General features: G+C 46.9%; 56 protein-coding genes, 1 rRNA gene, 2 pseudogenes and 1 CRISPR repeat array. Of the genes and pseudogenes, 34 read left to right on the top strand and 25 right to left on the bottom strand.

Annotated features, from left to right (window positions below; translation table 11 throughout):
- Positions 1–131: 131 nt before the first annotated feature.
- Positions 132–814: a CRISPR direct-repeat array (repeat unit 37 nt; unit sequence GCCGGAAACAACCTAAAACCCTATCAGGGATTGAAAC).
- Positions 815–899: 85 nt separating this feature from the next.
- The 4 genes and pseudogenes from QUA57_RS12135 to QUA57_RS12120 form a co-directional block, all read left to right on the top strand.
- A pseudogene (locus QUA57_RS12135) lies at positions 900–1,179 on the top strand (transposase); the annotation flags it as partial.
- A 36-nt stretch (positions 1,180–1,215) separates the two neighbouring features.
- Positions 1,216–2,334, top strand: coding sequence for an alkene reductase (locus tag QUA57_RS12130; protein ID WP_333061151.1), 1,119 nt, complete (start codon positions 1,216–1,218; stop codon positions 2,332–2,334).
- A 391-nt stretch (positions 2,335–2,725) separates the two neighbouring features.
- Positions 2,726–3,733: a protochlorophyllide reductase gene (locus tag QUA57_RS12125; RefSeq protein WP_333061150.1), complete on the top strand. Its 1,008-nt coding sequence runs from the start codon at positions 2,726–2,728 to the stop codon at positions 3,731–3,733.
- Positions 3,734–4,512: 779 nt separating this feature from the next.
- Positions 4,513–6,678, top strand: a complete 2,166-nt coding sequence (locus QUA57_RS12120) for a ShlB/FhaC/HecB family hemolysin secretion/activation protein (RefSeq protein ID WP_333061149.1) — start codon at positions 4,513–4,515, stop codon at positions 6,676–6,678.
- Positions 6,679–6,736: 58 nt separating this feature from the next.
- Here the strand turns inward: QUA57_RS12120 and QUA57_RS12115 are convergent, their stop codons facing one another.
- The 5 genes from QUA57_RS12115 to QUA57_RS12095 form a co-directional block, all read right to left on the bottom strand.
- Positions 6,737–7,729 carry an alpha/beta hydrolase gene (locus tag QUA57_RS12115; protein ID WP_333061146.1) on the bottom strand — a complete coding sequence of 331 codons (993 nt, stop codon included), beginning with the start codon at positions 7,727–7,729 and terminating at the stop codon, positions 6,737–6,739.
- A 139-nt stretch (positions 7,730–7,868) separates the two neighbouring features.
- On the bottom strand, positions 7,869–8,009 hold the full coding sequence (locus QUA57_RS12110; RefSeq protein WP_333061145.1) for a hypothetical protein: 141 nt from the start codon (positions 8,007–8,009) through the stop codon (positions 7,869–7,871).
- A gap of 122 nt (positions 8,010–8,131) precedes the next feature.
- The gene (locus tag QUA57_RS12105) at positions 8,132–8,335 is read right to left on the bottom strand and encodes a DUF433 domain-containing protein (protein ID WP_333061157.1); all 204 of its coding nucleotides are present in this window, start codon (positions 8,333–8,335) and stop codon (positions 8,132–8,134) included.
- A gap of 125 nt (positions 8,336–8,460) precedes the next feature.
- Positions 8,461–8,877 (bottom strand): PIN domain-containing protein, encoded by a 417-nt coding sequence (locus QUA57_RS12100; RefSeq protein ID WP_333061144.1) that lies wholly within the window; start codon positions 8,875–8,877, stop codon positions 8,461–8,463.
- Positions 8,877–9,104 (bottom strand): hypothetical protein, encoded by a 228-nt coding sequence (locus QUA57_RS12095; protein WP_006633944.1) that lies wholly within the window; start codon positions 9,102–9,104, stop codon positions 8,877–8,879. Before QUA57_RS12095 ends, QUA57_RS12100 begins: the two co-directional genes overlap by 1 nt.
- 255 nt (positions 9,105–9,359) lie before the next feature.
- Between QUA57_RS12095 and QUA57_RS12090 the strand changes: the two genes are divergently transcribed.
- The 9 genes from QUA57_RS12090 to cruG all read left to right on the top strand — a co-directional run bounded on the left by QUA57_RS12090 (position 9,360) and on the right by cruG (position 32,566).
- Positions 9,360–12,263, top strand: coding sequence for a two-partner secretion domain-containing protein (locus QUA57_RS12090; RefSeq protein ID WP_333061141.1), 2,904 nt, complete (start codon positions 9,360–9,362; stop codon positions 12,261–12,263).
- A 65-nt stretch (positions 12,264–12,328) separates the two neighbouring features.
- Complete coding sequence (locus tag QUA57_RS12085; protein WP_333061139.1) at positions 12,329–15,232, top strand: S-layer family protein; 2,904 nt, start codon at positions 12,329–12,331, stop codon at positions 15,230–15,232.
- A gap of 65 nt (positions 15,233–15,297) precedes the next feature.
- The gene (locus QUA57_RS12080; RefSeq protein ID WP_333061138.1) at positions 15,298–18,189 is read left to right on the top strand and encodes a two-partner secretion domain-containing protein; all 2,892 of its coding nucleotides are present in this window, start codon (positions 15,298–15,300) and stop codon (positions 18,187–18,189) included.
- 65 nt (positions 18,190–18,254) lie between these two features.
- Complete coding sequence (locus QUA57_RS12075) at positions 18,255–21,146, top strand: S-layer family protein (protein WP_333061135.1); 2,892 nt, start codon at positions 18,255–18,257, stop codon at positions 21,144–21,146.
- A 65-nt stretch (positions 21,147–21,211) separates the two neighbouring features.
- Entirely contained in the window at positions 21,212–24,103 is a 2,892-nt protein-coding gene (locus QUA57_RS12070; RefSeq protein ID WP_333251121.1) for a two-partner secretion domain-containing protein, read from the top strand.
- A 65-nt stretch (positions 24,104–24,168) separates the two neighbouring features.
- The gene (locus tag QUA57_RS12065; RefSeq protein ID WP_333251118.1) at positions 24,169–27,087 is read left to right on the top strand and encodes a two-partner secretion domain-containing protein; all 2,919 of its coding nucleotides are present in this window, start codon (positions 24,169–24,171) and stop codon (positions 27,085–27,087) included.
- Between the two features lie 118 nt (positions 27,088–27,205).
- Complete coding sequence (locus tag QUA57_RS12060) at positions 27,206–29,821, top strand: CHAT domain-containing protein (protein WP_333061130.1); 2,616 nt, start codon at positions 27,206–27,208, stop codon at positions 29,819–29,821.
- A gap of 191 nt (positions 29,822–30,012) precedes the next feature.
- Positions 30,013–30,954: a gamma-carotene 1'-hydroxylase CruF gene (cruF, locus tag QUA57_RS12055; RefSeq protein WP_333061128.1), complete on the top strand. Its 942-nt coding sequence runs from the start codon at positions 30,013–30,015 to the stop codon at positions 30,952–30,954.
- A 400-nt stretch (positions 30,955–31,354) separates the two neighbouring features.
- The gene (cruG, locus tag QUA57_RS12050) at positions 31,355–32,566 is read left to right on the top strand and encodes a 2'-O-glycosyltransferase CruG (RefSeq protein ID WP_333061127.1); all 1,212 of its coding nucleotides are present in this window, start codon (positions 31,355–31,357) and stop codon (positions 32,564–32,566) included.
- 88 nt (positions 32,567–32,654) lie between these two features.
- On the opposite strand, the gene QUA57_RS12045 is transcribed toward cruG, so the two are convergent.
- Together QUA57_RS12045 and QUA57_RS12040 are read right to left on the bottom strand one after the other, a co-directional pair.
- Positions 32,655–42,272, bottom strand: a complete 9,618-nt coding sequence (locus QUA57_RS12045) for a DUF4347 domain-containing protein (protein ID WP_333251115.1) — start codon at positions 42,270–42,272, stop codon at positions 32,655–32,657.
- Between the two features lie 772 nt (positions 42,273–43,044).
- On the bottom strand, positions 43,045–43,194 hold the full coding sequence (locus QUA57_RS12040; RefSeq protein ID WP_333061121.1) for a hypothetical protein: 150 nt from the start codon (positions 43,192–43,194) through the stop codon (positions 43,045–43,047).
- A 476-nt stretch (positions 43,195–43,670) separates the two neighbouring features.
- Between QUA57_RS12040 and QUA57_RS12035 the strand changes: the two genes are divergently transcribed.
- Positions 43,671–44,735, top strand: coding sequence for a TIGR03032 family protein (locus QUA57_RS12035; protein ID WP_333251123.1), 1,065 nt, complete (start codon positions 43,671–43,673; stop codon positions 44,733–44,735).
- A 339-nt stretch (positions 44,736–45,074) separates the two neighbouring features.
- Here the strand turns inward: QUA57_RS12035 and QUA57_RS12030 are convergent, their stop codons facing one another.
- The 7 genes from QUA57_RS12030 to QUA57_RS12000 form a co-directional block, all read right to left on the bottom strand.
- Positions 45,075–47,330, bottom strand: coding sequence for a transglycosylase domain-containing protein (locus QUA57_RS12030; RefSeq protein WP_333061154.1), 2,256 nt, complete (start codon positions 47,328–47,330; stop codon positions 45,075–45,077).
- Between the two features lie 337 nt (positions 47,331–47,667).
- Complete coding sequence (locus tag QUA57_RS12025; protein WP_006635506.1) at positions 47,668–47,790, bottom strand: photosystem II reaction center protein J; 123 nt, start codon at positions 47,788–47,790, stop codon at positions 47,668–47,670.
- A 69-nt stretch (positions 47,791–47,859) separates the two neighbouring features.
- Entirely contained in the window at positions 47,860–47,982 is a 123-nt protein-coding gene (locus QUA57_RS12020) for a photosystem II reaction center protein L (RefSeq protein ID WP_015176850.1), read from the bottom strand.
- A 9-nt stretch (positions 47,983–47,991) separates the two neighbouring features.
- Positions 47,992–48,129: a cytochrome b559 subunit beta gene (gene psbF / locus QUA57_RS12015; RefSeq protein WP_006635504.1), complete on the bottom strand. Its 138-nt coding sequence runs from the start codon at positions 48,127–48,129 to the stop codon at positions 47,992–47,994.
- Between the two features lie 20 nt (positions 48,130–48,149).
- Positions 48,150–48,398 carry a cytochrome b559 subunit alpha gene (psbE, locus tag QUA57_RS12010; protein WP_006635503.1) on the bottom strand — a complete coding sequence of 83 codons (249 nt, stop codon included), beginning with the start codon at positions 48,396–48,398 and terminating at the stop codon, positions 48,150–48,152.
- A gap of 56 nt (positions 48,399–48,454) precedes the next feature.
- Complete coding sequence (locus QUA57_RS12005) at positions 48,455–49,468, bottom strand: photosynthesis system II assembly factor Ycf48 (protein WP_333042721.1); 1,014 nt, start codon at positions 49,466–49,468, stop codon at positions 48,455–48,457.
- Entirely contained in the window at positions 49,455–49,790 is a 336-nt protein-coding gene (locus QUA57_RS12000) for a rubredoxin (protein ID WP_015176848.1), read from the bottom strand. The genes QUA57_RS12005 and QUA57_RS12000 overlap by 14 nt, the downstream gene beginning before the upstream one ends.
- Positions 49,791–49,951: 161 nt before the next feature.
- Between QUA57_RS12000 and ndhC the strand changes: the two genes are divergently transcribed.
- The 6 genes from ndhC (at position 49,952) to QUA57_RS11970 (ending at position 54,283) form a co-directional block, all read left to right on the top strand.
- On the top strand, positions 49,952–50,314 hold the full coding sequence (ndhC, locus tag QUA57_RS11995; RefSeq protein WP_006635500.1) for a photosynthetic/respiratory NAD(P)H-quinone oxidoreductase subunit C: 363 nt from the start codon (positions 49,952–49,954) through the stop codon (positions 50,312–50,314).
- Complete coding sequence (gene ndhK, locus QUA57_RS11990) at positions 50,305–51,030, top strand: photosynthetic/respiratory NAD(P)H-quinone oxidoreductase subunit K (protein ID WP_333042724.1); 726 nt, start codon at positions 50,305–50,307, stop codon at positions 51,028–51,030. Before ndhC ends, ndhK begins: the two co-directional genes overlap by 10 nt.
- A complete protein-coding gene (locus QUA57_RS11985; protein WP_333061119.1) occupies positions 51,023–51,526 on the top strand; it encodes an NAD(P)H-quinone oxidoreductase subunit J in 504 nt (167 codons plus the stop codon). The genes ndhK and QUA57_RS11985 overlap by 8 nt, the downstream gene beginning before the upstream one ends.
- 80 nt (positions 51,527–51,606) lie before the next feature.
- Positions 51,607–52,314, top strand: a complete 708-nt coding sequence (locus QUA57_RS11980) for a restriction endonuclease (RefSeq protein WP_333061117.1) — start codon at positions 51,607–51,609, stop codon at positions 52,312–52,314.
- Positions 52,311–53,774 (top strand): class I SAM-dependent methyltransferase, encoded by a 1,464-nt coding sequence (locus tag QUA57_RS11975; protein ID WP_333061115.1) that lies wholly within the window; start codon positions 52,311–52,313, stop codon positions 53,772–53,774. Before QUA57_RS11980 ends, QUA57_RS11975 begins: the two co-directional genes overlap by 4 nt.
- Positions 53,775–54,034: 260 nt before the next feature.
- Entirely contained in the window at positions 54,035–54,283 is a 249-nt protein-coding gene (locus tag QUA57_RS11970) for a DUF4926 domain-containing protein (protein WP_333061114.1), read from the top strand.
- Between the two features lie 334 nt (positions 54,284–54,617).
- On the opposite strand, the gene QUA57_RS11965 is transcribed toward QUA57_RS11970, so the two are convergent.
- The 4 genes and pseudogenes from QUA57_RS11965 to folD form a co-directional block, all read right to left on the bottom strand.
- A complete protein-coding gene (locus QUA57_RS11965) occupies positions 54,618–55,415 on the bottom strand; it encodes a calcium-binding protein (protein WP_333042729.1) in 798 nt (265 codons plus the stop codon).
- Positions 55,416–55,488: 73 nt separating this feature from the next.
- Positions 55,489–55,656, bottom strand: a pseudogene (locus tag QUA57_RS11960) (bifunctional 5,10-methylene-tetrahydrofolate dehydrogenase/5,10-methylene-tetrahydrofolate cyclohydrolase); the annotation flags it as partial.
- Between the two features lie 296 nt (positions 55,657–55,952).
- On the bottom strand, positions 55,953–56,714 hold the full coding sequence (locus QUA57_RS11955) for a calcium-binding protein (protein WP_333061112.1): 762 nt from the start codon (positions 56,712–56,714) through the stop codon (positions 55,953–55,955).
- A 73-nt stretch (positions 56,715–56,787) separates the two neighbouring features.
- Positions 56,788–57,666: a bifunctional methylenetetrahydrofolate dehydrogenase/methenyltetrahydrofolate cyclohydrolase FolD gene (gene folD / locus QUA57_RS11950; RefSeq protein ID WP_333061111.1), complete on the bottom strand. Its 879-nt coding sequence runs from the start codon at positions 57,664–57,666 to the stop codon at positions 56,788–56,790.
- Positions 57,667–57,810: 144 nt separating this feature from the next.
- On the opposite strand from folD, the gene QUA57_RS11945 reads away from it, so the two are divergent.
- Positions 57,811–58,236, top strand: a complete 426-nt coding sequence (locus tag QUA57_RS11945; protein WP_333061110.1) for a DNA-binding protein — start codon at positions 57,811–57,813, stop codon at positions 58,234–58,236.
- Between the two features lie 304 nt (positions 58,237–58,540).
- A complete protein-coding gene (locus tag QUA57_RS11940) occupies positions 58,541–58,963 on the top strand; it encodes an NUDIX hydrolase (RefSeq protein ID WP_333042406.1) in 423 nt (140 codons plus the stop codon).
- Positions 58,964–59,060: 97 nt separating this feature from the next.
- On the opposite strand, the gene QUA57_RS11935 is transcribed toward QUA57_RS11940, so the two are convergent.
- A complete protein-coding gene (locus tag QUA57_RS11935) occupies positions 59,061–59,609 on the bottom strand; it encodes a LeuD/DmdB family oxidoreductase small subunit (protein WP_333042404.1) in 549 nt (182 codons plus the stop codon).
- A gap of 178 nt (positions 59,610–59,787) precedes the next feature.
- Here QUA57_RS11935 and QUA57_RS11930 point away from each other — a divergent pair, with 178 nt between their 5' ends.
- The 5 genes from QUA57_RS11930 to QUA57_RS11910 all read left to right on the top strand — a co-directional run bounded on the left by QUA57_RS11930 (position 59,788) and on the right by QUA57_RS11910 (position 68,056).
- Positions 59,788–60,663, top strand: a complete 876-nt coding sequence (locus tag QUA57_RS11930) for a hypothetical protein (RefSeq protein WP_333061109.1) — start codon at positions 59,788–59,790, stop codon at positions 60,661–60,663.
- A gap of 529 nt (positions 60,664–61,192) precedes the next feature.
- Positions 61,193–63,418 (top strand): ATP-binding protein, encoded by a 2,226-nt coding sequence (locus QUA57_RS11925; protein ID WP_333061108.1) that lies wholly within the window; start codon positions 61,193–61,195, stop codon positions 63,416–63,418.
- Between the two features lie 441 nt (positions 63,419–63,859).
- Entirely contained in the window at positions 63,860–65,539 is a 1,680-nt protein-coding gene (locus QUA57_RS11920; RefSeq protein ID WP_333061152.1) for an AarF/ABC1/UbiB kinase family protein, read from the top strand.
- Between the two features lie 224 nt (positions 65,540–65,763).
- The gene (gene galT, locus QUA57_RS11915) at positions 65,764–66,849 is read left to right on the top strand and encodes a galactose-1-phosphate uridylyltransferase (protein ID WP_333061107.1); all 1,086 of its coding nucleotides are present in this window, start codon (positions 65,764–65,766) and stop codon (positions 66,847–66,849) included.
- Positions 66,850–66,943: 94 nt separating this feature from the next.
- Positions 66,944–68,056 (top strand): M24 family metallopeptidase, encoded by a 1,113-nt coding sequence (locus QUA57_RS11910; RefSeq protein ID WP_333061106.1) that lies wholly within the window; start codon positions 66,944–66,946, stop codon positions 68,054–68,056.
- Between the two features lie 279 nt (positions 68,057–68,335).
- On the opposite strand, the gene QUA57_RS11905 is transcribed toward QUA57_RS11910, so the two are convergent.
- The 4 genes from QUA57_RS11905 to QUA57_RS11890 form a co-directional block, all read right to left on the bottom strand.
- Complete coding sequence (locus tag QUA57_RS11905) at positions 68,336–68,587, bottom strand: TIGR02450 family Trp-rich protein (protein ID WP_242725377.1); 252 nt, start codon at positions 68,585–68,587, stop codon at positions 68,336–68,338.
- Positions 68,588–69,346: 759 nt separating this feature from the next.
- Positions 69,347–69,571: a hypothetical protein gene (locus QUA57_RS11900; protein WP_333042394.1), complete on the bottom strand. Its 225-nt coding sequence runs from the start codon at positions 69,569–69,571 to the stop codon at positions 69,347–69,349.
- 565 nt (positions 69,572–70,136) lie between these two features.
- A complete protein-coding gene (locus QUA57_RS11895) occupies positions 70,137–70,292 on the bottom strand; it encodes a hypothetical protein (RefSeq protein ID WP_333061104.1) in 156 nt (51 codons plus the stop codon).
- A gap of 765 nt (positions 70,293–71,057) precedes the next feature.
- The gene (locus tag QUA57_RS11890) at positions 71,058–72,890 is read right to left on the bottom strand and encodes a caspase family protein (protein ID WP_333061103.1); all 1,833 of its coding nucleotides are present in this window, start codon (positions 72,888–72,890) and stop codon (positions 71,058–71,060) included.
- Between the two features lie 282 nt (positions 72,891–73,172).
- Here QUA57_RS11890 and QUA57_RS11885 point away from each other — a divergent pair, with 282 nt between their 5' ends.
- The 5 genes from QUA57_RS11885 (at position 73,173) to QUA57_RS11865 (ending at position 76,994) form a co-directional block, all read left to right on the top strand.
- The gene (locus QUA57_RS11885; protein ID WP_333042387.1) at positions 73,173–73,874 is read left to right on the top strand and encodes a V4R domain-containing protein; all 702 of its coding nucleotides are present in this window, start codon (positions 73,173–73,175) and stop codon (positions 73,872–73,874) included.
- 94 nt (positions 73,875–73,968) lie between these two features.
- A complete protein-coding gene (locus QUA57_RS11880; RefSeq protein WP_333042386.1) occupies positions 73,969–74,235 on the top strand; it encodes a hypothetical protein in 267 nt (88 codons plus the stop codon).
- A gap of 170 nt (positions 74,236–74,405) precedes the next feature.
- A complete protein-coding gene (locus tag QUA57_RS11875) occupies positions 74,406–74,876 on the top strand; it encodes a phycobilisome protein (protein WP_333061101.1) in 471 nt (156 codons plus the stop codon).
- A gap of 50 nt (positions 74,877–74,926) precedes the next feature.
- A complete protein-coding gene (locus QUA57_RS11870; RefSeq protein ID WP_333061099.1) occupies positions 74,927–75,589 on the top strand; it encodes a V4R domain-containing protein in 663 nt (220 codons plus the stop codon).
- Between the two features lie 238 nt (positions 75,590–75,827).
- The gene (locus QUA57_RS11865; protein WP_333042381.1) at positions 75,828–76,994 is read left to right on the top strand and encodes a pentapeptide repeat-containing protein; all 1,167 of its coding nucleotides are present in this window, start codon (positions 75,828–75,830) and stop codon (positions 76,992–76,994) included.
- A gap of 17 nt (positions 76,995–77,011) precedes the next feature.
- Here the strand turns inward: QUA57_RS11865 and QUA57_RS11860 are convergent, their stop codons facing one another.
- Positions 77,012–77,482, bottom strand: coding sequence for a phycobilisome protein (locus tag QUA57_RS11860; protein WP_333061097.1), 471 nt, complete (start codon positions 77,480–77,482; stop codon positions 77,012–77,014).
- A 38-nt stretch (positions 77,483–77,520) separates the two neighbouring features.
- Positions 77,521–78,003, bottom strand: coding sequence for a 2Fe-2S iron-sulfur cluster-binding protein (locus QUA57_RS11855; protein WP_333042379.1), 483 nt, complete (start codon positions 78,001–78,003; stop codon positions 77,521–77,523).
- Between the two features lie 499 nt (positions 78,004–78,502).
- Between QUA57_RS11855 and QUA57_RS11850 the strand changes: the two genes are divergently transcribed.
- Together QUA57_RS11850 and QUA57_RS11845 are read left to right on the top strand one after the other, a co-directional pair.
- Positions 78,503–80,440, top strand: coding sequence for a serine/threonine-protein kinase (locus QUA57_RS11850; protein WP_333061096.1), 1,938 nt, complete (start codon positions 78,503–78,505; stop codon positions 80,438–80,440).
- A 770-nt stretch (positions 80,441–81,210) separates the two neighbouring features.
- Positions 81,211–81,286: ribosomal RNA gene (locus tag QUA57_RS11845) — 16S ribosomal RNA — on the top strand; the annotation flags it as partial.

Raw genomic sequence — 81,286 nt, 5'->3', positions numbered from 1 at the left:
CTGGCACATCTCTTGATGAAGTTATTCGTGCTTATTGTGCAGAAAGAGTGTCTCATACTTATTTGAAATGACTATAAAACCCTATCAGGGATTGAAACTTGTATGGCTGGAGGATGTGGCCTCACCAGTGGGCCGGAAACAACCTAAAACCCTATCAGGGATTGAAACTTGGTATCGAACATGATGTGGCTTGTGCGGAAATACTGCCGGAAACAACCTAAAACCCTATCAGGGATTGAAACCAAATTTAGAAAGGATTAAAAAATGGCAACAGGCCGGAAACAACCTAAAACCCTATCAGGGATTGAAACGGCGGCATCGTACTGGCAAACCAAGACAGGAAAAGCCGGAAACAACCTAAAACCCTATCAGGGATTGAAACTTTGATTGACACGCGCGGTTCAAATATCATTCCGCCGGAAACAACCTAAAACCCTATCAGGGATTGAAACTATTATATTGCCTCTCAACTCTTGGAAACTGATAAGCCGGAAACAACCTAAAACCCTATCAGGGATTGAAACCAGTTGTACCTAATGCGGCAAATGCGCGACCGGGCCGGAAACAACCTAAAACCCTATCAGGGATTGAAACCGAACACACACCACAACGGCGACGGCCAGAACAACTGAAGCCGGAAACAACCTAAAACCCTATCAGGGATTGAAACATCGCCGGTATCAACGAACAATCACAGTTACCGCGCCGGAAACAACCTAAAACCCTATCAGGGATTGAAACCCAACGTTTGCAACAACCCCAGCTTTCAACAACATGGCCGCCATCAACCTAAAACCCTATCAGGGATTGAAACTTTCGGAAGTATTCACCAGAAGAGGAGACAGGAGGAAAGAGGGTATTCTTCTCCTGACTCCTGACTCCTGACTCCTTCTGAGCCGGAAACAAGTTTACTTCCAACACTGGTCACAGCACAGGTGGTGGTCATAGATAATCTCACATTTGATAAAAGTGGTCGGATTCAGGAATTGATTCAAACAGCAGGGTGTAGACTATTATATTTACCCCCATACTCTCCAGAGTTTAACAAAATTGAACAAAGAAGAGTCTTGGCTAAAAAGTCAAATTCGTAAACACCTTGATCAGTTTGATTGCTTGCGTTTTGGCGATTCTTGGATGTCTTGCGCCTTGCATCCTAACACGGGCGGTTGCTATATGTGATTTCCCAGATTATTCAGTTGAAACAATACCAAAATTATGACCAATCAAACAACTTCTCCACTCCTACTGAGTCCCTTCAAAATCGGAGATTTACCCTTAAAAAATCGGGTAGTCATGGCACCCCTAACGAGAGCCAGAGCCGGTGAAACGCGGATGCCCAACGCCTTGATGGCAGAGTATTACACTCAGCGAGCCTCCGCTGGTTTAATCATTACAGAAGCCACAGTGGTTTCTACTCAAGGTAATGGTTGGCTCAATACGCCCGGTATTTATTCAGACGAGCAAGGCGAAGCTTGGAAACAAATTGTGACTGCGGTTCATGCCCGCGAAACACCGATTTTCATGCAGCTTTGGCACACCGGACGAGCTTCCCACAGCAGTTTTCATGAAAACAATCAATTGCCAGTTGCAGCCTCTGCCATCAAAATAAACGGAGAAGGCATTCATACCCCTGTGGGCAAACAACCCTACGAAACCCCCCGCGCTCTAGAAACCGATGAAATCTCCCTGGTTGTAGAAGATTATCGCAAGGCAGCCGAACGAGCAAAAATGGCAGGTTTTGACGGTGTAGAAATTCACGCTGCCAACGGCTATCTCATTGACACGTTCCTGCAAACAAAAACCAATCACCGCATTGATTCCTATGGCGGCACAGTTGAAAATCGCTACCGTTTTCTTAAGGAAATTGTCGAGGCGATTATCACAGTATTTCCGGCAAACAGAGTGGGAGTTAGACTTTCTCCCAACGGTGTTTACAATGATATGGGTTCTCCCAGTTATCGCGAAGATTTTCTGTATTTTGCAGGGCAGTTAAATGCCTATGATTTAGCTTACCTTCACTTGGTGGACGGTTTGGCTTTTGGCTTTCATGAATTGGGAACGCCGATGATGATAGCAGAGTTTCGCGATGTGTTTGCAGGGCCGCTCGTCGGCAACTGCGGATATACTCAAGAACAGGCTGAAACGGCCCTGAGCAGCAAAGTTGCTGATTTAATAGCTTTTGGTCGGGATTTTATCAGCAATCCCGATTTGGTAGAGCGTTTTACTAATGGTTGGCCGCTCAATCCGCCTGCTGAAGTCGGCGTCTGGTATTCTTTTGGACCTGAAGGTTATATCGATTTCCCTAGATATCAGGAATCGGCCGCTATTTCTTAATTGAGTTGGTTGGGGCGGGTTTATCAATAAATACCGAGTATGTGCATCCTAGATAATGGTGAACCCGCCCCTAAAAGATTTACGGTTAATTTCTCAAAATAGGAGTCGGAGTTGGAGCTATATTTAATTTTCATCGCCCGTTGAGAGCGAGCATCTCCTATTTGTAAAAACACTTCTTCTGCCTCCTGCCTCCTGGCTTCTGCCTCCTGCCTCCTGCCTCCTGTCTCCGGCCTCCAATTTTGGGCTTGGCTGCAAAAGTGAGAGGCTCCCAGTTGAGATCGAGAACGTTTCCCCATATCCTAATAACCATAGGGTACTTCCAAACATCCAAGCTGCTAGCTCAGCGTTTGAGTGCCTGAAAAAAATCAATAGCGGAAGCGCTTTTAACAAGATGGCACAAAATCACAAATCAACGGTTATCATTACCGGCGCTTCCTCCGGCGTCGGTTTGTACGGCGCGAAAGCTCTGGCAGACAAAGGATGGCACGTAGTCATGGCCTGTCGGGACGTGCGGAAAGCCGGAGACGCCGCCCGAGAGTTGGGCATACCTGAAGGCAGTTTCTCCATCATGGAGATTGACTTGGGCGATTTGGAGAGCGTGCGCCGGTTTGCTCGCGCATTTAAGGCCAGCGGCAGGCCTCTGGACGCTTTGGTGTGCAACGCCGCCATTTATATGCCTTTGATTAAGGAACCGCTGCGGAGCCCGGAGGGTTACGAGTTGACGATGACTACCAATCACCTGGGTCATTTCCTGCTGTGCAACCTGATGATGGAAAATATGAAGCCTTCCTATTATTCCGATGCGAGAATCGTGATTTTGGGAACCGTGACTCACAATCCAGACGAGTTGGGCGGGAAGATTCCGCCGCGCCCGGATTTGGGCAATTTTGAAGGTTTTGAAGCGGGTTTCAAAGACCCGATTTCGATGGCTGACGGCAAGAAGTTTGAACCGGTCAAGGCTTACAAAGATAGCAAAGTTTGCAATGTGCTGACGATGCGGGAATTGCACCGCCGTTTTCATGAATCCACGGGGATTACTTTCACTTCGCTGTATCCGGGATGCGTTGCGGATACGCCGCTGTTCCGCAACCACTATCCTTTGTTTCAGAAGCTGTTCCCGCTGTTTCAGAAGAATATCACCGGCGGTTATGTGTCCCAGGAGTTGGCGGGGGAAAGGCTGGCGATGGTGGTTGCCGATCCTGAATACAAGCAATCTGGGGCTTATTGGAGTTGGGGGAACCGCCAGAAAAAAGATGGCAAGTCTTTTGTGCAAAAGGTTTCTCCCCAGGCCCGCGATGATGAAAAAGGCGAGCGGATGTGGGAGTTGAGCGCTAAGTTGGTGGGATTGACTGACGGGGCTCAAATGGGTGCTGCCGCTAGTGCGGGCCGCTCTGCATAATTCAAAGTTACAAATCCCCTTTATCAGGCTTGGCGGTTTAAACGGCGTCTACGCACAGGAGGTGGGTAGACGCGGACTCAATAATAAAGGGGGTATTAAAGTCGGATTTGGTATGATATCAATTCCGGTTGCACTCCTCCGGAATTGTTGACTGTTGACTGTTGACTGTTGACTGTTGACGGGCGGGTCGAAAAACTGAATGGTTGAGTGTTAACTGTTGACTCGATTTTATTATTTCGATGCAACCGGAAACGATATGATGCACCCAAATTAAAGAAACCGGGTTGTTTAGTGGCTTTGCGGGTTGTAACTCACATCTTGCACTATTATTAAGAACAGGCAAGATGCCTGTTTCACAAGAAAATTCATCTCTTCTGGAACAGGCATCTTGCCTGTTCATAAAAAGATTATTGAGAAGGCTGCCATATCTCAGTTGTAGCGCGTCTTTTCGGACACAACGCGGTTTCTGGTTTACCCTGGCGTGCAGGAATTTTCTGGTCGCTGCATTAGCATGAAAGCGTAGGTTTTGCAACAAAAAAAATTGGTTTTTTTTACCGTTTGCGATCGAATTACACGATATTTTTTCGGATAAGAACCCGGTTGGTGCGTAAGTCTTGGGAAATGAACAGCCGTCGATCGACCTTTTGGTTTGTAGCGTCGCCGAAACTGTTGGCTGCGACGGCTGTTTCCTTTTTTGCTGTTAAGATTGATTTTTACTTGAGGGTGCTCACTTCCTGAAAATATTTTCCCCCACTTAAGCGAGATAATAATTATATCCTATGGCTTGTCGCTCGCAAAAACTATTTTTATTCGCTGGCCTTTTTGGGTTAGTTTGGCTGGGAAAACCAGCGAAAACATCCGCTAGCACCGTTGAAATTTTGACATCAAATGTTGAGGATTTGGCAGCAGTCGGCAGCGGAGGCGATCGAGCTTTAGCCCCTAACGAAACCACTTTTGACAAACGCCAAGACTTGCCGGTAAAAGACGAGGAAACCCAGTTACCCACAGAGTCAGAACACTCAGTGGCGACGGAAACTCCCGACTTACCGCCGTCTGCGGCAAATTCAGTCGATGTGACATCTTACAGCATTCTCAAGAACAGGCAAGATGCCTGTTCCACAACGAGTGACTTTTCTTGTGGGGTGGGCATCCTGCCCGCCCGTAAAAGGCTTATTGACAATGGTGCAACATCTCAGACCGATCGCACTTTCAGCACAAAAACTCAAGAAACCCAGCTTTTTAACTCAGATCAAAAACTAGAAGAAAATATTGACCGACAAAAAATTGATTTGAGTATCGATCGAGCCTCGCAACTCAGTCAACTGCCCAACCCAATTTTGCCGCGAGAACCCGAATTACCAGCTCCTGAGCCGCCGCAACCGCTTGCGCCGTCTCCCCTCCAACCCACCCAGCCAACACCCGTTGAAAGCGAAATTAGACCGGGGATTCCGGGTACAATTAAGGTCGCTGGCTTTGAATTTGAGGGCAACACAGCTTTTAGCGATCGCGAACTCGCAGAAGTTACGCAACAGTTTGCCGGCCGCGAAATCACCTTTGCCGAACTGATCGCAGCGGAAGCAGCCGTCACTCAAAAATATGTAGCCGCAGGATACATCAATTCCGGCGCTGTAATTCTCGCCAACCAAACCTTTCCGAGAGACGGAGGTGTGGTGAAAATTCGGATTGTAGAAGGCGGATTAGATGAAATTGTGATTACTGGAAACAGGCGCTTAAATTCCAATTACGTGCGATCGCGCCTTGAGCGCGCTACCAGACGGCCCCTGAATCGCGATCGTCTGCTAGAAGCCTTGCAATTGCTGCAACTCGACCCCTTAATTGGCAATATTTCCGCCGAATTGCAAGCCGGAAGCCGCCCGGAAAACAGCCGTTTAGAAGTGCGGGTAAAAGAAGCAGACAGCTTTAACGGTGAAGTGTTCGCAGACAACAACCGATCGCCCAGCGTCGGCAGTTTTCGGCGCGGTGTTCGCATCAATCAAGCAAATTTGCTCGGTTTGGGCGACGGATTAGAGGTATCTTATGCTAACACCGACGGCAGCAATGAATTCAACGGTAGCTACACAGTCCCCGTCAACGCGCGCAACGGCACGATTGGGTTCGCTGCGAGTGCTGCTAGCACCAACATCATCGAGGAACCGTTTGATGCTGCTGAAATCGAGGGGAAATCGCGGACTTACGAGTTAACTTACCGCCAGCCGATTGTCGAAAAGCCCGATCGCACTTTGGCTTTGGGACTGAGTTTTTCGCGGCAAGAAAGCGATACATTCCTTTTGGGGGAACGATTTGCGCTTTCGGCGGGAGCAAACGATCGCGGCGAAACCCGGGTTTCGGCTGTGCGCTTTTTTCAAGAATACGTGCAGCGGAGTTCCAACCAAGTGTTCGCGGCGCGATCGCAGTTTTCCCTCGGTACTAATCTGTTCGGCGCTACTGCGAACGATAGCGGGCCCGACAGCCGCTTTTTGGCGTGGCGCGGACAAGCCCAATACGTGCGGCTGCTAGCGCCAGAAACCTTGCTGATAGTGCGTTCCGATATTCAATTAGCCGATCGCCCCCTGCTTTCCCTCGAACAAATTGGGATCGGCGGCGTTCAAAGCGTGCGCGGATACCGCCAAGATTTGCTGTTAACTGATAGCGGTGCGATCGCGTCTGCAGAAGTGCGAATCCCGGTTTGGCGTGTCCCGGAAGTCCAAGGATTGTTGCAAGTCGCTCCGTTTATCGATTTTGGGGTAGGGTGGAACCAGTCGGAGGAAAAGCCGAATCCTGACTCGGATAAACTGCTGGGTGCGGGTTTGGGGCTGGTTTGGCAGATGGGCGATCGGTTGAATGTGCGTCTAGACTACGGCATTCCTTTGATCAATGCTCGATCGGGCGATCGAACTTTGCAGGAAAAAGGCATCTACTTTAGAATCAATTATTTTCCGTTTTAAACTGTAGGTTGGGTTGAGCGCGATCGAACTCCAACACTTCTCTTCGCCCAACACTACTTTAAGTCCTCTCAATCAGTTGATGAACCGCACTAACCACCAATTCAGGCCGATCTAGCGGTACAAGATGCCCACTATTTTCTGCAATGATATGTTGGCTATTTGAGGATAGTTGGGTCAAGTCTAGCTGAAGTAATGCCCATTGCTGGAATCTTTCATCACTCATCTCTGGATTTTTAGAGCCTTGACTTAATACAATCAAAGGCAGGTTCCCCAGTAGTGTACTCGCTTGCAGTTGCTTAAAGCTGCTTTTCATGTTGGCAAGCTCACTTGATATAGTTGCCCAATAACAGGGGCGGTAACAGGAAGATTTGTAGGTATCAAATAGAGCTTGCACTGCCAACGGATATTTTTGAATTTCTTGTTTGATATTCTTAAACATTGGCAACAGATTCATATCTCCGATTAATCGTAACACTCCAACCCGACTGGCAATTGCCAGAAGCTGATAAAGCAAAATTGCCATTTTCATACGCTTCCATATTGCGGGTGTTATTTGATCTTCATGGACAGAATCAACCAGCACCAGTCCGACCACTTCTTCTGGATATTGACTGGCATACAGTCGCATATTGCCTCCACCCAACGAGTGTCCAACTAAAATGTAGGGAGGTTCGATCTCAGCTTTGGCCAACAGGGCGTGTAATTCATCAACACTCTGCTGACTTGTGCGAGGTATCCTGGGATTGGGATCGCTCCAACCCAACCCTGCTCGATCGTAGGTACAGACACGAGTAAACTTAGCAATTTCAGATGGAACCAAGCCCCACGTAATTGAGGAAGCACCACCGCCAGCATCCATGATGACTGTTGGTGTCCCTTGTCCCACACAGTTGAGATGTAAACGAAATCCCCCCATATCAAACAGTTCACCCTGCGGAGGATACTTACGTCGATCAATTACTTGACTGACTGCTTGATAGAGAATCCCAGCAAATAAGCTGATTGCACTAACACCTAGAGCAAGCACGATAAATTTTTCTGTGGTTGTCATAGCAAAATTTATAGAACTGATACCATCGATACTGCAAAATCTGATAGCGGGTACTGAGCCATGCGCGTCGAAAGGGTGCTAAAATCTATTCCTGCTTGACGTTGAAGAATACTCAGATGATCTGTATCCAGTAGATATTTCATAGCTCATCTTGAGCTTCGAGGAGAGACTCATCCCCTTGGCGAATCGCTCGTCCATAGGCAAGTAGCTCCTCAAAGGCAGGTTCATCTTTGAAAGACCTTATAATTTGTTGCAACCAATTCGTCGGTTGAGAAGCCACAATTTGCTTCTGCAACTAAGTGATCGCTGCTTCCACTACTGCAAGCCGTTCCTCTAAAGTGTTAATTGCCATTTGAGTATTCCCTAATTAATCCTTCCTATCCTAAAGTAATTTCATGCGGATCAGGTCGCAGTCATAAACCGACGCTCACGGTCAGCAGCATAAGCTATGCAGGCTTTTAAATCTTCTCGCGTCAGATCGGGAAAATCATCGATAATTTCTGCTTCGGTCATCTCGGAAGCCCGGTACTCAAGCAGTTCATAAACCGTAATTCGTAAGCCGCGTACACAAGGCTTACCACCGCGTTTATTGGGTTCGATCGTGATGTGGTTTCAGTAGTTCATAGTTGGAATTATCGTAATTGTGTTCTCAACCTTTGCCAAATCTTAGCCTAGGGCTGCGGATGTGGCAAGGTTGTCAATCTTGTTTTTAATACGATTTAACCCTTATTCTACGTCCCTAACTGCTGCAACAACTCTTGAATGGATAAAACAGGTATAGGCGAACTCAAGAAACCTTTATTATCACGGGTCAGAATAGCATTTAATCCTTGAGCAACTGCACCAAAAATTTGAACAGCATCTTCAAAATCAACCAAACCAGAGTTGAAAGCTGATTCCAAAACGGCTCGATCAATAGGACAAATGACCATAGCAATCAGCGTTTCTAAAACCGCTTGCCGTGCTTGCTCAACGCTGCGAGTATGTTTGCGAGAAATGTAGAAAATATCCGTGAGCGTTGTCGCTGTAACATAACCGATTAGTTGCCCAGCATCGATCGCTTGAAACAACAACTCCGCATCTTGAAAAAATGGCTCTCGCTGCAACAGAAAATCTAGGACAATGTTGGTATCAATTAAAACTCTCACTAAAGATACTTCTCCACCCGCCGCGCTTCCAACATTGCAGCCACGTCCTCATCTGTCGGTGCGGGTTGGTCTGTCTTTAGCAAGCCTCGCATCCGCTGAATCGCACCAGAACGATCGGCCCTGGCAACTGGCTGATCTTGTAAGGACTCAATGATGGCGCCCACTAACGCAAGGCGATCGCTCGGTGGCAGTTTGAAGACCAGCTCCTTGACTTCTTGTAGTAACATAGACGGCTCCTAAGATTGAAGGTGTCTACCATCTAGTATGAATGATCGGACGCATATTCTACACACATATTTAAACAGAAACAGATTTCCTCAGCCGTCGCACTGAAAAAAGCTATCTTTATTATATTTGGGAAAAGTCCACTTTAGGGGTGAAAGAGAGTCGATCGAACACTGGGGCGATCGCACTGATATAATCCAAATATATAATTCTGATGGAACCGGAAACGATATTATTTATATAACAGAATTTAAGCTATGTCTCGCCTCTCTTCCGGTCTACTTTTTGTTTTCTTATTACTATTTCCCTCGAAAACCTTCGCCCAAATCATTCCCGATAATTCCCTGGGTCCGGAAAGTTCGCGGACAGTTCCCGATACTATCAACAACTTACCCTCAGATAGAATCACTGGCGGCGCAACTCGCGGCGTTAACCTCTTTCACAGCTTGCGCGAATTTAACATCCGTGAAGGACGGGGAGCTTATTTTGATAATCCCCGTGGAATTACCAACATATTCACCCGCGTTACTGGCCCAAACTCCTCAAATATTTTAGGAACTTTGGGAGTTTTAGGTAACGGTAACTTATTTTTAATTAATCCGAAAGGAATTATATTCGGCCCGAATGCGCGGTTAGATTTGCGCGGTTCGTTTATCGGTTCAACTGCTGACAGTATTGCGTTTAATAACGGCTTTGAATTCAGCAGCACCAACCCGCAAACATCCCCGCTGTTAACAGTTAATATTCCCGTTGGTTTAAGATTTAGAGACAATCCGGGTGCAATTGTCAATCAATCGACGGCTGTAGGGAAGGTAAATCTCCCAGCCTCTGCTGTGCCAATCCCGATTAGCGATCGAGTTGGTTTAGCAGTAGAACCCGGTCAAACTTTAGCACTGATTGGCGGCAACATCCAACTCCAAGGCGGCAATTTAACCGCCAGCGGCGGACAAATTTTACTCGGTAGCGTCGCCAGTCCCGGTTTAGTTAATTTTGCACTGGCTCCTCCTGTTGCTCAGCAGGGGAATTTAGCTTTAAATTATGACAATATTCAAAATTTCGGCAATATTCAAATATCCGATGGAACGCTTATCAACACCAGCGGAATTGGTGGTGGCAGAGTAGAGTTAAAAGGTGGAAATGTCGCCCTCAGCGGTGCGCGAATTTATGCGCTGACACTGGGAAATATTGATGGTAGAGGTATCGATATCAGCGCTCAAAAGTTGCGAGTGGAAAATGGCACGCAATTTTCTACTTTGACTCTAGGAGATGGTGCAGGAGGTAATATCAACTTCCGCGCTGCTGATTCAGTAGAAATGAGCGGGCTCGGAGTTGAAGGCTATCAACAGGTTGCAATTAAATATTTGGTATCGGGAACTACAGACCCATTTGACCCGCTAATGATGCTGTTTAATGCTAGTGCTGGTACTGGTTCGGGGGGGAATATTACGATCGACACCGGCCGCCTGCTCTTCAACAATGGGGTAGTAGGTAGCGGCATCGCTTTTGGCGGTGGAAATGGCGGCAATTTAATTATTCGCGCCAATACTTTTGAGATGGTGGGTTCTGGAATTAACAACGGGACAGCTAAAGAAAGTAGCGGTGCGGGAGGAAGTATTAGTGTTGATGTGGCGAAATTAATTATGCGCGACGGTTCTATTCTGGGTAGCACAAGCTACAGCAGCGGCCCGTCGGGGAATATCAACATTAAAGCTGCTGAATCAGTAGAATTGTCTAACACCGGCCCGACAACAGTTGTGTCAACCGGAATCAGCACTCTGAGTATCGGCTCTAACGGAAGGGCGGGGAATATTAACGTCGATACCAAGCGGTTGACTCTCTCTGGAGGTTCTGCGTTTACAGTAGGAACGGGTGTGTTAATTGGCAGGTTTTTGTTTTCTCAGGATGGGGGGCCTGCTGGAAATTTAACAGTTACGGCTACTGAATCAGTAGAAATTTCAGGTATTTCTCAACTTTTGACCAGCGGAATTCAGAGTGCTAGTGCGCTGAGTTCTGGAACTTTGAGCTCTAGTCCGGGCGGGGAGATTCGCATTGATACGCCAAGCCTAACCGTGCGGGACGGGGCGGTAGTTTCTACGAGCTCTTTGGGGGTGGGAGATGGGGGGAATATTACTGTTAATGCCGATCGCATTGACGTCAGTGGCAGCGGAAATAATGGTCTGTTTATCAGTACAATTGATGCTTCGGTGGGCAAGATATTTGGTACTAATCCTAATGCTACTGCAAATGCCGGTTCGTTGAATCTGAATGCCGATCGACTAATTGTCAGAGATGGAGCTACAGTGACAGTGCAGGCTACTGGAACCGGACGCGCCGGTAATATTAATGTTGTCGCAAATTCGATCGCTCTTGATAACAAAGCGATGATTGACGGCACGACTGTATCCGGTACAGGAGCAAATATTAACCTGCAAGCACGAGACATCCAATTGCGCCGCAACAGCCGAATTACCACGGATGCAGGCACTTCTGACGGCGGCAATATCAACATCAACAGCGACATTCTTGTCGCCCTCCCGCAAGAAAACAGCGACATTACAGCCAACGCCCGCACAGCAGGCGGCGGCCGCGTAAATATCAATGTCCCCAATGTTTTTGGTTTTACAGCAGCGAGTCGCGAACAAGTCAGAAACAGGTTGGGACTCAGTGACGCTGAATTTGCAGCGTTGCAAGTAAGCCCTACTTCTCTGCTTGCCAGCAGCGACATCGCCGCGATTTCCCAAAGTGGTGGCCCGGCTTTGCAAGGGGCGGTAACATTTAGTTCTGTTGGAGTGAATCCCGTTCAAGGTTTAGTGGAACTGCCCCAAAATGTGGTGAATCCGGCTGCCTTAATTGCTGCAAATCCCTGCATCCAAGGGGCCGAGAACGAGTTTACTGTGACGGGGCGGGGGGGATTGCCACCGAGTCCTCACGAGGTTCTCAGCAGCAATTCTAGCCAGTTTAATTGGGTGGAACCAGCGGTAGGTGGGAGTCAGCAAGTAGAAGGCCCCCTACCATCCATAGAAGTTCGACCAAGAGAAATTATTCCCGCTCAAGGTTGGGTAATGGACGATCGAGGACAAGTAAGGCTGGTAGCCTATAATTCACATGGTGGTGCATCTATTCGCAATACGAAATCGACGGGTGTTTGCGTACCTCGATAGATACTCTTTAGGTTTTAGCTAGCCCGTCGCTATTTTCCTCATACTAAATTAACCAGACTTAAAAGATGCCCCGCCAATCTTCCGCCCTATTTTTTGCATTTTTACTGCTGTTTCCTTTCCCCGCGATCGCTCAAATCATCCCAGACAGCAGCTTGGGTGCAGAAAGTTCGCGCACAGTTCCCGATACTATCAACAACTTACCCTCAGATAGAATCACTGGCGGTGCAACTCGTGGCGTTAACCTATTTCACAGCTTGCGCGAATTTAACATCCGTGAAGGGCGGGGAGCCTATTTCGCCAATCCCAGCGTAATCACCAACATATTCACCCGCGTTACTGGTGGCAATCCTTCTAATATTTTAGGTGTCTTGGGAGTCCAAGGAAATGCCAACTTATTTTTATTTAATCCCAAAGGAATTGTCTTTGGCTCCAACGCTCGGTTAGATTTGCGCGGCTCATTTGTCGGTTCAACAGGTAGCGGAATTCTCTTTGATAATGGGTTTGAATTTAGTGCAGCTAGTTCTAATGCAGTGCCCTTGTTAGCGATTAATATTCCTGTGGGTTTAAGATTTAGAGACAATCCCGGCACAATTGTCAACTCTTCCCAAACAAGGGCTCCTACATCCGCCTTACCACCACTACCCATAGAAATTCCTGTTTCTAACAAACTTGGTTTAGCAGTAGCTCCCGGTCAAACCTTAGCCTTAATTGGTGGAGATATTCAACTGCAAGGTGGAAATTTAACAGCTTATACCGGAAAAATATTACTGGGAAGTGTGAAAAGTCCAGGTTTAGTACAATTTGAGCCAACAGCTTTAGGTCTGAATTTAAACTATGGGAATATTCAGAAATTCGGCAATATTGAAATGAATGGTGCATTTATAAATACCAGCGGATTAGAAGGTGGCAGAATAAACATCAGGGGCGGAAACGTCACCCTTAACGGTTCGCGAATTTTGGCGCTGACGCTCGGAAATATTAATGGTAGAGGTATTCACATCAATGCTCAACTGTTGCGAGTAAATAGAGGGTCGCAAATTTCAACCCTAGCGCTAGGAGATGGGGCGGCGGGCGATATTAATATCCGCGCTACTGACTCAGTAGAAATGAGCGGCATTGGATTTGGGAGTTATCAACAGTTTTTACAGAATTATTTGATATCTGGAACAGGCAATCCTTTAGATCCGCAAATTGTTTTGAGCACGGGTACTCTTGGCAGGGGAGTCGCAGGCGCGATCGCAATTGATACGGGAAGACTGTTGATCGGCAACGGTAGCCTAGTAGGTAGTTCTACATTTGCCAGTGGCAATGGTGGAAATATCATCATCCGTGCCGGGATTTTGGATCTATCTGGCTCTGTGATTAACAGTGGCACACTTGTAGGGAGTACAGGCATCGGCGGAAATATCACCTTTGAAGGCGAAAGGTTGATAGTGCGTGATGGTGCTGCTATTAGTAGCGTTACTCGCAGTGGCGCAGCAGCAGGAAATATCAATATTAAAGCGAATCAATCATTAGAAATCTTGCGTACTCCCGCTGGCAGTGTCCTACAAACTATCATAAGTACAACCGCTCTCGGTCAGAATGGAAATGCGGGAAACATTACCATTGATACCAAGACATTGACTATCTCTGGTGGTGCTGGGATTAACTCATCGAGTGGTGCAGCGATTGGCACTCAACTATTAAATACGACTGGAGGTTTAGGAGGTAATGTAACCATTAGAGCTAGCGAGTCGATAGAAATAGGAGGTGTTTCTGAAATTTTGGCAAATGGGCGTAGGAGTATTAGTTTTATCGCTAGTGACACCTACTCATCGAATTTGGGAGGGGATATCTACATTTCCACACCTGTGTTATTGCTACGGAGTGGGGGATTTATTTCTGCTGGTTCTTTTGGTAAAGCAGATGCCGCTAACGTCACAATTGATGCACAAAAAGTGGAACTTATCGGTAATGGGAATCCTGGTGAATTTAGCAGTGCCATTCAGGCTTCCGTTGGCTTTTTATACCAGTTGAGGAATCCCAATGCTAGGGCGAATGCGGGTTCGTTGAATTTGAATGTTAACCAATTGAGGCTGCGGGATGGTGCAACGATTAATGTTCAGACGCTAGGAATGGGACAGGCTGGTAATATTAATGTTGTAGCCGACTCGATTGCTCTGGAAAATAAAGCCATCATCAATGCTTCTACTGACTTAGGCGGTGGCGGAAATATTAATCTTACAGCGCGAGATATCCAGTTGCGGGGCGAAAGCAGAATTGCAACAGATGCAGGTAGCTCTGAGGGTGGAAATATCAGAATTAATAGCGATATTTTGCTAGCTTTACCAGGAGAAAATAGCGACATTACAGCTAATGCTCGCACAGCTAGGGGAGGGCAAGTTACAGTTAATGTACCGAATATTTTTGGTTTTATGGCCGTAACACGGGAACAAGCTAGAAGCAGTTTAGGATTGACAGATGCTGAATTTTCTGAATTACAAATTAATCCAACTTCTTTACTCCCCACTAGCGATATCGCTGCTATTTCTCAACAGGCTGGTCCGGCTTTACAAGGGGCGGTGACATTTAGCACTACTGGTGTCAATCCCGCTCAAGGATTAGTAGCTTTGCCGCAAAATGTAGTTGACCCTACGACATTAATTGCAGCTAATCCCTGCACTGAAGGGGCAGGAAACGAGTTTACTATTACTGGTAAAGGAGGAGTACCACCCAACCCTAATGATGCCCTCAGCAGCGACTCTGCTCAGTTTAATTGGGTGGAACCGAGTGCAGCCAAAAACTCGGCAACGGATGATGTGACAGAGAGATTGTCAGTAGGTAATACAGAGAATTCGAGAGAAATTATCCCGGCTCAAGGTTGGGTAATGGACGATCGAGGACAAGTAAGGCTGGTAGCCTATAATTCTCTTGGTGGTGCATCTATTCGCAGTCCGAAACCGACGCGTGTTTGCGTACCTCAATAGGTACTCTTCAGGTTTTAGCTAATCCCTCGCTATTTTCCTAATACCAAATTAACCAGACTTCAAAGATGTGCTGCCAATCTTCCGTCCTATTTTTTGCATTCTTACTGCTGTTTCCTTTCCCCGCGATCGCTCAAATCATCCCCGATAATAGCTTGGGTGCAGAAAGTTCGCGTACAGTTCCCGAAACTATCAACAACTTACCGTCCGATAGAATAGAAGGCGGTGCAATTCGCGGCGTTAACCTCTTTCACAGCTTGCGCGAATTTAACATCCGTGAAGGGCGGGGAGCCTATTTTGCCAATCCTAACGGGATTGCGAATATTTTTACCCGCGTTACTGGTGGCAACCCTTCTAATATTTTAGGAACTCTGGGAGTTTTGGGAAACGGTAACTTGTTTTTAATTAACCCAAAAGGGCTTGTTTTTGGCCCCAATGCGAGGTTAGATTTGCGTGGTTCATTTTTAGCAAGTTCTGCTGATAGCGTAGTTTTCGATAATGGCGAGCAATTTAGCAGCAGCAATCCGCAACCCTTACCCCTGTTAAATGTCAATATACCTATCGGTTTAAACTTCCGAGAAAATCCGGGTAAAATCATTAACTATTCAGCAGCGCCCGCCTTGAATTTACCACAATTACCTCCGGGAATTCCGCCGATTTTCAATAACATGGGCTTAGCAGTTGGGTCCGGACAAACTCTCGCCCTAGTGGGCGGAGATATTGAATTAAATCTGGGAAATGTCACTGCATCAACCGGACAAATTTTGCTGGGTAGCGTCGCTAGTCCGGGGATGGTTGGATTGGGCACAACGCCATGGGGATTAAGTTTAAACTATCACAAGATTTCCAACTTTGGTAATATTGAAATCACCAACGGCTCACTGATAAATACCAGTGGAATCGGTGGTGGCAAAGTCGATATTCGAGGTGGAAATGTCAACCTCAATAATGGGCGAATTTATGCACTGACTTTGGGAAATATCGATGGCAGGGGTATCGATATTAACGCTCAACAGTTTCGGACCCAAGGTGGAACGCAAATCTCCACGCTGACAGCAGGAAGTGGTGCAGCGGGCGCTGTCAATATCCGGGCTACCGACTCAGTAGAAATGCTCGGAATTGGATTAGATAACTATAGAGTGTTTGGTGGTGACTATACGGTATCTGGCTCTTTCGACCCTTTTGACCCACAACTTCTGCTGATAACTGGCACTAATAGCATGGGAGCCGCTGGAAACATCACGATCGACACGGGACGATTGCTGATGGACAATGGAAGCGCATTGACTACCACCACGTTAGGTGCTGGCAACGCCGGAAATATTACCATCCGTGCCGGGGTGTTAGATATGGTCGCTTCTGCAATCCACAGTGGCCCACTTTTGGGGAGTACGGGTAGGGGAGGAAATATCACCTTTGAGGGAAAACGTTTAACCGTAAGCGACGGTGCTGCTGCGATCAGCATCACCCGCGGTGAAGGAGGAGCGGGGAATATCAACATTAAAGCTTCGGAATCAGTAGAAGTGCTGCGGACTCCCACGGGAAGTCCCGTAGCAAGTTTAATTGGGTCAACTGCGAGCGGTGTGAATGGGCAAGCCGGGGACATTAATATCGACACGAAGCGGTTGATTATCTCCGAAGGAGGCGGAATTAGTTTATCTAGCGGAGCAGTTGTGGGCAACCAACCGTTGAATACAACTGGGGGGCCCGGAGGTAATTTGACAGTTAGGGCCACTGAGTCAGTAACAGTCGAGGGTATTTCTGGAGTTTTGGCGAACGGGAGTCGGAATCCCAGTTTCATCTGCGCTGATGCCAATACTGCTAATCGGGGAGGGAGTATCAACATTTCTACACCTGTACTGACTGTCCGGGGTGGGGGAGTTATTAGCACTGCATCTTTAGGCCAAGGAGATGCCGGAAGCATTACGATCGATGCGGGTCGTGTAGAAGTTATTGGGAATGGGGGTCAAGGTGAATTTAACAGTCAAATTCAGACTTCCGTTGGGATTGCATCTGAGATTATCGATCCTAATGCTACGGCTAACGGAGGTTCGTTGAATCTAAATGTCGGGGAATTGATTCTTCGCAATGAAGGAACACTCAATCTGCAAGCTTTGGGATCGGGACGGGCTGGTAACATTAACGTCAAAGCAGACTCAATTTTTCTTGACAACCAAAGCAGCATTGACGGTAGAACGGCATCCGGTCCCGGAGCAAATATTAACCTCGAAGCACGAGATATCCAGTTGCGCCGAGGGAGCAGAATTACAACTGATGCAAGTATTTCTGATGGTGGCAATATCAACATTAAAAGCGATATTCTGGTCGCCCTCCCGCAAGAAAACAGCGATATTACTGCTAATGCGCGATCGGCCGCCGGTGGTCGGGTTAATATTAATGTCCCCAATGTTTTCGGGTTTACATCAGTCAGTCGCGAACAGGTGCGAGCGACTTTGGGATTAACAGATGCTCAATTTGCAGCGTTGCAAGTAAGTCCTACTTCTCTAATTCCTACCAGCGATATTGCGGCTATTTCCCAAAGTAGCGGCCCGGATTTGCAAGGTACTGTAACATTTAGTTCTTCTGGGGTGAATCCTGCTCAAGGTTTAGTGGAACTGCCGCAAAATGTGGTGAATCCGGCTGCGTTAATTGCTGCAAATCCCTGCACGCAAGGGGCCGATAGCGCATTTACCGTCACTGGGAAAGGAGGAGTGCCACCAAGTCCTAATGATGCCCTCAGCAGCCCTCTATCGCCGTTGCCTTGGGTGGAACCAGCGGTAGGTGAAAGTCAGCAAGTAGAAGGCAAAAGAGCATCCATAGACGTTCGGCAAACAGAAATTATTCCCGCTCAAGGTTGGGTAATGGACGATCGAGGAAAAGTAACCTTGGTAGCGTATAATTCAGGTGGTGGTGCATCTCTTCGCAGTCCAAAATCGACGGGTGTTTGCGTACCTCGATAGGTAATGTTCAGCTTTTAGCTAACCCCTCGCTATTTTCCTAATATTAAATTAACCAGGCTTAAAAGATGCCCCGCCAATCTTCCGCCCTATTTTTTGCATTCTTACTGCTGTTTCCTGTCCCTGCGATCGCTCAAATTATCCCCGATAATAGCTTGGGTGCGGAAAGTTCGCGAACAGTTCCCGACACGATTAATAACTTACCCTCGGACAGAATAGAAGGCGGTGCAACTCGCGGCGTTAACCTCTTTCACAGTTTACGCGAATTTAACATCCGTGAAAGGCGGGGAGCCTATTTTGCCAATCCCAGCGGAATTGCCAACATCTTCACCCGGGTTACTGGTGGCAATCCTTCTAATATTTTAGGTGTCTTGGGAGTCCAAGGAAATGCCAACTTATTTTTACTTAATCCCAAAGGAATTGTCTTTGGTCCCAACGCTCGGTTAGATTTGCGCGGCTCATTTATCGGTTCAACTGGTAGCGGAATTCTCTTTGATAATGGGTTTGAATTTAGTGCAGCTAATTCTAATGCAGTGCCATTGTTAGCGATTAATATTCCTGTGGGTTTAAGATTTAGAGAAAATCCCGGTACAATTGTCAACTCTTCCCAAACAAAGGCTCCTACCTCAGCCTTACCGCCACTCCCCATAGAAATTCCTGCGTTTGAAAAACTCGGTTTAGCAGTAGATCCCGGTCAAACTTTAGCATTAATTGGCGGTGACATTCAACTCCAAGGAGGAAATCTAACTGCTTATACCGGACAAATTCTTCTAGGTAGCGTCAAGAGTCCAGGTTTAGTGCAACTTGAACCAACAGCTTTAGGTCTGAATTTAAACTATCGCAATATTCAGAACTTCGGCAATATTGAAATGAACGGTGCATTTATAAATACCAGCGGATTAGGAGGTGGGAAAGTCGATATTCGAGGGGGAAATATTAATCTTAATGGTTCAGGAATTTATGGACTGACACTCGGAAATATTGACGGTAGAGGCATTAATATTAATTCCCAAAACTTGCGACTAGAGGGGGGGTCGCAAATTTTCGCCTCCACACTGGGAGAGGGGAGAGGAAGCGATATCAACATCCGCGCTACTGACTCAGTAGAAATGATCGGGTTGGGAATTGAGGGCTATCAGCAGCTTACAGAAAATTTTCAGACATCTGGAACAGGCAACCCCTTTATTTCGCAAATCGTTCTGTTCACTAGCGCTATTGGCAGTGGAGCAGCCGGAGATATTAACATTGAAGCCGGACGGCTGTTGATGAGCAATGGGGTAGTGGGCGGTGCCCCCACCTTTGGTGCTGGGAATGGCGGAAATTTGAGTATCCGCGCCAACACCGTCGAACTCGTCAGTTCAACGCTCTATAACGGCACAACGAACGAAAGCACTGGCCAAGGCGGAAACATCACTGTTGAAGCGCAACGGTTAATTCTGCGCGAGGGCGGTGCGTTTGCCAGCTTCAGCCTTAGTGATGGAGCATCGGGAAATATCGCGATTAAAGCGAGTGAATCTGTGGAATTATCAGGTAGTCTTCCTGTAGGTCTAGGGCAAACTCGGCTCGGCACGAATACTTTTGATGGTAATGGAAAAGGTGGGGATATTACGATCGACACTAAGCGGTTGAGTGTTTCTAATGGAGCCACAATTAGTTTAACGACGGGTGCAATTTTTGGCGAAGCCGTGTTTTCTACAAGTGGGGGGACGGGAGGAAATTTAACTGTGAGAGCCTCCGAGTCTATAGAAGTGAGCGGCGAGTCACGATTTTTGGAAAATGCGGGCTATGTAGCAAGTTCTTTTGTTACTCAAACTGCAAGTTCTGGTAGAGGTGGAGATATCCGCCTGTCAACACCTAAACTAACTGTGCAGAATGGCGGCGTTATTTCTGCGGCTTCTTTGGGTATAGCAGATGCAGGAGATATTACAATTAATGCCGATCGCTTACAAGTGCAAGGTATTGGGAGCAACAGTCGGTTGAGGAGTGGAATTGAAGCCTCGGCTGGTAAGGCTTTTAATGCTGTCAATTCCAATGCTAGCGGAAATGCAGGCTCGTTGAATTTGAATGCTAATCAATTGATTATTCGGGATAGTGCAGTGGTTAATGTTCAGTCTTTAGGAACAGGTAGGGCTGGCAATATTAACGTTGTAGCGAACTCCATTGCCCTGGACAATAAAAGCATAATAGATGGCACAACGGTCACTGGTTCCGGTGCTAATATTAACCTGCAAGCGCAAGATATTCAGTTACGGCGCGGTAGCCGAATTACCACCGATGCAGGTGTTTCTGAGGGTGGTAATATCAGAATTAATAGCGATATTTTGGTAGCTTTACCGCGAGAAAATAGTGATATTACAGCTAATGCTCGCACAGCTAGGGGCGGACAAGTTACGGTCAATGTACCAAATATATTTGGCTTTACAAGCCTTAACCGCGAACAAGCCAGGAGTAGTTTAGGATTAACAGATGCTGAATTTGCAGCGTTGCAAGTAAGTCCGACTTCTCTAATTCCTACCAGCGACATCGCCGCGATTTCCCAAAGTAGCGGCCCGGCTTTGCAAGGTACTGTAACATTTAGTGATTCTGGGGTGAATCCTGCTCAAGGTTTAGTGGAACTGCCGCAAAATGTGGTGAATCCGGCTGCGTTAATTGCTGCAAATCCCTGCATCAGAGGGCAAGCAAGCGAGTTTACCGCTACTGGGAAAGGAGGAGTGCCACCGAGTCCTAATGATGCCCTCAGCAGCCCTCTATCGCCGTTGCCTTGGGTAGAACCAGCGGTAGGTGGGAGTCAGCAAGTAGAAGGCCCCCTACCATCCATAGAAGTTCGCCCAACAGAAATTATTCCCGCTCAAGGTTGGGTAATGGACGATCGAGGACAAGTAAGGCTGGTAGCCTATAATTCTGGTGGTGCTGCATCTATTCGCAGTCCGAAATCGACGGGTGTTTGCGTACCTCAATAGGTACTCTTCAGGTTTTAGCTAATCCCTCGCTATTTTCCTAATACCAAATTAACCAGACTTCCAAGATGCGCTGCCAATCTTCCGCCCTATTTTTTGCATTCTTACTGCTGTGTCCTTTCCCTGCGATCGCCCAAATCATCCCAGACAGCAGCTTGGGTGCAGAAAGTTCGCGGACAGTTCCCGATACTATCAAGAACTTACCATCGGACAGAATAGAAGGCGGTGCAACTCGCGGAGTAAATTTATTTCACAGTTTACAACAATTTAACGTGGGTGAAGGCAGAGGAGCATATTTTGCCAATCCTAACGGAATTGCGAATATTTTTACCCGCGTTACTGGTGGCAACCCTTCTAATATTTTAGGTGTGTTGGGAGTCGAAGGAAATGCCAACTTATTTTTACTTAATTCCAAAGGAATTGTCTTCGGTTCCAATGCGAGGTTAGATTTGCGTGGTTCATTTTTAGCAAGTTCTGCTGATAGCGTAGTTTTCAATAATGGCTATCAATTCAGCAGCAGCAATCCCCAATCATTACCGCTGTTAAATATCAATATACCTATCGGTTTAAATTTTCGAGAAAATCCGGGTAAAATAATTAACTCTTCAGCAGCGCCCGCCTTGAATTTACCACAATTACCCCCCGCAATCCCGCAGATTTTCAAGAACATAGGCTTAGCAGTGGAGCCCGGAAAAACAATCGCCCTAGTGGGCGGAGATATGGAATTAAATCACGGAAGTGTCACTGCATCAAACGGACAAATTTTGCTCGGTAGCGTCGCTAGTCCGGGGATGGTTGGATTGGGGGCAACGCCATTTGGATTAAGTTTAAACTATGACAGTATTTCCAACTTTGGTAATATTGAAATGACCAACGGCTCACTGATCAACACCAGTGGCATCGGTGGCGGCAAAGTTGATATTCGAGGTGGAAATGTCAGCCTCAATAATGGGCGAATTTATGCACTGACTTTGGGAAATATCGATGGCAGGGGCATCGATATTAACGCTCAACAGTTTCGGGCCCAAGGTGGGGCGCAAATCTCCACGCTTACAGCCGGAAGTGGCGCGGGAGGCGCTATCAATATCCGCGCTACCGATTCAGTAGAACTGATCGGGATTGGATTTGAGAGCTTTCAAAACTTTGTCAAAAATTATACAATCTCTGGAAAAATCAACCCTTTTGACCCACAGATTCTGCTGGAAACTAGCACTGCTGGCATGGGAGATGCGGGAAACATCTTAATCGATACCGGACAACTGCTGATCGACAATGGAACCGTATCGGGTAGCGCTACATTAGGTGCTGGCAACGCCGGAAATATGACCCTCCGTGCCAGGGTTTTCGATCTGGTCGGTTCAGGGATCAACACCGGCACACTCGCGGGGAGTACGGGTAGGGGAGGAAATATCAGCTTTGAGGGAGAACGTTTTATCATACGCGATGGCAGTGCGCTCATCAGCACCACTCGCAGTGAAGCACCATCGGGGAATATCAACATTAAAGCGAATGAATCAGTAGAAGTGCTGCGGACTCCTCCTCGAAGTCCCGTAGCAACCTTGATTGGTGCAACCGCAATCAGCATTAATGGGAAAGCCGGAGACATTTATATCGACACGAAGCGGTTGAGGATCTCTGAAGGGGGCGGAATTAGTTTATCTAGTGGATCGGTTGTGGGCAACCAACCGTTGAATACAACTGGGGGGCCAGGAGGTAATTTAACAATTAAAGCTACTGAGTCAGTCAGACTAGAGGGTATTTCTGGAGTTTTGGCGAATGGCAGTCGGAATCCTAGTTTCATCTCCGCTGATACCAACTCTGCTGCTCGGGGAGGGAGTATGAACATTTCTACACCTTTAGTCATTCTCCGGGATGGAGGACTTATTTCTACTGCTTCTTTAGGCAAAGGAGATGCCGGAAGCATTACTATCGATGCGGGGCGTGTGGAAATTATTGGTAATGGGGGTCAAGGTGAATTTAACAGTCAAATTCAAACTTCCGTTGGGATTGCCTCTCGCGTTAGAAATCCCAATGCTACGGCTAACGGAGGTTCGTTGAATCTGAATGTTGGGCAATTGATTCTTCGCAATGGGGGAACTCTCAATCTGCAAGCTTTGGGTTCAGCACGGGCTGGTAATATTAACGTGAAAGCAGATGCAATTTCCCTTGACAATCAAAGCAGCATTGACGGGAGAACTGAATCCGGCGCTGGAGCAAATATTAACCTCGAAGCACGGGATATCCAGTTGCGCCGAGGCAGCAGAATTACAACGGATGCAAGTATTTCTGAGGGTGGCAATATCAACATTAAAAGCGATATCCTGGTCGCCCTCCCCAACGAAAATAGCGATATTACGGCTAATGCGCGATCGGCTCAAGGTGGTCGCGTTAATATTAACGTCCCCAATGTTTTCGGGTTTACCTCAGTGACTCGCGAACAGGTGCGAGCGACTTTGGGATTAACAGATGCTGAATTTGCAGCGTTGCAAGTAAGTCCGACTTCTCTAATTCCTACCAGCGATATTGCGGCTATTTCCCAAAGTAGCGGCCCGGATTTGCAAGGTACTGTAACATTTAGTTCTTCTGGGGTGAATCCTGCTCAAGGTTTAGTGGAACTGCCGCAAAATGTGGTCGATCCGGCTGCGTTAATTGCAGCAAATCCCTGCATCCGAGGGGCCGGGAGCGCATTTACCGCTACTGGGAAAGGAGGAGTGCCACCGAGTCCTAATGATGTTCTCAGCAGCAATTCTAGCCAGTTTAATTGGGTGGAACCAGCGATAGGTGGAAGTCAGCAAGTAGAAGGCAAAAGAGCATCCATAGAAGTTCGACCAAGAGAAATTATTCCCGCTCAAGGTTGGGTAATGGACGATCGAGGACAAGTGACGCTGGTAGCGTATAATTCAGGTGGTGGTGCATCTCTTCGCAGTCCGAAATCGACGGGTGTTTGCGTACCTCGATAGGTAATGTTCAGCTTTTAGCTAACCCCTCGCTATTTTCCTAATATTAAATTAACCAGGCTTAAAAGATGCCCCGCCAATCTTCCGCCCTATTTTTTGCATTCTTACTGCTGTTTCCTGTCCCTGCGATCGCTCAAATCATCCCCGATAATAGCTTGGGTGCAGAAAGTTCGCGTACAGTTCCCGACACGATTAATAATTTACCCTCGGACAAAATAGAAGGCGGTGCAACTCGCGGCGTTAACCTCTTTCACAGTTTACGCGAATTTAACATCCGTGAAGGGCGGGGAGCCTATTTTGTCAATCCTAACGGGATTACCAATATTTTTACCCGCGTTACTGGTGGCAACCCTTCTAATATTTTAGGAACTCTGGGAGTTTTGGGAAACGGTAACTTATTCTTAATTAACCCCAAAGGAATTGTTTTCGGTCCCAATGCGAGGTTAGATTTGCGTGGTTCATTTTTAGCAAGTTCTGCTGATAGCGTAGTTTTCAATAATGGCTATCTATTCAGCAGCAGCAATCCTCAATCAGTACCCCTGTTAAATGTCAATATACCTATCGGTTTAAATTTTCGAGAAAATCCGGGTAAAATCATTAATGCTTCAGCAGCACCAGCCTTGAATTTACCCCAATTACCTCCAGGAATTCCGCCGATTTTCAATAACATGGGCTTAGCAGTTGGGTCCGGACAAACTCTCGCCCTAGTGGGCGGAGATATGGAATTAAATCAGGGAAGTGTCACTGCATCTACCGGACAAATTTTGCTGGGTAGCGTTGCTAGTCCGGGGATGGTTGGATTGGGCATAACGCCATTGGGATTAAGTTTAAACTATGACAAGATTTCCAACTTTGGTAATATTCAAATAACGAACGGCTCACTGCTCAATACCAGTGGAATCGGTGGTGGCAAAGTCGATATTCGAGGTGGAAATGTCAACCTCAACAATGGAAGAATTTATGCACTGACTTTGGGAAATATTGACGGCAGGGGCATCGATATTAACGCTCAACAGTTTCGGGTTCAAGGTGGGGCGCAAATATCCACGCTGACAGCAGGAAGTGGTGCAGCGGGCGCTGTCAATATCCGTGCTACCGACTCAGTAGAAATGAACGGAATTGGATTGGCTCTCTATACAGTGTTTGTCGGTAAGTATTTGCTATCTGGATCGATCGCCCCTTTTGACCCACAAATTGTTCTGAACTCTGGCACTAGGGGCATGGGAAATGCCGGAAACATCACGATCGACACGGGACGATTGCTGATGGACAATGGAACTGCATTGACTAGCGCCACGTTTGCTACTGGGAACGCAGGAAGTATGACCATCCGTGTCAGAGACTTCGATCTGGTAGGTTCGGTGATGAACAGCGGCACATTTGCCGGGAGTAAGGGTGCGGGAGGAAATATCAGCTTTGAGGGAGAACGTTTAACCGTGAGTGATGGTGCTGCTCTGATCAGCATCACCCGCGATCGAGGAGCATCGGGGGATATTAACATTAAAGCTTCCGAATCAGTAGAAGTGCTGCGGACTCCCGCTCGAAGTCCCGTAGCAACCTTAATCGGCTCAACGGCAGGCGGTGTGAATGGGGAAGCTGGGGACATTAATATCGACACGAAGCGGTTGAGAATTTCTGACGGAGGCGGAATTAGCTTATCTAGCGGATCAGTTGTGGGCAACCAACCGTTGAATACAACTGGGGGGCAAGGAGGTAATTTTACACTTAGGGCCAGTGAGTCAGTAACAATAGAGGGTATTTCTGGAGTTTTAGCAAACGGCAGTCGGGGCCCCAGTTTTATCTCCGCTGATGCCAACGCAGCTAATCGGGGAGGAAGTATGAATATTTCTACACCTGTACTGACTCTCCGGGGTGGGGGAGTTATGACTACTGCATCTTTAGGCAAAGGAGATGCCGGCAGCATCACAATAAATGCGGGCCGTGTAGAAATTATTGGTACTGGAGGTCAAGGTGAATTTAACAGTCAAATTCAGACTTCCGTTGGGATTGCCTCTCGCGTTAGAAATCCCAATGCTACGGCTAACGGAGGTTCGTTGAATCTGAATGTTGGGCAATTGATTCTTCGCAATGGGGGAACTCTCAATCTGCAAGCTTTGGGTTCAGCACGGGCTGGTAATATTAACGTGAAAGCAGATGCAATTTCCCTTGACAATCAAAGCAGCATTGACGGGAGAACTGAATCCGGCGCTGGAGCAAATATTAACCTCGAAGCACGGGATATCCAGTTGCGCCGAGGCAGCAGAATTACAACGGATGCAAGTATTTCTGAGGGTGGCAATATCAATATTAAAAGCGATATTCTGGTGACTCTCCCCAATGAAAATAGCGATATTACGGCTAATGCGCGATCGGCTCAAGGTGGTCGGGTTAATATTAATGTCCCCAATGTTTTTGGGTTTACCTCAGTCACTCGTGAACAGGTTCGAGGTAATTTGGGATTAACCGATGCTCAATTTGCAGCGTTGCAAGTAAGTCCGACTTCTCTAATTCCTACCAGCGATATTGCGGCTATTTCCCAAAGTAGCGGCCCGGCTTTGCAAGGTACTGTAACATTTAGTGATTCTGGGGTGAATCCTGCTCAAGGTTTAGTGGAACTGCCGCAAAATGTGGTGAATCCGGCTGCGTTAATTGCTGCAAATCCTTGCATTAGAGGGACCGAGAGCGAGTTTAACGCTACTGGGAAAGGAGGAGTGCCTCCAAGTCCTAATGATGCCCTCAGCAGCCCTCTATCGCCGTTGCCTTGGGTAGAAGACGCAGGAAGTTCGGCAACGAGCAATTTAGAGGATTTAACCGATGTAACCGATCGAGGGAAGAACGAAGAGGGGGAAATCCGGGTTCGGGAAGTTGTTCCGGCGCAAGGTTGGGTGGTGAATGCGAAAGGGGAGGTAACTCTTGTTGGATATAATCCTGGTAATGCTGCTGACTCTCGCAATCCTCGGCAGAATTCTGGTTGTGTGCCGCGTTGAAATTGGTTGTTTTTTAACCGCAGATGTAGGCGGATTAACGCGGATTAACGCAGATAAAGAATAAGATTGATTAGGGTTAATTAGTGTGTGTCTGCAGCTGTAATTTTATTTTTTAAATATGAAGTTTTCCCGATCGCTCCGGCAAGTAATTCTGTTATTTTTGATTTCCTGTCTGCTAGCAGTTGCGATTCCTCCCGGAGTTGCTCAGGTTAATCCACCACCAGCGGTGCAGCTTGTCCGTCAAGCTCGAACTCTTTACCAAGAGGAACGTTTTTCGGACGCTGTACCGCTGTTGCAGCAAGCGGCAGCGCAGTTTGAGGCAAAAGGGGAAAATCTCGATCGCGCCACAGCTTTGAGCAATTTAGCTGCAACCTACGGGCAGTTGGCGCTTTGGGAAGAAGCAGAAAAAGCTGTAAATTCGAGTTTGTCTGTTGTGCGAACACAGGCAAAAACTCCCGAACAGCAGCGGATTTTGGCTGAAACTCTCAACATTCAAGGACAGTTGCAACTCGAACGGGGGCAGCCTCAAGATGCGATCGAGATTTGGACGCAAGCTGCTAAAATTTTCGAGCAAATTGATAGAAAACCCCAATTTTTTCAAGTTCAAATTAATCAAAGTCGGGCTTGGGAAATTCTCGGACTTTACCCGAGAGCTTGCAAAATGCTGTTAGCTTCTTTCAAGCTGGAAAACCAAACTTGCGAAGTTTCGGCAGCGGGTTTGGAAACTTTGAAAAATGGGTCGGTTTCTCTCGAACAAGTCCGGGCAATTCATGCTTTAGGGCGGGTGCTGCGGGTTTTGGGACAACTGGAACGATCGCAGGATGTGCTGTCGGTTGGACTGGAAGCGGCGCAAAAATTAGGTGCCCGGCCAGAGGAGGCTGCAATTTATCTCAATCTAGGGAATACGGTACGGGCTAAAAGCAATAAACCGGGTTTGACACCAGAACAGCGGGGTGATTGGGAACGCTTTGCCCTAGAGTATTATGCTCGATCGGCGCAGGCGATCCCGGATCGAGCGCTCCTACACATTCAGGCAAAGTTAAACCAATTGAGTTTGTTGGTCGATCGCGAAGATTGGTCTGAGGCAGAAGCTTTGTGGCGTTCCATCGAACCTCAAGTCGCTCAATTTGGCTCGAATCGCGCTGGACTTTACGCTCAAATTAATCTAGCTCAAAGTTTGATGAAATTAGCTCAGTCGCCTGCGAAAACTTTGAGTTTAAGCGAGATTGACACAATGCTCGATCGCTCTGTCGAAAAAGCAAACAGTTTGGGCGACAAACGAATAAAAGCTTATATTCTGGCAGCGAAAGGCAAACTATCGGAAATCCAACAGCAGTATCAGAAAGCGGAAAATCTCACAACTGAGGCTTTGAGTTTAGCACCGGCGTTTCAATCTCCCGATATTGCTTACCAATTGTTTTGGCAACTTGGACGGATTCGGAAAGCTCAGGGAAATACAGAAGGGGCGATCGTTCAATATACTCAAGCTGTCAATATATTGTCTTCTCTGCGGGGCGATTTGGTGACAGTCAATCCCGAAGTGCAATTTTCGTTTCGGGAAAGTGCCGAACCGGTTTATCGGGAATTAGTCGGGCTGCTTTTGCAAGAGGAATCTCCCAGTCAAGCTAAATTGAAACTAGCGCGCCAAACGGTGGAATCTTTGCAGTTGGCGGAATTGGACAACTTTTTTCGGGATGCTTGCGCTGATGCTAAACCAAAGTCGATCGAGGAAATCGATCCGACAGCGGCGGTGATTTATCCGATTATTTTGAGCGATCGTTTGGAGGTAATTTTGTCAATTCCCGGCAAACCTCTGCGCCGCTACGCTACTGTGAAGTCTCAAGCCGAGTTGGAAACTGCCTTCAGACAAGCCAAAAATACCATCAGGCCTGCTTCTTTCCCCCGCAACAGGAGGCAAGCGGTTGAACAGGTTTACGACTGGTTAATCCGCCCTGCAGAGGCGGATTTGACCGCCAGCGGGATTAAAACTCTGGTATTTGTGCTCGACGGTTATTTGCGGAATCTGCCGATGGCGGTGCTCCACGACGGTGAAAAGTTTTTGGTAGAAAAATACAGCATTGCTTTGGCGCCGGGATTGCAACTGCTGGCACCGAAACCGCTGAACAAAGTCAAGTTAAAAGTGCTTACCGCTGCCCTCTCCGAAGCGCGTCAAGGCTTCTCGGCTTTGCCGGGGGTGAAGGAGGAAATTCAACAAATTGCAGCCGAGATGCCGGCGAGTTCGCTGCTGAATGAAGATTTTGTCAGCGGGCGGTTGCACGATCGAATTAAAGCTTTGTCTTACCCGATCGTCCATTTGGCAACTCACGGTCAGTTTAGCTCGAATGCAGCGGATACTTTTATTGTGACTTGGGATCAGAAAGTGAATGTTAAGGAGTTCGATCGACTGCTGCGAGCCCGCACTGGTGAGAAACAACAGCCGATCGAACTTTTGGTTTTAAGTGCTTGCGAAACTGCTTCGGGCGATAACCGCGCGGCTTTGGGTTTGGCGGGGGCCGCAATTCGATCGGGTGCGCGCAGCACCGCCGCCACCCTTTGGCAAGTCAATGACGAATCTACAGCTATCTTTATGACTGAGTTTTACAAGCAACTGGCTTCTTCTAAAACCAGCAAAGCTGAAGCCCTCCGCAACGCTCAATTAACTCTGCTGAAAAACCAACAGTATCAGAATCCGTATTTCTGGGCACCTTTCGTGCTAGTGGGCAATTGGCAGTAATTTTCGATCGGGAATGGGCATCGGGAATGGGGCATCGGGAATGGGGCATCGGGAATGGGGCATCGGGAATGGGGCATCGGGCTTGCAGTCAACAGACAACTGACAACTGACTAAAATGCAGTTGGTTTTTTGTTAAAGTTTGTAAACTGTTAAGAGTGCTTTCTGCATCTAATATTTTTTCGAGGAGTCCCATGAAGCAACTTTTGATTGCTGAGCGCTTTTGCCTGATTGCCCACGTCTTGTCAATGGCTTTTGGATTGGCAGGGTTGCTGCTGATTTTACCCCGTCCCGAATTGGTGATGAGTTTGCCACCAGCAGGGCAAACGCTATTCCAGTGGGGGATGGCTGGGGGTGGAGTAGTTTATATCATCTTTGGTGCAGCAGCAGTTGCTCTGTATGCCTTGCGGACGTTGGGTTGGGGTGCAACTCTGGCTTTTTTACTGCCTTCTGTGTTTTTGTCCTTGAGTAGCGAGTTGTTGGGAACGAGTACGGGTTTTCCCTTCGGCCACTACCACTATTTGAGCGGTTTGGGTTACAAAATTGCAGGGCTGGTTCCGTTTACAATTCCCCTCTCGTGGTTTTATCTGGGACTGGTTTCCTATGTAATTGCTCGCGCTGGATTAGCTGGCGGTAAAGGTGAACTCAACTGGGTGCGCCAAATAGGGGCGATCGCCCTTGGTGCTTTGCTGCTAACAGCTTGGGATTTTGTACTAGATCCGGCGATGAGTCAAACTTCTGTGCCTTTTTGGGAGTTTGAGGAAATTGGGGCTTTCTTTGGGATGCCTTACCGCAATTTGGCTGGCTGGATGGGTACGGGGGCGCTATTTATGTCTGTAGCAGCTTTCTTGTGGAGAAAAACACCGATTAAATTAGAGCGATCGGAATTGGGTTTGCCCTTAATTGTTTATTTGGTAAACTTTGCTTTCGGAGCAATTATCACTGTAACTTCGTTGGATTCTCGGTTCTGGTTCCCGACATCGCTAGCGGTGCTTCTGGGCGTAGTTCCGGCGATCGCGTTAAGCTGGATCGCTAAACCTGCAGCAGGTGACGTAACCGAAACAATGCCGTCTTTGGAGACATCTGTGATCGCGGCTGAAATTCCACCTCAGCCCGTTGGCGTTTTGCGTAAGTGAGTTGCTAGCAAGCAACTGCGGCTGATTTAGCAAAAATTTACACTAAATTTTGAGCTAGTTTAAAAACCCGGTTTCTACAAAAAACCGGGTTTTTCAGTGACGATTTTTTCATTCCCAATTCCTGTAATATGTTTGAGGTCAAAATTTTATTCAATTTTTAAATTGATACCACTTACAAAAAAAATTAACTGTAAATAAGCTTCCATTCCATATCCCAATACGGTTCAGTTAAGCTCGATCCCCTCTAACCCCCCTAAAAAAAGGGGGGACAAGAAATTACTCTTGCGTCGCCCTTCTTAAGAGGGATGCGATGGGGATCTCCGAGGAATAAATAGTTTTAACCCAACCGTATTGACCTATATCCAGTAAGTCATTCCCAATTCTTCAATTCTTTAATACTATGGTTTCCCCGATCGCCCCGAACCTGTTCCCCCAACTGCTGACAACTATCATTCCTGTCGCACTCCTGCTGCTGCAATTGCCCGCCGCAGCCCTTCTGATGTCGCGGTTAATTAAAGGCCCATCGCGCATCCCGCCCCTGGAACCGGATTCGCCGACGATGGATTTGTTGGGTGTTTGTACTGCGGTAGTGCCGACTTTGAACGAAGCCGATCGAATTTCGCCTTGTTTGGAAGGATTAAGCCGCCAAAGTTACGAACTCCGAGAAGTAATTGTGGTTGACAGCTATTCGGTAGACGGAACCGGAGATTTAGTCAAAGCAGCAGCACAAAAAGACCCCCGGTTTCGCTTGATTAACGACGATCCGCTGCCGGCGGGTTGGGTAGGGCGTCCCTGGGCGCTGAATGCAGGTTTTTTGGCAAGTTCCGAGAAGTGCGAGTGGATTTTGGGGATAGATGCCGATACTGTGCCGCATCCGGGTTTGGTGGCGAGTTTACTCAAAACGGCCAAAGCTGGAAATTACGATTTGATTTCGCTCTCGCCGCAGTTTATCCTCAAGTATCCGGGGGAGTTGTGGCTGCAACCTGCTTTGTTAATGACTTTGGTTTATCGGTTCGGGCCGACGGGGACTGGCGGGGATGTGCCGGAACGGGTGATGGCGAACGGTCAGTGTTTCTTGTGTAAGCGCGAGGTTTTGGTGGCATTGGGGGGCTATGAGGTCGCGAGGAGTTCTTTTTGCGATGATGTGACTTTGGCTCGCTATGCGGCTGCTAAGGGCTTTAAGGTGGGCTTTTTGGACGGGGCTAAAGTGTTGAAGGTGCGGATGTATGAGGGTGCGATCGAGACTTGGAATGAATGGGGTCGATCGCTCGATTTGAAAGATGCTGCTTCAAGCGGTCAAATCTGGGGCGATTTGTGGCTGTTGCTGGCGGTTCAAGGTTTGCCGGTGCCGATTGTGTTGTGCTATTTGCTGTTTGGTTCGCTGCCGCCTGTTGGTGTATTTCCGCACTTTTGGCTGTTGGGATTGAATGTATTTTTGGTTGCAGTGCGATCGGCTTTGTGTTTGGCGATCGCACCTTCCTACGATACAACTGGGGCATCGGGTAAATGGCTGTTTTGGCTGTCACCTTTGGCCGATCCGTTGGCGTTTTTGCGAATTTTAATTTCTGCGTTGAATCAGCCTACTCAGTGGCGCGGCAGAAAGTATGAATAATCATTAAATTTTTGCTCGTTCTTTTAAAATTAGTAGAAGTGCGATCGCCCTTTTGGATCGAATGGGCGATCGTACTTTTCTTGATTTCCTAAATCAACCGGAAATTAGCGGATGTAATCGCATTGGCACTCACTCCAACCATCACACCTAACTGCTCCCCTGTCAAGAGGTTTTTGATGATAGTTCCCTGAGTGTTTTGAGTTATTTCTAACTGTCCAAAACTCAAACCACCACCTAATCCAATCAAATCTTGACCGACGGTAAAATCAGCGATTATATCAAATCCTTGACCGGCTTTTAAGGCAAAGATATCGTTGCCGCTACCGCCGACCAAACTATCATTGCCCATGCCTCCGTCAAGGAGATCGTTGCCTTTCCCACCAGTGAGAGTATCGTTATCTGCGCCTCCGAACAGAGTATCATTTCCTGCACACCCTCCCAGGATATCTGCTCCTTCATCACCGTTGATTAAGTCATTACCTTCACCGCCGCAGATGGTATCTGAACCTAACTGTCCAAACAGATTGTCATCACCTTGACTGCCAAGCAGGATGTCGTTACCTTTGCCTCCATATAAGGTGTCATTATCCTTGCCACCATCGATGAAGTCATCATCTTTGTTGCCATAAAGGATGTCCTTACCTTCGCGACCATGTAAGAAGTCATTGCCTTTGCCTCCAAAGATTAAATCGTTACCAGACTCGCCAAGGATGATGTCGCTTCCTTCATCTCCGTAGAGAGTATCTTCATCTTTGCCTCCGGCGATGAAGTCATTGCCTTGGTTGCCATTAATAATGTCATTATCGGCACCACCGTATAAGTTGTCATCCCCGGATTTGCCCTCGAATATATTGGCAGCATTGCTACCTAGTAATTCATCGTTTTGGGCAGTGCCTATTTGAAGGCCGGATGCGCCGAGTATGGTGTTTTCAACTGAGTTGGGTCGGTTTAAGTTGGGATAGGTAATTTGGTCGCAGATGCACTCATCGTCTGAGAGGTTATTAGTTATTGGCGTGGGAGTTGGTGTTTCCGATGGTGTCGGTGTTTCCGATGGTGTCGGGGTTCCTGATGGTGTCGGGGTTCCTGATGGGGCCGGATCGATCGCTGTTGGGGTTTCGGTGGCGATTCCGGTGCCGAGTTCGCCAGAGGTAGGTTCCAAAGGAACGAGCAGGTCTTTGGGGTCAATCGTCTCGAAGGTGGGGCGAACGGTGGGGTCATTCACACTCACTTGTCCCATCTTCTCCAGGATCTTTTCTTTGGTGTTGTCGGCGAGGAACTGCTCGATAGTCTTGGTTCCCGCTGCCAATTCCGCCAGTCCGACTGCGATTTGACCAACTGATACTGGCTGCAATTTGGTAATTTCCGTGGCGATCTCACTTAAGGGGCGACCGCTAGCGACGAGTTCCTGAATGAGTTGATTGCCCAGGGCCATTACTTGTGCAGCAGCCGAGGCGACCCTGGCTAACTGCTGTGTGTTGAGATTGCTGTCTTGCGTGGCAGCCGCAGCGATCGCACCCTGTACAATTGCCCCAATTGTCTCTGGTTTGCTCAAGTCAACTGGAGTACCGGCTTTAAGCGTATCGGCCATCGCGGCGGCTGCCCTATTTCCGAGTTGAGTGAGCGGTATTTCCGAAGCCCCTTCAATAAGTTTCGCCGTCTGGACGATCGTGTTTTGCACCACGATCATCGAGGCAAACACCGCCACACCCTTCGCGTCGCCATTGGCGATCGCTTCCAGGGGGTCGTAGCTGCCCAAATCAACATCAGCCGGCAGCCCCAGCGCCAATTTCACTTGAGTTTCAGCAGTTTCAGGGTCAATGCCTTGCTGGGCTAACTCAGCAATGATGGTAGTTAAAGGTGTCACCACCTCTGACTCTGGAGTAGAAGACAACTGTGTCTCTAGGGGCAAATAGGTAGAGATATCTATACCGTCGGCCATGACAATTTTGCCTTCGGTATAGTCGAGCTTGCCATCTTGATTGTTGTCAAACTTTTCTAGTTCTACTGTGAGGTCGAAGCTGCCATCAGGGTTGGTAAAGGCGAAGGACTCAGTATCATCTTGCACGCCATTGAAGTTGCCATCGAAGAAGACTTTTCCGCCACTGATGTAACCGTCAATGGCACGACTCTTGCGCGTCGAACCATGTCCCAACCGGAAGTTAGCCAGTTCCATCTCACCCAGGCGCTTCTCGTAAGCTGGCTTCCAGCCAAATTTCCAATACTCAGCCTTAAAATCTAGGGTGGCTTTAACATCACCATTGATTTCAAACAGGCTCAGCGGTTTGCTAATACGGGAAGTAATTTCTGAGGCACGAATTTTGCCATCGCCGCTAGTGCCCTTGCTGTAGTCTTCACCGACATCGAGCAAGTCAAACTTAGCATTCGCCTCAATTCCGCCCGTAAGATAAGCTTTTGCAACTCCAGCATTAACCCCGCCCCCAGCCTTAATACTAGCTGTGAGCTTGAGTTCATTAACGTCCGGCCCCGTACCATCCGCTTCTTTGCGATCGCTCACGTAGAAGCCATCGAGAACTTTAGAGGCATCTGAGGCCTTAAAGCCAGATTGTTTCCATTGAGAAAGTCCAGAAGTATCAAAGCCGAACCCAAAGTTAGCTTTAGCTTCAAAATCACCTTTTAATATGCCGTTTACACCTACATTTACAACAGGAATTGAGTAGATGGGAAACTCTTTCTCAATTGTGAACTTAAAGTCTAGCTTCGGCACTTTATAGGCGAACAGGGTGACATCCGGTTTACCCATCAGTAAATTGATGGCAGCTTGAGGATCGCTCAAGATAGGAAAACTCAGCCCAGGCATCTTTTGAAAGAGCGTCAGTAACTCTTGAGTCTTGCCCTTGGACTTCGATTTAGCTTGGTCAGTAGGAGATGCCGCTGTTTTGGTTTTAGTTGTCTTAGCAGTTTTGGTATCAGCCGTGGGATTGGTGGCATCAAAATCTATCGCGTAGTCACCTAAATCTATAGCAATGTTTCCCTCTTGAGAGGAAATATCGTTGAGCAAATCACTAGCCTGGCCGATATACTTAAGGCCATCTAGGAATTGAGTATCGATCTTTTTGCCTGCGATAGTGGCACCGGCCTCGATCAGCGTCACCTTGCCATCGCCGTTTTGGTCGAAAAATTTCCTGACAACCTCGAATTCAGACAGCGGTTTAATATCGCTGTTGAGTGCATTGATGATAGGACGAGCAGGCTTAACAACATCATTGACTTTAGTGATGACAGGTTTAGCAAAACCCGTGATAAAGCTCCCCAAGTCGAGCTGCATATTCTTAAACTCAACACTGGGTTTTTGCGGCCCGCTCCCTGTCCCGTTCTTATACGACAGCGGCGAAAAACTAGCATTTAGGTCGAAGTTGAACGACGGAATCGCCGCACTACCATTAATGCTGGTTTTTGCACTCAGGCCGAGGTTGGCTTTAGTGTCTAAACTCGTACCAATCAAGTCGGAGAGTTTGCCCTTACTCAGTTCATTGCGGGTCAGTTTCCCGTCATTGATCCCTCCTTGAGCAGTGGTTAAATCTTTCAGAGATGCCTTAAAATCACCAGTAATCTTAGTAGGGTTAACAACGTTGTTCGCCAGATCGAGTTGCAAGAAACCCAGATTGGCTTTGCCCGTAAAATTATTGGCTAAGCCTACTTCAGCACCGAGGGCAAGCTTTGTATTGGTTGTATCAAAGAAGATGCCATCCTGATTCAGAACCAATCCCAAGTCCAATCCGTACTTGAATGTGGCGTTGGCATTGCCCTGAGTATTTAATCCCAGCCCCGGCAGCCCCAAATTGGCATCGAGTGTCAGCGTTTTGGTGTACTCTTTGCTCAGGTTAACCAGAACTTTAGCTTCTTCGTAAACTGAGCCTGTAATTGTCAGGTTGGGGAACTCTTTGACAAGAGAAGTCTTGATAGTATCTTGAAACTTCATCTTATCCAAGCTTGGCGTGGCTTTCAGATCGGTGATTAGCCTGTTCTTAATACTGTTTAGAAAATCAGGGGCAATGGCGTTGAGTTTATTACCCACCACCGGGATTTGAGCCGCCAGATTGTTGGTCAGGGACTCTTGGAGCTTGTTGAAGCCTAAATCAAGAGCGCTGATATCAGTCTCATTGTCAGTATTAGTAACTACGACATCGTTGGCATTAACACCGCTGTAAATAGTATCGGTACTGGTAGCGGGTGCGGTGACAATGTTGTATGCCACATTCCCATCTACTACAAAGTCATCTACTCCGGTGATAGTGACGGCTTGGGGAGTATTCCAGTTAGCCGGAGTGAAAGTTAAACTCGGTTTATTTACAGTACCTTCAGCCGTGTTATCCGATGTCGTCCCGATCAACACATCTGCTGTAGGCTGGCTATCTAGAAGTACCCAAAAAGTAGCAGTTCCCCCCGCTTCTGTCGTTGTTAATCGAGAGTGAGTGACAGTAATGCCTTTGGTGTCGTTGTCGTCAGTATTAGTAACTGCGACATCGTTGGCATTAACACCGCTGTAAATAGTATCGGTACTGGTAGCGGGTGCGGTGACAATGTTGTATGCCACATTCCCATCTACTACAAAGTCATCTACTCCGGTGATAGTGACGGCTTGGGGAGTATTCCAGTTAGCCGGAGTGAAAGTTAAACTCGGTTTATTTACAGTACCTTCAGCCGTGTTATCCGATGTCGTCCCGATCAACACATCTGCTGTAGGCTGGCTATCTAGAAGTACCCAAAAAGTAGCAGTTCCCCCCGCTTCTGTCGTTGTTAATCGAGAGTGAGTGACAGTAATGCCTTTGGTGTCGTTGTCGTCAGTATTAGTAACTGCGACATCGTTGGCATTAACACCGCTGTAAATAGTATCGGTACTGGTAGCGGGTGCGGTGACAATGTTGTAGGCAGCGTTCCCATCTACTACAAAGTCATCTACTCCGGTGACAGTGACGGTTTGGGGAGTATTCCAGTTAGCCGGAGTGAAAGTTAAACTCGGTTTATTTACAGTCCCTTCAGCCGTGTTATCCGATGTCGTCCCAATAGTGACATTTGCTGTAGGCTGGCTATTTAGAACTACCGTAAAAGTAGCAGTTCCCCCCGCTTCAGTCGTTGTTAAACCACTGGTGGGAGTGACGATAATACCTTTGGTGTCGTTGTCAGTATTAGTAACTGCGACATCGTTGGCATTAACACCGCTGTAATTAGTATCGGTACTGGTAGCGGGTGCAGTGACAATGTTGTAAGCAGCGTTCCCATCTACTACACTGTCATCTACTCCAGTAACTGTGACGGTTTGGGGAGTATTCCAGTTAGCGGGAGTGAAAGTTACACTCGGTTTATCTACAGTACCTTCAGCCGTTTTATCAGATGTGGTCCCAATAGTCACATCTGCTGTAGGCTGGCTATTTAGAACTACCGTAAAAGTAGCCGTACTCCCGGCTTCTGTCGTTGTTAATCCAGTGATGGGAGTGATCGTAATGCCTTTGGTGTCATTATCAGTATTAGTAACTGCGACATCTGAAGCATTAACACCACTGTAATTAGTATCGGTACTGGTAGCCGCAGCGGTGATAATGTTGTAAGCAGCGTTCCCATCTACTACAAAGTCATCTACTCCCGTAACTGTGACGGTTTGGGGAGTATTCCAGTTAGCCGATGTAAAAGTTAAACTCGGTTTATCTACAGTCCCTTCAGCCGTTTTATCGGAAGTCATCCCAATAGTCACATCGGCTGTAGGCTGGCTATCTAGAACTACTGTAAAAGTAGCCGTCCCCCCTGCTTCTGTCGTTGTTAATCCGCTGGTGGGAGTGATAGAAATTCCCGCAGTATCATCGTCTTGAATGGTAGTTGTAACTGGAGAACCAATAATGTTAGCAGTTCCTGGGGCTGTGGCGTTGCTCAGAGTGAGTGCTAGAGTTTCGTTAGGTTCGGTAATTCGATCGCCCGCAACGGCCACCGCGATTGTTGCTATGGTAGCATTGGCAGCAAAAGTAACTGTACTACCAGTAGCAGTGACTCCGGTTCCGGTAACATTGGCGTTATTGTAATCTACGGCATTGGTTGCTGTTCCCCCAAAACTAAAATCAATGCTGCTACTTTGGTTGGTTTCTCCGGTGCGGGTAATGGTGAAACTTACCACTTGAGTACCGCTATCTCCCTCAGTCACTGTGGCGGTACTGCCGACGATGCTGTAAGTAATATCGTTATCGGTAATCTGTGGATTCACAGGGCCGATCGCCAATGTTGTTGGATAATTGGGATCGGTACTGTTGGTAATAGCGTGGGTTAGTGCACCGGTATGGTTGTTTTCTGGTAGCGTGTCATCAACAGCACGAACGGTGACAGTTTGAGGAGTTTGGCCATTAACATTTGTGAAGGTGAGAGTTTGCGCGGCGGCAAAATTCGTTCCATCTAGGCTAACCTGTGCTTGAGTATCCGCCGTCACAGTAACGTTAACATTGCTGGTGGGGAGGGTGTTCAATTGTAGGGTATAAGTATCTGTAATTCCCCCTTCTGTTACTTCGGTACTGCCAGCAGATTGAGTGAGGGTAACGCCAGGGATATCGTTGTCTGTGTTGGTGACAGTGACATCTGCTGGGTTGAGATTGTTATAGTTGGTGTCGGCAGTGGTGGTGTCGGGGGCGGTGATAATTTGGTAGGCAATATCACCGTCAGCCACCGCATCGTCTACTCCGGTGATGGTGGCAGTTTGGTAAGCGTTCCAATTGGTGGAATTAAAGGTGAGGTTAGCAGGTAAAACCGTGCCTTCTGCTGTGTTGTTGCTGGTTAAGCCAAGGATGACATCGGCTGTGGGTTGGCTTTTCAGGCGGATGTCAAACGTGGCAATACCACCGAATTCGCTGGTATTGCCGCTAATCGGGAGGAGATCAAATCCAGCGGTGTCATTGTCGGTGATGGTGAAACTACCTGTGGTGGTAGTTCCTAATTGAATGCCTGCCGATGGGTTGCTAATAGTTAGGTTGGCAGTTTCGTCAATTTCGGTGATTTGGTCGTCGGTAATGGTGAAGGTGACTTGTCCGCTGCTTGCCCCATCGGCGATGGTTATTTGGGTGGGAATGGTGCCGGTGAAGTCGGCGGCGGTGGCAACTCCTGTTAAGGCGAGGTCAACGGTTTGGTTGCCGGCTACAGGTGCGGCGGCGGTGGCTGTGACGGTGATGCTGGTTGTTCCGGCTTCGGTGCCGGTGGTGGGAGTAACTGAGAGGTTGACGACAGGGGGGGGGATGGTGATGGTAAAGCTGGATGCTGTGGAAGTGTCTACGCCGCCGTTGGCAGTGCCGCCGTTGTCTTGGAGTTGGACTTGTATGGTGGCGGTGCCGGGGTTGCCGTTGGGGGTGTAGGTGAGGGTGCCGTCGTTGGCGACATCGGGGAGGGCGGTGAATAAGCTGTTGCCGTTTGTGATGTTAACGAGAAAGTCGTTGACGGCTTGGCCCGCTTCGTTGGGGCCGAAGTTGAAGGCACTAGCCCAGCTAGGAACGGTTTGGAGGGTATTTGTCGAGGTGGCTAGGGTTTGGTTGCCGGAATTGCTGAAGCTGGGTTGGTCGTTAATGCCATTAACGGTAATGGTGAAGGTTTGGGTAGTCGAGGTATCGACGCCGCCGTTAACAATGCCACCGTTGTCTTGGACTCGCACGTCAAAGGTGGAGGTGCCGAAGGCCTTGGGGGCGGGTGTGTAAGTGAGGTTGCCATTGGCGTTGTTTATAGTGGGCGCGCCGGAGAATAAAGCGCCGTTGCCGATGTTGCTGACGGTGTAGGTGGCCGTTTGGGCGGCTTCATCGGCAGGGCCGGGGTTGAAGGTAGCCCAACTTGTTAATGTTTGTTCCCCAGCATCTTCGTTGACTGCCGCTGGGCTGGTGGCGGTGAAACCCGGTTGGTCGTTGAGAGCATCGATAACTATGGCTTTGCTACCGCCGAGGGAGTTGGCTGTGGCTAGGGCGGGGAGGGTTAAATCAGCATTCGCAGTCAAACTATCTTGAATGGTGCCGCCGTTGAGGGTGAGGGCGGTGGTGGCGTATTCTAAGTCGAGGGAAGTGTCTCCGGCTTGCACTACATAGTTGAAGGTGAGTACAGTACCGCCGCTACCAGAAACGTAGTTGGCAAATTGGTCAGTTGTGCCGGTTTCGAGTTGCAGTTGGGGGGTGCCGGTGACGTTGACAGCGGCATCGAAGGTGACGGTGATGGCGATGGTAGAACCTACACCGTAGCTGCCGTCAGGGGTGGTGGCGGTGACAGCAGTAACTTTGGGGGTAGTGGAAAGCAGGATCGAGGTGGTATTGCTGCCACTGTTCGCCACAGCTAAGTCTGGTTTGCCGTCGCCGTTGAAGTCGCCGATGCTGACTGAGTTGGGGCCACCCCCAGTAGTGAAGTCAACTTTGGTGGCGAAGGTGGGGGTGGTGGCTCCTGTGGGGGTGGTGTTCAGCAGGATGGAGGTGCTGTAGCTGTTTGCCACAGCTAAGTCTGGTTTGCCGTCACCGTTGAAGTCGCCGATGCTGACTGAATTGGGGGCATTCCCAGTAGTGAAGTCAACTTTGGTGGCGAAGGTGGGGGTGGTGGCTCCTGTAGTAGTGGTGTTCAGCAGGATCGAGGTGGTATTGCTGAAATAGTTCGCCACAGCTAAGTCTGGTTTGCCGTCGCCGTTGAAGTCGCCGATGCTGACTGATCTGGAGCCACTCCCAGTGGTGAAGTCAACTCTGGTGGCGAAGGTGGGGGTGGTGGCTCCTGTGGGGGTGGTGTTCAGCAGGATGGCGGTGGTGTAGCTGTTACTGCTCGCCACAGCTAAGTCTGGTTTGCCGTCACCGTTGAAGTCGCCGATGCTGACGGAGTAGGGGGAACCCCCAGTAGTGAAGTCAACTTTGGTGGCGAAGGTGGGGGTGGTGGCTCCGGTAGCGGTGGTGTTCAGCAGGATGGAGGTACCGCCGCTGTTCGCCACAGCTAAGTCAGGTTTGCCGTCGCCGTTGATGTCGCCGATGCTGACTGATTTGGGGCTACTCCCTGTAGTGAAGTCAACTTTGGTGGCGAAGGTGGGGGTGGTGGCTCCTGTAGTGGTGGTGTTCAGCAGGATCGAGGTGGTATTGTTGACATAGTTCGCCACAGCTAAGTCTGGTTTGCCGTCGCCGTTGAAGTCGCCGATGCTGACTGATTTGGGGTTACTCCCTGTAGTGAAGTCAACTTTGGTGGCGAAGCCTAGCACGCCGCTGTAAGTTTTGAGGGTGTTGGCGTTAAATGCTATTGGGGTGGAAATATCCCCGATTTGTACTTCTAGGTTCCAGTCTCCGCCTAATTGGGCACTGCCAGTGGGGTGGGCTGAGGCGGCGATGTTGGCTCCTGTTAGTTCGCTGAAGTGTTTGACAAATTTTAGTCCGGCTTCTCCTTTGGCGATGGAGCATCCATACAATAGAATATCGGCGTTTTGGGTGAGGGCTTGTCCCCACTGTTTTAGCTTTTGACTGAAATTTCCTAGATCCTTCTCATTAAGTACCTCGGCACCGAGTTTTAAACTGCCTTGGTTGCCGTGAGAAACTACATGAACAGCTTCAATGCCACTTTCACTAGCCAATGCTTTTGTAATTTGTTCAAGGCCACTACGCTTGTCATCTAAAATGACTATTTTGGCGTTAGCATCTGCGCCCTCGATCAAGTTTTGATAATTCTGTACAGAGGGGTCAACGAAAATAATTTGCTTGTTCGGGGTTGATAAATTCATAATTGCTGCAATCCTTTATATCTATCGTTTACATTTAAGTCCGGCAGGGGTTGAAACCCCCGCCTCAAAGCCTAATATCAAATCCAGTGGCATTGGAATTGATATTACCCACAGTCAGGACACGGCACCGTGCCAATTGGTGTCAACTTAAGCTGTGAACCCGCCAAGTCCGCCAGGGAATGAATTCCCTGCCTGACAGTGGCTTCGCTACAATAGCGCTGGCACAACTATTTGTTGCCTCTGTCCAAAAAGATAAGCTATCAAATCGCTCAAACAAGTCGGGGGGTAAAATCGTTTTTCTCGGTTTAAACTCGACTTAGGCACGCACTTGATGTAACCCTTTTGTTTTGAGCTTATTATCAAATTCTGGCTCTTGATATTGAATATTCTCGAAATCATGCTCAAAATGCTCTTCGCCCAGAAATTGATAAATTAGCGACATCGTTTTAGCCGGTTTTATTTAATAGCTCGTAATCTACCAATAGAATAGATGCACTCTGTTCGCTGTAAAAAGCTTCTTTAAGAGCGTTATAAGCATAGCCAACTAAACGCGAACCTTGACTTAATGCCTCGTGCGACTGTAGACTGTAGACCGTTCCGCTGGATTATTAAATAACTGGGAAATATCAAAAGCGTTACGCCGAATCAGTAGCTCGATGCTGTCCATAATCCAGGCGATATTTCTGACACAGCAGATGACTTTTGCTTCAGGAAATACTTCCCGAGTTAAGGGCAATTTGCTACACCAAAGACGATTGGTGTCGAAGATGATTTATTGGTCAGCTTGCGGGTGGTAATAGGCAGAAAAAATACTGAGAATCAGTGCCCCTTTTTGTTTCAGAGAAATAAACGTGGAAAACTCATTGTCTTTGCTCATGGCTTCCAGCATTCTCTCCACTAAACCCCCGACGGGGCTAGTCATAGCTGCGTGAAACCGGGGATTTTGTCGTAGTAGTGCAGCCCGTAAAGTACAGGCTGATCGGGGTAGTCCTGATATGAAGTGGGCTTTCGCTGGCCTCGCGTGGGAATGGGTTGGTAGAACTTAGATGCTACCTAAATGTATCATACTAAAGACATATCTTTTTTAGCATATTTTTATTTAACATTTCGCAAGACAACATCCAGGTTTACGATATCTTTACAATCTAGACATAGTGGGTTGACTTTCCCTATCTCTATCATTGCTTCGGGCCCCTGCCTCTGTAAAGTCGGAAAAGTCGGATCTTTGGCATGAGGACAAAATTACTTGGGAATTTTAACCGCAGAGGGTGGCGGATGTACGTGCTATGGACGCAGATGAATGTTGAGTTTGGTCAAGTAGGATCGATAAAACCCGCAAGGCGAGGGAATTACGATCGCGCTATATTGTGGATACATAAAGATATGCCTCTAGATTCTATGAATAACGAACAAGCTACTTTCAATACAGTCTCCGAACACGAGATTTTTGGCGATCGCGATTTTCCCTCTTGGTTAACTCAACAACAAATCAGCCTCGCTTGCACTACCTATCAAACCAGCAGGTTAATGTTAATTGGTGCTGTGCCAGAAACCAACAGAATCTCGGCATTTTGGCGAATATTCGATCGCGCAATGGGACTTTACTGCACGCCGGAACGCCTTTATTTAAGTTCAAAATATCAACTCTGGCAATTAGATAATGTCTTAGAAGCCGGGAAATTATACCAAGGATACGATAAATTATATATACCAAGAATCGGCTATACTACAGGTGATATCGACATTCACGATATCGCTGTCGATAAAAATAATCAAATCATTTTTATTAGCACGTTGTTTAATTGTATCGCTACTGTGAGCGATCGCCACAGTTGCAAACCTTTCTGGAAACCCCCATTTATCTCACAATATATAAATGAAGACCGCTGTCACCTCAACGGTTTGGCGATGGTGGGGGGGGAGGCAAAATATGTCACAGCGTCGAGTCAGTCGGATGTGGTGGATGGCTGGCGCGATCGCAGAAAAAACGGCGGTATAGTTATTGATATTGAATCTAATGATATCATCGTCACAGGATTGTCAATGCCGCATTCACCTCGCTGGTATCAAGATAAATTGTGGTTGCTGAATTCGGGGCGGGGAGAATTCGGTTATGTGGATTTAGATACAGGGAAATTTGAGGCAATTACCTTTTGTCCGGGATATGTCCGAGGACTGGCATTTTGGCAAAATTGGGCAATTGTTGGACTCTCGAAACCTCGGGGTGGTGACAATACTTTTAGCGGTTTAGAATTGGATGAGTTGTTGGTAGCAAAGGATGCTGAGGCTCGCTGTGGTATGATGGTGATTGATTTGACTACTGGGGCGATCGTTCACTGGTTGCGGTTTGAAGGAATTGTCACAGAACTCTATGACGTGCAAGTGATTCCGGCAGTGCAAAAGCCTATGGCTTTGGGTTTTCAAACGGATGAAATTGCTCAGTTAATTACTTTGGAACTTTAATATCAATTCCGGTGGCACTCAGACATGATTATGAAAAAGATCGATCGTTGTAGCAAGACATTGTAAAATTGCTAGAAGTGCGATCGCTTTGGCAACGACCAACCCAAGCCCTGAAAACATCCTCGCTCAGTTAACCTTAATCAGCCTCGGAATCAATAACGTATTGATGTCATTGCTCGCAGGGATGGTTAGCTGGCGCGCCCTCTTAGAAAAACAATCGCAGCATCTGTTTTTCATGGGTTCTGCGTTCAGGATTCGGAGATTGAGTTGACAAGCTGTACGGCATTTAAATTGGATATTTCAATGCCGTATCAAAATTCGTCCAATCCCCGCATCCACTCAACGTGCCACCTGCCGCATATATTCCCCCCACAACTGAGCGGCATTTGAACTACCTCCCCCAGTCGGAGAATTATCATCATTTCCCAACCAAACTCCTGTCACCAGTTGCTGACTCGGAATATAACCGACAAACCACAAATCTCGATTATCATTAGTCGTGCCTGTTTTTCCAGCTTCTCCCAACCCCAAAGCAGCACTGCTGCCCGTACCTCCGCGCACAACACCTTGCAGCATATCAGTCATCGTATCCGCTACGGCTTCCGAAACTAACTGCCGATTGGCAATGCCATCTTTTTGATAGTCATAAATCACCCGGCAACTGTTAAAATTATTTCTATCTTTGCAATCGCTGCTGTCAATAATTCGCTTAATTACATGGGGGCGATTTCCCAAGCCCCGATTGGCCAAAACACCGAAAGCCCCCGTTAATTGCAACACATTAACTTCACTTTCTCCTAATACTAAACCCGGGTTAGAACGCAGTTCAGAAGTAATCCCCAAACGTCTAGCCATTTGCACTACATTTTCTAAGCCGACATCTTGTTGTGCTATTCTCAAAGCAATTGCATTTTCCGACAACGCCAAGCCGCGATACATATCCGCACTGCCGCTGGTTCTTTCGCAGGCGCTGTAACTTTGTCCGCCCCAGGAAAGGGGGGCGCAAGAATAAGTTTTATCGGGTGAGATTCCCTGTTCCAGGGCGGCTGCATAGGTGAAAATCTTAAATGTAGAACCGGGCTGTCTCAAAGCTTGGGTAGCCCGATTAAACTGACTTTTCAAATAATCTACGCCCCCAACTAAAGCTAAGACTTCCCCGGTTGTACTATTGAGAGTCACCACGGCTCCTTGAGAAAAACCTGCACTGGCTCCCGCGTTTTCAACAGCATTTCTGAGGGAACTTTCCGCCAACTTTTGCAGGCCGGGGTTCAAACCTGTTTCTACAATAAAATTGCCTTCTCTTGCTAACTGCTCCCCGAGCAAAAACTCCAATTCGTCAAATACATAATTGTAGAAATAAGGAGCGATCGTACTTTGCAGGTATTGGCGGGCTTTAGGATTGATCTCAATTCGCGATCGCCTCGCGCGATCGGCTTCTTCCTGAGAAACCGTCCCCAGTGCCCGCATCCGTTCGATTACCCGATCGCGGTACTGCACCGCCAATTGATAATTTTGAATCGGATTAAAACTGTTTGGCGCAGGCAAAATGCCCGCCAAAGTTGCCGCCTCTGACAAAGTTAAATCCTTCGCCGACTTCCCAAAATAAAACCGAGACGCATCCTCAAAACCGTAAAGGTCTATTCCTAAAAACACCCGATTTAAATAAGTCAGCAACAGCTCATCTTTGCTGTAATAAGTCTCCAGTTTAAAAGCAACTACGGCTTCCCGCAACTTGCGTCCTGCCGAATCTTGAGTTCCCACATAATCTCGAAACAAACTCCTCGCTAACTGCTGCGTCACAGTGCTGCCACCTTCGCGAATTCCTCCCCCGCGAACATTGGTCAAAAGCGCCCGCAAAACCCCCAGCGGATCGACTCCCAAATGCCAATTGTAGCGGCTATCTTCCGAAGCAAGTACCGCCTTGGATAAATAAGGCGAAAAATCCTGCAATTTTTTTAATTCTAAGTGAGCGTTATTCTGAGGAGGACGCAGGGGAGTTTGCCCGTCGCGCGCGTAAACAATCACGGGGCCATTGATACTTCTCGGCAGAGGCCGCACTTGAAACTTTGTGGATTCCATCCCTACCAACGCGGCAATCAAAGCAGTGATTCCGCTAACGCCGTAAAAGCTATAACGCACCAGTTCCAAATACCAAGGCGGCGGATATACGTACTGAATTCTGACAGCGGCGGCTAGTTCCGGCGGCCCTAAAGTGAATACGTCTCCGTGACGCAGGGACATACTTTTAATTCGCCTTTTCCCGCTGTAAATGCCGTTGGTGGAGTCTTCATCTTTGATGACAAAAGGAGTCCGCCGCCGAGTATCGCGTGACAGGGATAAGTGCACGTGACTGACAACGGGGTTGCGAACCACGATATCTGAAGATTTGGACGATCGACCTAACAAATATCGATCGCCCAACAGCGGATAAACCTCAGCTTTAGCTGCACCCGCATCCTGTACCCACAATTCGGGTACTTTGGCGTTTGGTTTCAGCGCTAGCTGGTTAAAATTAACCTTGGCAATAGTCTGGACTGCTTGGGTAATTGCACCCAAGACGGTTTGAGGTTTGCGGGGCGGCGGCGGTGGGGTCATATTTCGCTGTGCACTACGATCGAGCGATCGGCTCTTGCACCATTCTACTCGCAACTTTTGGCTAATTTCACGATCTGCCCACACTCTTAAGGCGATCGTCGGCTAGTGGTGATCGATTTTGGGGTTATTGGTGAACCCCCAAGGCGAGGAGTTTCTTGAGCAAATCTCCACCCAACTACCAAAAATCCCCCTCTCACCAGATGATTTAATTCTCATAAACTGGCCAAAAAATCCACACTATCTATAACAGTTATCCCCGATTTACTCACACAATTCGCATAATTAAAACCCCCCTTTTTCAAGGGGGGTTAAAAGCCAAAAATCAGCTTGATTCTCCTTACATCGAAGAACCCAAACCGGCATAAGCACCGTAGAAGAAAAGACTCACAATGCTCAGAACACCGAGACCAGCGACAGTAGCTACCAGCCACAAAGGAATTCTTCCACTTTCACTAAACATAGCCATCACCTCACTAATTTACAGCTAAACAAATTCGATGGAACTATCGAAAGCCAACTCAGACACCAGTTAATTAAAGAAATAACTGGAAAACAAAATACCCAAAACAAAAATCAGCAACAAACCCAAATACAAAGAAGTCCGGTTTAACTCAACAGGCTGCTCGTTGGGATTAGGAACGCGCTCAGGCATTGTAAACTCCTATCGTTGAATAAATTGCATTGCTGCGATCGCGCCCAAAAAGAAAATTGTTGGGACACCTAAAGTATGAACTGCCAACCAGCGCACCGTAAAAATCGGATACGAAATTGGCTCATTATTTGGGGTTCTGCTCGTCATTTTTCCAAATCCTTGTTAAATTACTTGGCAATGAACTGATCTACTTGTTTCTTAGCTTCAAAGCGATCCGAGATAATCGGCACTTCTTCCCGCTGCGGTGTGAAATACTGGTTAGGGCGAGGAGTGCCGAAAGCATCGTAAGCCAAACCCGTTTGCACAAACAGCCATCCAGCAATAAACAAAGCCGGAATGGTGATGCTGTGAATTACCCAATAACGGATACTTGTAATAATGTCCCCAAACGGACGTTCTCCAGTTGTACCAGCCATTTAGAATCCTCCTTTCAACAACAAATTGACAGACAATCTCTATTACTATTCTACTATCAAGCCGCTTGCGCTGAACCTTGATATTTAAGTAGAGTACCGCTCGCACCGATCACAAATCCGCGATCGGGGCCCATAAAGACAATCCTGTAAAAATTAGCCGGAACATCTTCAACTTCGCGGTCTTTTAGCCAAGTTTTCCCGCCGTCCAAACTGCACAGCAAATTGCCGCCGCCGCCGGCTACCCAAACTTCATTATCAGTCCGGTAAGCCATGTCCAGCAAACCCCAACTCGCCTTGCGATCTGGAAAAAACGGTTTTCCCCAACCTTCAGGATTGGACGGGTCGCTAAACTGAATCTGACCGCCGCGGGCGAGCATCCACAAACGCCCGTCCTTGGTAAAGCCCATATTTTGCAGGCGGCGAGAACTATTGCGGTTGTGAGGTTCCCAAGCTTCTTGTCCGGGTTTCCACACCGAGTAGAAATTGCCCTTCGAGGAAACCGCAACATACTGCCCGTCTTCAGAACGGTTGATATTGCGAACTACCCCAAAAGAATCCTGCACGACAGCTTTCCAATTTTTGCCGCCGTCAGAAGTCCGGTAAATCGCCCCGACATCGGTCGTCATCTCGGCGGAATTCGGACCCAAAGCCGCGATCGTACTCGGAGAACCGGGCAACTGACTGCTCAAAGCAATGCGCGTCCAAGACTTGCCCTCATCGTTCGTGTGGAGCAAAACTGAAGGCTGGCCGACAATCCAGCCTTCGGAACCCGAAAAACTTACCGACGCAAAACGCGACCTAGGATCATCGATATCCAGTGCTATAGGCTTCCAGCTAGTGCCACCGTCAAGGGTTTCGAGCAGAGTCGCCTCAGAACCCACAACCCAGCCGTGCTGAGGATTGCCCGTAAAGGCAATATCCTGCAAATTAGCTTCCGTTGGCAAGGAAATCACTTGCCAGGGGTTGTAACTCACAGAACCGATGGTGCTGCAACTCGTACAGATGAGCGCAGCGGCCAATAACATTACAATTCGTTGCCAAAATCTCACAATCGTTTTACTGCAAACCATACATACTAAGTAACAACAAGAAACCAACGACCAAGCCGCCAAAAATCAGCAAACTTTTCTGACCTTCGGTCATGCCGTTGACACCGACACCGTAGCGCTGATTTGCCTTAAATCCCGATACCCCTTCCATCTGACCGAGATTTTGAAACATCGATTTGCGCGCCCCGCAAACGGGACAGACCCAAGTTTGGGGCAAATCTTCAAAAGCCGTGCCCGGGGCAATGTCAATTTTAGGATTCCCCTTTTTCGGCTCATAGACGTAGCCGCAGGCGCGGCACTCGTGCCGATCGAGGGTTTTGGTTTCAGTAGCTCGATCGCTCATAGCTCCAAAAGAGTAGGTAAGCTAATCTTAAAATATACATTAAAAATTATTGCAGAAGATGGAGGATTAATCTCAACCAACTCGTAATTTTAGCTACCCACAATCTATATAATGTAAAGACAAGTTACAGAACCCTTTCACCTAGGCAGTAATTATTCACCGTGTTTGCACTCAGCGGCTACGAGTATTTCTTAGGCTTCCTGTTAATTTCCAGCCTAGTCCCTATCCTCGCCCTCACGGCGTCTAAGGTACTGCGGCCCAAAAGTCGTCCCTACGACCGACGCACTACCTACGAATCCGGCGTCGAGCCGATCGGCGGAGCCTGGATTCAGTTCAACATCAGATATTATATGTTCGCCCTGGTCTTCGTCATCTTCGACGTAGAGACCGTCTTCCTCTATCCTTGGGCGGTTGCTTTCAACCAGCTAGGACTCTTGGCTTTCATCGAAGCCTTGTTTTTTATCACGATCCTCGTTATTGCTCTTGTCTATGCATGGCGCAAAGGAGCCTTGGAATGGTCTTAAGTTCTGACAAATCACAAAAACCTCTAATTGTCAACCCCGCAGAGCGCCCGCAAGTCACATCCGAATTATCAGAGAACGTCATCCTGACAACAGTGGATGACCTCTACAATTGGGCGAGACTTTCGAGCCTGTGGCCGCTTCTTTACGGTACCGCTTGCTGCTTCATCGAATTTGCAGCTTTGATCGGATCGCGCTTTGACTTCGACAGATTCGGCTTAGTACCGCGATCGAGTCCGCGACAAGCCGACCTGATCATCACCGCCGGCACAATTACGATGAAGTACGCCCCCATCTTGGTGCGGCTGTACGAACAAATGCCGGAACCCAAATACGTGATCGCGATGGGTGCTTGCACCATCACCGGGGGAATGTTCAGCGTAGACTCCACCACAGCAGTCAGAGGCGTTGACAAACTGATTCCCGTAGACGTGTACATCCCCGGCTGTCCCCCCCGCCCAGAAGCGATTATTGACGCAATTATCAAACTGCGGAAAAAAATCGCCAACGATTCCATGCAAGAACGGGCCAATTTGCTGCCAACCCACCGCTACTACACCAGACCCCACAAGATGAAAGTAGTAGACGACATTTTAGATGGCAAATACTTGTCAGTTCCCGGCCGGATGGCGCCACCGAAAGAATTGACCGAAGCAATGGGAATGCCAGTACCGCCGGCTTTGCTTGCAGGACAAAAACAGGAGGTAAACCGTGGCTGAGACAGAAACCTCAATTGTTGAAGCCGGGAAGGTTTCCCAGTGGTTGACTCAAAATGGCTTTGAACACGAAGCTTTAGCGGCCGATAATTTGGGCGTGGAGATATTAAAGGTCGATCGAGACTTCTTAATTCCGATGTCAACAGCACTGTATGCCTACGGGTTTAATTATATGCAGTGCCAGTGCGCCTACGACCAAGGGCCGGGAGAAGATTTAGTCAGCGTCTACCACTTGGCTAAACTGACAGATAATGCTTCCAAGCCTGAAGAAGTGCGCGTCAAAGTATTTATTCCCCGCGAAGATCCGAGAGTACCATCAGTCTACTGGATTTGGAAAGCGGCCGACTTTCAAGAGCGGGAATCCTACGATATGTACGGCATCGTCTACGAAGGACATCCGAATCTGAAACGGATTTTGATGAACGAAGATTGGGTAGGCTGGCCGCTGCGGAAAGATTACATTTCCCCTGATTTCTACGAATTGCAAGACGCTTATTAAGTGAGTTTTGCGAGGGCGGGTTTAGATCGTAAAATTGGACTTTTAAAGTTGAGTTTTATGCAAAACCCGCCCTCTGTTTTTTGGCTAATTTGGATTTTTTAACCGCAGATACACGCAAACTCCCTATGACGACTCTGACCGTAGAAATTCTTTGTTCTGAGGCGGCCATATTTTCAGCAGCCGAGTCTCAACACCCAGAACCTCTGCTTTACGGCATCACAGACGGAAAGGCTGTTGGGACATATTTAGAGCAAAAGTTCAGACTCTATCTCAAGCAAAAGTATGAATTTATAGATGGCAATTCAGCAAGCGGTATCGATTTCCCAGGAATATTTGTTGACGTGAAGGTAACCAGCATTAGGCAACCGCAGTCGTCATGTGCTTTCAAATCTGCAAGGCAAAAGATTTTTGGGCTGGGGTATTCACTGATTATCTTTGTTTACGAAAAGACAGACAACAGTACGATACGAACTGCAACCCTGAATATTTTGCATACAATTTACGTGAGTGCCGAAAGAACAGCAGATTTTCAAATGACCCGTGGAATTCGCAATATTTTAGACAACGAAGGCAATAAAGATGATTTGCTTGCTTTCATGTTTGACAAAAATCTACCTGTTGACGAAATGGAAGCAGGTAACATTGCCGACGAAATACTGAGAAATCCACCATTGCAAGGGTTTTTGACCATTTCTAATGCGTTGCAGTGGCGACTTCAGTATGGAAGAGTCATTGAGCGTGCTGGACAACAGGAAGGTGTGAGCGCAGTTTATAAGTCTAACCGATGAGTTCTAATGATCGCAAAACCAAACTAGAATATGGGGATTTTCAGACACCGCTGGCATTAGCAGAGATGGTGTGTCGGAAATTGATAGAACTTGATGTTAACCCCAAAGTCATCATTGAGCCAACTTGCGGGATAGGTAATTTCATTAAAGCTGCTGCAAATTCGTTTCCATCCGCCAGGAAGATTATTGGGGTTGAAATCAATCAAAATTATTTAATAGAATTAAGAGCTAAGCATGAATTGTTACAGGATGAAAGATGTGAGGTTAAGCACGGAGATTTTTTTGAGTTTGACTGGACATCATTAATCAACCAATTTAATCATAGGGTGCTGGTACTTGGCAACTTTCCTTGGGTAACAAACTCACAACAAGGAACTATTGGCAGTGAAAACTTGCCGAAAAAAAGTAATTTTCAAAAGCACACTGGCTTAGATGCACTAACAGGTAAAAGTAACTTCGATATCTCAGAATGGATGCTGATCCATGCGATACAATGCTTGCAACATCGTGACGCCACTCTGGCAATGCTTTGCAAGACTTCCGTTGCCAGAAAGTTATTGAGTTACATTCATTCAAAAAAACTTAATCTCGCTAGCTGTGCAACTTACACAATAGATGCTAAAAAGTATTTTGGTGCAAATGTGGATGCCTGTTTGTTATACTGCAAGTTTGACTCAAGCTCACAAAACTACTTCTGCGATGTATTTAGCAGTTTAGAAAGTTCTGACGGTCATCGAATCGGATATCACCACAATCTCCTGGTTAAAGATATAGATTCTTTCAATAAATTGAGTAATTTATATGCTGTAAAGTCAGGAACGAAATGGCGATCTGGCGTCAAACATGACTGCTCGAATGTGATGGAGTTTCGTAAAATTGATAATTTGTTTGTTAATGGATTTGGGGAAGCTGTCGAGCTTGAGGAAACTTATCTATTTCCGCTACTTAAAGGATCGGATGTTGCTCAAAATCGCATTAATCGCACAAACCGCTATATTTTAGTAACTCAAAAATTTATTGGCGAGTCAACCGAACCTATCAGCCAGATAGCTCCTAAAACTTGGCGCTATCTGCAGGAGTGGGGACAATATCTAGACAATCGCAAAAGCAAAATTTATCAGCACAATCCTCGCTTTTCTATTTTTGGGGTTGGCGATTATAGCTTCAAATTTTGGAAGATAGCAATTTGCGGACTTTATAAAAAATTGGATTTTAGGTTGATATGTGAAATATCTAATAAACCTGCGATTTTTGATGATACTGTTTACTTTCTCAGCTTTGATAGCGAGAGAGTTGCACGTCAAACTTTTGAGATTTTAAATTCATCGTCAGCAATTAACTTTTATTCATCGATGGTATTTTGGGATGAAAAGCGTCCGATCAAATCCAGTGTCTTAAATTGTCTGAATCTGTCACTGCTGGCAGATTTGGAATATTTAACCCCAGATGCACGCAAATAAAAGCAGATGGATACAGCTAAATATTGACTTTTTATGGGAGAATGTAGGCTGCTATTTTTGAGAGAATACGTAAAAAATCGTGATATCCTTCCAAATTCCTTATTCGGTTTCTAATAGGGTAAGGTGCGTCGCCATCTACAATCTACAAGTTCCATTAAAAATCTTACAGCGACGCACCCTACAGATTAGAGACTGGCGTAAGCCCTATGATAGCGCTGATTAACAAGCTGCTATCCTCTGTAGTGCCTGGAGGTAATAAAGTGGCAAAGAATACAATTAAATTACTAGATGTCGTTGCATTGACAGTTGACCTTCCTGAATACAACCTGTGGCGCGGACAAGTTGGGACACTGCTTGAATTGTTGGCTGATGGTGCAGCGTTTGAGGTGGAATTTAGCGATCGCAACGGACGCACTTATGAATCTGTCGGGCTGCATCCAGAGCAAATCCTGGTGTTGTATTTTGAGCCACCATCACCTGATATCAAACCCGAAATGGTTACAGCATAAGCCGCCCAATAACTTGCAGACTTTATAAAAAATTGGAGTTCAGGTTGATAAGTGGTATCCGCTCAATAATCCGGGGTAAATCGATCTTCAACGATGCACATCAAATGACGCAAAATAGTTCCTGAGTGGGCAGTCCGCCCCGAATTATTGAGTGAATACGAATTTCTCAACTTGGAATCATTCCCTCTCTACTGTTATTAGCGAAAAATCTTCTCTTCATCCCTTGGGCTTGTCTTAGCAACTAGAATAATTGCTCCCCCTATTTATTGAGCCGATACCCTATATTCATGGAATACGCTGTAAGTTTGTCAGTCCCGCAGTGATTGTCCTGAATTTAGAAACCCTGAACGGAAACAATCCTGCTTTGTAGTTCATTAGGCGTTACATTGTCTACAAAACCTAAAATCGTGTTAGAATTTCTTACTCTGATTAGAGTTCCTGAATAAACTCCGGTAATTCCGCCTCTGGGTTGAGTTGCTGAAGCAGATCCACTTGCGTCGGCCGGACCTGGAGGGAGTAATGGTTGTAAAGCTTGCGGCAGATCGAACGTATATGTTAATGCCACATTCTGTACTGGCTCCAACACTATATCATTAACCGTTAAGTCACTCGCTAATCCAATGCGATCAATATCAGGATCAAAACTTTCGATTATATCACTAGAATTGATATCTGTATTGGCAGGATCTATTTCCAGAACGCATAAATTATTGCCAAAACCACAACTTAAGAAGTCTCTGCCCAAGCCACCAACCAGAGTGTTATTCCCCTCTCCGCCGTCTAAAGCATCGTTGCCTCTACCCCCAAATAAAATATCATCGCCAGCCTCTCCAAGAAGAAAATCAGCATCTAGACCACCACTGAGGGAGTTATTCCCCTCCTGTCCATACAGTGCATCTTTTCCTTTTCCCCCAAATACTGAATCATTGCCTGCAAAACCTATGAGAATATCTTCCCCTTCATTTCCCAGGATTAACTCGCTAGCCCCTGAGCCATTTACTGTATCATCCCCATCGAGCGCCCAAGCTCCTAAAGGGAAGTTGGCTAAATCTCCAGGAAAAAGTTGAATCAATTCCGAGGTGTTGTCGCCAATTAAGCGCAATGTCCCTGATGGATCGGGTTTTAAAGCCATAGTTAAAATCTTTGTGTTTTGGTAGATTACTAACCCTACTTGAGCCAATACTGGCTCACAAGTTGGTCATAATTCAATTAGAACCGTATTCAATATAACTCGAAACGGTATTTTCCAAAAGCATATCAACAGTCACCGGCCCGATTCCTCCCGGCAGCGGGGTGATAAATTCGGCTACTGTTTTAACAGCATTAAAATCAACATCTGGGGCCAAACGACTCGTAGCGTCTGGATTGACAACGCCGAAGTCGCGTTGGTGCTATCTTGAATTCCTCACGCTAAATCTTAGTGATTAGTGATTTCGATCCGAGACTGAAATCGCTACTACACCAACTTTCGTCCGCCTACGCTGACTCAAAGAGTAAATAATTTTACAAGACTTACGCTGCATAGTCAATTTTTACACTACCCATAGTAGTAAGGTGCGAAATACCCACCCTACTACTAGCATTTCTGCGTAAGTTATGTAAATATCAGGAGTTAATTTGTGGCTAACAATATGATAAGTTTGTCAGGTCACCACTGATTGTCCTGAATTTAGAAACTCTGAACGGAAACAATCCTGGTTTGTAGTTCATTAGGCGTTACATTGTCTACAAAACCTAAAATCGCGTTAGAATTCCTGACTCTGATTACAGTTCCTGAAACAACTCCGCTAATTTCGCTGAGAAAAACTGGAGGAACCAATAATTGTAACGCTTGCGACACATCGAGCCTATATTTGAATGTCACATTGTCTACCCGCTCCAACACTATATCATTCACCGTTAAGCCACTCGCTAATCCAATGCGATCAACATCAGGATCAAAATTTGTTATCGCATCACTAGAATTGATATCTGTCGTAGCAGGATCTATTCCCAGAACGCATAAATTATTGCCCCTGCCACAAATTAAGTAGTCTCTGCCCAAGCCGCCAACCAGAGTGTTATTCCCCTCTTGACCGTCTAACAGATCATTGCCTCTACCCCCAAATAAAATATCATCGCCTGCTCTTCCATAAATCAAATCAGCATCTAGACCACCACTGAGGCAGTCATTCCCCTCATGTCCATACAGGCCATCTTTTCCTTTTCCCCCAAATACTGAATCGTTGCCTACAAAACCTCTGAGAACATCTTCTCCTTCATTTCCCAGGATTAACTCGCTAGCCTCTGAGCCATCTACTGTATCGTCGCCATCGAGCGCCCAAGCTCCTAAAGAGAAGTTGGTTAGAGCTTCAGGAGAAAGTTGAATGAATTCCGAGGTGTTGTCGCCAATTAAGCGCAATGTCTCTGATGGATCGGGTTTTAAAGCCATAGCTAAAATCTTTGTGTGTTGGTAGATTACTAACCCTACTTGAGCCAATACTGGCTTACAAGTTGGCCCCAATTCAATTAGAACCGTATTCCATATAACTCGAAACGGTATTTTCCAAAAGCATAGCAACAGTCATCGGCCCGATTCCTCCCGGCACCGGCGTGATAAATTCGGCTACTGTTTTAACAGCATTAAAATCAACATCTCCGGCCAAACGACTCGTACCGTCTGAATTGACAACGCGGTTAATACCGACATCAATTACTACTGATCCAGGTTTGACCATATTAGCTGTAATCATTTCTGTGCGGCCGACTGCGGCTATTAAAATATCGGCTTGATTGGTAATCGATTCTAGGTTTTGCGATCGCGAATGAGCTACAGTAACAGTACAATCGGCTTCTAATAGCATCAGCGCCATCGGTTTACCTACCAAAATACTGCGGCCCAAAACAACGGCGTTTTTTCCTTTCAAATCAATCTGGTATTCTTGCAATAACCGCATCACTCCGGCGGGAGTACAACTCCGCAAACCTTCCTCCCCACGCACGAGACGGCCTAAATTTACAGGGTGAAGTCCGTCAGCATCTTTATGGGGAGCAATTTGATACAGCAGGGAAATTGCATCTAAGTGTTCTGGTAGCGGTAATTGAACTAAAATGCCATCTACTCGATCGTCCTCGTTGAGTGCACGAATTGCAAGTTCTAGTTCGGCTTGAGTAGCATTTGCGGGGTAATGCTTGCCGAAGGAAGCTATGCCAACTTTAGCGCAGGCTCGCTCTTTATTGCGAACATAGGCTGCGCTAGCTGGGTTGTCGCCCACCATCAGCACCGCAAGTCCGGGAGGACGCCCCTTTTGAGGTTGTAAGGCGCGGACTCGATCGCTCAGCTCGGTTTGAATCTTTGTCGCTAAAGCTTTGCCATCTAGTATTTGAGCAGTTTTGGCATCCATTGTAGACTCTGGGTTAGGGGCTGACGATTTTAGATTTTAGCTTAATCCCCGTCAAGGACTACACTAGAGAAATTTCTTACTTGCGATCGATTCTTGGGATTCTGTTAAAGTAAGTCGTATCTCAAATCTCAAATCAGTTGACCAATGACTACTGCAATTAAGCAAGTTTGGGTTCAAAGATTCTGTACCAGCTCTTTATCGCTAATCCTCGCCAGCGGTTTTTTCAGTTGCGGCAATTTACCCATGTCTCAACTTAATCTTGGCTTTAATGTGGCTAGCATTGGCGACGTTCAACAAAAGCGGCAAGTGGATGCTGAAGTTTATCTTCGGGGGAAGGTAGAAAATCGCGCTCCGTTTGTGGGGAATGCGGCTTATCAACTTCAAGACGGTACGGGTACGATTTGGGTTTTAACTAACCAAGTTTTGCCCCAGCTTGGCGATGAAGTCTTGCTGAAGGGAGAAGTCCGCTACAAGAGTATTACTCTGAAGGAATTGGCCGGAAAGGATTTAGGTGAAGTTTATGTTGAGGAAATGGAACAATTAAAGCGCACTCCAGCGGCAAATAAATAAAAATACCAATATGCTAATTTGTTTCAAGGATTAAGTACGTCCATTTCATAAAAATCAAAATTTTGTACTTGCGCCCAAGCGAGGTGGGTATGTTTATTTGTGGTGAATTTTTATAGACGATAATATCGCAGTCGGGGCGGGTTTATCGGCTCTTTTGTTTATATTACAGATTAGGGTAAACCTGCCCCGACTACACCACATTCTCCTCTTTTTCCTCGATAACTTCTTTCCTTTTCCTTCTATACTCAATATCCAGCGGTTAAATCCGTCAAATCCCATACATTGCTTGTGACCGAACTTTTTTATGACTAAACTTCACGTTGCGATCGCGATTTTGTACCAAGACGGCAAGTTTCTCTGTCAGTTGCGAGACGATATTCCTCACATCAGGTATCCCGGACAGTGGGCTTTGTTTGGCGGACACTTGGAACCGGGGGAAACGCCGGAAGTTGCTCTAGTGCGGGAATTATCAGAGGAAATTGGCTATGCTCCTCCAAGTATTTCTTTTTTCTGTTCCGATGTCGAAAAAGATGTGGTTCGCCACGTTTTCCACGGACAACTTAGTGCGGATGTCAAGGATTTAGTTTTGCTTGAAGGTTGGGATATGAAGTTGTTGACACCCGATCAGATTCGGGCCGGCAAATGCTTTTCTGAGCAGTCAGGAGATGTGCGACCTTTTGGGATTGCTCACCAACGTATTTTGTTAAATTTTATTGACTCGATTTGATAAAATTGGCACCCACCCTACATTGCATGGGTTTGAGCAGGGAGATACTCGTAAGGTGCGCCCGGGCGTGCACCCTACATTGCAGGGGGTTTAACTGTTAAGAGCGAGCAGCAATCATCCCCGTTTGGCGCGCGTAGTCAAACAACCCTCCGGCATCTATTACCGGGCCTACTTCTCCTAAAGGTTTGAGCGAGAAAGTTCGATCGAGAGTGTGGTTGACAATTACCTCTGCTGTAAAATCGATCGTCACTTCTTGCCCCGTTACAAACAAGTCGCAGAGCCGCTCGACTGATTCGATCGGGTACAATTCGCCAGTAGCCGAGCAATTGCGAAAGAAAATGCGTGCGTAAGACAAAGCCACCACTGCTGTGACGCCGGCGGCCCCCAGAGCGATCGGAGCGTGCTCCCGCGAAGAACCGCAGCCAAAATTTTCGCCCGCTATTATAATCGGATACCGGGTTTTCTGTTCACCGGATTCGATAAACTTACCGTAGCGATCGGGCAACCCAATCATCGCGTAACTGCCTAGTTTCTCGTACTCATCCGGCTTCGAGGGAACCAGGGTCAGGTATTCGGCAGGGATAATTTGATCTGTATCGATGTTGTCGTCTACAACAAAAATTTGACCGCTAATTACTTTACCCATAGTTTATTTCCTGTTAGCCTCGCTCGATGCTGTGGTGATAATTTTAAGTGGATCGGTATGCAAGATTTGCATCTGTTTATTTTAACCTGGCAGTGTCAGTGATAACCTGTATGAGTAAAAATTAGATCCGAGACTTTGGGTTAACAATTAACAGATTGCTAAGCGTCAAGATAGTTTTATGGCAAATCCAATAGATGACATTGCTCGACAAGCTCGCGAGGGCTCGGTTGCATCGATTATTCAAATCCTTAATGACGAACTGGCACAGATAGGGGTCAGGGCCCGAGCTGTGTTTGCAGACGGGGTGCTGCAACTGCTGTGCGAAGCTGCAACCCCCCAACTCCTCGAAGAGTCTAGTTTGGTCGATCGAGTCCGAGACATTTTGGAACGCATTTCGCCCCGCAATATTCGCCGAGTTAACATCAACAGCCGGCTTGTTCGAGAACACCAACTGCTGTGGCTGGAAGAAATTAGTCGCGATCCGGATAATCAACTGTTGTGGTCTCAAGAAATTAAACTCCGAAAGCCGAATTTGTTCAAGCGTTTAGCCACCGCCCATCACGAACGCCAAGCTTTCTCCGGCAAGCGGGCTTTGCCGAGAATGGCTATACCTCGATCGATGCAGCAACCGCGGCAATTTCAGCGCGGTATCGTCGGCGGCATCAGCTTGACCGTGCTGTTGCTTGCAGCAGTGGCCGCCATCCACAAAGGACTTAATTCCCAAGTGCCAAACAGCACACAAGCCAGTTCCCAAGCAGTTGCCAGTGCCCCTTCCTCGGAGGCAAAACCTGCTTTGAAAATTTCTAAAGAGACTGTTAATTCTGCAGTTGACTCTTTTGCCAAAGCAGTGCGAGTAGCCGAACAAGCAGCCACCCAGGGCAAAACCGCTCAATCTCGCCAGGATTGGTTAGTCGTAGCTGCTAAGTGGCAGCAAGCTTCCGATTTGATGGCCGCCGTGCCTTCCAAGCATCCCCGCTACACAACGGCTCAGAACCGGACGGCACTTTACCGCCAAAATAGCGATAAAGCCCAACAGGAAGCACAAAATAAGTAAGCAGGTAAGTCTGATAAATTTAACCCTAGAGTTCGCCGCGCTGCTCTAGGTGTTGTGAAAAATGAGTTTTTGAGCAAAAACTCGAAAACTCTTAGCTATGTTATGAGTGATAATTTGGGGATTTTGAATTTTTGCTATCGGCGTTACTCGATCGGCGGATTTGTATCACAATAAAAATTTGTTAGGATCACAAACTTAAATAGGAAACATCACACAGTAAGAAGAGGGGTGTCACTAAGCGGTCTCTAGAAAAGCTTCATACTACTAATAACCGTCAAAATTAGCGGGAATGCGATTGATAATCATTCGGTAAAGGATGGTAAAGTTCATCCCTTACAGATCCAAGGCTAAAAAACAGGAAAATAGAACTCGGTCTGATCTGGGTATATTTTTACATATCGAGCGACCCGCCGACCGGCTGCACAAACACAGAAAGCAGGCTCATAACGGTCAAGCCGACAGTTATGGATAGGTTCTAGATTGGCAGCGGGACCCGGCTCAAACATCTTAGAATAAAGGCTTGGTTGCCATGATCGATCGCCAGGGAAATCAAGACTTTACTTTGATCGACCGATCGCCGTCAGAGTCTTGCACTTTGCATTTACCCCAAATCGCAGAACCAGTCTCAGTCCCAAAATTTCTGGATCGTCTTATGCAGTTCCAGGTCGATCCTGCCCTTATCGGGCCACAAATTTTCCAAATTCTCGCGACCAGCTTTGATCGAGAAATCCTGCTGATGCAAATAGCCAATACTTTGGGGGTTGCATGGGGGGCAGATTTCTGTATGGTTACTGCTGTGGTTGACAAAAAAGTAGTACATCCGAATGCTTACTGGCAAAATAGCAGCGATTTCCCCTCTGTTGTCGGTGTTGCGGATTCCACTGAAACACCAGAACACCCCCAAACTACAGGATTAAAACCGCCTAGCAGATCACTCGAACACCCCGCTTGGGCAAACGTGCTAGCAGACGGCGAGATAGTGGCGATATCTGACTCTCTTGATATTCCGGCAGCTTCGTCGCTCAATTCCCCTGTGACACCGCTGCCTTTTCGGGCAATTTTGGCAGGGCCTGCGCGATTTGGAGGGGCTGTAAATGGCATGATGATTGTTGGTAAGTCGCAACCTCACGAGTGGTCGGTAGCCGATCGGCAGCGCCTTGAAGCAGCATCAGACGCGATCGGCAGCGCGATTTCTCACCTTCAAAAAACTCAAGAAATTGCCAGCTTAAACGAACAGTTACAGCGACAAGCTAAATACAAAAATCTACTCAGGTCAGTTGCTGCCTCGATCCACACAAATTCAGAAGTCGATCGAATATTGCAGCAAGTTATTGAAAATACCGTCGATATTCTGGAAGTAGATATAGGCCAAATCCTGCTATTGAAATATACAGATCCTCTATTTACAACTCGCTCCCCCAATAAAACTCCCAAAGCGAAAGTCGAATTAGTTTGTGAATCAGTTGTAAAAAAAGAGCCAAACAAACAGCCAATAGCACAAACCGCGATCGGCAAAAAAAGCTCATCATCCAAAACAAAAAACAAGGATAAAACTGCTAATTATAAATCCAATATCCCCAACTCAAAACCAACTAACTCTCCAGCTTTTTGGCTGTCAGAATCTAATTTGTGCCACCAAGCATTCCACAGCGCACCTAAACCCCTAGCCCTCGCTGACGCAGGCGCATTAATCGGCCAAGAACAAGAAGCAGCCACAGAAATTTTGAAACTCCAAGGCATTCGCGGCTTGCTGCTGGTTCCCTTCACGGGCGGTAGCTGCCAGGAAAAAGTTTTGGGTTTCTTGGTTTTGCAGCACTCGAAGCCGCGCACTTGGAACCCGGAAGAATTAGAAGTTCTCGAATCAGTCAGCGCTCAAGTGAGCAAGATGATTATCCAAACTCAAACGCTTAAGGAATTGCAAACCGTAGTTTTAGACAGAACCTCTCAGTTGCAGCAAAGTCTCGACGTGCAGGGGAAACTGTACGAACAATCTGCCAATCAGCTAGAGCAAATGCGGAAATTGAAGCTGGTTAAAGACGAGTTTCTCAGCACTCTGAGTCACGAGTTGCGTACCCCTTTAACAATCATGAAACTGGCGATTCTGATGCTCAAACAAGCTGAACTGCCGTCAGCGAGTCGGACTAAGTATCTCGAAATTCTAGAACAGCAGTGTTCTAAGGAAACTGCTCTGGTTAACGATTTGCTGGCCCTCAAGCAGTTTGAGCCTCAACAAGTCCCGATTTCTCTAATCAAAATCGATCTCAACCGTTTATTTCAAGATTTAGTTAGGGATTTTGAAAAACAGTGGGCGGATAAGCAATTGACTCTTAAGGTGGATTTGCCTAAGTTGACCCCTTGCTGGGAAACCGACCCGGACATTCTCAATCGGGTACTGCTGGAGCTGCTGACGAATGCTGGAAAATACTCTGCTTCTGGAACGGCGGTAGTTTTGGAGGCGTCTGAGGCAGCCGGCTATATTGTCCTGAGCATTTCTAATGTCGGGCGCGGCATTTCTGCGGCTGATTTGCCCCACATCTTTGACAAGTTCCGCCGTGGCACTGGCATTACTGACCAAGCTATCGCCGGTACGGGTTTGGGTCTGGCTCTGGTAAAGTGTTTAGTGCAGCACTTGAATGGTACTATTGATGTATCTAGCTGTCCGACAGAAAGTTCAGAATCTGACAATTTGTGGCGCACATCTTTTACTTTGACTCTGCCGCAATTTGCAGCGGAGCTCTGTAATGTAGAAGAATAGTTCGGTTGAGAACCTGCTGGGAATGGGCCGCGAACAGGCGAAACTAGAAGACTTGCCAGAAGAGGGAGATTGGGAAATGTCGTAAACACTACCAAGTCCTCTGTTTTGAATTGTTTGTCTGGTTGCCGTCTAAATTGCCAGTTCTCGATTGCTGATTTTCCCCAGAATTTATATTATGTCTGGTTATTGGCCCGTAATTAGCGCGTGTTTGTAGTGAGTGCGACTGTCCGATATTTATGAATTAATCAGGACTTGCATTACTTACTAGGAACTTAATTATAATTGTATAGTCGGAGATGATATTACGCAGTATAGACCAAAGAAACTGAGTTTTTTAACTGTTTCAAAGGCCTGCAATCCGTCTTTTTGTACAAGCCTGTTTCTGCGTCTTGGATTGTCCCTAAAAATTGTCACGGTGCATGGAATTCGATCGCCAATATTATGCTCACAAAAGCTGCACCTAAAACCCTGCGTTGGCAACGTTCTAAATATTCGCCACTGGCACGGCAAATAGACATTTTTGCAGCGGCGGGAAAGTTTATGTTTTTTTTGTGGTGGGACGCACTGCTGCAAAATAATTCGCCTCATACTAGAAGAATTCGCGCTCATTGGTTGGTCAATACTTTGCTGAATTTAGGCCCGACTTTTATTAAGATCGGTCAGTCTCTATCGACTCGTGCGGATTTGCTGCCGCTGGAGTATGTGAAGGAACTCGAACAGTTACAGGATCGGGTTCCTCAGTTTAGTTCCGAAGAGGCGATCGCTCTTGTAGAATCAGAGTTAGGCAAGGATATTTATGCTTTGTACCGCGATTTTGACCCCTCGCCTCTGGCTGCTGCGAGTCTGGGACAGGTGCACAAAGCAAGGCTGCACACCGGGGAAGATGTGATTGTAAAGGTGCAGCGTCCGGGTTTGGAAAGTTTATTTGATTTGGATGTGAAGGCGGTGCGCCAAGTGATGCGTTTTTGCGATCGCTATTTGCCTGGGACGCGCAAATATGACCTGGAATCTATTTATCACGAGTTTTTTAAGATTTTATATCAAGAAATTGACTACGTGCAAGAAGGTAAAAATTCCGATCGCTTTAGCCATAATTTTCGAGAATATCCTCAAGTTATTGTCCCGAAAGTCTACTGGCAATACACGACTAAAAAAGTGCTGACTCTAGAATACGCACCCGGCATTAAGGTGGACGACCGCATTAGTTTAGAGGCGATAGGAGTGGATATTGTGAAGCTCAATCAACTCGGAATTTGCTGTTATTTAAAACAGTTGTTAATTGACGGCTTTTTTCAAGCTGACCCGCATCCCGGAAATTTGGCGGTGACAGAAGATGGTAGCTTGATTTTTTACGATTTTGGGATGATGGCTGAGGTGAAGTCTCTGGCTAAAGACCAAATGGTCAAGACTTTTTTTGCTGTGATGAGAAAGGATACTGACGAGGTACTCAATACTTTAATTTCGATCGGCTTGGTTGAGCCGATGCCGGATATGATGCCAGTACGCAGGTTAATTGCTTTTCTGTTGGATAAGTTTATTGATAAGCCGATCGACTTTCAAGCTTTTAATGAAATTAAGAACGAACTTTACATCATGTTCGAGCAGCAACCGTTTCGCTTGCCTGCAGAAATGATGTTTATTGTCAAGTCCGTGACGACTCTCGACGGCATAGCTAGAACTCTCGACCCTAACTACAATTTCATAGCATCTGCTCAGCCTTTTGTCAAGAGTATTGCGGTGAGCAAGGGGCGGGGAACTGCGATCGGAGAATTGGCAAGGCAAGCACGAAGTTTTATTACATATAAGTTACGGCAGCCGAGCAAATCGCAAGTTTTTCTCAACCGTTTGGAGCAGCGAATTGAAGAGGGCGAACTGCAAATTAGAGTCCGAAATATCGAGAGCGAAAGAGCCTTGAAACGCATTAATTTAGCCCTGAAAACTCTAATTTTCGCTTGTCTGACTGGTTTTGTGTTTTTGTCGGGTGCAGTGCTGCTAGTGGGCGGATATCAAACGGGGGCGATCGCAGCTTTTGCGGTTTCGGGATTCGGTGGCTTGTTTGTGTTGCGCTCGTTGTTAGATTTGTTGGTTAAGGAAAAGCTCGATCGAATGGTCGATCGATAAATATAGTGGGTAATTGGGAATTGCGATCGTAAGCTGCTACGCATTTAAATTGAATCCAGATCCTGGCTCTCCGGCCCGTTCCACAATAGCAGACGGTAGGCTGACATTGGTACTGCAAACTAAACTTGTCAACATAATTTGCGACTTTAGGTAGGGGCGGATTCTCAAAGCACGAAGTTATACTCCTAGCATATATTAAACGCGATCGCCCGCCCCTACAAAAAATGTACGCCCAAAAATTGCTAAAACCAGACGGCCGCCCACTCACACTCTATAGCCGCTACCCAATCCCAGAAGGTATCGCGGCCGTAAGTCCCAGCAATGAACCCGTAGAGGCAAACCCCCACTTTCGCTGGCATCCTTTGCGGGGTGAATGGGTAGCATACGCCAGCCACCGTCAGGGAAGAACTTTCATGCCGCCGCCGGAATACAACCCGCTGGCAGCTACAATTAACCCTAAGTTTCCGACAGAATTGCCGCCGGGAGATTACGATGTAGCAGTGTTTGACAATCGCTTTCCCTCGATGACTTTGCAAGCAAAAAATGCACCTGTAAATATTGTCGAAACTTTGCCCGCCAAAGGCATTTGCGAAGTCGTTGTTTTCACTCAAGATCCCTTGGCTTCCCTCGGTTCTTTGGAGTTATCTCACTTGGAATTGCTGTTAGAAGTATGGGCCGATCGCACTTCAGTTATCGGTAGCAATCCTGAAATTGAATACGTCTTGCCCTTTGAAAATCGCGGCGTCGAAGTCGGAGTAACTTTGCACCATCCCCACGGTCAAATTTACGCTTATCCCTTCGTGCCACCCGTGCCGGCACGGATGTTAGAATGTCAATCGGTTTACTATCAAAAAAACAGTAGCGGTTTGCTGCAAGATTTGATTCAAAAAGAGATTTCCGACAACCAGCGAATTATTTATTTAGACGAAGAGGCGATCGCCTTTGTCCCCGCTTGTGCTCGCTACCCTTACGAAGTGTGGATTGCCCCGATCGCCCCCGCTGCTACATTTATCGATTTGACGGAAAAACAGCGGCAATCAGTCGCTAAGGCCTTAAAAACAGTCACCCTCAAATACGACGGTTTGTGGCATCGCCCGTTCCCTTATTTGATGGCTTGGTTTCAAGGACCCACAGACGGGAAACCCCATCCAGAAGCGCATTTGCACGCCCAATTTTATCCGCCCTATCGATCGAGCGATCGGCTAAAATACCTCGCAGGAACCGAACTCGCCGCCGGAATGTTTGCCAACGACGCTTTACCCGAAGAAAAAGCTAAAGAATTGCAAGCCGTATCTGTCAATATAAGCTGAAACCCATTTAAATTTTCAAGTAAAGTTTGATGCAATTATTGTGGGGTGGGCGTCCCGCCCTCCCAAAAAATACAATTTATATGCAATAAAGCTAATGATAAACTCATTTAACCCAGAAGTTGAAAGCAAACTCGAATTCATCCGCAAAGCCTTAACCGACACAAAAGCGATCGCCCTTCGCTTGCGAGGTACGGACTGGTTTGCCTGGGCCACAGCCGGCGGTTCCCATACAGTATTGCTAACCGCAGAAACCGGAGTGGCAGAACTTTTAATCACCGCTGAAACAGCTTGGGTTCTCACCGATGAAATCGAAGCTCAACGCTTGCAAGATGAAGAATTGCCAGCCAACTTTCAAATGTACATCTATCCTTGGGCTGATGTTGCACAGCGCGAAGCTTTTGTGAAAGAAATTACTGGTGGCGGTAACGTCATGAGCGATCGGCCCAATTCCCAAGAAACACCAATAATTGAATCTTTACAGTCTCGCAAACAGGCAATGATGTCCAGCGAATTAGAGCGATATCGGCGAGTCGGGCGTTTAGCGAGCGAAGCGATGACAGAGGTACTTTCCGCAGCGAAACCAACATGGACAGAATATCAGCTAGCCGGAGCCGGTGCAGAGGCTTTGTGGGCGAGAGGTTTGCATCCAGCCCTGACATTAGTTGCTGGAGAAAGGCGTTTGCCACTGTACCGCCACGCCACAGCAACCGCCGAACAAATTGGACGACAAGCAATGTTAGTATTTTGCGCTAGGGGATGGGGTTTGTATGCAAATTTAACCAGATTTGTCTGTTTCGATTTTCTTGGGGAAAAGCATTCAGAGTTGCACCGACAAGTCAGAGAAATTGAAGCAGCCGCGCTAAATTTGTGTCGGCCTGGAGTAACGCTGAATGCGGTTTATGATACGCTTAAAAATGCTTATGAAGAGCACGGATATCCTCAAGCAATTGCGGAACACCATCAAGGCGGAACTACCGGATATTTGGCGCGCGAAATTGTGGCGACTCCGGCTACTTCAGATATTTTGGGAGAAAATATGGCTGTGGCTTGGAATCCGAGTTTGTCGGGAGCAAAAATTGAGGATACGTTTGTAATTCACAGCGATGGAACGTTGGAAAATTTGACTTTTGATCCGAATTGGCCGAGTGTAGAAGTAGCGGGAAGGTTGCGCCCTGTGCCGTTGGAAATATGGGACGATCGACCTTAGTCAATTTAAATTATCGCTTTAGTAGAGAAAAAAAGTACACTACCCTACAAAACGCATTAAATTGAGTTCGGATCGCCGTACTTAATGTTTTGTTACATACTTAGGATTTTTCCCACCGACTTACTTAAGCAAAAACGCTGCCACATAAGGGTTTCCAGCACTTCTAGTTATGTAAAAGATTTTTCAAAACCTGCAAAGTCTCACTCCGTATTGGTTTGGATCGGAACTATACCAGCAGGCGGCGGAAGTTCCCCTCACTCTACCCCAGAGTCCTGTCTTTTAGTCTGCAGTTTCTAATTCCTCTAATTCTTGCGTAGACTGCCATCCAGCTTGCCAGAGCGATCGGTCTTTGAGCTGTGCGGCGTTCAGCCAAAAACGTACATTTGGATCGCAAGCCGCCACCATTTCTGCAAATACCCATTTACCTTCGTTTTTTCGGTTAACGACTTGAAAGTGTCGCCACCCCCAAGTTTTTTGGTGTGAAGTCCATCGGGAACCAACTAAATAAGGAAATTTTTGTTTTTTGCTCACAGTATTTTTGTAGAAAAATATATTAGAAAGCAAGTGAATTGTAATATAGCCATCCTAAATCCTTTGTGTAATTCTTGTAGGGGCAAACCCCCCGTGGTTGCCCCCATGAGGCAGGGGTAGGCAAAGAAAGGCCCTATCCCTACATCTTTGTACGACTCCTGCAAGGGTTGCTATAACTCGTTCTGTTTGATGATATTAATTCCCTATTAAAGCTCGTCAAATCCTCTCTCCCTCTCCCCTTCTCTCGAACATACCAGATAATCTAGAGCCGCTGCTGCTTACATAAGAGTTCACCTAAACTCTATCTGCAAGTAGATGCGTTTATTGTAACTTGCAGCAGTTTCTCGTCGGGGTTCAAAAGTAAGGGCAGTTCAATGACTGCCCCTGTAATTAGTTATACCTATTGAATAGGATAGTTTTTCAGGCGATCCACAAATAGCAAATTTATCCAGTACCAGCTAAATGGTGAATCTCAAATCTAAAAGCAAATAACCCAGGTTATAGTTGTGCAGAATAATCCCTTCTGTGAAACTTACTCAAATCTACTTTTAGAGCAGGTTTGACGTTCACTTCCTGCTTCTACCAAAGCGGTCGGCCGCTTCTTGTCCACAGGCGTGTTTTCGAGCCCAACTTTCCCTACAAACATTTTTTCAATCTTAATCGTGTTTCATTGATCCTGTACAGCTCAAGAAAAACGCACTTTTAGGTAAGATTGACTAATTTCTTTGATTCTGTCGCTACGTCTTGATTACTTCCCTGTTAAGGCTTTTGGCCCGATAAGTCCAGAGGAAGTTGGGGAAGCCGGAGGCGAACCGCATTTGTTTGCAGCCAGAGAGTGATGGCGTGCTTCCGTTGCGGAGTCACGTACTCTCCTGGTCGGATCACGCCAGCACAGACGCCGATGTTTTTCATAAGGGTTTCTCGCTCCGATGAACTTGCACCCTGTAGCAACCTGACTTGGGCTTTGATAAAATCCACGTTCATAGCTGAAAGTAAAAGTAAGTAAAGAACTCAGTTAAATAGCGATGCTTTGCTTCCGATTGTAACTCTAAAACCACTTGGTATGAATCAAATTGATTCAACATCCCCAGGATGGGGATCGGCGCGTCTAGAGCTAGCCAACTTTATTTACTTTATCTGTTTTTGCTAACAAAAGTGTCACTATGCTAGCAGTTTTGGCAGAATTATTTATAGTTAAGAACTGTTACAAATTTGGCTCGATTTCCACAATACGGCAGAGTTTAGTGCTAACACTACTTTCCTGAACTCAAAAAGTTCAGGAAAGTCTCCAACGCCTTGCCTTCCTAGGTTTTACACTCCGCGATTGGGAAGCGATCGCTCCGGGAACATTCCTCTTCGATCGCCCCTCTTAACACCCGGACACCGCCACCTCACCCTATTGATTTAGATCGTCTCGTAGACTTGGCTGTGAACTATAACTTCAGGCATACGTGTTGTTACCGGGGCTACAATAAGCGACCAAGTTTTTATTCTTGTTTCTCAAGGAAATATTTTTTGGCTTTTTTTGCAAAGCCCTTATTTGTGTTAATTAAGGCAGCTTTGTGATCTCCGGGCAAACGAAGACTCGCAGCTTGAAAATCCAGATATTTTGTGCTGTGTGGCGGTGCATCTGTTTCCTGAATTCGTTGGGGGCGATCGCTCCTCCGCGAGAATTGCCAGTAACGGCTAATTTTGTATAATTCATAACAGATGGATACCTGCTAATAATTTTAAAACAGCACAAGTTTAAACAGTTTTCGAGCCCTCGATCGCTCCTAATAGCCCACAAAGAGAGATAAAAACATTAACTCTGCATACCCAATTTTTAAGGCGATTTTGCCTTGGTCATTTGCCTTATATAGGAATTCACTATAGCCAAATTTGCTTGTCACTTAAGTTAAAGTTAACTATAAGTTAAGCTGATAAGCCTACAGAATAAAATAGAAAGATCAACTTTTTTAATTGGTTTTAAAATTAACTAACTTAGGGTATTTGTTTTTTGACAAACTAAATTATACCTATATTTATTTTTTTAAAAAACTCATTTTTGACGGTGCAGGTGCCGATTTAGGGAACTTTGGACGTGAATTTAAAATATTAATTAACAGGGGTTGCACAATTTGAGGCATTGTGGGGAATAGGGTTAGGCGTCCCGCCTGCTTTGAAAATACACGTCTTCGGACTCATGGGCTGATCACAAAAAAGATTAAAATCCTCCCGCTATTATGCAACCCCCATTAACCAGCTCATACGAGATATTTCACTCTACAAAACAAACCGACCAGGCAACATATAAAATCCCCTCCCGCAGAAGCTGGGAGGGGAAATGGTGAATAAAATTATTGGTTTGAAATTATCGATATGTAGGTCTCTTTTTGCAGTATCAAGAGGTATCGATCAAGCTCACGACCGATGTTGGTCAGTCGCTAAGATAATTTCTCGGTGGGAAACCGAGAAATTATCAACTAAATCAACCTTTTTTCGGGCGTTGCAGCTTAGTTTTCCAATTGGCGATCTCCTTCTGAGCAGGCTGATAACTCTTAGTACCCGACGGCACCAGCGAAGCAGCTTCAACTGCCTCTTTCAGCTTTCCTTGAGAGCCGCGCAACTGAGCAATTTTGAGAATACTTTCGCTCCACTGTCCAATTAACTGTTGAGCTTCTTCATACTTCGGCTGACCGGGTTCAATTTTATTAGCTTGTTGGATGCCTTTACTGTAAGAAGAGGCAACCCCCCGCTTAATTTGACCCTTAGCAGCCGATAGCAAAGCAGCATTTACATCCTGGTCTTTGGATAGCTCCTCCCACTGAGCGATCGCCTGTTTCGACTGATTGTAAACAGGCTGATTGACATCAGGCATCAATTTAGCAGCCCCGATCGCCCCCTGGAAATCGCCCCGAGCAGCCCGCCCGTTAGCTATATCCAAAATTGTCAAACTCCAGCGCTCAATATCTTGCTGAGCCTGGGGGTAGAGCGGATCGCTAGCCGGAATCGTTCGAGCCTTAACCACTGCTTTATTAAAACTAGAAGCCGAACCATCCTTGAGGAAAGTTTTCGCCTCAGCCCACACCTGCTGGCTCGATGGTGGCTGCTTGGTTCCAGTCCCTGCTTGCACCGCCCGCGGTTGGTTCTGCGACCCCCCAGTACCAGTAAATTTTTTAGATCCAGAGTTTTGGGCATTTTCAGCAGGCGATCGAGGATCTCCTTCTTGCTGACCAATAAAAATGGATTTGTTCGTCACAAAAACACCCAACAGCAACACCAAAGCCGTAGCAGAACTCCATAAAACTAGCTGCTGCAAAAATGACTTATCCGACCCCCCGTTATGCTCATCCTCCGGCTTTTGCAAGTTCGGTCGATCGCCTCCCCCATCAGCAGCGGCCACAGCATTTGGCTGCGACACAGGCGGCTTCTCAACAGGCGAATCCTGAGCGTTGCGAACTGCCGGAGGCAGATCCATTCGAGCCGTGGCCGTCGCCATTTGCGGGCGATCGAACCCATCAGCCGTACCAACCGTCATATTGCCGTTGCGTCCGGCCAACGCAGCAGTTGGTACCCCTGAAGCATCCGGCAAAATCACCAAATTAGCCTTTCCCGGAGGATTCACCACCATCAAAGGTTCTTGTTTCGGACGCAAATGGTGGTCACACAGCTCCGGCAGTCGATCGCTCAAAAAACGGTCTAAACCCTTAATGGTCGTGCACTGTCCCGAGCGTAGCCCCTCCAAAAGCGCCGTCGTAAAAAACCCCTGACGCAAAGCCGAAGTTTCCCGCGAAACTTGATTCGGGCGGCAAGAAAGCACCGTTGGGATTTCCAGTTCCCGTGCCAGCTCGACCGTTTGAGAGCCGATGGTTTCCCCCGCTTTCACAATCTGGCTGCGGTTCATATCAACCAGCACCAATACCGTTTCCGTAGGAGCGTTTTTCAGAGTATTCAACAGCAACTCTACCGGAATCCCCGTACCCTGAATGTCAGCCGGATTGCCGTCAACAGGCATCAAATAATCCTTACCTTCATAGCTGACACCGTAGCCGCTAAAAAAACACCAGAGTAAATCTCCTTGTTGCACGTGTTCCGCGCAGAGGCTTTGGGTCAATCTCAGAATATTTTCCCGATTTGGATATGTAGATTGACCCCACAGCGACGGCGAGCTATCGGTCATCAGCAGACATCCATCCGGCGCAAAACCCGCCTCCTCAGTCAAAAAACCGTACAGGGCCTCTGCATCCTCTTGGGCATAACTCAAAGGCTGGAGTAACTGATATTGATTGATGCCTATTGCAATACAAGCGTGATTTTTCATCCCCATATGCCCTATATATATAGTGGACAGCTTGCACAAAACGATAACACATAGCCGTTTAAGGTTATACCCACTTTCGTCACCACTCACAGAGCAGTTGTCCGAAGGCAGAACTCCCAACAAGCCCCCTAATTTACCATCTTAGAATTTTTAATTTTTATATTGCAGTGAAAAATTATACCCTGTGCCTGCCTTTAGAAAAATAAAGTTAAATTGGATACACAGGCCACTCTATTTGACTCTAATTTTCACCAAACTACACCAAAAAGGAATAACCCGCCAATGGTCTCTACCGCCAAAAAAGAAATCTCCCCCCACAGCGAATCGCTACTGAAGAAAAATCATCCTAAAACTCACAGCCACTATAGGTTTCAGGATTTTTTTGCCTTCGATCGCCAGATGGGTACAATTGACGACTGGAATGAGTCGCGTAACATTTTTACCAGCGAAGACTTCATTATCGGTTTAGTGGAGGGACTCGAAGAAGAAGTCGGCCCCGCGTCCTCTGTCATCATGTATACTATTGGTTGCCAGTGGGGACTCCAAGATTCCGAATTTTTTCAAAAATGGTTTAGTGCCGAATACAGCCAGAACATTCGCCAGTCAAATCTCATGTTTCTGCTAGAAACTTGGTGGTGGCCTTTCACGGCTCAAGGTTGGGGTCGCTGGGAAGTGGACATGAGCGATCGCAAACACGGCTGCATCTTCATCAACCTCTTTGACTCAGCAGTTGCTCGCACATTGGGAGACGTAGGCAAACCGGTTTGCCACTTATACGCCGGTTTGTTCGCCGGTTTCTTCGGCTCTTTAGTCAAAAAGCCTCTGAGCTGCATAGAACTCCAATGTTACTCAATGGGAGAAACCTATTGCAAGTTCCTGCTTGGCAACCCAGATAAAATTGATGCAGCAGCATTCTGGCTCAACGAAGGTGCCAACGCCCGCGATATTCAAAATCGACTGCAACACGGTGAAATATTGCGGTAAACAACCTGGAAAGGCACATCCCCTGCCCTGCCTTTCCTCCCACCAATTTCGCGATCGAAAGTGCGATGGTGGATTTCTCCAGGCAGGAAGAAAGATGAAAAGTCAAACTTCATGGTTGGACCAATCTGTCCAAGAATTCTTTGGTCACTATAATTGGCTGGGAAAATCTTTAGAAACCCCAAATGGCTCGACCCCCGGTCAACTTCTGAGTTTAACCCAGCCAGTAGCAGACTTTTTTCAAGCTATTTCTTGGGAAGGAATTCCGGAAGTAGGTGCCCTACCCCTACCGCCACCCTTGCCAGTAATTTCTATTTCTGAACAAGCCGAAGTCACCATTGATGACCTATTCGACCTGTTTTAATCTGTGTAGGCAATAAAAAATGAAAAATAGGGCCATCCCTCATCCCTTTTCCCTCACCCCTCTTTCCTCATCCTTCAAAATCCATTAGTTAAATCCGTTAAATCCCGTACATTGCTCGTTGCCGAACTTCCTTCCTTTTATCAATTACCGATTACCACTTAATTAAAATCATGCACCCTGAGATTGAGGCGCTGCTGGATCAGGCCGAAAACCGCTTTTTAAAAGGCGAAGAACTCATAGCTTTTAAGCGTCAAGCTGTAACCCTTGTCCAGCGCTTAAAAATTTACGAATTTTTGCGAGAGAAGGAAGCAAGCATCTTCCAACCAGTAGCCAACAAGCTACAAGAAACGTTCCCCGACGAAAAACAAGAAACCTTAGAACGATCGCTCAAACACTGGGTGTTAGTCTTGCGGTACTGCGCTATGGCTATGCTGCTGAACGATCGAAATTTTCTCGAACAGCGCCTTGTAGACTGGCTTTCCGGCATAGTCGCAGCCCACCAAACTCAAAAAATCGAAGCCACTGTTTGCAATCTGCTGCAAACTCGTTTAAAAGAATTGCTTTCCGAGCAAGCCCGGGCTATATTGCAACCATTTTTTGACCAAGCACAGTCAATTATTATTGACCAAGGTAATAAATAATCCGCTTTATTTCCAATTTCCAATTCCCGATTCCCAATTCCCAATTCCCGATGATTAATATTGCCGACTTACTCAAACAGCCCCGACTCCCTGGAAACTACTTTGCCAGCGATGCCTACGTCCGAGGCGACCTCGAACTCGGCCTCCTCGAAAACCGCCGGGGTGATCGGCTCTTAGCACTCCCAGAAACACTGATTCAAGCCATTTATATTGGCTTAGAACAAGAAACAGGTCAAGCCTCCCGCCTCGTGCTTTTCAACTGCGGTCGCTGGTGGGGTAAAAACTTCTACGTGCGTTTTTGCGAAGAAGTCAGCGAATACTACGGTCAGCCAGTTTCTGAAATGGAAATGGTAGAATTTCTTCAGTCCTTACAGCAGTGTTGGAAAACTCATGGATGGGGAACATTTGAGTTTGACCCCAGCTATTCCGAACATGGATTTTTAATAGTAAAAATTGCTAACTCTCTTTTTGCTAAAACAGCTCCCAAATCTAAGCGACCAGCCTGTTTTTTAGAAGCAGGTATTTTAAGTTCGTTCTTTAGTCAGCTTACGGGTCGAGAACTTCACTGCCTGCAAACATCCTGCGAATCATTGGGTTCGGACTGCAACCGCTTTATTTTAGGGCTGCGCGAGCGCCTCCTACCTGCAGATTCTATGGTCGAAGAAGGAAAAGACCATGAAGCTATTCTCAGTCAACTTTTCCAGAAAAATTGACTTGTTTGACAGCTATTACTTTGTTAATAGCTGTCAAATCATTTTTTTGTAGCCATATTATCCCCCGTCTCATCAAAACTGTGAGTTAAATTATAAAAAAGCTCCTAAGTCAAAAAATCAGGTTTTAGCAATTTAAATAAAATCTGATTATAACTAGCAGCTAGAAAATTCATAACTTACTCTAGAAATTCATAAAATTTAAAAGCAATCAAAACCTCAAACATTTTGCTAGAACTTAATGGACGCCAATGAACTTCTAACTCGATATGCAGCCGGCGAAAGAGATTTTAGACTGGCAAATCTGCGCGGCATTGTGTTGAGTCCGATCGATTTATACCGTTCCAGCGATGCCCCAACTCTTATTTTGGCAAACCTCAACCAACACCAGCAACGACCCTACTTAATCGGTGCTAACCTCAGCGGGGCCGACCTCACCAAAGCCCATCTGAGCCGAGCCAATCTCAGCAAAGCTGACCTCAGCGGAGCCAATCTCACCGGCGCCAACCTCATGGCAGCCAGTCTGAGTGGAGCCAATCTCCTCGAAGCCAATCTCACCGGCGCCAACCTAGCCGGATCTCATCTGAATTGGGCAAACCTGACCGGAGCAATTCTTCCCAATGCTAATCTCATAGGTGCAGATATGAGCGCCGCTAACCTCACCAAAGCCGTTCTCACTGAGGCAAATCTCAGTAAAGCCTATCTGATTAAAGCCAATCTCAACGGGGCCAACTTCAAAGATGCTTACTTAAGTCTAGCGAGTCTGAAAGAGGCAGACTTGACCGAAGCACAGCTCACCGGAGCAGAATTATCCAAAGCCAACCTAGCCGGAGCCAACTTAACCCGTGCTAACCTCAGCAAAGCCAACCTGTTGAAAGCTAATCTCAGACGAGCTAACCTCACTCAAGCCTATTTAAACGGCGCCTGCTTGATCGGATCAGACCTTAGCGAAGCTTGCTTGGATAGAGCCAATTTGTGCAAAGCAGACCTCAGCAAAACCTATCTGAGAAACATTACTTTGAATGGCAGCCACTTAAGTGGTATTAACCTCAGCGGGGCAGACCTCAGCGGTGTAGACTTGAGCCGCAAACTTTTAACTGGAATTAATATGGCAGAGGCATTGTTGAACGAAGCCAACTTGAGCGGTGCTTATCTGATGGAAGCTAACTTGAGCGGGGCTAACCTCAGCAAAGCCAACTTGAGTCTAGCCTACCTGCTCAATGCCGACCTTTCTAATTCTTGCCTGCATGAAATTAACTTGAGCAAAGCTAACCTGAGTAAAGCCAACTTGCAGAAAGCTGACTTGACAGGAGCCAACCTCCGGGGAGCCATTCTCACTGAGGCGGATTTAACAGGAGCGAATTTGATTGGAGCCACTCTTCCTAACGGCACAGTTTATCGGCGTTAACTTCTCAATCGCCTTGATTATTTGCCGAGTAAAGTGCGGTTGATGTCGAGAATCGGAAAAAATAGGTTCCTTTCTTCCACCGTGAGATATTGTTTAAGGACCTTTTTCATCACATCGTAGGTCACGGTCGCACTATTTCTAACTTGAACAGCGCCTAAAATAGTTTGCAACCAAAGTAGTAGCCGATCGCGCAACCGTTGAGTATCATTAATCAACAGTGCTGCCGCTGAATGCCTCAACACCCGCACAATATCTCCACGGCACTTTTCAGTCATATCGTTAGCCCCGCGCCGAAATAAACTAGGGTCTAGAGACAGCATTTGTGCTTCCACTTGCCGCATAATGTCTGTTTCAGAGGCTTGAATTTTTTTATAAGCACTCATCCGGTGATTCAAAGACTGAAAGTAGTCTTTCAAAAATTGGAGTTCTTCTGCACTGGCGTAGCGTCCGTCTGTTTCCGTGCTCAAACGCGCAAGTTGGCTCAACATACATTTTTCTCTACTACTAAAATACAAAGATATCAGTTTTAAGCTTCTTTAGTCCGAACTAAATACTGTCCTACTTGAAAGCGCGTTTCATTAAGCTGTGTAACGATAGAACGAGTAATTAACTTTCCCGATTCTACAACTACTTGACCTGTAATTGGGTGTAATAAATCTTGCTGGGCCCGGCGGCCTATCAGAGCTTCGACATTTTCAATAGCATTAATGTACATCCCCGCAGGCAACTGTACAACCACACCCTCGCCCATAATTTGAGCCTGACAAGCAAGTCGCGAATTGGCTCTAGCCGTAGTAATGACTTCCAACGTCCTTCTCTCGCGGCGGTTCATGTCCGACAAGCCTTCCATGCCTTCTTTAATGTAAACATGGCAGGTAGCGCACATTCCCCGTCCCCCGCATTCCTTGAGAACGTCTAAGTCTTTGGAAAGTAAGGCAGACAGGATATTTGATCGGGTTTCGACTGCTATTTCCTCCGCAATTGGATCTAGTTTAATAATTTTAACCATATTGATGTTTGCTCCTGTCAAGTTCAGTATTTAGCAAGTTACGATCAACTTATTTAAAGCGCAAAAAAATTTGGCTAACACTCAAAAAGGTTAAGATGCCTTGACGACAGCATCGGCTTCTGGCTCTCTAACCCCTAGGGCATAACCGCACTTCTGTTTTGGTCATATCACTGTACCCTCGCCCCGATTCCCCAGCTTAGCCTTGAAAAGCTAAAACCTTAGATACTTTCTGCATGGCATTGAAAAAACTGTAATAGTCGCGATCGACTAAAATAGCAGCCACAGGTAGTTCCAGATCTGGCACCCGAATCCGGCAAGATTTATAGTCCCGAAACTCAAGGATTTTAATAGGTGCGACTGTGCGATCGCTCTCAAGGAGGCTGAGAATGAACCTGAGATAACATAGGCTGTACCTGGCGAGCGATTCAAAAATTTGAATTTTTGTCAGAATTATTTACATATTTTAATACTAGCTCAAGCTTTTTCTATAATTAGACCGATGCAACATTCTAAGTACCGCATTTTAGGGCTAGTCGGACAAGGACAATTTGGTCGAGTCTTTTGTGCCAGCGTTCGAGAAGCTCCCGCCCAGGACTCCCGCCTCACCAGCCAACTGGTTGCTCTCAAAGAACTTAGTCATCAGAAAGCCCCAACTAGCGAATTCTTGCGAGAGCTGTGGTTTCTGATCACCTTGCAGCACCCCAATATTGTTACCTGCCGAGCTCTAGAACACACAGCTACAGGCAGGTACTTGGTGATGGACTACTGCGAGGGAGGAACCCTCCGCAACCTGCTCAAACAAGAGCGCCCCTTGCGTCTGCTCGAAGGTTTACAGCTAGTCATGGAAGTTTTAGCCGGCTTAGACTACGCCCACCGCCGAGGCGTAGTTCACTGCGACATCAAACCCGAAAATATCCTCCTAACTTTAGGAGCAAAAGGTTGGTCGCCCCGGCTTTCTGACTTTGGCATCGCGCGTCGGCTGCCAGAAATTGGTACCACTCGCCTCCACCAAGAACTTTCTCCCGACGCTACCGTAGGTTCCCCCGCTTACATGGCCCCTGAGCGGTTTTACGGTCTTTTTTCCCCGATGTCAGATATATATGCAGTAGGAATTCTGCTATTTGAATTGCTAATGGGCTACCGCCCTTTTGGGGGAACCCCCGGAGACTTGAGGTGGGCGCACCTGAATCAACGCTTGCAATTTCCCGACGCCATCCCCGAACCTTTGCAAGCAATAGTCAAAAAATCTTTAGAAAAGCTGCCAGCCCGCCGCTTTGCCAGTGCTTCGCAAATGGCTCAAGCTTTGCGACTGATCATGTACGACCCCGCTGTCAGACAATTGGGCGACTGCATTATTCCCTGGGAAAATCCCACAACCAGTGGTGATAAAAGTCTGAAGTCGGAAAGTGACTCTTTGCTGGAAGTTGAAGAGGAAAAAGCATCACAGTCGGCTATTAATTTACTTCGGACTGTGCGCTATTCGCTTTCGCAGCCAAAGCCACTGATACTTCCTGCACCGTTGACCGCTTTAATTGCCACTGAAACGTATCTCTATGCTGCTGTAGGTACAGAGGTGAAGGTTTTGTCTCAGCCGGGAAAACAGCTATTTACAGGAGAAATGTCTATTTCTATTTCATTAATGCCGGAAATCGTGCGCGGCATTTTACCTGTTTCCAACGGCTGTTGCGTTCTCACTCCGCAAAAACTTTACTGGCTCAATGAGCACTCTTGGGAGCCTCAATGTTTGCTGGATATGGGTTGGAGGCAAGGTCCAGATCCTTTAAAAGCTGCTGTAGACTCTCATGGCAACTGGTTGACAGTAGCGGTTCCCGGCGAACTGCGTTTTTATTCTTTAGCGGGAAACAGCAGTGCGGGTGATCGGGAAAAAGCCCTGAAGCTGATCGCTACTGTGCCGTTACCAGAACACTATTTACCAGAATTAATTTTTTTGGATCGGCGACACGTTTTAGCAGTTTGGCCCGACAACGAACCAAAAAATCCCCAAACTATTTTTAGAGTTTACACTCGCCGCGGCACGCCGGTGGGTTCTGTGCGGTTGTCGGCCAGCGTGGGACAGATGCTGTTGACACCTGAGCCTTATACTTTGCTGGGAATTCCTCAAGGTGGTAAAGCGGCGGTGCTGTTGATGAAATTGTGGCCGTTCAAGGTAGCGCGAATTCCTCTTGAAACTTTGCCCGTGTCTGCTTGTGTCGCTAATTGGGGATGGGTGTTGGCAGATGTTGGGGGGCAGATAGAAGTGGTAAACAGTCAAGGGATTCAAGTAGGAAGTTTTAGCAGCCCTGCCTCACCCCGGGCGATAGCTCCTTGGGGGAATAGAGGTTTGGTGATTGCTGTCAATACTGAGGAAGAGAGTCACTTGCACTTTTTAGATGTAGATGTTGAGGAGACCAACTCGCGCTCGCTTATCAAAGGCTGATAACTGCGGTAACTGAAGGAGTTTGGGGGTGTAATTCAGGAGAGTGTATTTGCGGGCGATCGATTCCTGGGAGTTTGATCAGGGTTAGAGTACCGTGTCGTGTCAACTTCTGGATTTTGAATCAGAGGAATTGTTAAGGGCGATCGGCTCAATCTAAGACCTAAACGTCGCTCAGTAAAGTTCCATAAATGCAGACACTACTTAAATATATATGACTCATGCACCAGCCTGCTTCTGTCATTCTAACCCCATGATGCAGCCTCACACCTTACACTCTAACCTTGCCTTAGCTCTAGTCCCAGTAAGCCCCATCATATTGAACCACTGAGTTCTTCTACCCATGGGCGGGAAATAGTCCAGCCAAAAGCCGTATTTTGGCCCAAAAAAAGACCCCTTCCCGAAAAGAGGAGTCAGCCAGGGGATAGCGGAGCAGGCCATAAGAGCCGAAACCCTTGGTATGTATAGGTTCAAAAAAAACTCAAAAATATTTTCACAAAACGCTTGACAACCCCTTGCCAAATAAGTATATTAATAAAGCGCCAGAAGGGAAGCGGTTCACTGAACCACAACCGGAAGGTAAAAAACTGAACCTAGAAAAAAGAATAGTTTGAAAGCTTAAAGCACTATTAACCTCGTCAAAAAAATCAAGATAGAGAGTAAAAGCATCGCTAATACTCAATATCGCAAACAACGAGAAAAAAGTCAAGGGAAAAAAACCAGCCTTCTGGGCTAGCGTGGAAATAGCTTGACTAAAGCCAAAAGAACTCAACAACACGGAGAGTTTGATCCTGGCTCAGGATGAACGCTGGCGGTCTGCTTAACACATGCAAGTCGAACGGAGTAGAA

It is taken from the genome of Microcoleus sp. Pol7_B2 (assembly GCF_036701035.1).
Taxonomy (GTDB): Bacteria; Cyanobacteriota; Cyanobacteriia; order Cyanobacteriales; family Microcoleaceae; genus Microcoleus.
This window is presented reverse-complemented; position numbering and strand designations above follow the sequence as displayed.

Bases quoted from the DNA above. Each gene is read 5' to 3' on its own strand.
- QUA57_RS12130 (WP_333061151.1), top strand. From the start codon at position 1,216: ATGACCAATCAAACAACTTCTCCACTCCTACTGAGTCCCTTCAAAATC.
- QUA57_RS12125 (WP_333061150.1), top strand. From the start codon at position 2,726: ATGGCACAAAATCACAAATCAACGGTTATCATTACCGGCGCTTCCTCC.
- QUA57_RS12120 (WP_333061149.1), top strand. From the start codon at position 4,513: ATGGCTTGTCGCTCGCAAAAACTATTTTTATTCGCTGGCCTTTTTGGG.
- QUA57_RS12115 (WP_333061146.1), bottom strand. From the start codon at position 7,729: ATGACAACCACAGAAAAATTTATCGTGCTTGCTCTAGGTGTTAGTGCA.
- QUA57_RS12095 (WP_006633944.1), bottom strand. From the start codon at position 9,104: ATGTTACTACAAGAAGTCAAGGAGCTGGTCTTCAAACTGCCACCGAGC.
- QUA57_RS12090 (WP_333061141.1), top strand. From the start codon at position 9,360: ATGTCTCGCCTCTCTTCCGGTCTACTTTTTGTTTTCTTATTACTATTT.
- QUA57_RS12085 (WP_333061139.1), top strand. From the start codon at position 12,329: ATGCCCCGCCAATCTTCCGCCCTATTTTTTGCATTTTTACTGCTGTTT.
- QUA57_RS12080 (WP_333061138.1), top strand. From the start codon at position 15,298: ATGTGCTGCCAATCTTCCGTCCTATTTTTTGCATTCTTACTGCTGTTT.
- QUA57_RS12075 (WP_333061135.1), top strand. From the start codon at position 18,255: ATGCCCCGCCAATCTTCCGCCCTATTTTTTGCATTCTTACTGCTGTTT.
- QUA57_RS12070 (WP_333251121.1), top strand. From the start codon at position 21,212: ATGCGCTGCCAATCTTCCGCCCTATTTTTTGCATTCTTACTGCTGTGT.
- QUA57_RS12065 (WP_333251118.1), top strand. From the start codon at position 24,169: ATGCCCCGCCAATCTTCCGCCCTATTTTTTGCATTCTTACTGCTGTTT.
- QUA57_RS12060 (WP_333061130.1), top strand. From the start codon at position 27,206: ATGAAGTTTTCCCGATCGCTCCGGCAAGTAATTCTGTTATTTTTGATT.
- cruF (WP_333061128.1), top strand. From the start codon at position 30,013: ATGAAGCAACTTTTGATTGCTGAGCGCTTTTGCCTGATTGCCCACGTC.
- cruG (WP_333061127.1), top strand. From the start codon at position 31,355: ATGGTTTCCCCGATCGCCCCGAACCTGTTCCCCCAACTGCTGACAACT.
- QUA57_RS12045 (WP_333251115.1), bottom strand. From the start codon at position 42,272: ATGAATTTATCAACCCCGAACAAGCAAATTATTTTCGTTGACCCCTCT.
- QUA57_RS12040 (WP_333061121.1), bottom strand. From the start codon at position 43,194: ATGACTAGCCCCGTCGGGGGTTTAGTGGAGAGAATGCTGGAAGCCATG.
- QUA57_RS12035 (WP_333251123.1), top strand. From the start codon at position 43,671: ATGAATAACGAACAAGCTACTTTCAATACAGTCTCCGAACACGAGATT.
- QUA57_RS12030 (WP_333061154.1), bottom strand. From the start codon at position 47,330: ATGACCCCACCGCCGCCGCCCCGCAAACCTCAAACCGTCTTGGGTGCA.
- QUA57_RS12025 (WP_006635506.1), bottom strand. From the start codon at position 47,790: ATGTTTAGTGAAAGTGGAAGAATTCCTTTGTGGCTGGTAGCTACTGTC.
- QUA57_RS12020 (WP_015176850.1), bottom strand. From the start codon at position 47,982: ATGCCTGAGCGCGTTCCTAATCCCAACGAGCAGCCTGTTGAGTTAAAC.
- psbF (WP_006635504.1), bottom strand. From the start codon at position 48,129: ATGACGAGCAGAACCCCAAATAATGAGCCAATTTCGTATCCGATTTTT.
- psbE (WP_006635503.1), bottom strand. From the start codon at position 48,398: ATGGCTGGTACAACTGGAGAACGTCCGTTTGGGGACATTATTACAAGT.
- QUA57_RS12005 (WP_333042721.1), bottom strand. From the start codon at position 49,468: ATGGTTTGCAGTAAAACGATTGTGAGATTTTGGCAACGAATTGTAATG.
- QUA57_RS12000 (WP_015176848.1), bottom strand. From the start codon at position 49,790: ATGAGCGATCGAGCTACTGAAACCAAAACCCTCGATCGGCACGAGTGC.
- ndhK (WP_333042724.1), top strand. From the start codon at position 50,305: ATGGTCTTAAGTTCTGACAAATCACAAAAACCTCTAATTGTCAACCCC.
- QUA57_RS11975 (WP_333061115.1), top strand. From the start codon at position 52,311: ATGAGTTCTAATGATCGCAAAACCAAACTAGAATATGGGGATTTTCAG.
- QUA57_RS11965 (WP_333042729.1), bottom strand. From the start codon at position 55,415: ATGGCTTTAAAACCCGATCCATCAGGGACATTGCGCTTAATTGGCGAC.
- QUA57_RS11955 (WP_333061112.1), bottom strand. From the start codon at position 56,714: ATGGCTTTAAAACCCGATCCATCAGAGACATTGCGCTTAATTGGCGAC.
- folD (WP_333061111.1), bottom strand. From the start codon at position 57,666: ATGGATGCCAAAACTGCTCAAATACTAGATGGCAAAGCTTTAGCGACA.
- QUA57_RS11945 (WP_333061110.1), top strand. From the start codon at position 57,811: ATGACTACTGCAATTAAGCAAGTTTGGGTTCAAAGATTCTGTACCAGC.
- QUA57_RS11940 (WP_333042406.1), top strand. From the start codon at position 58,541: ATGACTAAACTTCACGTTGCGATCGCGATTTTGTACCAAGACGGCAAG.
- QUA57_RS11935 (WP_333042404.1), bottom strand. From the start codon at position 59,609: ATGGGTAAAGTAATTAGCGGTCAAATTTTTGTTGTAGACGACAACATC.
- QUA57_RS11930 (WP_333061109.1), top strand. From the start codon at position 59,788: ATGGCAAATCCAATAGATGACATTGCTCGACAAGCTCGCGAGGGCTCG.
- QUA57_RS11925 (WP_333061108.1), top strand. From the start codon at position 61,193: ATGATCGATCGCCAGGGAAATCAAGACTTTACTTTGATCGACCGATCG.
- QUA57_RS11920 (WP_333061152.1), top strand. From the start codon at position 63,860: ATGCTCACAAAAGCTGCACCTAAAACCCTGCGTTGGCAACGTTCTAAA.
- galT (WP_333061107.1), top strand. From the start codon at position 65,764: ATGTACGCCCAAAAATTGCTAAAACCAGACGGCCGCCCACTCACACTC.
- QUA57_RS11910 (WP_333061106.1), top strand. From the start codon at position 66,944: ATGATAAACTCATTTAACCCAGAAGTTGAAAGCAAACTCGAATTCATC.
- QUA57_RS11900 (WP_333042394.1), bottom strand. From the start codon at position 69,571: ATGAACGTGGATTTTATCAAAGCCCAAGTCAGGTTGCTACAGGGTGCA.
- QUA57_RS11895 (WP_333061104.1), bottom strand. From the start codon at position 70,292: ATGAATTATACAAAATTAGCCGTTACTGGCAATTCTCGCGGAGGAGCG.
- QUA57_RS11890 (WP_333061103.1), bottom strand. From the start codon at position 72,890: ATGAAAAATCACGCTTGTATTGCAATAGGCATCAATCAATATCAGTTA.
- QUA57_RS11885 (WP_333042387.1), top strand. From the start codon at position 73,173: ATGGTCTCTACCGCCAAAAAAGAAATCTCCCCCCACAGCGAATCGCTA.
- QUA57_RS11880 (WP_333042386.1), top strand. From the start codon at position 73,969: ATGAAAAGTCAAACTTCATGGTTGGACCAATCTGTCCAAGAATTCTTT.
- QUA57_RS11875 (WP_333061101.1), top strand. From the start codon at position 74,406: ATGCACCCTGAGATTGAGGCGCTGCTGGATCAGGCCGAAAACCGCTTT.
- QUA57_RS11870 (WP_333061099.1), top strand. From the start codon at position 74,927: ATGATTAATATTGCCGACTTACTCAAACAGCCCCGACTCCCTGGAAAC.
- QUA57_RS11865 (WP_333042381.1), top strand. From the start codon at position 75,828: ATGGACGCCAATGAACTTCTAACTCGATATGCAGCCGGCGAAAGAGAT.
- QUA57_RS11860 (WP_333061097.1), bottom strand. From the start codon at position 77,482: ATGTTGAGCCAACTTGCGCGTTTGAGCACGGAAACAGACGGACGCTAC.
- QUA57_RS11855 (WP_333042379.1), bottom strand. From the start codon at position 78,003: ATGGTTAAAATTATTAAACTAGATCCAATTGCGGAGGAAATAGCAGTC.
- QUA57_RS11850 (WP_333061096.1), top strand. From the start codon at position 78,503: ATGCAACATTCTAAGTACCGCATTTTAGGGCTAGTCGGACAAGGACAA.